The organism is Nitrosospira sp. Nsp2, from assembly GCF_003050965.1.
Lineage (GTDB): Bacteria > Pseudomonadota > Gammaproteobacteria > Burkholderiales > Nitrosomonadaceae > Nitrosospira.
In genome coordinates, this window is the sequence record NZ_QAOU01000001.1 from 519,043 (window position 1) to 634,385 (window position 115,343).

Below are 115,343 nucleotides of genomic sequence, written 5' to 3' on the forward strand. Positions count from 1 at the left end.
TGGTGTTGATATCAAGGTTGTTCGTCGGTTCATCCAGCAGCAGAATCTCGGGATCGGCAAACAACGCTTGTGCCAGCAATATGCGCAGCTTGAAGCCGGGTGCGATTGCGCTCATCAAGCCCTGGTGTTGTGAAAGCGGGATACCCACTCCCAACAGCAGTTCACCTGCGCGCGCCTCGGCGGAGTAACCGTCCAGCTCGGCGAAGTGCGCCTCCAGATCGGCGGCGTGCATGTAGTCGGCTTCGGTGGCATCGGGGTTCGCATAGATCGCGTCCCGCTCCTCTTTCACCCGCCACAACTCGGCGTGCCCCATCATTACGGTGTCGATCACCAAGCAGTGCTCGAAGGCGAACTGATCCTGGCGCAACTTGCCCACACGTTCGCCGGCGTCAACGCTGACATTGCCCGAGGTCGGGTCCAGGTCGCCTCCCAGTATTTTCATGAAGGTCGACTTGCCGCAGCCATTGGCGCCGATCAATCCGTAACGGTTGCTGTCACCGAATTTGACCGAAACATTTTCGAACAGGGGTCGTGCCCCGAATTGCATCGTGACGTTAGCGGTAGTAATCAAAGGTCTGTCCGGAAATGGATAAAACCCTAAATTTTACCCGATTAATGTGTAATACGGAACCATCCGGGCGGTGAATCCATCGCACCGCGGGTACGGTAAAGCGGTATTTCGGTGCGGAAGTTTATCTCCAATCCAAAGGCCGGCCTGCCGGCTTCCCTTCTCGGATTTCTACAGGCGACAGCTCAGTTCCAGTCGAAAATAATCGAGATGTATTGATATGGGTACCACGGGGAGACGTGTCAGAAAGAAGCATGGCATCGTTTCGCGCGTGTTCCGAAATACGCTACACCTCCCGTTCTTTCGGCGTTGGGGCCCGTCAGCCCGACGTTCCCGTACGCCATCCTCCCACCCGTTCTGCCACTGAACCGCGCCTGATCATTCGTGCGATAGGCCGGCATTCATGTATCATTGCGTTTTCGAATTACATCCGTGTTGCATGAAAATCACCTTTCTGGATTTCGAGCAGCCTGTCGCTGAGCTTGAGGCAAAAATCGAGGAATTGCGCTTCGCCCAGGAAGATTCAGCGGTCGATATTTCAGCTGAAATTTCGCGTTTACAGAAGAAAAGCCAGTCACTTACCACCGGCATATACGCCAAGCTCACACCCTGGCAGATCTCGCAGGTTGCGCGACATCCCCAGCGGCCTTACACGCTTGACTACATCCGGCACCTGTTTACCGACTTCGAAGAGCTTCATGGCGATCGGAGTTTTGCCGATGACCATGCCATCGTCGGTGGGTTGGCGCGATTCCTGGGTCAAACGGTAATGGTCATTGGTCACCAGAAAGGCCGGGATACCAAGGAAAAGATCCATCGCAATTTTGGCATGCCCAAACCTGAAGGCTACCGGAAGGCGCTGCGCCTGATGCGCCTGGCTGAGAAGTTCTCCATCCCCTTGTTCACGTTCATCGATACCCCGGGAGCCTACCCGGGCATTGGCGCGGAGGAGCGCGGCCAATCGGAAGCGATCGGCCGGAACCTCTATGTTCTCGCGGAGCTTAAGGTTCCGGTCATTTGCACCATCATCGGAGAAGGCGGGTCTGGCGGAGCATTGGCAATTGCCGTAGGCGATAGGGTGCAGATGCTTCAATACGCCACATACTCCGTTATTTCTCCCGAGGGCTGCGCCTCTATCCTGTGGAAAAGCGCTGACAAGGCGCCCGAAGCTGCCGAAATCATGGGTATCACGGCTCATCGCCTCAAGACCATGGGATTGATCGACAAAATCATCAGCGAGCCCGCCGGCGGGGCCCATCGCGACTACATTGCGACGATGCATGACGTAAAGATGGCGCTCGAGGAATCGCTCAAGCACCTGCAAGGCCATTCCCCGGAGGCGTTGCTGGAGAGACGCTTCACCCGGTTGATGGGATATGGCAAGTTCAAGGAAGTTAAAATCAAATAACATTTCCCGCAAAGCCGAAAACGTGCTGCGTGAACAGGTCCGGCGAGGAAACCGGCTGTTCGTGGGGTTGAGCGGGGGCGTGGATTCGGTCGTGCTGCTGGATCTGCTCGTACCGCTATCTGTTCAACTTCCGTTTGAGCTTTCTGCCATTCACGTCAATCATGGCATCAGCCCGCGTGCCGACGAGTGGAGCCGCTTCTGCCATCATCTGTGCCGTTCGCGCGGCGTCCCGCTCGAAACCGCCAGGCTCAAAATCAACAGGGAACCCGGCGTCAGCCTTGAAGCCGCGGCGCGGGAAGAACGCTATCGCATATTTGCCACACTGAAGGCAGATTATGTGGTCCTGGCTCAGCATCTGGATGACCAGGCTGAAACCCTCATGCTGCAGTTGTTACGCGGCGCGGGCGTGAAAGGGCTGAGCGCCATGCCCGTCGTCAGGGCAACGCGTGTGGCGATGAAGGATCCATGGCAACCGAACAGCGGGAGCGCGTCCCCCGCCCGAACCTCGCCCTACCCGCTGATTTTGCGGCCGCTGCTGGAAGTATCGCGCCGGGAGATCGAGGATTATGCTCAACGACATGCGTTGCAGTGGATAACCGATGAAAGCAACGATGATACGGCTTTTGATCGCAACTTCTTGCGCCACGAATTCTTTCCCATGCTGGAGAAACGTTTCCCTTCCTATCGCAAGGCTTTCCTTCGCGCAAGCGGGCATTTCGCGGAGGCATCCGCCCTACTGGATGAATTGGCCGAGGTCGATAGCAGGGAATGCGCCCGTACGGGAAGCATCGAGATCGAATGTTTGCGCAAGTTGAGTTTTCTTCGCGCCAAGAACCTGCTGCGCTACATGTTTGCCCGCAGGGGCGCGATACTGCCGAGCGCCGCAAAGCTGGAGGATATCCTGCGGCAACTGCTGTTTTCCGGGGCTGATGCGAAACTGCATGTGAGGTTCGGAAATAATGAAATACGCACATTCAGAGGCTTGCTACATATACGCGAAACAAGCGCATTTCCCCCCATCCACTGGTGCATGGGCTGGCACGGAGAGAAACAACTTGTTCTTGCCGAGTTGTGCGGGGCCTTGAAATTCACGGCTGCTGAAGGAGTGGGGATCAGCCTGCGTAAACTTACCGAATATCCCGTGACAGTTCGGTTGCGCAGAGGCGGGGAGGGCTTGCGACCGGATTGCAAACGGCCGCGCCGCAGTCTCAAGAACCTCTTGCAGGAGGCGGCGATGCCGCCATGGGAGCGAAAAACGCTTCCGCTGTTATTCAGCGGGGAACAACTCGCCTGCGTGCCAGGGCTCGGGGTGGATTGCAACTTCCAGGCCGCGCCAGGGGAGCAGGCATTGGTCGTTGCCTGGTGCCCGGGCGTAGCCGTGACCGGACAGTAGCTCCGGCAGACAATTTTCAGTCGCTCAAGCCGAGCATGAGCGACTATCAGATGGTAGTTGTGCCGCAATTACCCGCCAGTTATCCCGCTTGTACGTTATCACGCAGCCGCTGCTTCTTCGCTTCTGCCGTCTACGCGAGCTCGAAAACCAGCACCTCCGCGTTTCGGCCCTGGTCAAGAACCGCGCGCTCTTCGCCTGCGAGCATGGCGCCATCACCAGTCTGCAGAGAGACACCATTCAGCGATACCTCGCCGCGCGCGACCTGCACGTAGACATACCTGTCTGGTGCGTTGGAATGCTCAACCCGTTCGTTGCCATCCAGCAGGCCGGCAAACATTTTCGCATCCGCATGGATTGTCACGGAACCATCAGAGCCGTCTGGTGACGCGATCAGGCGCAGCCTGCCGCGTTTTTCCTCGTCCCTGAAATACTTTTCCTCATAGCTGGGGGTGATGCCTGCCGCATTGGGCAGAAACCATATTTGCAGGAAATGAACTTGCTCGGTTTGTGATGGGTTGAATTCGCTATGCAGTACACCTGTGCCGGCGCTCATCCGCTGCACATTACCTGGACGAATAACGGAACCGTTGCCCATGTTGTCCTTGTGTGCAAGTGCGCCGTCCAGTACATAGCTGACGATTTCCATATCGCGGTGTCCGTGGGTGCCGAAACCGCGGCCCGGTTCCACGGTGTCGTCATTAATGACGCGTAGCGCGCGAAACTGAACATGTTTGGGATCTTGATAATCCGCGAAGGAAAAGCTGTGCCAGGAATTCAGCCAGCCATGGTCGGCATGACCGCGATCCTGCGCGCGTCGTAATTCCAACATATCTATTCTCCTTTAATAGACGGCTATGCAAAGGCGTGGCATATCGGGTGCTTACTCTAGCAGAAGAAAAAAAGCCGCGGAAGATCTGACTGGGGGCGCGAACGGAAGAGCCATCATGGGGCGGTTTCCATTGAGCCATCGGTAAACGCTTTGGGCGCGCCCCCGATAAAATGTGAAACCCTGGGGGCGGCGCTACCAATATGAAAACGGTGAATGATTTCCTGGACGCGCTGGTCTTCGCGCGTGACCCGAGCGTGCTGACGCAAATGGTCGAGCCATGAGTCTTGCTGAAACAGCTCGATATACCGCCCCGGTACGGTGATATCCTCAAACACACCCCAGCTGAATGCACCGTCCCGCCGCCGCATCGTGCCAAGTTGCTGCATCGCATCCAGGAAGGCCTCACGCTGCTCGAGTTCAATCTCGTATTCGATCGTGACCAGGACGGGACCGCGATCCTTATCCAGCTCGCTTGCCGCAGGGGGATGTGGCCAATGGAAAGACGGCGACAGGTCAGGCGTCTCCGGACCACCGAGGCTGAATCCGCGCACGGCCAGCGCTGCAAGCATCGCACCCGCAGCCGACCCCAGCAGCGCGGCGGAGATGCCTGCGTGCGCCGCGACCCAACCCCAAAGCAGGCTGCCGAGCGTAAGCCCGGCGGAAAAGACCATGATGTACAACGACAGGGCACGGCCTCGTACCCATGCCGGCACCGAGACCTGTGCCGCGACTTGCAGCGATGACAGGGCCGTGACCCAAGCTGCGCCGGCAATGATCATCACTCCATACAACACGGCTTCGTTGCGCACCGTTCCCAACGCCACCATGGTCAGCGCGTAGACCACGCTCGCGATAAGCACCAGGCGGTCACGGGAAATGCGGGCCTGTAGCCGCGGTAAAATCATGACTGCGGCTACGGCGCCGATTCCGACGAAGGTCAGGAGAAATCCGTAGGTCGCGGGGCCGCCGGCGAGTTCGTTGCGTGCAATCAGCGGGAGCAATGCCCATGCGGAGATGGTGAAAAGAATAAAAGCGATGGTACGGATCAGCACGGCACGGAACGGCGAAGCGCGGTGCGCGTAGCGCAAACCGGCACGCAGCGCCTGAAAGAAGCGCTCGGGCGGCAGCGATCGCTCCTCCGGCTGCCTTTTCCATGACCAGAGCATCACCATCATGCCGATGAATGAGACTGCGTTAAGGCTATATGCAGCCCATGCGCCAAGCTGCGATAGAAGCAGACCGGCGATGGCCGGGCCGATGGAACGCGAGAGGTTCATCGACAGCGAACCCAGGGCAACAGCTTGCGGCAGCATATTTCTGGGAACGAGTTCCGGCGCCGTGACGCTGAGCGCCGGTTGCGCCATCGACGCGCCAATTCCGAGCGCGAACGTCAGAATCAAGAGGTTCCAGGGATCGAGCTGATCGACCGCGGCCAGGAAAGTCAGCATTGCCGCGCAAACCGCCATCCATAGCTGGGTGGCTATCAAATAACGCCGCCGATCGACAATATCGGTAAGCGCCCCCGCAACCAGCGCGAACAGTACCATCGGCAAGGATGCGGCTGCCTGCACCAGCGATACCATTACCGGCGAATGAGACAGATCGGTCATCACCCAGCCCGATGCCACCCCATTGATCCAGGTGCCAATGTTAGAACCGAGCGCGGCCAGCCAGAATGCCCGAAACACAGGCACGCCCAAAGGGCCCCAGGCGCTGGCGTCCGTGGTAGGCGAGGCGGTATGTTCGTCCGACTTATTCACACCAGTCACTCGTTTTCATCGCCGCAGCGCACCGCTTGCTCCTTGTCTTTGTATCGCAACGTAGTTACATCCCGAGATCAGCCCGCTCCGGGCCAACGCGCAACGTTGGCTCATCTGCGCGCGTCGCTAACGACCGTGATGATCTGCCAACACGGTGGGCTGATACCGGCTACGATTCGCTCATTCTGCAGGGTAACGGATGTGGGCGTACAGACCTTGCGCTGGACCCATCGGGTCTGACTTGTTCCTTCCCCGGTGATGCGCGTTGCCCGATAATTGTCTATAGCATATAGAAATAGAACACGCTTGTTCTCACAGGTTCGTAGTAACTTTCCACAGTAAATACATCGGCGGTCTGTCCGGTTTCAAAACAATCGCGGAGGCTTGATGAAAACTGAAAAGGACAAAATGCTGAGTGGGTACCTCTACAATCCGCACGACCCACAACTATCCGATGAGCGCCGCCATGCCCGGCTTCTTGTTAAAAAACTCAACGATACCCGGGCCGATCAAATTAGCGAGCGTGCGTGCCTCGTTAAAGAACTCATACCCGCTGCAGGAGAGGGTGTCTGGATCGAGCCGCCTTTCTATTGCGACTATGGGAGCAATATTACATTAGGCGACAAGGTCTTCTTCAATTTCAATTGTGTTGTCCTCGATGTCGCTCCCATCCGTATAGGGTCGCGCGTGTTATTCGGGCCGGCTGTCCAGGTCTACGCAGCGATACACCCCTTGCGCGCTGGTGATCGCATGACCGGACTCGAACTCGGAAGGGATATTCAGATAGACGATGACGTATGGATAGGAGGTGCTGCCATCATATGCCCCGGTGTCCGGATCGGTGCAAGGTCTGTGGTAGGAGCGGGCAGTGTGGTGACAAAAGATATACCGGAAGGGGTATTTGCCGCTGGCAACCCATGCCGCATTTTGCGGGAAATCGAAGGATGACCAGGAAACGGTCAAGACCACCACGGGCCGATCGTAATGTGTTTCTTTCCTGTTGCGCACGAGAAGGCGAACCGTGTTAACGGTTAAGAGTTAGCGGGTGAGGGGAGGGGCGAGCGCGGTATTCCGAACAGGGTACAATAGTCCTTTCGCACCAGTTCGTGCTTATCCGCGTGTTGGCGTCTGTCTCCGGCGCTAGCTCCTAAGCGGGCAACCGACTCTCCAGACAATGGCTAAAAGCAAATCCACGTACACCTGTATCGAATGCGGCGGTCAGACTCTCAAATGGCAGGGTCAGTGCCCGCATTGTCAGGCATGGAACACGCTGGTTGAGGCAGTTGCCGAGAGAGTTGCCCCGCGCTTCGCGCCGGTGTCGGAAACTGGGCAGGTACAGAACTTGAGCGAGGTAGATGCGGGAGAAGAGGCGCGTTATTCCACAAGCATAGCCGAGTTTGATCGCGTGCTGGGAGGCGGCCTGGTCGAGGGTGGGGTGGTATTGCTGGGAGGAGACCCCGGAATTGGCAAATCCACGCTGTTGCTGCAAGCGCTATGTCATATGTCCCATATGTCTCCCGCACGAGAGGCGTTGTATGTCAGCGGCGAAGAATCGGCTCGCCAAGTGGCGCTACGGGCAAGGCGCATGGCGCTGGATGCGGAAGCGATACACCTGTTGGCGGAGATCCGGTTGGAGCGTATTCAGGCAGTGCTGACCGAACGCAGACCCGGCATCGCGGTGATTGATTCGATACAGACGATTTATTCCGATGCGTTGCAATCCGCGCCCGGTTCCGTTGCTCAGGTCCGGGAATGTGCCGCCCAGTTGACGAGGCTGGCCAAGGCCAGCGGCACGTGCATGATTCTGGTTGGCCACGTCACCAAGGAAGGGTCACTGGCCGGCCCCCGGGTTCTCGAGCACATGGTGGACACCGTGCTATATTTCGAAGGGGACACCCACTCCAGTTTCCGCATGATTCGGGCTTTCAAGAACCGGTTTGGCGCGGTGAACGAGTTGGGCGTATTCGCCATGACGGACAAGGGCTTGCGTGAAGTCAGCAATCCTTCGGCTCTATTCCTTTCTCACCACGGCGGACAAGTCGCCGGTTCCTGTGTGATGGTAACCCAGGAAGGTACGCGTCCCCTGCTGGTGGAGATTCAGGCGCTGGTGGATGAGGCCCATGCGCCCAATCCAAGACGGCTGAGCGTTGGGCTGGAACAGAACCGTCTGGCAATGTTGCTGGCTGTGCTGCACCGCCACGCGGGCATTGCCTGCTTTGATCAGGATGTCTTCGTCAATGCGGTAGGAGGCGTAAAAATTACCGAGCCAGGGGTCGATCTAGCGGTATTGCTTGCGATTGTTTCGTCGCTTAAGAACAAGCCCTTGCCGGAGAAAACGGTGGTGTTTGGGGAAGTCGGCCTGGCGGGGGAAGTACGCCCGGTGCAGCGCGGCCAGGAACGACTGAAGGAAGCGGCTAAACTCGGGTTCGTGCGTGCGATCGTACCTAAAGCCAACCTATCTAAACACGCCATCCCAGGTATCGAGATTATTGCAGTGGAACGGGTGGAGGAAGCCGTGGCAAAAATGCGCTGAGGCGATACGATGGCGATGGCAATGAGAGGAGGGCGCTTTATCTTTATTGGTGAAGAAAATATGAGTCGCCGTATGCGCTCCGGGCTGTGGCTGCTGGGAGCACTTTCAATAGCAATGCTTCTTATCGCCGGACTTGCTCCTCCAGTTCACCAGCCGGCGGAATATCACCAGTTCGCCGATCAGCGGGAGTTTTTCGGCATTCCGAATTTCTTCAATGTGACCTCCAACGTTGGGTTTCTGCTGGTGGGGGTGGGGGGTATGCTTTTTGTAACGCGTTCAGGCAATGCCCGTGCAAATACAGTTTTTGTCGAGCCACGTGAGCGCTGGCCATACCTCGTGCTCCTTGCGAGCGTGGCGCTGACCGGGATAGGTTCCGCCTATTATCATTTGGCGCCGGACAATGACCGGCTGATGTGGGACCGCCTGCCCATGGCGGTTGCGATTATGGCGCTGGTAGCCGCAACCCTGGCCGAGCGCGTGAGCGTCCGGGCGGGATTGCAGTTGCTGCCTCTGCTGGTCGTTCTCGGTGCGGGAAGCGTGCTGCACTGGCACTGGAGCGAAAAGCAGGGTGCAGGGAATCTGAACTTTTACATCGTGGTGCAATTCTACTCGATTCTGGTGATTGTTCTTCTGGCAAAGTTTTTTCCGTCCCGGTATACCCGTGGAGAAGATATATATGCGGTAGTAGCGTGGTATGCGCTCGCGAAAGCAGGCGAAATTGCGGATCAGAAAATTTATGACCTGGGTAATCTCGTAAGCGGACATACGGTAAAGCATCTGGTCGCGGCTGCCGCGGCATACTGGATATTGCGCATGCTGCGACGACGAACGCCGCAGCGGGAACAGGGAGCCGGGCAGCGTTTTGGATCGGTTACAGTAAGTTAAAACGGAGAGGATGAAGTGCACCTAATAGAAGCATACGAAGTCATGGGCGGCGAAACCGCAGTGCGGCGTCTGGTGGATCGCTTTTACGATCTGATGGACGAGGACCCGGACTATTACGGCATACGCAAGCTTCACCCGCAGGATCTGGCCAGTTCCCGGCAGAAGCTATTCATGTTCCTATGCGGTTTCATGGGCGGACCATCCCTGTACACGGAGAAATTTGGCGAGCCGCGCATGCGCACGCGCCACCTGCCGTTTACCATTGGTATTTCCGAGCGCGACCAGTGGCTGTCGTGCATGAGCCGTGCCATGGAAGATGTCGGATTGGAACAGGAGGTATGCAAGAGCCTGGGAAAGGCGTTTTACCAGACCGCGGATTTCATGCGCAATCAGCCGGAATAGAAGATAACTGTACCGCTGTACACGGCGCCATATCCATATGCGGGATTGTTATTGATGAAGATTTTTCCCGCTGCCGGCAGGGGGCCTGTTCAGGCAAAAAAATGGTCCGGGACTTAGTCCCGGACCATCAGGATATTATAACGCTTACTTGGGCCTGGAATAAGGGCTTGGCACGCCGCTGTTTCTGAAGGTATTGGCGGTGGTGCTGCTACGCGTCTTATCCCGGTTATCGCTTAAGGAACGGCCACGGCCATTCTCCCAGCTTCCGCTGCCGGCTGCAGGTCGTCCGCTATCGTTTGACCAGGTACGGTTGCGTTTATGGGCAACACTGGGCGCGCCTCGCGACGCGCTGGCGGCGCCGGTGCCGGCACCAGCACCAGCACCGGGACGAGGCTTGAATCTCGGCTCCAGTCCTGGTACGACATGCGAATCGATCCGCTGCCCGGTAAAGCGTTCTATTTTTTTCAGACTGATGCCATCCTTCACCGAAGCGAACGATACCGCGATTCCAGAAGCGCCGGCCCGGCCGGTCCTTCCTATGCGGTGAACATAGTCTTCAGCAAACTTCGGCAAGTCGAAATTAATGACGTGAGTAATGCCGGCCACGTCAATTCCCCGCGCGGCCACGTCGGTTGCCACCAGCACTCTCAGCCCGCCGTGGCGCAGCTTTGTCAGCGTACGAGTGCGGTCGCGCTGATTCATATCCCCGTGCAGCGCGGCGGCTTCATGGCCTTGGGCAGAGAGATTGTCAGCCAGCGTGTCGGCGTCGCGTTTGGTGGCCGTAAAAACGATGGCCTGTTTCATGGTTATATCGCGCAGGAGGTGATCCAGCAGCCGGTTTTTGTGAGACATGTCGTCCACGTAATGCAGTCGCTGCTCGATGTTATCAAGCTTTGCCTGTTGCGTTGCCACCTGGATGCGCTGGGGCGCTTTGAGGAGCCGCGCGGCCACCTTGTCGATCGCGCCGTCAAGCGTCGCCGAGAACAGCAGGGTCTGCCGGCTTGCGGGCGTGGCCGAGGCGATGGTTTCCACGTCATCAATGAAGCCCATATCGAGCATGCGATCCGCTTCGTCCAGCACCAGCATTTCGAGGCGCGAAAACTGGATGCGTCCGCGCTGGATATGATCGATCAAACGGCCAGGCGTCGCGACGAGGATATCGACCGGCTGCGAAAGCAATTTATTCTGCAGCGGATAAGGCATGCCGCCGAGTATGCTTATGACTTTGACACGGGGCAGGTGCTTGCCGTACTTTGCCGCCGCTTCCGACACCTGAAGCGCAAGTTCCCGCGTAGGGGTGAGTACCAATACCCGGGGGCCTCGACCGGGTATCCTGGATGGCTCTGCGAGACGGTGCAGCGCCGGGAGCATGAAGGCGGCTGTCTTGCCCGTGCCGGTCTGGGCCGAGGCCATCACGTCTTGACCAGCGAGAAGCGCCGGGATAGCCTGTTCCTGAATGGGTGTGGGGGTCGTATAGCCCGCGTCGTTAATCGCTTTAAGGATGAGTGGATGCAGATTGAGATTTTCGAAAGACACTTTTTTTTCCTATAAATGGAATGCATGATGCATCGTATTTTTCCGGATTCCAGTGCTGCATTGCTGCATCAGGCTTTGACGCCGCAATGTAAATGACCATGGGCCGCTTCTTTTGAGCGCCGGATTGCTAACCGCGTATTGGTCGCCCGTGTGTGCTGGACTTGGGATTATTGATGCGCTAACGCGCGCGAGCAGGACGTTACTGCCGTAGAACTGATGGGCATGGCACCGCTGGCGCACAACAAGGAGTTTTCCAGGCGCCCCGATTAAGGGATGCTATTCGAGAAAACCCTAAACATCGCCGCTAAGCGTGCCGCACAATTTCCTGGGAACTGGAAAATCGAAGAGAGATCGGAAACGGTCAGGAACGATGAACCGAAGAAAAGAGAAGAGATGCACGTTGATACGTTCGTTCCCTTTCCATCGCTTCGCGTAGTATACGTGAAACCCGGGATAAATTATAGTTATTTAAAAAGCTTCTCAATAAGTCCTCTCGCCCGTGATAATGGGCTTCCCGGGATGGGATGCGCGAAAGGCGGTGACGCGAATGGCCGAGCAATGATCGATGCCGACCCGGGAGCACGACAAAGCAGACTGTCCACAGCCACATCTCTTCGGGTTGCGACAAATCATGCCCCATCGGCTTTGCGCGTTGAACGCGTTTGCGCCGCCGACCAAGAGTTGAAGCCACGTCCTGCGCTGGCGTTGTGCTCACTCCGAATTTGCCGGGAACGCGCTCCACGCAGGACTTGTTAAGAGGTTCATCAAGCTGAAGCGCTTGACGGTTGCCCGCTCAGGCCGCGAGGGCTTCGCCCCGCCGGATTTCCCTTTTCAGGGCTTCTATCTGGGGGGGGTTAAGCGTTTCGCTCTTGAGCAGTTCTTCCGCCGTGCGGTCCAGCAAGCTTCGGTTCGTCTTCAGGATCGCGATGGCGCGCTCCAATGCACGTTCAACCATTGTACGTACCGTGTTATCTATGGCTTTCGCCGTTTCTTCACTGTATTCGCGGCTCTGTGGCAGGGGAAAATCCGGTTGCAGGTAGGCTGAGCGCTCCCGGTCATAGGCCACGTTCCCCAGGGCGCTGCTCATGCCATAGCGCAGCACCATGGCTCGAGCAAGGTCGGTAGCACGCACCAGATCGTTCGTCGCGCCGGTGGATATCTCGTTAAACACCACCTGCTCGGCCGCGCGTCCTCCCATCAGCACAGCCATTTTATTATCGAGTTCCGTTTTTTTCATCAGGAACCGGTCCTCCGTCGGTCGCTGGATGGTATAGCCGAGCGCGCCGACTCCGCGAGGAATGATCGAGATCTTATGAACCTCGTCAGTTCCTGGCAGGGCAAGCGCGACCATGGCGTGCCCTAATTCGTGAAAAGCGACCACGCGCCGCTCGACCGGGTTGAGCAGGCGGTTGCGTTTCTCAAGTCCGGCCACCACGCGCTCGATGGCGTTGTTGAAGTCATTCATCGTCACTGCCGAGCCGTTTCGCCGGGTGGCGAGCAGCGCCGCTTCGTTGACCAGATTTGCAAGATCCGCTCCCGTGAAGCCAGGCGTTAGAGCGGCGATCTGTTCCGGCTTTACATCGGGATCAAGTTTTACCTTCGTTAAATGCACTGCCAGAATCTGCTCGCGGCCCAGCTTGTCCGGCCGATCCACCAGGACCTGGCGATCGAACCGGCCGGCGCGAAGCAGCGCCGGATCGAGGATTTCGGGACGGTTCGTCGCCCCCAGCAGCACCACTCCGCTTTTCGGATCAAAACCGTCGAGTTCAGCCAAGAGCTGATTCAGCGTTTGCTCCTTCTCGTCGTGCCCGCCTAACCCGTAGGCGCCCCGGGCTCTCCCCAGCGAATCCAGCTCATCAATGAAAATGATTGCTGGCGCGATTTGACGAGCCTGCTCGAACAGGTCGCGCACGCGCGCGGCACCAACCCCGACGAACATCTCGACGAATTCCGAGCCGGAAATCGAGAAGAACGGCACACCCGCTTCACCGGCGACGGCGCGGGCCAGCAGCGTTTTGCCCGAGCCCGGCGGTCCAACCAGCAGGATACCCTTGGGCGCGCGCCCGCCGAGGCGGCTATACCCTTGCGTATCCTTCAAAAAATTGACGATTTCCTTGAGTTCATCCTTTGCCTCGTCGACACCGGCCACGTCGTCGAAGGTAACTTTCGTCTCTTTCTCCACGAATACCTTTGCGCGGCTCTTGCCGATCGCCATCAGCCCCCCGCTGATCCCGCCAGGGTTCATGCGACGGATAAGAAACAGCCAGATTCCTATAAACACCGCCATAGGCACGATCCAGGACAACAGGTCGCGCAGCCAGGTACTTTGAACGACGCCAGTGTAGATTACGTTGTGCTTGTCCAGTTGATCGGCCAGATCGGATTCAACGCGCGTCGTAACGAACTCCTTCAGCCCATTGGCGCCCTTCTCCTTCAGCGTGCCGTAGATGCGATCCTGGGTTATGGCGATCTCCGCGATCTTGCCCTGATCCAGTAATTCGTGAAAGCGGCTGTAAGGAATGGGTTCGACCTTGGTATATTGAGAATACAGGTCTTGTATCAGCAAAATGCCGAATATCGCGATAATGATGTACCAGAAATTGATTTGCGCTTTCTTGTCCATTTATCCTTCCTCAATGTCCAATTGCTCGCTCTAGACAATTTCGTCCAGTTCCAGCATAGCAGATGGGGGGCTCAGCCGCCGAATACAACCATGCCGGGGTGGGCTAGGGCGATTAAAAGCTGGTAAAAGTCGAGAAGCTCGACTAAAACTCGAAGTGAGTTCTACTTTGAGAAGGGTTTCGACTCCCTGAGTCGAGTTGACAAACATTTGATGTCCTCGTCGGACATGTCCTTCAGGTGACGTGATGGGACCCTCCAAAATCGGCCACGGTTACTGCTCATGCAAGAAATACCGTATTTGATGGCTTGTGAACATTGCGATGCGATTCACAGCCGGCCAGCGTTGGAGCCAGGCGAGATCGCGCATTGCAGTCGGTGCGGCGGCGAGCTGGAACGGGACATGCGGGCCCATCGAAGGCGCATTCTGCCGCTGACTATTGCAACTCTGATCATGTACATTGTCGCAAACGGGTTTCCGATTATGGAGATCGAACTTCATGGTCGTTCCAATCAAATGACGCTCATCGGCTCGGTGTTGTCCATGAATGCTGCAGGGATGCCCCTGATAGCATTTCTGGTGTTCGCAACGACCATTGCGTTCCCCCTCGTTAAACTCTTTACTCTGTTCTATCTGCTTGTATGCATAAACCGGCTGGTAAATCCACTAGGGTTCAATTTATTGGTGCGAATGATTCAATTGTTGCGGCCCTGGATAATGGTGGAGATTCTCCTGCTCGGCGCGATCGTTTCATTCGTCAAAATGACGAGCATGGCAACGGTCGTGCCGGGAATCTCGCTGTGGGCATTGGGCGGGCTCGCGTTGCTTCTCGCATCAGTGCTCTCATTCGATCCGCAATGTATGTGGCACATGTCCCTGCTCAACAATGATGACGATAAAGCGATGCCGGCAAACAGAACCGGAACCGGTGGATCAATCGAAAAAGCCGTAAAGGACAAAGCATCGTGAAAACGGCGGCCAGCCTGAACATGGTTGCCTGTGCTCATTGCGCGAAGCTCTGGAAAGCCGTTGAAGCGGGCGAACGTTGCGAGTGTTGCGGAGCAAAGCTGCATATGAGGAAACCTAACAGCTTGCGTCGAACCTGGGCCTTCGTGATTGCGGCCTGCATACTGTATCTGCCCGCAAACATGCTTCCTGTAATGATTACCTCATCCTTTCCGGGTGAGCAGCAGCACGACACTATCATGAGCGGTATTATCTATTTCTGGGTTTCAGGCTCATGGGCGGTGGCAGCTGTCATTTTTATCGCCAGCTTTGTGGTGCCGCTGTTCAAGCTGGCGGTCATGATATTGCTTTTGATAACGGTGCAACGGCGTATTCGCTGGCAACTTCTGCAGCGGGCAAAGCTTTATCGCGTGGTCGAAGTAATCGGTCGATGGTCAATGCTGGACGTTTTCGTCGTGTCCCTGGTGACCGGCCTCGTACAGATCCCCGGCTTTGTCGAGGTTCACCCCGGTCCCGGAATCGCGGCATTCGCGGCAGTGGTGATACTAACCATGCTTGCTTCAATGAGCTTTGATCCTCGTTTACTGTGGGATGCCGCCGAACAAGATTCCGGGGCACCGGCGTGAACGGGAACAGGCCCAATGAGGCAGGGAACACAGGGGATACGGGGGAAACCACCCACTTGGACGAACCAATACCCGTACCTCAAAAGGTGCGCCAAAAAGATTGGGTTCCTTCATTAATCTGGTTCATTCCCATACTTGCCGCCATTATTGGGATTTCGCTTGCGGTTAATACCATAATCCAGCGCGGCCCGGAGATTACGATAATGTTTAGTTCCGGAGAGGGGTTGGAAGCGGGCAAGACCAAGGTTAAGTATAAAGAAGTTGAAATTGGCCTCGTGCAATCCGTCACCCTTAGTGAGGACCGCTCTTATGTTCTGGTGCGGGTGCAGTTAAAAAAAGAAGCCAAGAGCTTTACCGCAGCCGATAGCCGATTCTGGGTTGTTCGCCCCCGGGTGGCGCTATCGGGGGTATCGGAACTGAGCACCCTGCTATTCGGACCGTATATAGGCGCCGAGGCGGGTGTTGCAAGTGAAAAAAAAGCTACGTTTGCGGGACTGGAGTCGCCGCCGGTCGTTACGCGCGACGCCTCCGGCAAACAATATGTCTTGCATACCGCCGATATCGGCTCACTGGATATCGGCGCGCCCGTTTATTACCGCCGCATAAAGGTGGGACAGGTCATTGCGTATCATCTCGATGACGATGGCAAAGGCATTACCGTACGTATATTCGTTAATACCCCTTATGACAGGCTTGTCGGTGTCAATACGCGCTTCTGGCACGCCAGCGGCATTGAAATGCAACTAAGTCCCGCTGGTTTCTCGCTTCAAACCCAATCGCTCGCTTCCATTGTGCTCGGGGGTCTCTCGTTCCAGGCGCCAGACGGAGGCTCTGGTCCTAAAGCCGCGGAAAATACTGCGTTCACCTTGGCGGCAAACCACGCTGAAGCGTTGACAGAAAAAGATGGAGAGCCCAGGATGGTATTGCTCAATTTCAAGCAATCGGTGCGCGGGTTGACGCCTGGCGCGGAGATAAGCTTTCGCGGCGTCGTCCTCGGGAAGGTCAAATCGGTTGGAATCGAATATGACAGCAGCCAAAAAGAATTCGTCATGCCGGTGCTGGGAGAAGTCTATCCTGCACGTCTAAGCGGAACGGTCGCTGTTGATGAGGGAAAGCAGCCAGCCCATACGCCGCAGCAACGTCTGCAATCGATGTTGGACCGTGGTCTGGTCGCGCAACTACGAACGGCTAATCTTCTGACCGGCCACGCGTTTATTGCCCTGGATTTTTTTCCTAAAGGGTTTCCATCGAAGGTTGCAAAAAAAGCAGGGCCGCCCGGTGCGGATGTGAGCGCTCCCGGTACACTTATCGAGTTGCCGACCATCCCTGGTGGTTCCGATGAAATTCAGGCGCAGATTGCGGAAATAACGCGCAAGGTCAGTAAAGTCCCGTTCGATCAAATAGGGGACGACTTGCAGCAATCTTTACGTGCGTTCAAGCAAACGCTGGACAGGGCGGGACAACTGACGGCACAGTTGAATAACGATGTTGCACCAGAAATTGCCGGCGCGATGAAGGACGTGCGTAAATCGCTGGGTGCGGTGGAACGGACCCTGGCGGAAGATGCCCCGTTGCAGCAGGATTTGCGCGAGACTTTACAGGAACTGGCGCGTGCCGCTGCTTCGTTGAGAGTTCTGACAGACTATCTGGAGCGTCATCCGGAAGCGATAATCCGGGGTAAGCGGGAGGACAAGCCTTGAAATTCTCGCCCGGTTCAATCTCAATCTGTTTACTGGCTGCGTTGGCCCTGGCCGCCGGTTGTGCCTCGGTAGGGGAAAAAACGAGATTTTATACGTTATCGGTGCCATCTGATATACGGGAGAAGGACCCATATCCAGGATATTCGGCTACGCCGATTTTTATTGAGGTAATGCCGGTCAGCATACCGGAGCGGCTTGCCCGTCCGCAGCTTGTCGTCAGTATCAAGGGTCAGGAAGGTGAACTCCTGGTTCTTGAACAGGCCCGGTGGTCTTCCCCTTTTAATCACGAACTGCGGGATGCTCTTGCCGCGGCCATCGCGGGAAAAATTGGCGCGATAAAAGTGATCCGGGGTGGCCGGCTACCCGGTCAACCGGTCTATCGTATTGCGGTTGAACTTAGCCAATTCAATGCAACGATCGGCGGCAGGGTTAACGCGAGGTTTGACTGGACAATCACGAGTTCGACTCAGGGACGTAGCGCGGCCTGTTATTCGGCGATATCGGAGGCAGCGGGCCGCGATGTCGAAAGCCTGGTCAAAGGTATTCAAGATGTGGTTGCCACTGCCGCGGGAAGAATAGCGGAGAATCTCGGGGAGCTGAATGGCGGTGGAGCGGCAACCTGCGGCCCACAAAAAATAATGGATGATAATGCCGGAGGCTAACGGCAAAGCGAAATCAGGTATCCAGCCGCCTTTTTAATACTGTTCCGACTTATCCGATTGGCGGCCCCGATATCTTCCGCCGGAATACTCGCGGACAGCGATTTGCACTGTACCGCTTGGCGTGGCCCTCATGCTGACGATCCAGCGTTGGCGCAGGAACACGGGTTTCTGCTGTTCTCTTCGGTTGCAGCGACAGGTGCGGCTAGGTATTATCAACAGTTCCAGCAGCTGTGCCACTTCTACTCGAGCACAACACCCATCTTTGCAAGCCCTGGTTTGCCGTACCGCTGAATCGGCAATTTAGCAACTCGACGACCATGCGGCGAGGGGGACTCGAAATGATTGCGGTCGGAAATGCCCTTAAATCCTGCTATCAGGGTCTTCCGCCGCGTGGTCTCATTGAGCCATGTTTATCACCCCCTACTTTCCCCGTTTTCGCTCAGCGCCCATCTCGATACCGGTACTCATGCCGGTATTGCTTTGTCTGACGCTAGCGCTAACGATCGGGACGGCTGAGGCGCAACTGTTCTGGAAAAAGAAACCCGCTCCCTCCATCACTATAAACGCGCCTGAACCGGTCAAAAGTTTGCTGCAGACGCACTTCCAGGCTCCGGCTGCGCCACTTACGGATGAATTCGCGCGTGCCGCTTTCGAGCGGCGGGCTCATCGCGAGATCAGGGAGCTTCTCGCGACCGAAGGCTATTTCAACCCGACGATAGCGGTTCTTCCGGCTCCGCCTGACAAGCCGCCAGTACTTGAGGTCATTCCGGGCCCTCAAACCCTGGTTGCCGTAATCAGTATCGAAGTCAAGGGTGACCTGGCAATCAAAGAACCGGGGCGGCTTGCGCGGATTGAGAAACTGCGCGCTGCCTGGCCGTTGCGAACCGGCCAGCCGTTTCGGTCGCTTATGTGGGACGAAGCCAAAGCGCTACTGTTATCCAGCGTGACAAGCGAAGAATATCCCGCGGCGCAGATTGAGGAAAGCAGGGCGGAAGTCGATGCCGCCTCGTCCCAGGCTCGTCTATGGGTCACGGTGAATTCAGGACCGGCGGTTCGCTATGGACCGCTGATCATAAAAGGACTTAGCCGTTATGATGAATCGTTAATAAGAGGCTTGGCGCCGTTTAAAACAGGCGATCCTTATAAGCGGGATGAGTTGCTCGCCTTTCAGACGAAGCTGCAGAATATGCCCCAATTCAGTTCGGCCGTCGTCCATATCGATACGGACCCGGTCGTGCACCAGGCAGCGCCGGTGGAAGTCGTTTTATCGGAGGCGCAAACGCAGCGCGTTTCCATTGGCGCCGGCTACAGCTCGAATACCGGCGCACGCGGCGAGATCAATTACACCAACAACAACCTTCTGGATGACGCTGTGCGCTTCAACAGCGTCTTGCGCCTGGAGCAGAAGCGCCAGACGCTGGCAGCCACCCTCGACAGTGTGCCCAACCAGGCGGGCCGCTGGTTTTCGTTGGGGGGGACCGCAGAGAGAACATCGATCCAGAACCTTGACACGATCCGGGAAAAAGTAGGCATGGGCCGTAATCAGCTATCCGGCAATACCGAAACGCGGCTTGCAATAAACTGGCAACGGGAAGACCGCGACCCCAAAGGGGGGGTGCACTCGGTCAATCAAACATTGGCGCTGGATGGGCTGTTGCGCTACCGTTCCGTGGATAATCCCCTCTTTCCGCGCGATGGCAGCGTGACCGAATTGCGGGTGGCGGGCGGCAGCAAACAGGTCCTCTCCGATCAGGACTTTGTGCGTACTTACGCGCGGCATCAGTTCTGGTATCCGGTTGGGGACCGGCATGTCCTGTTCCTGCGGGGAGAGCTCGGCTATACGTTCGCTCCGTCGCGCTTCGGCATACCGCAGGAATACCTGTTCCGGGCTGGCGGCATCCAGTCGGTCAGAGGCTATCCCTTCCAGAGCCTGGGTGTGCAGGAGGGCAGTGCCGTGGTCGGGGGACGCGTCCTTGCCACCGCAACCATCGAATACAACCACTGGGTTACCCAGAACTGGGGTGCTGCCATATTTACCGATATCGGGGATGCCGCCGATACCTGGCATCGGCTGGATCCTGTTGTCGGCTATGGCGGCGGAATTCGCTGGCGCAGCCCGGTAGGCCCGCTCGCGCTGGATCTCGCCCGAGGTCATCGCGACGGCAAACTGCGGATGCACTTTTCCATTGCCGTGGCGTTCTAACCGGCCTGACTGATGAGGCGGATATGGAACCTTCAATAACGGAAAACCGGTCCCCTAAGTCTGTCATGCAGCGATGGCGGCGAGCTGCGCTGCTGGTTTTGATCCTTGTTGCGATGGTTGCGGGCTTCGGTGTCTGGCTGACGGCAAGCACATCCGGTCTGCGATGGGCCGGGTCGACGGTGTCCCATCTTAGCAACGGCCAGGTATCCATTGAGGGACTGGATGGCACCCTCATGCGATCGGTCACCGCGCGTACCGTGCGCCTGGGCTCGGACGACCTGCTTGTCGTCGCCCAGAACGTAATATTGAATTGGCAGCCGAGTTCCCTGAAGTCGGGGCTGCTGGAGATTACATCCCTGGCGATGGAAGACCTCGAGATCATCTCTCCGCCTTCTTCGGAGCCTCGGTCTCTTCCCCAAACCCTTGAGTTGCCTGTTGGCGTCAGGTTACACAAGCTCGGTATCGGCGCCTTGCGCGTATTGCCCGCGGAAGGCGGGAAGCCGGATTTTGCCGCAACTCAACTCGCCGCCAGCTTCTTTAGCGACGGCAGCCATCATCGGGTGCCCGAACTGCGCGTCCGGCTGGATTTTGGTGCCTTGGCCGCCTCGGGCGAGATCGCGGGGACCGAACCCTTCAGCTTGAGCGCTCGCATGGAGCTGGAGGGTTTGGCTTTACCGGGTGCGACGCAAGCGCAACAAAGCCGTATCTCCGCCATTGTCCGCGGCAGCCTTGGACAGCTGGACGTAAAGGCAGACGGAGAAGGTGGCGGGCTGATGGGTGAAGCCCAGGCGCAGCTGCGGCCGTACGACCCGCTCAAGATTGCACGTCTACGCATGGCGGTGAATGGCCTTGATCCTCATGCTTTCTCGCCGGCGGCACCGGAAGCCAGGCTCGACCTGGAAGCCGATCTGCGAGAAAACACTGCCGGTGAGCTTGAAGGACGCCTCAGCGGTAAGAACCGCGGTGCGAGGCCACTTGATCAGGGTGGCCTGCCGCTACTCGAAATGGATGCGGATGCTCTGATTTCCGCAGAGTTGTTGCAGCTTGACGGCCTGCTGCTGGCACTACCGAACGGGGGGAAGATCACAGGCAATGTATCCTGGCGGCACAAGCGGGGCTCTGCTTCCGGGCATCTGCGGGTGATTAGCCTGGATCCAGCGCGACTTGATACCCGTCTGCGTACCGGGCGTATTGACGGGACAATGAAGCTGAGCGGCGATGCAAAAAGGCAAGAGGGTATTCTGACGCTCACGGACAAAAACCTGAAACTCGATGTGACTCTCGCGAAGGACGCGGAAACGCTCAGCCTGGAAAAGCTGCATCTCAGGCATGGCCGGGCGGCGGCCCTGACAGGCAGCGGGAAGCTCGGCTTGGACGTGCCCCGTTCTTTCAATTTCGAAGGCAGCCTTCAACACTTCGATGTTTCCGCCTTCTTGCAGGTCCCCCGGACAAGTCTCAACGCAACGTTGAAGGTTGCCGGCGAGCTCGAGTCTCCTTCCGCAGCGGGACCGGCAGCTAAGGTTGACTTCAGGATGGGGAATAGCCAGATAGCGGAACACGCGGTCACGGGCGATGGCCGCATCGAATTTTCTGGCCGCGACCTGGCGACGGCGCGGGGCTCCGGAGAAGTCGAGTTGCGGTTGGGTCTGAACCAGTTGGTGGCGCGTGGCGGGATCGGCCATAAGGGCGACCAGCTACTACTGAGCCTTGTCGCCCCCAAGCTTGCGCAAATCGGGTTGGGGCTGCGCGGGTCTCTCGATGCCGAGGTGGTAATGCAAACCGGGGTTACCGATTTCGGGCGACCCGGTCAGAAATTGCCCGATATACGCTTCAGCGCCGAAGGGAAAAGCCTGTCCTTTCGCGGAGATCACAAGCTCGCCGCCTTCTCCGCAAATGGGTCGCTGCGGGGTGAGGAGATCGCCTTGACAGCGTCACTCAAGGATTATGGGACCGCTCAAAAGACTGTTTTGCAAACTCTTGAGCTGGAGATGAGGGGGCTCAGCCGGGAGCACGAGCTGGTATCTACAGCCCGGCTGGGCGAAAACCAGAACCTGGACCTGAAAATCAGCGGAGGACTGCATGAATCGCTGCAGAAACTGCAGGGGTGGCGGGATGCCCGGTGGACAGGCAAGCTGGCCGAGCTGTCGGGCAACGGTCAATTCACGTTCCGGATGAAAGATAGCGCTCCTCTGGAAGTGGCCGCCAATCAGCTTTCGCTGGGCACAGCAAGCATTGCCATCGCGGGCGGTAATATAAACATCAACCACATTGTATGGACGCCGCAGACTTGGAACAGCAAGGGCGATTTTAGTCGCATCGGATTGCGTCCGCGGATCAGCCAAATGGAAGGCGGAGGCGGAGGTGAGGCGGAAGCGGCCGGGGAACGTGAGCAGATGCTTCGGCTGGGGGGCGAATGGGATATTGCCTCCTCCGCTGCGCAACTGAGCGGCGCGGTACGCGTGGCGCGCGAAAGTGGCGATTGGGTATTGCCGGGAGAACCTCCATTTTCTCTTGGACTGCAAACGCTTGAGATGTCCGCGCGTGCCGGTGATGGGAAAGTGGCGGGCGAATTGAAAGCGCAGGGAAAGCGTCTGGGCCTGGTGAGTGCAAGCGTTGCGGTTCCGATAACGCGATCGGATGATAGCGCCCTCAAGTGGACAGTAGCGCCTGAAGCGCCGCTCAGCGGCAGCATATCGGTCAACATGGAGGATATCTCCTGGGCAGGGGCAGCATTCGGAAACGACAATAACCTCAGGACCGGCGGCCAACTGGCATTGCAGTCCGATGTGGTGGGCACGCTGAACCGGCCGCGCCTTCAAGGCCGCATACGCGGCGACAATCTGGCGGTGGCTCTGTTGGACCAGGGCGTATGGCTCGAGCATGGAACGCTGGCGGCGCATTTCGACCAGGAATCAGTGCATATGGACGCCCTGCACTTCAGCGCTCCGCATCAGCCCATGCCCAAGGACTCCTTGCTCAAAAATTTGAAGCTGGAAAAAGGTCCCGGCACCTTGCGCGCAGCCGGTGACATCGACCTGACGGGCCAGCGCGGTAATCTGGAAATCACCGCCAGCCTGTTGCCGCTGGCGCAGCGTCCCGATCGCTGGATTATTGCTTCCGGGAACGGTCGCGCAACGCTGGAAAACAACATGCTCACCTTACGGGGCGCGCTCGCTGCCGACGCCGGTCTTCTCGCCCAGCCTACTGCTGGACGCCCGCATTTGCCGGATGATGTCGTCGTTATCGGGAAGGATACGAATGGGGGGGCGCAACCCGATCGTAAGGGGCTGCGGATCGATGTGGAGGCCCGTCTCGATCTTGGTGAGCGCTTCTATATACGCGCTTCTGGTCTTCAGGGGCGGCTGGACGGGGAGTTGCAGCTGCGGGGAGAGCCGGGGCGACCCCTGCGCGCCACGGGAACCATAGCCGCGCGCGATACAAAGTTTGAGGCCTACGGTCAAAATCTCGTGGTCGAGCGCGGGATCGTAAATTTCCAGGGTCCAATCGACGATCCCGCGTTGAACGTGCTTGCCCTGCGCAAGGGACTGCCGGTGGAAGCGGGCGTGGAGGTTACCGGCACCGTGCGTCTACCTAAAGTACGACTCGTTTCGACGCCTAACGTGCCTGATATGGAAAAGCTGTCCTGGATCGCGCTGGGCCGCGCCCCCGGAGGAAAGACGGATGCGTCGCTGTTGCTCGCGGCCGCGAGCTCCATCATGGGGGGGCAGGCCGGGGGTGTGATGGAGAAAATCAGCCGGACAATCGGGGTGGATGAGCTCTCCATCCGCCAGTCAGGAATCGACCCGCTAATGGGGCAGGTTGGCGTGATAGGCAAGCGCCTGTCGGACCGGGCCTATATCACCTATGAGCAGGGATTGATGGCGGTGGCAGGGGTGACGAAACTGACGTATAACCTGACGCCCAAGATCACTGTAGTAACGCGAGCCGGCCTCGACAACGCAATAGACCTACTCTACACGCTGCGTTTCGATTGAAGGCAGCATTGCTTTGGTTGCGGGAAATACAATCGGGAGGCACATCCAATTCCCCTGTTAAGGAGGCGCCGGATCGATAGCGATTGCGTATTCCCTAAAGAGACGCCTGTTTCTCAGTTACCCCTGCCGATAAGCTCTATTGGTCCGGTTATCGAACTCTTAGGTAACGTATTCTTCTTGTTACTCCCCTTCGGTTACTTTTTAGTGAGGCGATTTACGGTGACGAAACTGAACCTGAACCTATAACCTGACCACAAGATCACGTGGCAACGAGAGCGCCCTCAACAACGCAATAGATGTGCTATATATGCTGCGTTTAGATTGACCTGGAGCGCGGGTCGAGCCGCGGCATCCCGTCTCGCCACATCCGCACACGCCAATGAGCCCGAGGGTGCGTGGCATTAAGCCATAAGCCAGAGGTTCAGGGTTGCGGCCCTGCGTTGATGACATAAAGCTGGCCGCCCTGGACGAGTTCACCGGGAATGCCGTAGTGTGCCTGCGCGTTGGCGAGGAAGTAACGCCGTCCGTCGTTCCGCCCCAGGATGGAGGTAATCTCGATAATGCCGGAGCTTTCCTCATCGTGGTTGAATGGCGCTGCCGGCGCAAGAAACCGCGCCCGGTCCGATTCAAGAATTTGTTTCCATGAGTTCGAGGCGGGATCGAACATCCAGGTCTTGGAGATATAGGCGCTGTCGCCCGGATCTTCCTGGATGTACACTTTGCCGTCTTCCCCGACAGTCATGTTGTCAAACTTCCGGGCACCCTTGCCGTCAGTTCCGATCAGCGTGTCGCTGTCCTTCACCATGGTAATCGACCCGCTGCCGTAATCGACCTCACCCCTTGCCTCATCGAACACCAACTTATACAGGTGGGACGTTTGCATCCCGACAGAGCCGGGACCATCGGGATCGGCCCCGGTTGTAACAAAGTAGAAGGTTTTTGCATCCACCCAGGCGCCATCCTCAGGGCGCGCAAACTCGGTAATGCCTGCGGCCCGGCTGTTCGCCTGTTGCGTTGCGCCATCGACGGCGGTATCCACCGCAACGGTGGAGAACGTGCCATTGATCTGCCCGGATTCCAAGTTGCCGGTAATTGCCGGATTTGGTGCAACCTTGACCCCCGCGAGGGTGCCGTTAGTCAGGCCGGCTTTGTCGATTTCAAGACCACTATCAGTCTTCGCGCCTCGATAAATGTAGACCTGACCCGGCGTGGAGTCGTCGGTGCCGATCACAATGGTGTCGTCACCGGAGTAGGGATTGGCAACGCTGTTTTCCCATGAGAATTTGCCCAGCTTAGGCAGTTCATACGCCTTGCCCTTGTTTGTTCCCGACACAATGAACGCATAAGCGCGCCCGTCGCTGCCGGCTTCCTCACCGGTCATGAAGAGGCGCGTTGTGGTGCCTTTGCCGCTTGCCTTATCATAAAAGGCAGAGGTGGCGGGCAGATCGGCAGAGCAAAGACGGTTAAAGCTGTTGACTGCCCCGGTTGCGGCCTCATAGCGATTGGCGGAACGGTTCCACAGGTAGTGGGTCGTGGCTAGATCAGCCCCCCTGATCACCTTGAAATCAGCCTTGTTGATCACCCACTCGGACACAAAGGCGCCGGTGGCTCCATGGGCGCGCGCAATACCGGCGCCTGGAGCGAGTTCATGGTTCATCAACACGGTGAAGGTGCCGTTGCCGTTGTCGTAAGCACCCAGGCCATCCGGGAAGCCGACCATCCTGTAGCCATTGGCGGCGGCGTCGCCTACAGAAATGATAGAAGTCACATGCCAGCCCGCTGCAGTGGGGGTGACATAAGGCGTCTGCGAACTTCCTGGGCCTTGGGTGCCCGCCGCGAATCCGGCACTGATCGTCAAAGTGGTGGCAATCGCGAGCGCAATGCGTTGCATGCCTGCCATCGTGTTGGCTCCCTAAGATGGATAGTTCGAATTACTTATTGAACAATGTTTCCGAACCCCCCGGTGAATAGAGGCGAGGGGCGAGCCCTGCTACCCGAAGGGCGAAGCTCATTTTAGAGATTCAATGTTTCAGAATTAAGTTGCGCCACCCCGGCATTGGATCCAACCAAGCAGCCTCTGGGTCCAAAGTGCTCGCCAACCTGTTCCAGGCGCGTGCGCAGCCCCCGAAACTCTTCCTCGTGCAGGAAACCTCGGAGACGTCCGAGGTGGAGATGGAGAGGCGATTGACATCCATTAAAACCGCACTATTCCTGCTGACTTCATCACTGGTTCTGCCCATGATCTATTATTTGATAGGGTAATTCATTAAAACTTGCCGGGGCTGCCCGAGCGGCGGTCGCTGAATATGGACTTAAGCGGGGGAGGGTATGAGCCAAGCAGAGGGTCACTATTATGTACCGCCGCCGTCGACCTGGCCTATCACGGGGTCTATGGCGCTGTTATTCATGGGGTTCGGCGCGGCATTTTCGGTCAACAAGATGTCGTTGGGCTATGGCCTGCTGGCAATTGGTTTTGCCATACTCTTCTATATGATATACGGCTGGTTCGCGACGGTCGCGCGGGAAAGCGAAGGGGGGGCGTATAACAAGCTGGTGGACAAGTCGTTCCGCTGGGGGATGACATGGTTCATCTTCTCCGAGGTGATGTTCTTTGCCGCCTTCTTCGGCGCCTTGTTTTATCTGCGCGTCTACTCGATTCCGGATCTGGCGGGCCTGAACGGCAGAATGCTTTGGCCGGACTTCAGGGCGGACTGGCCTACCTCGGGGCCCGGGATCAGCGAGAAGTTCATGCCCATGGGCCCATGGGGACTTCCGGCAATCAACACCGTGATACTGCTGACATCGGGCATCACGGTCACCTGGGCGCATTGGGCACTGAAGCTGGACAAACGCGGACAGCTCAAGCTGGGACTGTTCCTAACCTTCGCACTGGGGTTTCTGTTCGTTGGGCTGCAGGCATATGAATATGGTCATGCCTATTCGGATCTCAATCTCAAGCTGACCACTGGGGTCTATGGGGCAACGTTTTTCATGCTGACCGGCTTCCACGGCTTCCACGTCACGTTGGGCTCCATCATGCTGCTGGTCATCTGGTTCCGGGTGCTGGCGGGGCACTTCACGCCCGTGCACCATTTTGGCTTCGAGGGTGTCGCCTGGTATTGGCACTTTGTTGATGTGGTCTGGCTGGGCCTGTTTATTTTTGTTTACTGGCTCATCTAACTATTCTGGTCATTTTCGATGATGCCTGGATGATCTTGTCCTGCACGACACAATAAGCGAGACAGGTTATCGATATCGCCACGCAACCGAAAGGAGTGGTGGTGCTGAATCGGTTACGGTTGGCACCATCGGCCATTGACATCTCAAGGGCACACTATTACCGGGAAGGACGCTTCTCAACCCACTTTTTTGAAGGCGACCAGCCCTCAGAAAGCCTTGTGATGGCCAGCGGCAAAATATCCCAGGCTCCGGTGGTGGGGGAAGCGCCGGCGTAGAACTGGCCTTCTAGCGATTGCCCAGAGGCCCAGAGCGCGACATAAGCACATGACGAGCACCAGCAGGCTTTGTGGCTCAACGATAAACAAAGCGCAGAGCTCTGGTGCTGAGAATCTCCCCCAATAAAGAAAGCGTCACCCCTTGGCCAGCAGTGGCGGGGCAATGCGTCAGGCAGCGTGTGAAATAACTGCTACGCTGATATTGACCTGCTGAAAAACAGATAAAAGTTCTGCGTATAGCGGCTTGATGTAGCCGCGATCCCCATGCATTGACCCATCTTCATAACTTTGACGTACAAAACGGGGAGTTTACTCTGACTCGAATGCTCACCACCGCTAGCTTGACAATGCTCGGCTTGGTGATAGCGGTCGCCGGCTGCTGGGGCGTTCTCGCCCTTGCTTTTTCGGGCCCACAGAGTGAAACGGTGCGTAGCAGCCTGGCGGTATTATTTGGGGTCGTATCACTTATGGCAATAATTGGACTTGGCTTTCCCCACGTGCGGTGGGGCGCCCTTGCCGCTTACTTCGCGCTGTTTGCGCTGCTGATGGTTTGGTGGCGGGGCATCGAGCCGTCCAACGAGCGCGACTGGCAGCCCGATGTGGCAGTACTGCCTTATGCGGAGATTGAAGGCGACATTGTCACCGTGCACAACATCCGCAATTTCGATTATCGCAGCGAGACGGACTACACTCCCGCCTACTATGACAAGCGCTTCTACCTGCGGAAGCTGGAGGGCGTCGATCTGGTGGCTGTCTACTGGATGGGACCGGCCATCGCACACATCTTCGCCAGTTTCGCCTTCGCCGGAGGGGACCACCTGGCGGTTTCCATCGAGACGCGCAAGGAGAAGGGAGAGAGCTATTCCACCCTCAAGGGCTTCTTCCGGCAGTATGAACTCTACTATGTGGTCGCCGACGAACGCGATGTCATCCGCCTGCGGACCAACTATCGCAACGACCCACCTGAAGACGTTTACGTATACCGGGTGCAGGGCCCACTTGTAAACGTGCGGCGGGTCTTTCTGGAGTACATGAGTAAAATTAATAAACTACGGGACCATCCTGAATTCTATAACACCCTTACGACGAATTGTACAACTGGTATCTGGATGCACACGCTCGTCAATCCCGAGCATCTCCCATTCAGCTGGAAGATTTTGGCAAGTGGCTATGTTCCAGAATACACGTATGAAGCAGGGCGACTTGACACAAGTTTGCCATTCTCCGAGCTTCGGCGACGCGCCCACATAAATGCGCGGGCACACACCGCCGACGGTGCAGCCGATTTTTCGCGCCTCATCCGCGAGATACCAGAGATAGCGGCAACGGACCCGCCTCAAGCCGCGCCGTGAAGAGAAGAGGTTCGCGGGTGTCGCCCTTCCTGGTCATTGGGTGCGCGCAAAGTTCAACGAGTCTCATTTCAGCAACTTTCAACTAGGCTGCTATGCTTAGATTGTTGGTCGATTCGATAGCTGAGGAAGGCGCCTGCTCTTCTGGTCACACCCTTAAGTAAAATGAAACGTTCGGCATAAAGCTCAACCTGTTACCCGTTACCTTTTGATGGAGGCAAAAATGATAAGAAATTATTCGTGGGACATGCTGCGGGCTATTCTTCTGATCCTGGCTGCGACGTTGGCCCTGCCGGCGTTTAGCGCTGAGGACACCCAGGCAGGTGCCAGTGATATGGAAATATTGCGCGACAAGGTGCGCGCGGACAAGAAGTTTATTGTTGCGGAGAATATGGACCTGAGCGAGGAGGAGGCAAAGGGTTTCTGGCCGGTATACGAGGCCTATCAGGCGGATCTGCACAAGCTCAACGAGCGCATGGCCAAGGTAATCAATGAATACGCCCTGGCCTACAACAAGGGTGCGCTAATGGACAAAACGGCACGCAAACTTATTGATGAAGCAATCGAGATCGATGTGGACGAAGCCAAGTTGAAGAAGTCTTATGTGCCCAAGCTCAGCAAGGTTCTCCCTGGAGTAAAGGTGGCACGTTACCTTCAGATCGAGAACAAGCTTCGCGCCATCGTACGCTACGAACTCGCTTCTGCAATTCCGTTGGTGTATTGAGCCAGATAAGCCGCTGTGCTATCTCAAGGTGGATAACGGAATCTTATAAATAGACGAGGAGGGCAAGAAAATGATTTTGAAATCGATAATATCAGTGGCGGTGCTGGCCGCGCTCGCCAGCGCTCCGGCGGTTGCGCAGCAGGTTATTGTTCCCGCGAAGGGTCAGTCGGCGGAGCAGCAGCAGAAGGATGAGGCCGAGTGTTTCGCATCGGCCAAGAAGCAGACGGGCTATGATCCGGCGCAAGGAACCCAGTACGCGGCGCCGCCACCACCGCAACATGAAGGCGAGCGGGTAAGAGGTGCGGCACGCGGCGCAGCAGGCGGAGCGGCGATTGGCGCCATTGCTGGTGACGCCGGCAAGGGCGCTGCCATTGGCGCGGTGGCGGGAACCATGGGCGGCGGCGCAAGGCAACGCCGTAAACAGGACAATTATGAACAGGCTGCGGGACAACAGCAGCAGGCCGCGGCACAGCAGCAACAGCAATTCCAGCGTGCATACGGAGCGTGCTTTGAAGCCAAGGGCTACACGGTGAGGTAAATATAACTAACCGTGGCGTTGCCGGGTTGAGGGACTGATCGTAACCACTTATCGCAACCATACGGCAACGCCGCGGAGAGTGAGCCAGAAAAAAGATCACGTCAGTAATCCACTATGCAGGATTACTACGTTGAACACAACAACAACCGGAACAATAAACATGCTGACCCTTGCTTATTATTTCCCCAGGAAAATTATCTGGTTGAGCTCTCTCATGACTGTCATTGCATTGTCCGGTTGCGTTAGCATGAGTAAGGGCGTGACGCTGGCACTCCTGGAAAAATCCGAACAGCCGGATACCCGGAAATGTGAAGCGTGGGGCAAACCTTTTGAAGGTATTGAACCAAGACTGGCTAAAGAAAAGGGGAAAACAAAAATTCTGATGGTGCATGGCGTAGCCGATCATATCCCGGGGTATACGACTCAATTTCAGGGAAAACTGGCCAAGGAGTTGGGCCTCAACGCCCGTTCGGCCAAGTCAAAAAATATCGAGCTGGAAAGCATTTTATTTCCGGGCAGGGGACTCGGCAATTTGCGCGTGTCGCGCCTGGTAAATGCGGAAAATGGCAAAGAAGTTCTATTTTATGAGCTGACCTGGTCTGAAATTACCCGGGGAGATAAAGAGCTTCTTGCTTACGATACTTCGGGAGAATTCGATTATCGAAGGGCCGCGTTAAACAGCATCGCGAAGAAATTCAGCAATGACGCTATTGCCGATCCGCTTATTTATAGCGGAAACAAAAGAGAACCTATACAGGCGGCATTTTCGCAATCATTCTGCTGGATGCTGAAAGACGAGTGGAGCGATCTTCCTGAAAGGGGCAGGCAGTCTTGTTCCAGCTTGAGCGATGCTACTCTCGACCGTATGATCCAGGACGATTATATTTTTGTTTCGCATAGCCTGGGTAGTCGCATCACTATTGATGGTCTGCAACGTATAGCGGGAATACTGCCACGCCGGGAAGAACTTTTGCGGGAGAAGCAGGGAGACGCGAAAATGAGCATCCCCCAAAAAGTGGTTGAGGCACTACGGCTCAAACACATACCTATTTACATGCTCTCCAATCAACTCCCGTTGCTGCAACTAGGGAGAGAATTACCCGAAGTAACGGGACAGTATGCGGATTATTGTAGACCTGAAGGCCGTTATTACGACCAGCGCACGGTCAGCGAAACGTCGATAGTCGCCTTCAGTGATCCCAATGACCTGTTAAGTTATGGGATACCTCCCGGGTATCAGGAAAAATATATCGACTCCAGGTTATGTGCGGATATCACCAACATCAGTATCAATGTGTCTCCAGTTATCCAGGTCTTCGGTATGAGCGGTGTCCGTCCGGGTCCCGCGCATATGGGTTACGACCAGGATGACCGCGTGATTGCGCTAATTGCTAACGGGATTGGCATGGCCAATGCATCACCGCTTGTCAAGGAAAGGTGTGAATACACACCTACGATTGAGTAAATTCGCCATGCCGGGGGCGGACGTGAATGAGCACTTTGCGTTAACCCAGAGGCGGCCGTGGGTGATAGAGGGCATGGCCGTTTCCATTGTGATGCAGATCAGGTTATAGAGGAAACCGCTGCAAGTCATGAAACCGATGTACATCCGTCCTTAGCGGCTAGGTAGCTGAATCGAAACAAACAGGCGTTTAGCGGAGTGGGCGACAATAACAATAGAGAACCAATTATGAACAAGCGGACTTATCTTGCCCGGAACAGCTATCCAACACGCGCCAAATCTCCCTGGTTCTTTCTTGTATTGCTGCTGTTGTCATCCGCTACGACGTTTGCGGCCCCCGTGCCCACTGTCGAGGACATCATTGCCTCGCTGGGGCTCAAGCAGGATCAGGTGGCCAACCTCGAGCGGGGCGAAATTGTCGCACTGGAAATCAGTGAAGCAACTGAAAAAGAACTGGCGATGGGTCTGGGCATTTACCTGCCATCGCCACCGGCGAAACTCGTGGCTTACTTCAAGAGCGGTGCACTGGCGTCGATCGACCCGAATACCATAGCGCAGGGCGATGTGCAGCCAAAATCAGACGCAGATGCCTTCAAAAAGTTTGATTTTAAATTCAAGCAGAGCGATGAGGCCAAAAGTTTACTGAATGCCGCGTCGAGCGACCGGTTTAATTTATCCACTGATGAAATCCAGAGCTTTGCACCCCTTAAAAAAAATCTGGCCGCTGCTGATAACACCGCTTTGATTGCGGGCGTTACGCAACATTATCGGGAGATTTTGTTGCAGCGCTGGCAAAGTTACCGCAAAGGCGGCTTGTCAGGAATTGCACCTTACGCACGACGTGGCCAAGAGGCTAGTCCCGCGAAGGAATTGCGTACTGCAACCGTTAGCAGCAAGTTATTGGCACGCTATTATCCCGATCTGTATCAGGCCTGGCTGAATTATCCCGCTACATTGCCGGCTGGCGCGGAGGAGCAATTTTATTGGCTCAACCGGAAAGTGGAAGACCGGCCCACTGCTATTCTTGGTCATCGCGTCCTGCAAACCTCCGATGCGGGGTCGTTGATACTCGCAAGACAATTCTTTGTCGGGCACTCCTACAACTCCAGCCAGTTGATAGTCGGCTGCCTGCCGTACCGTAATGGCTCCGTAGTATTTTATGCGCATCGAACTTCCACTGATCAGGTCGCCGGAATGGGCAGCAGCTTAAAGCACAGCATCGGGCGCGAGCAGATGAAGGACCAGATGGTCAAGAACCTGGAGCGGCTCCGCTCCGCGAGTCGATCCTTCTAAGCCGGATCATTATGACAAGACCGAAATCACGCGAAGGTAATTGCTAGCCGGCGCCGACAGTTTGGGCGTGAGAAATGCGCGGTGGGTCGGGCGATGAGCCCTTGGGGAGAAAGCCGATATCGAGCAGTGTCCATCTTACAGTTAATTGAAAGATAAGCGCTGGCCAATTATTACAAGATTCAAAAAAACACATCACGCGCTCACCCCACTCGCAGCCATCGGGTCAGGACATGATACCTCCACGGTGGAAGATCCACGTACAATCCCTGAGCGCACATTTCATCCCCGCTCCGTTCATACTCTTTTTCGGTAAAGAGGTCGGTCATCTGCCATCGCCTGCCTTTGAGTTCATCCCATGGCGGCAGTACCAGCCCTTGCGCACTCGAGGCCGAGAAATTCACGATGATCAGGTGATGCTCCTCATCGCTGCGCCAGCACCACGCAACGAGATTCTGGTAACTTGCATTATCCGGCCAACCGGTTCGATCACAGTGCTGCCAGTGACCCTTCCGCAGTTGGTCCGAAGACGCGGCTCTTAGAAGCATGCAGTAGAAAGCCCGGAGCTCAGGGTCTTCAGGTTCAGCAGGGCGGCGACCGAGGAAGACGGGAAGTCTGACCTTTCTTCCCTCCAACTGCCCTTCGTGAAAGAGTTTTGCTCCCGGGATCGTCGCAGTGATTACGGCAGCGGCGCGCTCCTTTTCGAGAGAAAAGACCGACCGGGCGCGAGGCTCATCATGATTTTCGATAAAGCGGACCAGTTTTCCCTGGTAGTCAAGGTCAGCGCAAAGATGGAGCCGCACGCGCTCCGCGGTGTCGTGTTCCAGACGGTCGTAGAGGCGCTTGTCGTAACAGTAATCGAACCCCTGATGCTGAAGTTCCCACTCGAGGTCCCAATAAGCCTCTGCCATGAAAAGGAAGTCCGGATGCGCTTTCTTTAGGGTGGTAATGACTTCAACCCAATACTCTGTTGCGGGCCGTGGACCCGCGCGGTTGCCCCAGGTGCGTTCGAAGATAGCGTCGATGACAAGCATCGCCATGTCGCAGCGCACACCATCGCACTGGTCGGCGATGTCCGCAAGGGTCTCGCGCACCGCCTGCCGGAGTCCCGGCTGAAAGGCGTTCAGTTGCAGCACGTCCGGCCAAGCCGGAAAGTAGGGGTCCCGGCCACGTGCAAACACATTTCCTGCCGTCTCAACAAATGATGCCGGATCGTTCCTGGCATCATCGGTGTTCCCTTGAACGAAGTATTCAGGATGATTGTTAACCCATGGATGATCCGGCGCCATGTGGTTCGGGACGAAATCGAGGATAAGCTTAAGCCCCCGCCTGGCCAGTTCTGTTCGGGCAACCGCGAGGCCTGAGGGACCTCCGAGGTGTTCGTCAATCACGTATTGACGAACACAATAGGGAGATCCGACGTTATCCTCCGAGCAATAATCGGGAAGAGCCTGCCGGAAATCTTCAATAAGACCCTTGTTCTGGTTCGCGATGGCGATACCTTCGGGACTTCGTTCCCAGACACCCAACAACCAGATGGCGTCTACCTTCAAATCTGCGATGGAATCCCACTCCTCGGCGGGAACTGTCGCCAACGTCACATGCGTTTTGCATGTCTGAGACAGTTCCTGAAGCCAAACCCAGGTATTTATTTCATAGACTACGGGATATTTTGACCACGGTTTCATTTATGCGCTTCCTCACGCTGGGCCGAGTGGACCTGCCCCTGCCGTTCGCTCAGGGTAAGGACTCCACACTTTCCCCGAGGTATCCCCCCGTGCGCCGGCAACGCAACTTTTCTCGGCATTCTTTTGCGTGTCCGTCATCTTTTAAGACTTCTTACGGCCATAAGGTGACGGAACTCAGGGCTGCCACGCCGCTCCGTCAGCTACCCAGGCGTTCTTACTGGTGCATTGCCATTGCACATACATTAATAGGATTTCTTTACTCATGCGGAATCCTATGTTCGCGGAGCGCTCCGGGCTACACCCATTGACGTGTCTCGGCGCGTCGGGTGAACCAGTGGGCTGCCAGCAATGACGCGATCGTTTGCATGGGAATTCCGATAGCGACCATAATGATCGCGCGCTGATCAACATCCGGAATGGCAAACAGCGGTACGAGCGCTGCCCCGAGATTGCGCGTGGATATTCCAAGAGTCAGGACGCTCTTTTGAGCCTGGGGCAGGCCGAAGCTGAGTGCATATGTCGCCGTGGTCGCCACCAGGAAAAACAGAATCTGTGTCCCGAACGCATAACTTCCCGCGGCGTTGATGAAATCCTTGCCGAAAATAGCCGCGCACAACACAAGCATGACAATTATGTCGATACCCGTCGTTTTCTTGACGATTGGCTGGAGTCTGGCGGCCACGTTCGCTGAGATGCGCTGTATCGCCAATCCGATCGCCAAGGGCACGATCAAGAACAACAATAACGGCCTGGCGATGGTCCAGGCATCGGCCGTCAACCCCTCGATCATCACGGGCACCGCAAGGGGCATGTAAACGACTGTGACCAATGAGGCCAGCAGCATGAAGGCCGCCGCGTAAGCCATGTCGCCGTGTGCCTTGTCCACCATCATCGGCAGAAACGGAGCGCACGGTGTCATCCCCAGCAAGATCATACCCGTGGCATACGACTGGTGCAGCGGAATGACCTTCGTCAGCAGGTACGCCAGGGCCGGGCATAGGACAAAACCGCACAGCACGCTCAGTACCACGAAGCGCACGTTTCGCAGCGCCCCAAGGGCGTCCTGGAGATTAAGCCTGAGACCCATGTCCAGGAGGCTGCCCACCATGAAGATCACGATCGAGAGTTTTAACAGGATTGGAAGTATTTCAACCAAGAGTCCCATCCGCGCTGAGGTTCGTACAGGCTGCGTTCGGTAACTGCAGCGACACACCTTCGATCATTAGTCTGGATAGATGCGAGTGATTTTCGAACCCTGCAGCCCTGCGCCTGCCATCAATCCCTTCTGACCGAAAATAAATGCATAGACATCGTCTTTGGCCGTTGTCGTAGTCATCGCCCTGGCGGTTCCCTCATCCACGACAACGACACTCGGGCCGGCCCCAATTTCCCAGCCCCCGCTCTGGTCCAGATAGCGCAATGCCTCATCACTCATAAAAAACAACGCGTAGCTGAACGATTGCACCCCAGCTTGAAAACCATACGACCCGCCAAGCGTGTTGTAGTAGGCGACCGTTTTACCTTTTTTACGCAGCGCTCCGCTGCCATATTGCGCGCCGCCCATAAACCCCGCTTTAATGACAGACGGGAACACCAGTATGCCCTTTGCACGCTGCGCCAGCTCTCGTGCCGCAGGAGTGCTTGCGTAAAGTTTTTTCAGCGCTGCGTCGACATCCCTATCGATCTCCGCCGCAGAACTCCCTGCAGATTGCCCCCCCTTAGAAGTGGTTGACTGCCCTCCCGTAGATTGACAACCGATGAGAGTAAGCAGGCCTACCAACATGACATTCCAAACATTTTTGTTAAACATGGTTTGTACCCTCCCTTGGTTTGTACCCCCTTGTTTTTACCCTGGTGCCATTAAAAAAATGGCGCCAACCGGCTCTACTGAAACACACGGATATTCAATAATTAAGCATAGGACAAGCATGGAAGTCTGCCGATAAACATTACTGATTTTTTTAGCGTTAAATGGCTATCACTCCCTAGCAATGGCCATGAATGGGCAGAGCGTTCGTGGCCATTTTTTATGGCGCTATTGTTTGCGATACAGGGCGTTTGCCGCTACCGCGTCCACCGCCGCGAGATATAAGTACCTCGATGGTCTAACATAAGATCAGGTGAGAACCGCTGCCGCGGCCAACCATCCCGCCGTTCCAGAAGCGGACAAAGCAAACGATCACGAGCAGGGGAGGGCTGGAGTCTTGCAGCCAATCTTTCCAGGCATTCTCTAGACGGGGGTAGCGTCATGACAAGTCCAACACTAACCCGAAGGCAATTGCTAATAGCCGGCTGCAGCTTAGGGCTGGGAAAAGCCTTGCGTGTCACGGCCGAAGAGCCCCTATCCAAAACAGCCGATACCGAGCCTTATCCATCTGGCGCCGGCGAGGCGCTCGCCCGATTGAAGAAGGGGAACCAGCGTTTCAGGGATGGTGTGTCGCGCCATACACACGAGACGGCTTCCTGGCGCAGATTGTTAGTCGAAACCCAAAAACCTTTCGCTACCGTTCTAGGTTGTAGCGATTCGCGCGTACCGCCTGAACTGATCTTCGATGCAGGATTTGGCGATCTCTTCACGATCCGGGTGGCCGGTAACATCATCGCGGAAGACGTAATCGGTACTCTGCAATACGGCGTAGCTCACCTGCATACGCCGTTAGTGGTCGTACTGGGTCATGAAGGTTGCGGAGCGGTCGGCGCCACCCTGGATGAGATGCTCAACAAGACAAAGGAACTGGAACATATTGAGTCGCTGATCCAGTTGATCAAACCCGGCCTGCGAGAACTCGACCTGAATTTGGATCGGGCCGCGCTGTTGAGAGCAGCCGTGGAGGCGAACGTACGCTGGTCCATGCGGCAACTTTCCACCAGCCCGGAAGGTGCGCGGGCGCTCCGCGAAAAACGTGTGGGCCTGGTAGGCGGCGTATATGACCTCGCGACGGGGCGAGTTCGCTTCCTTGATTAAGCTGGTTGCGGGGGTCCTGCCGGTGGACACCCGAACGCGGCTGTCGCGCGGGTTACTCCTCAGATTTCATTTGTGAAGCTCCCAGGTGGCCAGTCAGAATCGGATATAAACGCGCAGGCCGCCCATGATCACGGTGTTCACATTGTTCAGGTTGCCACTTGAACCGAGTGTCTTCTTCAGGCCGGGTTCAATAATCTGGAGATCGGGGGTGAGGTTCAGCCACGGCGTGATTGAGGCGTTATAGTAAATTTCGATCGCGTCCTCATGCTCAAGACCAAGGGGGAGCCTGGCGCGAAGGAGGGGAGCAAAGTTATCGCTGAACTGTGTGCGTGCCCAGCCAAGTCCGAGCGTGTCGCGCGGGCGTCCCGGAACCACTCCATTGCCCACGATGCCCATGTTGTAGCTATATTGAATCGGGTTTGCACGCCCGTCGGTGGTGCCGAAGTTGAAAAACACCCCGATCCCGCGTTTAGGATCACCAGCAGGTTGCCAGAGGTACTGATCGAAGCCGTAAGCTATCGCCCAAGTGCTGTCCTCGCGGTTGGCAGGTTGCACGGGCACGAGCAGTTCCGGGGCATACCGCTCGATGATCCCCTGGAGAAGTGGCCCGGGTGCTGCGAGCCGGGGATATCGCTCGGTCAGGAGCCCGCGCCCGACATTGGAGGGATCCTGAATGAGTGAGAGGCGGCTTTTGTCGCTCCACATGCCTGTCACGCTCTGATTGCCCACGAGCCCGAACGGTTTAATGGTCACTTTTCCGGCGGCGAGAACGGTTGTACCGTTCTCGAAAGCCTTGCCCACGTCGTTGTTCGTTGCCGTGCCATTCGCGTCCACCGCCATCGCCATCAAAGTGATATTCTGTGTTGGGAGCAAGATGGTGCCCCCGCCGAACGCCGAAATCGGAGTCAGGGCAAAAGCCATGGGGAGGTTGATCCCCGTGTTTAGAAACTGGGTGCGGTAGTCGCCGGCAAACGTGCCGGTGATGAGATCGAGTATGTTGATTTTTCCTGCGACCAGGCCGACCTTTGGACTGAGAAACTGCGTGAATGTCGCGTTCATCAGACCGCTGGCGGGTTGGTTCAACCCGGGAAACAGCCAAGCCTCGTTTGGCGGCACGATAGCCCCTGTGTTTCCAAGCACGCTATGCCCGAAGGTGCTCATGCCTTGGAACTTGAAGAAGCCACCTGGCCAGAGCCCGAGCTTGTCCGTATCGACGTTGAGCGTGTAAATGGCTGTGCCCCAGATCCCGGCATCCGTGCCTTTTCCGCCGCTCATGATCCCCTGCGGAGTCAAAAGCAAGTCCGTGTCGAGCACCACGCCCTTTTTACCCAACTCGTCCCGCAGCCCGTTCCAGTTACCGGTGAGTCGGGATCGGGATCTGATGTCCCCCCCCAAAGGGGGAACATCGACCGCTTGCGCACTGGATGGACCTGGGTCGATCAGCAAGGTCGAGCCCAGCAAGACTATTGAAGCGTACGGGGCCCGTCTGATCCAGGTGCCTTTCAGTCGCCGAGTTCTGTGTGTAGAGACGTCCCGTCTGCCCGGCTGCAAGATTAAGCAACCCTGACTTGTGCTTGAAACATTTGTTCACCGCTCGTGGGGTACTCCTGTGCGCCTTTCAGCGCCGCCTTTGGCAAGGCGCTACTGTCAGATTAAATTGAAACTGCTACAGCTAATACTTGATATCACGACCTTCCTTGCGGGCATCCTGCTTGGTGTCCCGCTTGTCCTGCCGACATTCCGCCCGAGTCTTTTCCTCTCCCGCACGACATTCGGCTTTGGTCTCTCTTGCCCCCTGACGGGCGTCCTGCTTTATGTCTCGCGCTTCGCGACGTTGCTCGCCCTGTTCTGTCGCGTAGCTCGTCAAAGGTGCTATGAACAATGCCGTCGCTATGGCCAAGTGAGATACGACAACTTGAAAACCAGCTTTCCTAGTCATGTTCTTGCTCCTTATATATAAGATCTGCTTGATCTTTACTGATCTGTCTGGCGTAGTGAATAGCAAAATAAAGACCCCTTTTCACTAATATTAAACATAGGTGAAGTAGAACGGATAGTCAAAGCGTAAGCTCCCCCGTTTGAGAGATAAGCAGAAAATAGAACTTTTCGGCAGGATTTTGCTCGAGATTAAATCGAACAGGAGGTCAGGATGACCATCCCAGATACGAAATCGACCAACATGCTTGCGCAAGACCGGACGGACCTCGCAGTAAGCCGCACCATGATGGCGGCGGACCGTTCATTGATGGCGTGGATCCGGACAGCGCTCTCCATGATCAGTTTTGGCTTCACCATTTACAAAATTCTTCAAGGGTTCCAGGAGAGCGGGTTAAAGCTGCCCGCCGAACAGACACCACGGAATATCGGTCTGTTTCTGATCGGACTCGGCACCGCTTCAATGGTAATGGGTACGATTGCGTATTGGCAGACGTTCAAGGAACTCCGTCTGCTTCAGCATTTCCCGCTGTGGCGCCCGTCGTTTGTCGTCGCTCTGATCATGTCCGGTTTGGGTGTGTTTTTGTTCGTGGGTATTGTCGTCAAGGTGCTCTGAACATGAGCCCGAAATCCGGTATTCATGGAAACGGGTGCAGCGGCGGTGTGGCTTGCCTTCGCATTCCTCGCTGGCACTTATACAACTTCCCTGCACCCCGCCGATCCCTTGCCGAATCCGTGTCCGAGCCTCTGCGGTATGAAGTCATGCCGTCTACTCTATTGCATTAACCGGCATTCTGGCGTTTACGGGCGCGTGCCGTTGGCCCTGCCGCATCACGCGCTGACCCTTCGAATGGCTTTCCTCTCGGGGCAAATCATCATGAACAGCGCCGTAATGGATCGGCGTCAGAAAAAGATGGGCGGATTCTTTCATTCATGACCCGTGGGATCATCTATGCTTTGATTGTGTTGCCGTCGTGTTAACAAAGCAACAGGGCAACGGGGAAGGGTTTGGAGGGTTACTAATCAGGAAGCAAACCGTGCAATAGGCTTCTTTGGCTTAAAAGGGATTTTTACCCTTGGAACCATGATATGGACGACATCTGGATGCGCGTTGTGGAGAACATAGGCGATCGGACGAGCGGGCCGATGAAACTGAGATTTATTCTGGAACCGGTAATGGCTTCGATCTTCGCGATCACCTCGGGCTTGAATGATGCCAAGGCGGGCAAGCCGCCCTATTTCTGGTCCCTCATTGCCGATCCCACGCAGCGGGCGGATATGGTCCGCGATGGATGGAAGAGCGTCGGCAAGGTTTTTGTAATAGCGCTGGTTCTCGATGTCGTGTACCAGATAATGGTGTTGCGTTTCGTATATCCGGGGGAGGCGATCATTGTCGCGTTCGGTCTCGCAATCGTGCCATACCTGATCCTGCGCGGACTGGTCAATCGTCTTAGCTCCAAGAAATGATCGGGCCCGCATATCATCCGTGTCGCGGTTCATCCCCTTTCTACTGGAAACCAGATAGACAGTGGATAGAACCCTTGCGTCACACCAATAACATGCCGGCGAGACTCCCGATTGCAGGCGGGCTTCTGCACCACGCGGGGGAGGCCTATCTCCAAAGCGGCGCCCGACTGTTTTTCACCAAGGATAATTCGAATGCAAACTCCCCTGCCTGACTTTCATCTGCTGGCGAAACCGGCGGGTGCAGCCTGCAACCTGGGCTGCCAGTACTGCTTTTTCCTGTCCAAGGAAAACCTTTATCCCCGCGAAAGTCCGCTCATGGACGAGGCGTTGCTGGACACCTACATCCGGCAACTGATGGAATCGTCGCCCGGTCCGCAGGTCGATATCGCCTGGCAAGGCGGCGAGCCGATGTTGCGGGGGCTGGACTTCTACCGACGCTCCGTGCAGCTCGCCAACCAGTACCGAAAGCCGAATCAGCGCATTCTCCACACCATGCAAACGAATGGGACGCTGGTGGATGACGAATGGGCGGTCTTCTTTAAGGAAAACAATTACCTGGTTGGGATCAGCGTAGACGGGCCTCGCGCGCTGCACGATGCATACCGGGTCAACAAGCAAAACGAAGGCAGCTTTGACGACGTAATACGTGGCTGGAACTGCCTGCGCAAGCATGACGTCGATGTCAACATCCTTTGCACCATTCATGCCGCAAATGCAGACCATCCCCTGGAGGTATACCGCTTTTTTCGTGACGAGTTGCAGGCACAGTACATCCAGTTCATTCCTATTGTCGAGCGTGCCACACCGGAAACAATCGCCCTCGCCAACCAGGGCTGGGGTGGCCAAAAAGGTACGGACCGGCCACTGTATAAACAGGAGGGCAATCTGGTGACTGAACGCACGGTGAAGGCCGGGCAGTTCGGACAATTCTTGATCAGCATATTCGATGAGTGGGTGCAGCGCGACGTCGGCAAAGTGTATGTCACGACCTTCGACGTCGCTCTCGGCAGCTGGCTTGGACAGCACAATGCCTGCATTGTTGCCCCAACCTGTGGCAGCGCCCTGGTGCTGGAGCACAACGGCGATGTGTACTCCTGTGACCATTATGTCGAGCCCGATCACAAGCTAGGTAATATCAGGGAAACCCCGCTCAAGACGCTCGTATCATCCGAAAAGCAACGCCGCTTCGGCCAGAGCAAATACGACACACTGCCCAAGTATTGCAAGGAGTGCCCGGTCCTGTTCGCCTGTTATGGCGAATGCCCGCGCAATCGTTTCATCAAGACTCCCGACGGGGAAGATGGTTTGAACTATCTTTGCGCCGGCTACAAGGCGTTCTTCATCCACATCGACAAGCCGATGAAGGCCATGGCCAGCCTGGTGCGGCAGGGCAGATACGCCGATGAGATCATGCAAATGCCGCGCGGCACCTGAGATCGCCTGAGGCGGCGGCCGGCCGCGGCTGTAATTGTAGTAATCGGGACGAATGAAGAATGGTGGCCAAGACTGTGTATACAGCGGTGGCGCTGGTAATTTTTCGGTAGCGATTTAGAAACCTGCTAGTCTGAAGTATGGCCTGACGTCCCTCATTCTCTTTCCCGTGGTTCGTCCAGCCATTCTCTTTCGCTAACGGAGCTGGTGCGTACGGTTCGACGCCTGAGCGGACTGGCATAACAAGTTACAAAAAAAATCAGGGAGGCAGGAACATGGCACTCAACGAATACACACCCGGAACCGCTTTTCCCGGCACCCTCGGCCGAACGTTCGATGTCTCCAGCCCGGCCTGGCCCCGACCGCTGCGCGCCAAGGAAGGCGCACCCAACGTTTTGTTCATCGTGCAGGACGACACCGGCTTCGCCCAGATGGGCTGTTATGGCAGTCCCATCGAGACGCCGAACATCGACGCGCTGGCGAAAGGGGGCCTGCTCTTCAACAATATGCACACCACGGCGCTGTGTTCGCCCACCCGCTCTTGCATCCTGACGGGACGCAACCATCACTCCAACGCCATGTCCTGCATCACCGAGGGATCCACCGGCTATCCGAGCGGAAACGGCAACATCCCGTTCGAGAACGGGTTCCTCTCGGAGATGCTGCTCCAGCACGGCTACAATACCTATGCGATTGGGAAATGGCACCTGACGCCCGCAGATCAGATATCGGCGGCAGGCCCGTACGATCGCTGGCCACTGGGACGGGGCTTCGAGCGTTATTATGGTTTTCTCGGCGGGGATACGCATCAGTACTACCCCGAGCTGATATACGACAACCACAGCGTTGAGGCGGAGAAAACGCCGGAGGAAGGTTACCACCTGACAGAGGATCTGGTCGACAAGGCCATCAGCTTCATTGCCGACTCCAAGCAGGTTGCACCGAACAAGCCCTTCTTCCTCCACTTTGCCCCCGGCGCGATGCATGCACCGCATCACGTGCCGAAGGAGTGGGCCGACAAATACAAGGGCAAATTCGACGACGGCTGGGACGCGTATCGCGAAAAGACGTTTGCGCGGCAGAAGGAACTGGGCATCATTCCGCAGGACGCACAGCTCTCGCGCCACGATCCGGACGTGCCGGACTGGGGCACACTGTCGCCAGAAGAGAAGCGGCTTTATGCCCGGATGATGGAGGTTTTCGCCGGGTTCCTGACCCACACCGACTACCATTACGGCCGCCTGTTCGATTTCCTGAAGACGATCGGCGAATGGGAAAATACGATCATCATGTTCATCTCGGACAACGGCGCCAGCGCGGAAGGCGGACCGTCCGGATCGGTCAATGAGATCAAGTTCTTCAATAACGTGCAAGATTCGCTGAAAGAGAATTTGGAGAAGATCGACGAGCTGGGCGGGCCGTCGACCTTCAATCACTATCCGTGGGGCTGGACCTTCGCGGGGAATACCCCGTTCCGGCGCTGGAAGCGCGAGACTTACCGCGGTGGCATCAGCGATCCGTTCATCGTGCACTGGCCGAAGGGAATCAAGGCGAAGGGGGAGGTGCGTACGCAGTTTGCCCACGCCATTGATATGGTTCCCACCGTGCTCGAGATGCTCGGTATCGACGCCCCCGCCTCCATCGCGGGGGTGACCCAGTCCCCGATCCACGGCCACAGCTTCGCGCACGTGCTGGACAACGCCGACGCTCCCACCCGGCACCTCACCCAATACTTCGAGATGATGGGGCACCGGTCGATCTACCACGAAGGCTGGCGTGCAGTATGCCCATGGCCGGGGACGTCATTCAAGGAGTCGGGCGCCTTCTTCGGCGCGCCGATCGACAAGGATAAGCTGACCGAACTGGATGCCAAGGGCTGGGAGCTGTATCACATCACGGAAGATGTTGCGGAAAATCACGACCTGGCAGCTGAGAACCGGGCGAAACTCATCGAGCTGATCGCCATGTGGTATGTCGAGGCTGGCAAGTACAATGTCCTGCCGATAGACAGCCGCGGCACGTTGCGCTTTGCTGACGAGCGTCCCCAGATTGCGGTCGGGCGGACCAGCTATACCTACTATCCGGGCACACAAGCGATTCCAGCGAACGCAGGCCCCAATGTGGTGAACCGACCCCACAGTATCACGGCCGATGTCGAGATTCCCAAGGGTGGCGCGGAAGGGGCGCTGCTCTCAGCCGGCGATGTCCAGGCCGGATATGCCTTCTATGTGCAGGGCGGCAAGCTCCATTACGTCTACAACTATGTCGGCAACCAGTTCTTTCACGCTGAATCAAACGTCCCGGTTCCAGAGGGACGCCACGAGCTGCGCTTCGAGTTCGAGGTGACCGGCGCTCCGGACATCAAGCACGGCAAGGGTGTGCCGGGAAGCGGGCAGCTCTACATCGATGGCGAGATGGTCGGGCAAGTCGACATTCCTGTGACGATGCCAATCATGCTCGGTATCGGCGGTGGCATTGTATGCGGTGCCGACACTGGCTCTCCGGTTTGGGACAAGTACGAGCCGCCGTTCAAGTTCACCGGCACGCTTTATAGCGCGACTGTGGACGTGAGCGGAGAGCTGATCAAGGACGATGAACAGGCCTTGAAAATCATTATGGCGCGGCAGTAAGCACATTGGATCGCCAAACCAGGTCGGGCTGCCGATCCTCTGCAATCGCCCGACAAAAGGAACGAAACAAGGAGGATTTACGACCCCAATTGCATGGCTTACAAGTGCTGAGGGGCGTGTCTGTTTCTCCATCCGCTTGTCCTGACGGAGAAGCGGACCTTCCATTTTACCGGCGCGATCAAACGGGTCATTGTCGACGGGAGCGGCGGGCACGTCGAGGATTACCAAGCCCGGATGCACATCGCCCTCGCCAAACAGTGAGATTGTGTCGATGGACTTGTCTCTTGCACAAATCCTCGGGTTGGTGCTGAAAGCATGCATCCTCACGACCATATTCGCGTTGGCCTCAAGGCAGCCTGGGCGGACGTCGCCTACTTGTTGCGCCGGCCGGGGCTGCTCTCGCGTTCGCTGCTCGCTATGTATGTGCTGACGCCGCTGGCCGCCATGCTGCTTGTGCTCGTTTTCCCGGCGCCTCGGGTGGTGGGAAGTGCGGTATTGCTGATGGCTATCTCGGCCGGCGCTCCCCTGCTGCCGAAGACGTTGTTCAAGCTCGGCGCAAACCCGTCTTATGTCTATAGTCTGTCGGTCATTGCGGCGTTGCTCGCAATCGTCACCGTACCGGTTTCGCTCACCATCCTCAGCGCCATCTTCCACAGATCCGCCAGCATCGCGGCAAGTGAGGTAGCCTACACGATCTCGACGGCATTTCTCGTGCCCCTGCTCGCCGGCATGGTGGCGCGCCACCTGTCGCCGACGCTGGCCGAGCGCATCAGCGACCCGATTATCAACACGGGAAACATCATTCTGTTAGGTCTGGTTGTGCTCATTGTGGCGACCAATCTCTCCGCTATTCTTGCAGTGGGCCCCTCGGCGTTCGCGATCATTGTGATGATGACATTTGCCGCATTGGGGATCGGCCATGCCCTGGGCGGACCAGATCCGAACGACCGTACCGCGCTGGCCATCGCTTGTGCGAGTCGCTTTCCCGCGCTCGTGTTGCTTATAGCCTCGCTGAACTCTCCCGGCATCAAGCCGCTGCCGGTCGTCGCAGCCTACTTGTTATTTTCCAACTTGGCGGCTATCCCTTATATGCGCTGGCGCGCGTCCCTACGTAAAAGCATAGGCGGCGGCGCGATCAAATACTGATGCAGCGCAACAGTGAGGATAGTGCCCTGCCAGTTATCATTCCTATGCCGTTGGGGATCCTCGACAGCAGCAGGACGTGAACTATACCTGCGTCTTGTTATGATCTACACTTGGATTGTGGGACGACGAAGATAATTTCTTCCGTAGATTTAGTGGGGATGAATATGAGCAATGCCTTGATCATGCGAACGGCTTATGTTTGGGTAACACCAGCGTTCGTGTCAGGTGCGCCTGTCGATCACACCTGGGTGACCACTTACGATAATCAAGTTACACCGTTGCCCGATGTCGAGTCCGTCGACGCGCTCGGGGAGCGTTACTGGTTTTGTTGGGGCAGCTTCCACGCCGATGGAAATCCGGCCACCCCTCTGCGCTCAGGCACGGTGAACGTTCCATTCGCTGAGTGCCTGGTACGGCCCAACGCCGATTCACGAGTAGATAGCTCCGCACGGGGAACAATATTTACATACGGTGCTGACGGTGTTTGTCATCAACTTGCCAATCAGGTACTTTGGGCATCAAAAGACAGGACGGGTGTTCCGTTGACAACAGCTGGCTCAAATGGGTACAAGGCAAGTGTATTCTTTTACCGGATGTACGGTCGGGAGAAAGAAGCCTGGAACGACAAGAAAACGAGTTGTACTGCAAACCCTGTCCGCGGTGGGAGCGGGGGAGGGGGAGGTGGAGGTCGCGATGAAATGACAAACAATGGTGACGACGATTTCGATAGAGATGCCCGGCGGATTCTTCCACCGACCCGTTTTGCGGAACTGAAAGCGCTACGAGAACGGTTTGGTGCAGAATTGCAGCTTGAGGCGGAAGCGAAAATCAACCTGACGCCCGGCGAGCAGGCTGCAGCCGAGATAAACGTAGCAATTAATATCTATTTGCACGAGGTCGCGAAATTGCTGAGCAGAAGTGAGTTCGAGTCATTGTTTGGCTTTCCGCCGGAGCAACCTATTGAATTGGTAGACCGGAAGATGGTTCGTGCTGATAAGGAGGTGGACCGTTAATGGGGGGCGCGTCTCGTTCAGTATCTGATCACCCTTGATCTACCGACCTCGCAGATCATCCCGATAGGCCCATGCTTCAGATCGGTGCGTCACTTCGTTGTGTCCCGATGTATGAATGCCGCGGCTTTTCCTTGCTGGAGCGCGCTTTGAGCATCGAGAAATCCAAAGAGCTGGATTATTTTTGCTACGCCACCGGTCCAACCCGTCTGGTGGCTTGCACCGAGGCCGGCGCCGTTGTCGCCATGAAAATACTCGTAGAACAGGATGTGGTCGCGCCAGTTCGGGTCGTTCTGAAACTTCTCTGTTCCTCCATACACCGGGCGGCTGCCCTGTTCATTGCGCAGAAAGATGCCGGTCAACCGGTCCCCGATCTCCTTGCTAACCTCGAAGAGGTTCATCATGTTGCCTGAACCGGTGGGGCATTCAATCTTGAAGTTGTCACCGTAGTACAGATAAAACTGCAGCAGCGCCCGGATGATGAGGGCATTCACGGGCATCCAGATCGGCCCCCTCCAGTTCGAGTTGCCGCCGAACATGCCCGTGTTCGACTCGGCAGGCAGATAGTCCACGCGGTACTCCTGGCCGCCCACCTCCAAAACGTATGGGTTTTGCGCATGAAATTTGGAGACCGAGCGAATGCCGTAGGGGCTCAGGAACTCGTTCTCATCAAGCATTCTCGACAGAATGCGGCGAAGCCGCTCCGGATTGACGAGGGCCATGATCCCCCGGTCGGCCACGCCAAGATGACCCGTGCCGGTGGGATGGATGGACTCGAGGAGTTCCGGCATCTGGCGCAAGCGTTCCGTAAACAAGGCCATTGTCTGCGGCGTGCGCTCGCGCTGCCACGTTTCGATCACGGTGGTGGCGCAAAGAGGCAGAAGCCCCACCAGCGAGCGCACCTTGAGCCGGGTGGCGCTGCCATCGGGAAGCCGCAGCAGGTCGTAGTAGAAGCCGTCTTCCTCATCCCACATGCCGTCCGCTCCAGGCTGGTTCATGGCCGCGGCGATATACAGGAAATGCTCCACGAACTTGAAGGCCATGTCCTCGTAGGTCTGATCGTAGGAAGTCAGCTCAAGGGCGAGTTCCAGCATGTTCTGCGTGAAGAGGGCCATCCACGCCGTCCCGTCCGCCTGCTCGAGGTAGCCTCCGGTGGGAAGCGGTGCGCTGCGGTCGAAGACGCCGATGTTATCGAGGCCGAGGAAGCCGCCCTCAAAGACGTTCTTGCCAAAGCGGTCCTTGCGATTCACCCACCAGGTGAAATTCAGCAGGAGCTTGGTGAATGCAGACTTGAGGAAATCGACGTCAGTTTCGCCGCGCAGGGCCTGCTCGGTACGGTACAGGAACAGGGTCGCCCAGGCGTGGACGGGCGGATTCACATCGCTGAAGTTCCACTCATAGGCGGGGAGCTGGCCGCTGGGGTGGAGGTAGTGGCCGCGAAGCATCAATTCCATCTGCTGTTTTGCGAAGTCGGGGTCCACAATCGAGATCGGCAATGTGTGGAAGGCGAGATCCCAGGCCGCGTACCATGGGTACTCCCACTTGTCGGGCATGGAGATAATGTCCTCATTGACCATGTGAAACCACTGCCGATTTCGGAAATCACGGCTGCCTCGATGAAGGGGGTGAGCGTGGTGCTCTTCCAGCCACTGATTCGCATCCAGGTAGTAGTACTGCTTTGACCAGAGCATGCCGGCGATCGCTTGGCGCATCACGTTGGCGGCATCAGGAGAAACTGACCGCGGCGTCACCGAGCGGTAAAACTCATCCGCATCCCGCCGTCGCGCAGTGAGGGTCTCCTCAAAATCTTTCCCGAAGAGGGATGCGCCGATGGCGTTTGCGTCCTGCGCGGCATTGGTCTCGCTGGCCTTGGTGGTGGTTAGACGCAGCCGCACTATCGCTGACTGTCCAGGACTTACCTTAAGCTCGTAGTGTGCCGCGACCTTGGTTCCATTCTTGTCGGGGTTCACCGCGGCCTGGCGGCCATTCACTATGTAGTCGTTGATTCCGTCCTTCACAAAGGGAGTCTGGTTGGGCGTTCCGAAGACGCGCTCATAATTCGTTTCGTTCTCGACAAAGAGCAGTTGTACATCGCCTTCGCAGTAGAGGTGGTATGAACCCAGAGTCTCATGCGCAGCTTCGACCGCGGTGATACCCTCAGAAAGGGCGTTCTGCTTTATATCCGGTCTTTTGGATGGCCTGGCAATCCACTTCGCCCAGTCGTTTCGGAACCATAGGGTCGGCAAAATATGCAACTCGGCCGCATCCGGGCCCCTGTTTATGGCGGTGATCTGAACCAGAATATCTTCCGGGCCGCCCTTGGCGTATTCCACAAAGACGTCGAAATAACGGTCATCGTTGAACACGCCCGTATCAATAAGTTCGTACTCCATTTCATCACGGGTGCACTGCCGGTTTGTCGACAGCAGGTCATTGTAAGGATAGGCTGCCTGCGGATACTTATACAGGTACTTCATGTAAGAATGGGTCGGCGTGCTGTCGAGATAAAAATAGTATTCCTTCACGTCCTCGCCATGGTTGCCTTCGCTGTTCGTGAGCCCAAAAAGGCGTTCCTTCAGAATGGAATCCTTGCCGTTCCACAGTGCGAGCGCAAGGCAGAGGTGCTGCTTGTCATCGGAAATGCCCGCTAACCCGTCCTCCCCCCAGCGGTATGCTCTGGAGCGCGCCTGATCGTGGGAGAAGTAATTCCACGCATCCCCGTTTTCGCTGAAGTCCTCGCGGACCGTACCCCACTGCCGTTCACTTAGATAGGGCCCCCACTTCTTCCACGGAACGTTCTCCGTGCGCGCAGCCTCAAGCCGCTTCGCTTCTTCATTCGTGGCCATGAACGCCTCTTTTATCCAGTTCTGTTCTGCCGGCAATGCCGGACCTGTTTATCTCCAGGAGCGATAGAAGGGATGAATGTTCGTCCCAAAACACACATTATTAGTTTCTATTGTAGATGCAGATTCAAGCTGTCGCCATAAGCTCAGTCAACCATGTTCGTACATGAGTGTGGAATTTGGACTTGGGTGGATAAAAGGCGCTGCCCATGTAATCATTTCCACAAAGCGCGGAGGCCCGGGCAATAGGTCTTCGGGTCATTTGGCGATACCAGAAAGGCATCGACAGGCACTGCATAGTGATGGGGCAAAACTTCTTGAGAGTCAGCTTATGGACGAAAAATCAAGTAAAGACGAACAGCGTTTCTGACCATTGGACGCCGAGGGAAAAATCCGCCGTCAATTCCAATTTCCCCGAAGTCACGCTCATCGCTAGAAACTCCGGAACATGTAACGGACGCCACCATTGATATTCCACGCGTAAGCACCGGGAAGGTCCTGTCCCCAGACGCCAACCCCGGGACGCACGAACACTCCGAATCTTCCCACTACATTCCGTCCGAGTTCAAGTTCAAGGACCATACTGCTCTTGGCGCTCCGCTCCCAATCGACCCTCCAGTTTGCATGCGCGATGCTCCACCAGTGCTGGCCCCAAAACGTATTGAGCTGCATTGCTGCCGTCGAAACGTTAACAGAGCTTCGGGCAGGTTCGCCCCCGACAGAGACCTGTTGAGTGAATAACCCCACCAGGAAAGAGTCCCATTTGGGGAGAAACCGGGCTGTGGCGATGGTCGGGCCGACGGTATATTTGCCGAGGCTTAACCCGGGCTCGGTCGCGGTGGGGAAAGTGGATGTCACGCCGACCAGTACAGCATATTCAGGCGTGTTGTAGGCGCGCCACGCGGCCGTGACGGCGAGGTCGCTGAACCCTTGGACGCTGGAGGTGCCGGCACGGTTCGGATCGCTCCAGGCAAAGACCGGCGCATCTACGCGGAGCAGGTAGTTCCCCCTGAAGGGCAGATCGACACGGGCTATGTTATTGACGCCTCGCGCTCCGTGGGAGAGGCCCAGGTATTCGGAAGACAGCTGTATTCGGCCCACGATTGCAGTAGGATCGGTCCCATACTTTGCGGCCAGTTGTCTGAGACGCTCCGCCTCTTCCCGCTGCTCCGGCGTCATCTCCTGGGGCCCCAGCCTGCGCAGGACGCGCGGCGCCCCGGGCACGGCATCGGGTTCTTTTGCAGGATCTTCGATGCCATTCTGCGGCGCAAGGGGCACCCCGCTACTTCTCGGTATCTGTGGTGATGGTTCCTGCCCCAGCGCTGCGGAGGGGGTCGCCGCATACAGTGATACCACCCCTAAAACCCAGGCGCAGGTGCTGGTGATGCCATATCGCGATCTCCTCACGCAGTTCCCCTCGAATGTAGTGCTCTCTGTACCTCTGCCTGCCAGGAAGGGCTCGTTGATTTCCACAGGATTTCCCCGGTTCGTGAGGAAAATCGTAACGATTTTAGTTTAGCGTGCTCATCGCCTCACCGCTGGAAAATGCGCCAACGAAAAAACATGATACTACGCGGTAGGGGAGCGGGAATGCCGTGCCACGGACGATTGGTATCGGGCGACAGTTTGGCTTGCCGATGGTTAACGAGGATGGATGACGTCGCCGAGATTGGCGAGCCAACTGGCGGCATGGAGCAACCGGGCCCTATCCCATCTACAATAGGAGTACGACCTGCCAATCCCGCGCCATATCCAAACCGGATGGGGGCGAGTTGCCCCCCTGTCAACAGAGGGAACATCCGCCGGCCATCCTGGATACGGCTCCGGAAGGTATGTATGTCCGGTGTCGGTGTAAGGTTGAGAAGATATCCAACGCGCGCGCATCCAACTAAATTTCACCTAACTTAATTCCAAAAGGGACTTGATGAGGGCAACCGTCAAAAAAAGACCTCCAAAATCCGAGACTGAAGTCAGTCAAGCAGAGCCTGCCCCGGTTTTTCACTCCTGGGAAGAACGTATTGCGGCAGGCAAGGCGTTGCGCGAAAATCTGCCGCGATCGAGTCACGCCAAGTGGAACCCACCGGCGAAGCGCCTCGATCCGATCGATATCCTGGAAGAATCCAATCGGGATCGACTGCCTGAACTGGTGCCAATACGCTACGGCCGCATGCTTGCCAGCCCCTTCACTTTCCTGCGCGGTTCCGCGGCGCTCATGGCCTACGATCTTGCCAGTACCCCAAGCACGGGCATTCGGGTACAAGCCTGCGGGGACTGCCATTTGCTGAATTTCGGTTTGTTCGCTACACCGGAGCGCAACCTGGTCTTCGATATCAACGATTTCGATGAAACCCTTCCCGCCCCCTGGGAATGGGACGTCAAGCGGCTGGCCGTCAGTTTTGCGGTCGCCGGACGGGATAACCGGTTGTCGGATGCAGAAAACCGCAAAGTCGTGCTGGAATGCGCGCGAGCCTACCGGGAACGCCTGCACGAGTATTCGCGGATGAGTCCGCTGGAAGTCTGGTATGCGCGCCTGGATGCGGAAACCCTTATTGCAATGGCGCCGGATGAACAGGCGAAAAAGACGCGCCAACGATACGCGGAAAAAGCCCGCGAACGTATCGTCGAAAACCTCTTTCCCAAGATCGCAAGCAGGGCGGGCGGGCGCCATCAACTGGTCGATCAACCCCCGCTCCTTTTTCACGTGGCCGAACCAGACTTCGAGGAGCGGGTGCGCGAGGGCCTGGCTGCCTACCGGGAGTCGCTTTCCGACGAGCGCCGCGTGTTGCTGGATCGCTATCGCCTGGAAGACTTTGCACTTAAGGTGGTAGGCATTGGCAGCGTCGGAACGCGCTGCTTCATCGGGCTGTTTTTCGACGAAGAAAACCATCCCCTGATGCTTCAATTCAAGGAAGCCTGCCGCTCGGTCCTCGAACCGTATGCCGGGAAGAGCCGCCATGACAATCAAGGCCAGCGCGTCGTCATGGGACAACGCCTGATGCAGTCGTCCAGCGACATTTTTTTGGGCTGGACGCGAGGACGGCAGGGCTACCATTATTTTGTACGGCAATTACGGGACATGAAGATGTCGGTCCCCGTCGAGGGAGCATCAGCTGTGCAATTCAAGCGCTACGCCGGGCTCTGCGGATGGACTCTGGCACGCGCCCATGCCAAGTCCGGGGATGCTGCGACCATCAGCGGTTACCTGGGCAAAGGCGATACGTTCGACCAGGCGCTGGGAGATTTTTCCATGGATTATGCGGATCAGACCGAAAAGGATCATGCGGCCCTGGTGAAAGCGATGCGCTCGGGACGAGTGCAAGCTATCGTTGAAGAATAGCCGTCGGGTTTGCTGGGACGTGGAATGGAAAGCGTAAGATGACAGTTAAACTTGATCTGAGTCTTTTGCAGCGGGCATATTCTCTTGTTAGCTTCAAAATGGACGCCGCAACCCTTGCTGACCGCCATATGCAGCACGAAAGTCCGTTCTATCCGGCTTTTTTTAACTGATACATGTCGCTTTGTGGCGATAAAGCGGGTACTAGCCACCAGCCAGCCACGAGCCCTCGACACATCTCATCCGGTGTGCAGGTGAAGCAGAGGCATTTAGTTGACCCGCTGCTATACTGAATTTTAATGGATGCCTGATCGACTACAGGTAAATAAAGCTCAACCTGTTACCCGTTACTTTTGATGGAGGCAAAAATGATAAGAAATTATTCGTGGGACATGCTGCGGACTATTCTTCTGATCCTGGCTGCGACATTGGCCCTGCCGGCGGTTGGCGCTGAGGACACACAGGCAGGTGCCAGTGATATGGAAATATTGCGCGACAAGGTGCGCGCGGACAAGAAGTTTATTGTTGCGGAGAATATGGACCTGAGCGAGGAGGAGGCAAAGGGTTTCTGGCCGGTATACGAGGCCTATCAGGCGGATCTGCACAAGCTCAACGAGCGCATGGCCAAGGTAATCAACGAATACGCCCTGGCCTACAACAAGGGTGCGCTAATGGACAAGACGGCACGCAAACTTATTGATGAAGCGATTGATATCGATGTGGATGAAGCCAAGTTGAAGAAGTCTTACGTGCCCAAGCTCAGCAAGGTTCTTTCTGGGGTAAAGGTGGCACGTTACCTTCAGATCGAGAACAAGCTTCGCGCCATCGTACGCTATGAACTCGCTTCTGCAATTCCGTTGGTGTATTGAGCCAGGAAGCCGCCGGGCTATCTCAAGGTGGACGGAATTTTTTAAATAGACGAGGAGGGCAGGAAAATGATCTTGAAATCGATAATGTCAGTCGCGGTGCTGGCCGCGCTCGCCAGCGCTCCGGCAATTGCGCAGCAGGTTATCTACCCGAAAAAAGGGCAGTCGGCAGCGCAACAGCAGAAGGATGAAAAGGAGTGCTACGCATGGGCCAAGAAGCAGACGGGCTATGATCCGGCGCAAGGAACCCAGTACGCGGCGCCGCCACCACCGCAACATGAAGGCGAGCGGGTAAAAGGCGCCGCCCGCGGCGCAGCTGGCGGAGCGATAATTGGTGCCATTGCTGGTGGCGCCGGCGCGGGCGCTGCGATTGGCGCCGTGGCGGGGACCATGGCGGGTGGGGCAAGGCAACGGCGTAAACAGGACAATTATGAGCAGGCCACCAGCCAACAGCAGCACGCTGCAGACCAACAGAAACAGCAATATCAGCGCGCCTATGGCGCGTGCTTTGAAGGCAAGGGTTACACAGTGAAGTAAAGACAATCAACCATGGCGTTGCCGGGTTGAGGGACCTATCGCAACCATATGGCAACGTCGGGCAGAGTGAGCCGGGTCATCTGGTCTGCCTCGCGACACGGCCCAGGCGGGCATCCAGCATGCAAAGCCCATGAGCCAAAGGGTGTCCCATAGGCCGAATTGCACGCGCAGATCTTCCAGATAGACGATCTGAACATTTTCTAGATTGGCCAGGTCAGGCTTTAACTTTGCTGCCTCAACGAACTCGCGCGATATGAGGATGGTTTGCACCCCCGGCGGTGAGGCATGCATTCTGCATTCCAGCGCTACCTGCCGTGTAGTTAAGCATGGCAGGTGTGTGCGCCCCATGGCACTCATGCCAAAAATCAGGCAGATGGTTTCAGTGACGTTGGGCATCAGCAAACCCACGTTTTCTCCTGGGGAACTGATCTTTCTGGCTAACTGCCCCAAGACCAAGCAACTGGTAGCTGACCGCCTCTTCTTGTTTCTCCTCGTCTTGATCGCTCAGCACACATGGCCGCTCCCCGAGTTCGACTAACCGGCGTACGAGCCGTTGAGTCAACGGCCGTGTCGCGGGCGAGCTATGGAAGATGGCCATGATCGATGGTTGGGGCTTCGATTTCTCCTCAATAAAATTACGGAGTCGCCGCCGAGCGTCGGGTCGTAAACTGTACTGGGCAGAACTGGCCGCACGGGCATCCTTCGCATGGGTTACGCATCACTCACCCATGCGAAGGATGCCCCCGGTGTCCCTCTGACATTAGATCGACAACTGCAGGCTGATCAAAGCATCGACTTAGCCTGGTCGAGTATCTTTTCGCATGCCTTTTTCACTGCCTTACCCTTCAGCCCAGCCATGCTCAGATCCACACTCTGGCCGCTGCTGCCGGTCACAATACCTCGAGCGCCACTGATGTAGTCGGGGTTGCTTTCGGCGGGTTGATCTCCAGCACCGGTCGTCTTTTCCATAAGCTGATCCTTGACTGAAGAAGCGCTACCGCCGCTCAGGTAATTGTTCTTCACGCAGTAGTCGATTATCCCTGCGGCATTACCTGTGCTTCCCGATGTGATGGAGGACAACGATCCCAACGACGAGGCCGCGCCGCCGAGTCCACTTCCGCGGGTGATATCTTTCAACTGGTCCAAGCCTTGGGCGGCAATGGAACCTGAAAGGATCGCAACTGCAATACCGATGCTCGTTAACAGTGGGCGTCTGAAAATATTCATTAGCTTTCCTCCGGATCGTTGACCGAATTTCCATTTTTATAACAGAGCCTCCGGCTTCATGATTGAAGCCCTCGATTACGCAACTGCGGCCTCCCTCATCTCATCGTTTCGATGTATCTGTCATGGGCGGGCGGGCCTAAACGACGGGATATTGTTTTTGTATTCCGCGGTTCCTTCCAGTCCCCACGTTGCGATTCCCGTATCTACCGGGTGAAGAGGCGGCGTAATCGTCGCGGTTGACCGGAATGCACGCCACCTTGGTCCAAGCACTTTATCAATCACCCTAACCGTTTTATAGACCAAGTCTGGTGTTACTGCCTGGACTCAAAACCGGGCGCGCGCCTCGATCACGAAATGCACTAGCCGACATCCGATAAGCGTTTCGGGGGGAAACACCAAAAGCAGATTCCCTGCGTTATCTGGCTCTCTATGCCGAAGTCATTCCTGGTAAGGTCGCCACCGGATATAACACCGCCATCGCGGCCTCGGCCAGGAAGTTTCGGGAAGTATCGTTTTCGACGCGTTCATTCTTTCTGGTGACTATGCTGAGTCACTTCCCAGAATACGGGATACCTTCGGGTTACGTTTAATTCGGCGCAACCCAGGACGCCGGTGTTTTTTCAGTAATGATTTGAAAAACTGCTATTTTTAGATCATGGGCTCGACGTTCATTATTTTTTTTACGCTGCCCAGGGCAGATAAGTTACAGCGGTCCGGGCAGGACAAATTTTGTCAATGGCCTTTGGGTGGAGCGACCGCCATGCAGCATCACGGTAATGGCGGATAAACAAGGGCCGTGTAAGGTTGAGCAGTCTATCAAGTTATATCCCAGTTCAGCGCTGGTCTGATAACTAACAGACTAAAAGGAGGTATTTATGGCAACGTCACGACCAAATATCCTGGTCCTCTTCGGCGATGACATCGGATGGTGGAACATAAGCTACAACAACCGTGGCCAGATGGGTTATCGGACCCCCAACATCGACCGCGTGGCCAGCGAAGGCGTCGGATTCACTGATTATTATGCGCAACAGAGCTGCACCGCAGGGCGCGCGGCTTTCATTACGGGACAGAATCCGGTTCGTACCGGCCTGACCAAGGTCGGCGTTCCGGGCGCAAACGTTGGATTGCAAAAGGAAGATCCCACCATTGCCGATCTGCTCAAGCCCCTGGGATACGCAACAGGCCAGTTCGGTAAGAATCACCTCGGGGACAAGGACGAGTTCCTCCCGACCGTGCACGGCTTTGACGAGTTCTTTGGCAATCTCTACCACCTGAACGCGGAAGAAGAGCCGGAACTTCCGGACTACCCCCGGGACCCGGAGTTCAGGAAGCGTTATGGTCCCCGAGGCGTGCTGCACTCCCAGGCGGACGGCAAGGGCGGACAGAAGATTGAGGACACGGGTCCCCTGACCAAGAAGCGGATGGAAACCATCGACGAAGAGGTAACGGACGTCGCTCTCAGCTATATTGACAAATGCCACAAGGCGAGCAAGCCTTTCTTCGTCTGGTGGAATGCCTCGGCCATGCACTTTCGCACCCATGTAGCCGACAAGCACAAGGGAAAGAGTGGGCAAGGCGATTATAACGACCGGATGGTTGCCCACGACGAGGATGTGGGCCGGATGCTTTCCAAGCTGGACGAATTGGGCATCGCCGATAACACTATCGTCATATACGCGACGGATAACGGGCCACACTACAACAGCTGGCCCGACGCCGGGATCACGCCGTTTCGATCCGAGAAGAACACCAACTGGGAAGGGGGGTGGCGGGTGCCCGCATTCGTGCGGTGGCTTGGCAAGATCAAGGCGGGCACAATGCTCAACGATATCGTCACTCACCAGGACTGGTTGCCCACGCTCCTCGCCGCCGCGGGGGACGCGGACATCAAACAGAAGCTCCTTAATGGCCATACGGCTGGCAGCAGGACCTTCAAGGTTCACATCGATGGCTACAACATGCTGCCCTACCTTACCGGCGACACGAAGGAAAGCCCGAGGAATTTCTTCTTCTACGTCAGCGATGATGGCGACATTCTTGCGATTCGCATGGGTGACTATAAAGTTGTACTGATGGAGCAACGAGCGACGCGAATGATGTGCTGGCTTGAGCCGTTCGTGAAGCTGCGGGGACCCAAGATTTTCCATCTGCGCCGAGATCCTTTCGAGCGGGCCGACGATAACTCGAATACCTACTGGGACTGGGTCCTGGACCACGCCTTCATCATTTACGAGATGCAGGGATTGGTGGCGCAGCAGATCGAGAACTTCGTGAAGTACCCGCCGCGCCAGAAGCCGGCGGCGTTCAATCTCGACGAGGTGATGAGAACATTGCAGGACGCAATCGGCGGCGCTAAACATTGACGAGTTGCTTGTATCTCAAGCGATCCAGCTGGGGCTGGCGGTCGCGCCGGACGCTGCTGTATTGCGTAGGGCAGGAGCAAGTTAGTCGCGAGGAGTTTCGGGAACGTATGCTCTTCGACGCTGTGGTGGAACGACCAATCGTGGTTGATGGAAGCGGTGTGCTTGGAAACAGTGTGCTGTAACCCGTGATGGAACGCAGTCATTCGTGATCTCCTGGCTAAGGTTGTTACAAAACTCGGCGGCGATTTTGAGCCGGGGGTGAATGTTTTTGTATTGCTGCCGGCAATATCGTAACGGCGAAGTGGTTAGCGGGCGTAGGAGGATTGAATAAATATGGTTTGGGTGATTTTCGTCGCAACGATTATCGTGGTGGTGCTCGCTATCGAGGCTGGATTCAGGCTCGGGCGTCGGGTGCGACAGAGGTCGGAGGACGAGAAGGAAGCAGCGGTATCCGCGATCGCTGGCGCCATCCTGGCCTTGGCGGGGTTCATGCTGGCGTTCACCTTCGGGATTTCGTCGGATCGGCTGAACGATCGCAAAACGCTGGTGCGGGATGAGGCCAATGCAATTGGCACCGCCTGGCTGCGGGCGGATTTCCTGCCGGAGCCGGATCGGGCGGAGGCGAAAGGGCTTTTACGGAAATATGTCGCCGATCGCCTGGACGCAGCTCAGGCGCATGACCTCAATCAGGTGCAAAAAGGTGTTGGCGAGTCCAGCCGAATCCAGCATCAACTATGGGACACGGCGGTCAAGAACGCGCGCAAGGATATGAACTCGGACGTTGCCGCGCTTTATATTGAATCGCTGAACGAGCTGATCAATATTCATACTTTGCGTGTAGCTGTAGCACTGCATGCGCAGATTCCCGGCATTATCTGGCTGGTTCTCTACGCCCTGGTCATTCTCGGCATGATGGCCACTGGATATCAGACCGCCATCACGGGCTCGGCCAGGAGGTCGCGCGCAGTGTCGCTTCTGGCGCTCTCATTCTCTCTGGTGATTGCGCTGATCGCCGTGCTTGACCGCCCGGAAAGCGACTTTATCAGGGTTCCACAGAAGCCGTTGACCGACCTCCAGGCATCAATGGCTGCGGGAGGGGAGGCTCCTCTAGATGCCGGTCAGGGGCGCTGATCAATGATTTTGGGAATATTGTCGGCGAGGGGCTGCACCCGTAACCGGCATTGTCTGGCTGATTCTCTACTCATCGTCATTCGGGGCATGATTGCAGTCGGACACCGGATCGCGATCTGCACGGATCCTGGCTCTCTCGTTCCCGCTGGTGATCACGCTGATCGCCGCGCTTGATCGCCCACGAAGCGACTTTCTCATGGTTCTACAGCGGCCGTTGACCGGCCTCAAGGCGTCAATAGCTGCGAACTTGGAAGACGCGTTCAGAGATTCAGCACAGGTCCTGACAAACCGGTCGGAATAATTGAAGCATCAGGCTCGAATGACAGCGGAATGCACAGGCGCCCGAAGTTCGGTATTTGGATGGGGCACCGTAAGCAGGCACCGATGTGATGCTGGTCACGATATGTATCTTAATTGACACAAATGAGCACGCCTCTATAGCAATTTTAAAAACGATGCCAAATCAGGTTAAGATACGTGAGTCTTTATCCGATACTTTTCGGTGTCGGACCGGGATAAAGGTTTTGACACACCTTTCCGCTGTTCATTTTAAACCATAAAGGAAAAAACATGCGCAAGCTACTCATGATTATGGCCATACCGCTGCTGTTCGCCGGCACGGCATTCGGGGCTGTCAATATCAATACCGCTACACAGGAAGAGCTTCAGACGGTGAGCGGTATTACGGCGGCCAAAGCGAAGGCAATTATCGACTACCGTTCAAAAGCAGGCAAGTTCAAGACGACCGAAGACCTGGCGAAGGTGGATGGCGTAAATGAACAGCACCTCGACATGAAGCAGCTCTACAGGGAAGTTACGGTTACCGGGCCCACGGTATTGAAAACGAAAGAAAAATCAGCAGCGAAGTAACACCAGCCCGCCACATTTTGAAACGTCCATGGAGACAGGTGCTTCGACACCGAATGCAAGCCTGATATGAACTAAATCACATCAGCGCACGTCAAACCATGCAAAACCCCCGGCTAGTCCGGGGGTTTTGGTTTATTGCTTGTTGAAACACTCCTGACCGGGACTCCATAAACCCTATCAGGTGTGGGCGTACTTCTTCACAACTGGTATAATGCCGCCCTTTTGTCGCTCCGGCGAAGGAATCCTTTATGTCCCGTCCTATACGCAATATCGCCATCATCGCTCATGTCGATCACGGCAAGACGACTCTGGTGGATAAACTGCTTCATCAGGCAGGCTCTTTCGCTGCGCACCAGCACATTGCGGATCGGGTGATGGATTCCAGTGACATTGAGCGCGAGCGCGGCATTACCATACTTGCAAAGAACTGCGCGGTCGATTATGAAGGGGTCCATATCAATATTGTGGATACGCCGGGGCATGCCGATTTTGGCGGCGAAGTCGAACGCGTCCTGTCAATGGTTGACGGTGTGCTGCTACTAGTGGATGCGGTCGAGGGCCCCATGCCGCAGACCCGTTTTGTCACTAAAAAAGCGCTGGCGCTGGGTCTGCTTCCCATTGTCGTGGTCAACAAAATAGACCGCCCCGGCGCACGTCCGGACTGGGTCGTGAATCATACATTCGATTTGTTCGATAAGCTGGGCGCCAACGAAGACCAGATGGACTTTCCCGTAGTGTACGCCTCCGCGCTCAACGGCTACGCCACCACGGACCTGAAACAGCCCGGTACCGATATGCGCCCCCTGTTTGACGTCATCCTCAAGCATGTGAGCGCACCCACGGGCAACGCCGACGAACCGTTGCAGCTTCAGATCAGCGCCCTGGATTATTCCAGCTTTGTCGGGCGCATCGGTATAGGCCGCATCAGTCGCGGCCGGCTCAGGCCTGCTCAGGACGTGATGGTCATGGCTGGCGCAGCTACGCCGAAGAAGGCCAAGGTAAACCAGGTGCTGGGTTTTCGCGGGATTGAGCGTGTGCAGCTGGACGAGGCGCAGGCGGGAGACATCGTTTTGATCAATGGGATTGAAGAGCTCTGTATCGGCGCAACCCTTGCCGATATCAATCAGCCCGAAGCGTTGCCGATGCCCGCTGTGGATGAACCCACGCTGACGATGAATTTTCAGGTAAATACGTCGCCTTTTGCGGGTAAGGAAGGCAAGTTTGTTACGAGCCGCCAATTGCGCGAGCGGCTCGAAAAAGAGCTTCTCACCAATGTTGCGATGAAGCTGGAAGAAACGGGCGACACCGACTCCTTTCTGGTTTCCGGCCGGGGCGAACTGCATCTCACCATTTTGCTGGAAAGCATGCGTCGCGAAGGCTATGAGCTTGCTGTGTCCCGTCCGCATGTGGTGCTGCGGGAGATTGACGGGGTTAAATGCGAACCCTTCGAAATGCTTACCGTGGATGTGGAAGAAGCGCATCAAGGCGCAGTAATGGAAGCGCTGGGGGCGCGCCGCGGCGATTTGCAGGATATGGTCTCGGACGAACGCGGCCGCGTGCGGCTGGATTACCGTATTCCCGCGCGGGGACTGATCGGATTCCAGTCTGACTTCATGACCATGACCCGTGGTACCGGCCTCATGAGTCACGTATTCGACGAATATGCCCCGCTACGGCCGGAAATTGCCGCCCGCCGCAATGGCGTGCTCATCTCCGCAGAGCAGGGGGAAGCGGTCGCCTACGCGCTTTGGAAATTACAGGAGCGTGGGCGCATGTTCGTCAGTCCGGGCGACCGCTTGTACGAGGGAATGGTAATTGGCATTCACAGCCGTGACAACGATCTGGTCGTCAACCCGATAAAAGGAAAACAATTGACGAACGTACGTGCGTCCGGAACTGACGAAGCAGTGACCCTGACGCCGCCAATTCAGCTCACTCTGGAATCCGCGATCGAATTCATTGCTGACGATGAGCTGGTGGAGATTACCCCGAAAACTATCCGCATCCGCAAGCGTTTCCTGCAGGAACATGAACGCAAGAAAGCTTCACGCGCAGCGGCGTAGTCCCAACGAAGGGTAGGGGTGGCCTGGTTCGTCATGGGCTACCTCCATTCATCCGCGCGGGTTGCTGGCTGGGCCTGTTTTCGGTCCGCCCATCGGTCCGGGCAATTGAGCGCAACCCGTACCTGCCGTGAACGAAAAAATCCTCTGGTATGTCGCTGATCCCATGTGCTCATGGTGCTGGGGATTCGCACCTGTAATCGAGCAAGTCCGGAATACGTATGGCCATCGCCTGAAAGTGGAGTTATTACTGGGAGGGTTGCGGCCGGGGACCAGCCACCCGCTACCGTCCCCCCAGCGGCAGGAGATCCTCGGTCATTGGCAGGCTGTGCATCGGGTAACGGGACAGCCCTTCCAATTTGCGGGCGCGATGCCGGAGGGATTCATTTACGACACCGAGCCTGCTTGTCGAGCAGTAGTTGTCGTTTCGATGCTCAACCCAGAAGCGATCTTCACTTTTTTTCGTGCAGTGCAATCCGCTTTCTATGTCGAACAGAGAAACGTAACCGATGCCCTGGTCCTGGCCGAACTCGCCGGGGACGTGGGGCTGGAGACACAGCAGTTTCTGCAGGCGTTTGAATCCGACGCAGCCCGGGACATGACGCAAGGTCATTTTCACAGGGCGAGTCAGCTGGGTGTGCGCGGCTTCCCAACCCTGATAGGGCAGAAGGCGGCCTTATATTTGCTAATTTCCGGCGGCTACTGCCCGCTCGAAGAATTAAATCCCAAAATCATCCAGTGGCTGGATACATAGCTTGTAAGCCTGCGATCAGGAAAACTGCTGGCAAAATTGAACCACCGATCAAAAAACTACGGTGAAACCTCGCTGATCTTCGGTTGGTGGTCGGGGCTTCTGGGTGACCTTGGACAGCGGCTACAGGCCGGTTCCAGTTGAAAACCCGAGGCGTTCCAGCAACGCGCGGAAGGTATCGCTGGCGATGATGAAGGCGATCAGATAGGAGGTTAAGCTTAGAAGGATAATGGTACCGACAGACCGCCATGGGCTCAAGGTGGAATAACGCCTCCACGTAGAGAGGAAATCTGCATCCTGGGGTGCTTCCCGGCTCCCGTACAAGTTCAATTCCGCGAGGATATTTTGCCGGGCCCGGCGTAGTGCATCCCGGACGCCCGTTCGATAAGCGGCGTCGATCAATTCAATCCGTTTAGCTTGGGTATCGAAGGAGGCTTCGGGTTTTGATGCGTTCCTGGCTGCTTCCTGGTAAAAATTCTGAAAGCGATCGACGTAACGACTGTCAGCCAGCATGGAATCAACCAGGATTTGAATGTCCGCTATCAGCTCCTTGCTGGGCCTGGGATGCGGGGCCGCGGGTTCCGGTTTCAGCACTCTGCCTATTTCCTGAATAAACTCGCGTTCTTTTCGGGTAATAAGCCTGAGCCAGATTGCCTCCACCGCTTGAGGGGAAGGCAGGCGGGATTTCTGGTCGTGGCCGGCGTCTTCATAGAGCTTTTCCAGCTCTATGTTCGCAGCGCTTTCGCAATCAGCATCAATTGTCTCCAGCCCGGTTCTGAGAGTATCACTCATTATGATTGCGGAAGCAGTCCCTCTTGGTTGAGATCATGAAATCCATTTCGTGGACCGCTGTACAAGCGCGGGAAGTTAAGTGGCGCCCCCCACCCCAGCCTGCGATGCGATGCGCGAGTAATCAAACTGCGGGCCATCCCACCCGCCGCGGGCGGGTGTACGATCAACCTTAACGCTTGCCCTTAGCACTCACCCGTGCCCTCGCTTGTATTCTCACGCACACCGCGTCAGCAGCGGCCTTTTTACCAATTACCAAGTGTAACGTAATTTAAAAGCCTCGTGCGTTGAGTACCTTCCCCTGGCGGCGATTGCGCTGTAAGCGACGGGGCGCATCAGCCGCCGCCTGACGTTCAGCTGTCGACCATTTATTGGAACATTCTCGCGATTCAACCTGCCGCGGTGTCAGATCGGTATCGCGGCAAAGGCGTCCAGATCCTCTACGGCAGCGGCTACGCGGCGAATGAGCTCGTGGTTGCTCTCGGGCTCGATCATTCCCCCCACCGCTAGCGAGACAATCATGGCCTCGAAGGGATAGGCCAGGTGCGCGCGATATCGCTGCCACAGACTGCCGGGATCAATCCCTGTAATTCCATGTTGTGCGAGCACTTGCGCATAGGTTGTCAGAAAACGGGCTTCGTGCGCCCGCCGCACCTCGGGTTTGAGTGCCGTAGCAAGAAAATAGGAAATATCCGCGACTCCCTCGCCGAAGCGCACCAGTTGCCAGTCGAGGAGGCCGGGTTGGGACTGGCGCCAAAATATATTTCCCGGATGACAATCATGATGCACAAGCGTTTGCGGGCCATCTGAAAGAAAACGCATTGCCTGGCGGCGATGCCGGGCATAACGCACGGCCCATCCTCTAACCGCTGCGGGCACAAGCTTTCCGGCGCGCTTCAGGCCGCGCTGCATCAGAGGCACAGCCAGAGCTGTGCCCAGGTGATCCTCCAGCCGACGTACCGGGCCGGCAAGCCATCGATAGGTATGTGCGAGCGCCACCTTGTTCCAAAAGAAAGCATGAAAACGGGCAAGTTGCTCAATGACGAGTGTGGCTTGCGCCGGGGTCAGGGCGTCGCCTGGTCGGCCCGCCGTAGCCCCGGCTTCAGTCACATCGCCGAGAACCAGTGTTGCGCCTCTCCCAGGCTTGCTCTGGGCCGCGAGAAATCCCGGGACGGCCAGCGGAACGGCATGCGCCGCTTCTTTGTAGAAACGTACCTCCGTATGCAGCAGTCCCGGCAAAGCCGTGATGAGCCGCGCGCGCCAGTCGAGCGATGGCAACTTCACAAACCATCGCCGGGGCAGCGCTGCGGGACCATCATGTTCTATTGCAAGGCGTACTCGGGTGGTCGTGCCGATATCAACAGAGACGGTAGTGACATCCGATACGATTACGTCGGGGTAACCATGTTTAACCACTCGTTGAGCCCAGTCTATGGTTAAATCGCTGGGGCGCCGTGCAAGGATTTTCTGCTTCATTTGTTTTTATTATGGCCGGCTCGTTGTTGAATCCGCGGACGATCCCTCGTATCGCTACCGTTCTGCGTGCTCCACAATTAATATTGTCTCGGATGGCCTGATCCCTCAAAACCTCCATAAAAAAGGGAGCCGAGGCTCCCTTTTTTATAAATGAGTTTCGAAAGATTATTTAGTATCCGTCGATAACTTCCAATCGGGGTTATAGTGGGTTTTCTTATCCCAATTTTTCCAGATAAAGTCAGGCTCAATAATGGGTTTGGTGGGGATCACAAATGTCACCAGATCGACAACGCCGGTCAACGTGCGCCCGACTCCGTGTAAAATACCGGTAAAGAACCCGACGGGGACTCCATAAGCTGGGCCCTTCTCGTTGGTTTCTATGATGATGTTCTTCGGGATTTCCCCAATTCCCGTTACGGTGTTTGCAATACCATGAGCCAGCTTATCACCTACGCCTTCCACGTAATCGTGGGCCATAGCAGCTTGTGGCGAAAAGAAAAAAAGCGCAGATAGTATCAGTAGTGATTTAAACGTGTTTTTCATCGATACCTCCCTATTAATTGATAAATTAAAGCCGATCTAATACTAGCACACCGTTGAGGATATGGGTACGGCATTTAAAAAATTGAAGCGCTCAGCAATAAAACGTCGTCCAGGAGCCGATTTCGGCGTGGTGACGGCTTTAGTCACGTGCGCTGGTGCATTCCAGCCATACTCCTCTTGAATAATTATGCTACGCTTCGGCATGCTTGTCACAGCTGCGCTTATTGCAACCAGGAAATGACTGGACACCTCGCAAGAAAATAACAACCCACGTGAGTTCTTTAAGCCAATTTCCAGCTGGCGCGGGGTTCCTGTCGCCATGTTCTCTATCAGGGTCACCGGCAGGTTACGCGTCCAGTACAGCGAACCGGAATGCCATACGGTTTTCCGTCGCAGCTGCGCCGCTCAACGGTGGTGCCGAGATCGCTCCGCTCATGAGTCATTTATCTTCGGCTGACATCCCGTCGGAAAGCTTTGAGATGATCTTTGTGATCGACCGTTCAGGCGGGGAAGCGGTGGGGCGGGTTCGCGCCAGGGAAAAACGCGCGCATGTGCGCCTGGTGAAATGCGGGGAAAAGCCCGATCACGCGCATCCTGTTCTGGCAATTTCGCATCAATGGCTCTTCCGCAACGCCCGATGAATCGCGCGGGAGATACCGTTATAGCCAGTGCCGGCAGCCGCCGCTTCGCAGTGGTCGCGTTGTTGGGTGCGGTAGTTGACGTGTTGCTGTTTCTTTTGCTCACCAGTCTGGGGGCAGGGCTGGCGTTGGCTCATATCCTGAGCTTTCTCCCGGCAGCCGCGATCAATTACTCTCTACTCCCGAAATGGTCGCAGCAGGGCGCCCGCGTTCGCTGGTCGCAATTCGGGCGCTTCACGCTGACCAGCATGCTTGCCTTATCGATGCGCGGCGGCGTATTGGCATTATTTGTCTATGTCTGGCAAACGCCCGCATTTATAGCCATTGTTCCGGCCGTCGCCGTGACTGCTGTCATCCTTTATTTTGGCTCCAACTTCTACGTACTCTCCGCGGGTTCGGGTTCCACTTCGGTCGAGTCACGCTGGCGCGTCGCCTCTTTCGGGATTGTCGCGTTTGCGGTGTTATTACGACTGATCTATATGGGCGTGGCGCAACTGATTCCCGACGAGGCATACTATTGGAACTATGCGCAGCACATGGACCTGAGCTTTTTCGATCACCCGCCGATGGTTGCGTGGCTGATCTGGCTGGGGACTTCCATATTCGGCGATAATGAGTTTGGCGTTCGAATCGGCGCCTTCGTATGTGGACTGGTCGCGATGGCGTACCTGTATGCGCTGGCAAGTAACCTGTACGATAAGTCGACAGGCATTCGAGCCGTTCTGCTGCTCGCTGTGCTGCCGCTGGGTTTTGTAACGGCGGCGCTCATGACACCAGATCCACCTCTGGTCGCTGCCTGGGCCGCCACACTGTATTACATGGAACGAGCGTTGCTGGCTGATAGACGTTCGGCCTGGCTGGGCATGGGGATCGCGTTCGGTCTCGGAATTCTCTCTAAATACACCCTGGGTCTCCTCGGGCTCGCGGCGCTTGTATTCGTCATTCTCGACCCCGGTTCACGCCGCTGGTTCCGCCGCCCTCATCCTTATCTGGCCGCATCCCTCGCATTGCTGCTGTTTTCGCCCGTGATTATATGGAATGTGGAAAATGGCTGGGCATCGATCCTGTTCCAGTCGCAGCGGGCAACGGGAATAGGCAACCAATTTTCATTGCATTGGTTGTTCATTCATATGTTACTGGTGCTGACGCCGGTCGCTTTTGTCGCTGCCTGCCTTGCCTTATTGGGACGAGACCATTCCCAAAGCCCGGGTATGCGGCGGCGGCGCCTGTTCATGAGGGTGTTCGCGCTAGTGCCGCTCGCAACTTTTTTTTCGCTCAGCTTGTTCGGGGCGCCCAAATTTCACTGGACGGCGCCCGTATGGCTTGCGGTCTTACCCGCGATGGCGTGGATGATTGGGCAGCCTGGCAATTGGCGGGGTATCGGCCGCTGGGTGTTAGCAGCCTGGAAACCGACCATTGCGGTTTGCCTGCTTTTCTATGCGGTTGCGTTGCATTATGTTGCCCTCGGGGTCCCAGGGGTTCCCTATATGGGCTTCACGGAACACTACTTCTGGCGTGAAGCAACCCCTGAGGTCGAGAAGCTGGCGGAAGAGATTCAGCGTCAGACCGGTCAAAAACCCGTCGTGGTGGGCATGAGTAAGTGGTCTGTTTCCGCTGCGTTGTCCTTTTACGGCCAAAAGTCAAACCCAATGGAGATACGTGCGCGCAATATGTTTCATCAAAGCGCCGCGATGTACGATTTCTGGTACCCATCCGAACCGGCAACAACCCGGCCTATCCTTCTGGTAGGCATGAAACCCCACCAGCTCGAGCATGATGTGCACGGTGTGGACAACATCACACCGTCGCTGGTCCGACCCGGCCCAACACAGGAGCTGGTCATTTACAAGGACGATAGGCCACTGCGACGCATCTACTATCGCGTGGCGTACGGCTACAATCCTGTTTGAATATAGGGTTTGCCGCTGGGCGATATTCGGATTTCAGCGACAAAAAAGGAAAGGGGCCGTTTTGTGGAACACAATCTTGCCACGGCCCCCTATGATCCTTATCGAAATCGTTTATGGCCCAGCTTAGGCACGATGCCGGACGCTTCCTTAACGTGCTACATTCCTGTCTTATTCAGCCGACGTGACATTGATCTTCTTGGGCTGAACCGCTTCCCGTTTGGGAATGACAATTTCAAGCACTCCATTATTTGATTTCGCTGATATCGCATCAGGATTCGCGGTATCGGGCAAGCTGAAGCGACGGTAAAACGAGCCATAGGTCCGCTCGACCCGCTTATAGCCTTCCCTTTCGGTTTTGGCTTCAGTTTTCTTTTCCCCCTTGATCGTCAAAACCCCGTCTTCCATGCTGATGTCGATTTCTTCAGGTTTTACGCCGGGAAGATCGGCCTGTATTAGGAATTTATCGGGATCTTCCTTGATATCGACAGCAGGCGCCCACTCCGCGGTAGCCGTCGATCCGTCGCCATTGGAGCCTTCGCGGGCGCGGTCCAGTTCTTTATGCAATTGATGCAATAAGCTCCAGGGTTCATAACGTGTAATAGGCACATTCCCTCCTGTGTCGGTGGTTGAAATAATTAAATTGCATTCATTCCTCAATATAGAGGCATTTGAATTTTTTTCAACCAAACCTCGGCAACGGGAATACAAATGTTCAGGCCGAGGCATCCGAGGCAGAGACGGTGACGCCATTCCCGGGGTCCGGCAGGGGGAAGTGGCTGATCTGGCAACCGGCAGGTATTATTCGAAGCAACGTCCGAGTCTCACGCGCTCGGCGGAGCACTTGTGCACAGGTTTCCTTTTAGTTCCCTAAGGGCAACTCCCCGCTGCTCATTCCAATACCCGCGATATCTCGTACTGCTTTAACAAATTTGCTGTTTTCGTGCAGCTCGACGATGGACTCAGGGTGGGGGTGCCCATGCATGCGGGCCAGGCGAACGAGGCTGATGGCAGGGATATCCCAGCGTAACTCCGCGAGCAAGGTAGCGGCAGCTTCCGGATTGTTGCATATCAGCACCATGTCACAACCTGCCTGCAGTGCGCTTTCGGCGCGTTGCAAGACATTTCCCGCAATTGCTGCGCCTTCCATGTTCAGGTCATCGCTGAAAATACATCCTTCAAACCCCAGCTCGTCGCGAAGTATTTTTTTTAACCAAACCCCGGAAAATCCGGCCGGGCGAATATCCACTTCCGGGTAAATCACATGCGCGGGCATAATGCCGATCAGCCCGAGCTCGATCATTTTGCGGAATGGAACCATGTCGTTCATTTCAATATCGGTGTAAGCGCGTCGATCAACCGGCAGTTCAAAATGGGAATCAGCCTGGATGCAGCCGTGCCCTGGAAAATGTTTTCCCACTGCGTTCATGCCGCCCGACTTCAGCCCTGACATCAGGCTATGCGCGAGCTCGGCTATCACTTCGGGTTGGCGATGAATGGCACGATCACCGATGACGCAACTCGTGCCGTAGTCCATATCCAGAACCGGGGTGAAGCTGAAATCCACACCCGCCGCGCGCAATTCGGCCGCCAGCACGTAACCTGTCTGGCGCGCGAGGTGGCGCGCCTGCCCCGGATGTTCATCCCAGATTCTTCCCAGTTCCCGCATTGGAGGCAGTCGGGTGAAGTCGGTACGGAAACGCTGTACTCTGCCGCCTTCATGATCGACGGCAATAAGCAGCGGTGGCGTCCGAAGCGAGTGAATCTCGGCAGTCAGTTGCGTAAGCTGCGCGAGAGACGAGTAATTGCGGGTGAACAGGATCACGCCGCCAACCGCAGGGTGCAGAAGTTTTCTCTTATCGGCGGCAGTGAGTTTCGTGCCTTCGAGATCGAGCATGATGGGACCGAGCGTCATGATGTTATTTTTCTAATATGACAAATGCACAGGCAAGGTTCAACTCGTCGCTGATTGAGAGATGATGACTGGTGATGCCCGCATTCCTGACCAGTGAGTTCAATTCCGGGTGGAAGGTGAAATAAGGTTTCCCCAGAGGATCGTGGCTGATCTGGATTTTATTCAAGCTCACGGGATAGCGCATACCGGTCCCGATGGCCTTGGAGAGGGCTTCCTTGGCGGCAAATCGCTTGGCGAGAAACATGGCTGGCTGGCCGCTCTTCAAATATTCGGGCCATTCCTCGTCGGAGAGCAGACGTTTGGCGAAGCGCTCCCCGTACTTCTCCAGCAGCCTTGCGATGCGCGATGGTTCGACCAGGTCCGTTCCGATTCCATAAATCATTTGCAGGCTTCCACCATCAGGTTTTTCATTTCCCGTACAGCCTGTTGGAACCCCACGAACAAAGCATGCGCTACAATGGCATGGCCGATATTGAGCTCGGATATGCCGGGGATGCCTGCAATGGCCTGGACATTCTGGTAATGCAGCCCATGCCCGGCATGGACCGCCAACCCCCGGGCAAGACCCTCGCGGACGGCGGCCCGGACGCGCGTCAGCTCATTTTGTTGCTCGTCCGCAGTTGGCGCATCGGCGTAATGGCCTGTGTGTATTTCGATAGCTGGAGCGCCCGCATGCGCCGCCGCCTCGATCTGTGCCGGATCGGCATCGATAAACAGCGATACGCGAATCCCGGCGGCTGCCAGCTTCCGGCACGCCCGCTGCACGGAGTCGAAGTAGCGCAGCACGTCGAGTCCGCCCTCCGTCGTCAGTTCTTCGCGCCGTTCCGGCACCAGGCAAACGTCCTGGGGTTTGATACGCAGGGCGAAGTCCGTCATCTCATCGGTTACCGCGCTTTCAAGATTCATGCGGGTTTTTATCAAACCCCGCAGGGTCTCAACGTCGCTGTCCTGTATGTGGCGGCGGTCTTCGCGCAAGTGCAGCGTAATGGCATCCGCGCCGGCTGATTCGGCGACCAGTGCCGCTTCTACCGGGTCCGGGTAACGTGTAAGCCGAGCTTGTCGCAGCGTCGCGACGTGATCAATATTGACACCAAGTCTTATCATGTTTCATTAGTAACTGTAGTTGCGGCACCTGCCGGAATAGTCTGTGGCGGGCATTTGCGGATGATAACGTATGTCGCGACTCGGCGCTTGCCCTCCGCAGGTGCGGGGGGTTCCATCCAATGTATTCAAGTGGGTCCGCGTTACAAATCGACAGGCGCGCCGACCTGCGATGACGGTCAAGGAAGCATCGGCATTGCGTTTTGAACGGGTTAAACCTGGGGGCGGTCGGTCACTCCGCGCCACGGTATCCGCACTATGGCGAGCCCGACCCGCAAAAACTGACTATACTAGTACAGTTTTGTGTTCGACGATAAGGCCGACCTGCAGGTATCCACATTTCCCGTAGCCAAGATTTCCGCGTGGAGGGTTCCTACCTCGCGCAATTTGCGCAATTCGCGTGTGCAGGGGGGGGCGTATCATGTTGCTACAAGCTGGAGTCGTATGAATGCATGCAGGAAGAAGGCAAGCCGGACAAGCGGACCCGCGCGTCTTCTTCACCACTGAACGTACCCTTCCGGCATCGGTACGCACCGGGCGTACAATAATCGCCTTGGGTTGTATCATGGCCAGATTTGGTCTGTTTCTGAACCTCACGGCAGCGGCCCCTGACGCTCATGAGGCTGCTCCGCCCCATTGTGCTTCCAGCGCGCTTGGCGCCATATTTTTGTCTTCGCCGGTTCTGTGGTCGTCCTGGGGGGCTTTTTATAATCATCTGCTTTATGTACGCGCTCGTCCACCAGGGGCTATTTCCCGATTGGCCATTCCATGGCTGCCGCATTGCTTTCTTTAACGGTTGCCATGGTGGGGATTCTGCTGGGGGCATACCTGATATTCACACAAGTATTATCTATACTTGCGATAGGTGGCAAGCCGTTACGATGCCGGTCGGAGTCGCTTGAGCAAATGCCCCACTGCCACATCATGATGGGCCACTGTCGCATGGGAAAGTGCAATAGACTCGCAATCCGGGGCATGAAGACCTAGGCATAATGCGCAATTTCATGTGAGTTGAATAGATAATCATTTAGACGGGGAAGAACCAATGATATCGCCCATAAAACGAATCGTCGTCGGTACCGATATGTCCGCCATGGCGGCTCGCGCCGAAGCGCGCGCCGCCATGCTTGCGCATGAGCTGGGTTGCGAATCGCTGGACCTGCTGCATGTCATCGATAGACTGGCGCTTGAATCGCTGCGTCACCTGGCCGAGCCTCTCGTGGATACCGAGCAGCACTTGATGGATTCCTCTCGCCGCCAGCTGGCCGAGGTTGAACGCAGGCTGTCCGATAGCTACGGGATCAGGGTAATGACGATGACCTTGAATGTGGGGCGCGCGCATAACGAAATCGCTCACTACGCCAGGTTGCTAAAAGCTGGGCTGGTGGTGCTCGGTGCTCACGGTGGCGGGTTGGTGCGCGAACTTTTTGTGGGTTCGACCGTCGACAAGGTGTTGCGCACGTTGCCTTGCCCGTTACTAATCGTCCGGCACGAGCCTCAGGCGCCTTATCAACGGATACTAATTGCGGTGGATTTTTCGGAGTTGTCGCGGCGAGCGTTGGAGATGGCAAGGAATATTGCGCCGCACGCAAGCGCCACCGTCCTGCACGCGTTTGAGGTTCCGCTGGTAACCAGATTACAACTCGATCCCGAAAAGATACAGGCTTATCGCGCTGAGTTGAGTGCCCGCAAAAGCGATGAGATGCTGGAACTTGTCTCCAGTTCGAGTAACGACGGCGTTGCGTGGAATCACGTGGTGGAGCCGGGGGCTCCAGCCGATGTTATCCTGAAAAAAGCGCAAGCGCTGGAAGCTGATCTGATCATTATTGGCAAGCACGGCGAGGCCGGATGGGAAGATATGCTGCCTGGCGGTGTCACAAAGCAGGTCATCCAGTATGCGCCTTGCGACGTACTCGTGGTAGAACCGGTTGAGCCCGCGGGCGCTTCGCAATAGCAATAGGAGGTCAAAGATGGAAATGGGGGTAATCGTTTTGCGTGACCCCGGACGCTGTCACCGTTGAAAGCCATTCAAAACTGATGAAAATCCCAAAGAGAATCGAGCCGCTGGTCCAGGATGGTCTTGTGGATGAGGTCATCCGCCAGTTGATGAGCGGCAAGGAGGCCACCGTCTACGTTGTGCGCTGCGGGGAAGAGATTCGCTGTGCGAAAGTGTACAAGGAGGCGAATAAGCGCGGTTTCCGCCAAAGCGTGGATTACACCGAAGGCCGCAAAGTAAAAAACAGCCGACGCGCGCGAGCCATGGAGAAAGGAAGCCGCTATGGTCGCGAAGCGCAGGAAGAGGCCTGGCAAAATGCCGAAGTGGATGCCTTGTACCGGCTCGCCTCAGCCGGAGTGCGGGTGCCCCAGCCGTATAACTTTCATGCAGGGGTGCTGCTGATGGAACTGGTGGTTGACAGCGAGGGCAACGCGGCGCCCCGTCTCAATGATCTGGTGCTTACGGCAGAGCTGTCTCGCGAATACCATGACATTTTGATCAGGCAGGTTGTGCGTATGCTCTGCGCCGGAATTGTCCACGGCGATCTTTCCCGGTATAACGTTCTGGTCGACGTGGCAGGGCCCGTGATTATCGACCTTCCCCAGGCAGTTGACGCAGCCGCTAATAACCAGGCCCGTCAAATGCTGCTGCGGGATGTCGAAAACCTGGCTACCTATTTCGGCCAATTTGCGCCTGAGTTGCGGTCCACCAACTACGGCATGGAGATCTGGTCACTCTACCAGAGCAGTAAGCTGCATCCGGAGACGGCTTTAACTGGATACTTCGAGCGCACCGAGAACCCTGTCGACATGAAAAGCGTCATGCGTGAAATTAACGACACGCTCAAGGAAGAAGAAGCGCGGCAACTTTATCGTACGTCGCGTTAGCTGCCAAACTCCACCCTGCCCGACCTGCGCACACCCCCGCTAGCAGTCGAATAGAAAACCATCTATCAGGCTTTCCGCCCCGCTTGTAAGGGAGCACTTACTTGATGCGCGGCAACGCCGGCCCAGCAGTGTCCCGCGAGCTCTGGCAGAAGCGTTTTCAACGCATATGTCTGCCTACAGGGCGCTAGCTCATTATCGCGCCGTACCCGTCGGTCGTGGATTGCCGTGTGTCCGGAACCCTGAAATTCTCACCCTATTTATACCTGTAAGAACTTACAGCTATTCAGAAATCACCCACCGTTATCTAATGGGGTACGAGGAAAAATGATGAATCGGGCGGCCGCGCACAAGCGGAGCCTCCTGAATGAACTGCCGCCCCGTGGCCGTCGTGTATCTGCCGACCTTCACGGTAGTTCAGTTGTATACCGTATCAAAACTACCGGTTTTGGACTGATGCACCACGCCAGCAGCAGACAAGAACCGGGCAAACACCAAGCCGAACCGGATCACTCATTTCCTGTCGGAAAAATAAGAAAAAGCGCCGCTTGCCTTGAAAATTAGCTGCTGCGCGGAAGGAGAGCCATGACAATCCGGAAATTGAGTTTTATCTTTTACTTTGTAACAGGCGTGCTGATCTCGCTGCTTACGATCTTTATCGTACTCCGCGTCCTTGAGATTCGGAACCTGGATGATGCGCTGAATATTCGTTACGCTTCTTTTCTTGCTGCAGGTGAGTTGCGCCAGTCCTCCGATGATTTGACGCGCATGGCGCGCACCTATGTGGCGACCGGCGATCCGAAGTTCGAGCAGTTCTACTGGGACGTCCTGGCAATCCGCAACGGCCAGAAGCCGCGTCCACTGCGCTACGAGCGCGGTTACTGGGATCTGGTTCTGGGGGATCGGGACTTTGAATCCCAGCCAAGCGAAGGCCTGCCGCTAAGAGCGCAGTTGGAACAGTTCGGATTTACCGCGGCGGAGCTTACAAAATTTGACGAGGCCGAAACCAAATCAAACCAGTTGGTGGAGCTGGAGCGCAAGGCGTTCAATGCGATGAAAGGGTTGACGGAGAGTCCTGCCGATTCCGGTTACATCCAGGCCGAGGCCGACCCTGATTTGGCGCGCCGCCTCTTGCACGACGAGCGCTACCACATTGCTAAGGCCGGCATCCTGCGCTCGGTAAACGAATTCTACGAGTTGATGGACCGGCGCTTGCTGGAGGCAGTAGTCGTTGCCGAGCGCCGGGCGGGCCTCTATATTTCAGGCGTTTTCATCACGCTCATTTGCCTCATTGTCTGGTTGGGGCTTTCTTACCGGATCGTGCGCCGAAAGGTGGAGAATCTGGTGCAGCTTGAAGAAGAAACCCGGCATATCGGGGAGGCGGACTACGACTCGGCGTTGGAGATTGACTCAAATGATGAGATAGGACATCTGTCCCACGCCTTTATTGCGGCCCAAACTGAGCGGGACCGCTATTTTAACCAGTCGCTCAACTTTCTGGGTATTTCCGACTTCGAGGGTCGCTTCAAGCGACTAAACCCCGCCTGTGCCAGGGTTTCCGGCTATTCGCTGGAGGAACTGCTATCCAAGCCATTCATGGATTTCATTTTTCCCAGTTCACGCCCGATGTTCTCGGCAGCGATGGACAGTGTAATCACGGGCACACCCGTTTCGTTCGAATGCCAAATGTGCTGCAAGGATGGTTCTTCCCGCTGGGTGTTGTGGAATATGGCCGCTACCCGAGACGTGCGCGAATTGTACTTTTCAGGCCAGGACATTACGGCGAGAAAGAACATCGAGACCGAGCTGCTAAACGCCCGCCAAGCAGCTGAGGCGGCCAACCGGGCGAAAAGCGAATTTCTGGCAAACATGAGTCACGAGATCCGCACTCCCATGAACGGGGTGCTTGGCACGGTTGGCCTGCTCTTGAATACGCCATTAACCGCGGCACAGCGCGAGTTGGCCAGCCTGGCGCGAGCAAGCGGCGAGACTTTGCTCACCATTATCAATGACATTCTGGATTTCTCCAAAATCGAGGCAGGCAAGCTCACCATTTCACCCATCCATTTTGACTTGCTTCAGACTGTTGAAGAAGTGGGGAGCATGATCGCCATGCAGCCGACCAGAAAAAAAGACGTCAACGTTATCGTGCGCTACCCGCCGGATGTCCCGCGATACGTATTCGGAGACAAAGGACGCATCCGCCAGATACTGACGAACCTGACCAATAATGCCATCAAGTTCACGGAAAAGGGGCACGTGCTCATCGATGTCGAGACCGACGAATTAAGCGACGACGAGGTCTCGCTTCGTATTAGCGTCGAAGATAGCGGACTGGGAATCGCTGCTGGCAAACTGGAGACCCTTTTCGACAAATTTACACAGGCGGATTCTTCCACCACGCGCCGTTACGGCGGTACCGGCCTCGGTCTGGCTATCAGCAAGCAACTGGTAAAATTGATGGGTGGCACCATTGCCGCGAAGAGCCGCGTCGGCATTGGATCCACGTTCTGGTTTACCCTGCGCCTGCCGTTACAGAAGGAGCCACCGGTCCCCGCTGCCCCGCGCGTCGACCTGGCACGTGTTCGCGTGCTGATCGTGGATGATAACTCGGCCAACCGCCTCGTATTGCAAGAGCAGCTTCGCGGCTGGAAAATGCGCATCGGCAGCTGCGCAACAGCCGGGGAAGCGCTCAGGGCGTTGCGCGACGCTTCCGCTGCGGACAACCCGTACCAGATTGCCATCCTCGATTTCCAGATGCCGGAGATGGATGGAGAAATGTTGGGCCGGGCCATTAAAGCGGACCCGCGTCTGCGCGACATCCAGTTGGTGATGCTCAGTTCGCTGGGACAGGAAGGGGACGTCAGGGAGCGGCTCAAGAAAATCGGCTTTGCGGCTTATCTGGTCAAACCCGCGCGCCAATCCGAGTTAATGTCGACCCTCGTGGATATTTGGGATGCGCACTGTCGCAAGCAGCCGTTGGATCTGATCAGTGACGCGTCATCTTTGGCTGCCGTTCCCGAGGTCCTGACGGCCCATAGTCCGGATTATTCGTTTGCCGGCGCCCGTGTGCTGCTTGCGGAGGACAACGCCGTAAACCAGATCGTATGTGCGACGATGCTGCGGAATCTGGGCTGTGAGGTGGATGTTGCTGCCAATGGCCGGGAAGCAACGGATCTGGTGAGGCGCTTCCGCTACGATGTTGTCTTCATGGATTGCGAAATGCCCCAGATGGACGGTTATGAGGCCACTGCCGCGATCCGCCGGCAGCCCGACGGCAAGCATATTCCCATTATAGCCGTTACTGCGCAGGTGATGCAGGGCGATCAGGAACGCTGCCTGAACGCCGGCATGGACGATTACATCAGCAAGCCGGTCAAACAGGAGGACTTCGCCACTGCATTATATCGTTGGGTGTCAGATAAAACCGCGGAACGGAAGAATGATACACAACACCGACCAGAAGTGCATGGAAGCGCAGTCAGCCCTGATGCCACGGAAACTGCCTCATCCTCTGGTGACCCGGCTTCATCGGGCATTTCCGCCGCCCTCGATCCCGGAACAATCGCCCGCTTGCGCGCGCTGGCGGAAGCATCCGAACCCTCTCTGATGGATCAGATATTTACGGCGTTTGTGATCGATAGCGTCGAACGTATTCGCGCTTTGCGGAAGGCGTCAGGCGAGCGCGATTCCGAGTTGATGCGCAAGGCCGCGCACGCGCTCAGAGGCGCGAGCGCGAACGTGGGAGCATTGCACATGGCCGCTATCACCCAACAGCTGGAGTGCTCCGGAGATGACGCAGACATGAGTTGGACCGCAGCACTGATCGACCAACTTGAAGGCGAATTTGAAAGGGTACTAGGCGGAATTGCCGAGCTTAAAATTCACCCGGGTGGTTCACCCCCCGGGAAAACCCCACCATAAAGATACCCTATTATGAAGATTCTTATTGCGGAAGACGATACGACCTCGCGGCTTTTATTCAGCGCCACGCTGAAGAGTTTAGGACATCACGTAACGGCGGTTGAGGATGGCCACGAGGCTTGGGAAGCGTGGCGGCAGGACGATTATCCTCTACTCATCTCTGACTGGATGATGCCCAACGTGGACGGTCTGGAGCTGTGCAGAATGGTCCGGGCGGAGCCCAGCCTGCAGTATACTTATGTCATACTCCTCACAGCGATGGACAGCAAGGGCAGTTACCTTGAGGGCATGGATGCGGGCGCCGATGATTTCATTACCAAGCCCTTTGACGAAGAGCTCCTGGCGGCCCGCCTCCGGGTAGCGGAACGAATACTCGGGCTGCATAAAAAGCTGCATATCGAAGCCACGCATGACCGTTTGACCGGGGTATGGAACCGGGCGGCAATCGTAGACTATCTGCAGCGGGCGCTGCAACGCGCGGCACGGCAAAATTCCTGCATCGGCGTGATAGTGGGTGACCTCGATCACTTCAAGAGCATTAACGATACGCTCGGGCATGCTGCCGGCGACAAGGTATTGCAGGAGGCGGCACGGCGCATGGAGCTTGCACTGCGACCCGATGACCGTATCGGACGCTATGGCGGCGAGGAATTCCTCATTGCGGTATCCGGCTGTGACTGGAGCCAGACCTTGATGCTGGCCGAAAGAATCCGCCGTACCATCGGCACGGCGCCCGTTATGAGCGAAACTGGAGAAATTCCAATCACGGTGAGCTTGGGCGTGGCGATGAGCGGCGGCGCGGGTGGAGACGCCGGACGTCTCATTGCTGCTGCTGACGAGGCGCTTTATCGGGCAAAAAAAGCGGGTCGTAACCGGGTCGAATATGCCGGCAGGACGTCATGACAACCACTATCCCCTCCAACGGGTAATCGCCTCGCAAGCGGTTGGCCGGCTGTAATTTGCATCAGCCTATCGTGCCTTGGCACGCCTTATAATTGATGTAGCTCCTTCAGCAACTGCCGCGTGTACAGCGGTTGATCCCCGAGATAATAATTGAGGATGTAGCGCATCAGGGTCTTGCTTTGCTGCCGGGTCAGGGCGTCGGAGTAATCGCCTCGCTCCATATCCAGAAGCGTTTTTCCGAGGATCGCGAGACCGTGCGCAGGGTTTCCGTCATGCAGCGGTCCGCGCTCGATTTCATAAGAGTATTCCCGGTTCGGCTCGATGGGTTTGCCGGATGCAACATCGTGATTAAGCGTCAACGCATACCCCAGTTCCTGCAACATGCGTTGTTCGAAGCCGCGCAATATGGGAATATAATCACCAAGGGTACTCAGCTCAGCCAGCGCCTTCTGGTAATACTCGAACAGATGCTCGTGAGGATCATTGCGATGCAACAACCGCACCAGCAGTTCATTGAGGTAAAATCCGCAAATCAGCCCCGTACCGTGCAACGGCCGCTGGCCCCCCTGCCATTCGGCTTTATACAAGGTTCTCAGTTCCGACTTTCCCCCCCAGCTGAGCAGCAATGGCTGGAATGCACGCAGCACACCCCGAAGCGCGGATTTGGGACGCTTGGCACCTTTCGCCACCAGCGGTACCCGCCCGAAATTCCGCGTGAAAGTTTCGACGAGGAGACTGGTCTCCAGGTAGGGATAGGTGTGCAACACAAATGCAGGCTGGTCGTTTTGGCGCAGCTTATCAACGCTCACGCGCTATTCGTCCGTGACAACTTTTACTCATATCCGAGACTTCTGAGCGTTCGGGCGTCGTCAGCCCAGCCGCTTTTTACCTTTACCCAGACCTGGAGATACACTTTGCCGCCGAAGCTTTCCTCCATATCCTTACGCGCCGCGGTGGCGATCAGTTTGAGTTTTTCTCCACCCTTGCCAATAACGATCGCTTTTTGATTCGGCTTGTCCACGAGGATCGATAAGTGAATTTGGCGCAGTCCGCCTTCCATTTGGAATCGGTCAACGACAACGCTGGTGGAGTAGGGGATTTCGTCGCCCAACAGACGAAACAGTTTTTCGCGGACCAGTTCCGCGGCCATGAAACGTTCGTCCCGGTCGGTGACGTCATTTTCGGCGAAAAAGGGCGGATTCAGGGGAAGACGGGACCGGATCGTGCTGATCAGCTCCGGAAGTTGTGTTCCCTGTTCCGCGCACACCGGAACCATCTCCGCGAAGGGGAACGCCTTTGCCATTTTGTCCAGAAAGGGCAGCAGCTGGGATTTATCGGTGACGCGATCAATCTTGTTGATGGCGAGAATCACGGGCCGATTTGCTGGCAGAAGCTTTATTACCAGCTTGTCGCGGTTATCGAAATGCATCGCCTCAATTACAAACACCACCACGTCGACATCGCGGATACTTTGGGTAACCACGCGATTCATCGCGCTGTTCAGGCGATTCGTGTGTTGTGACTGGAAGCCGGGTGTATCGACGAAAATGAGTTGGGACTCCGCATCCGTCAGAATGCCGGTGATGCGATGGCGAGTGGTTTGCGGCTTCTTGGATGTAATACTGATTTTCTGCCCGACCATCCGGTTGAGCAGGGTCGATTTGCCGACATTGGGCTGCCCGACAATGGCAACGTAGCCGCAGCGGTAATCGGAATGACGAGTATGATCCAGAGGGTCGTCCGTCATCGCAGCCGGTCATCCATGAAAGCCCCCAACATTATCCCGATGTAAACGGAAGAGGTGCGGCCGTTATTTTCGGGGCGCCTTTTGGTCATGCCGATTTGGCCAGCACTACGCTCCGCGGAGGACTTGTTCAAGGGTTTTTTAATCATCCTGTGGATAAAACTGTTCATAGGCCTGTTTCGCGGCTTCCTGCTCCGCGCGCCGGCGGGAGGCGCCTTCACCCACCGTGCGCATGCTCGGCTTCGCAATGATGCATTCCACTGTGAAACGCTGCTGGTGAGCCTCGCCCGAGGTGGCTATAACCGAATATTGGGGCAGCGCCAGCCTGCGGCTCTGGAGATATTCCTGTAAAAGGGTTTTAGGATCTTTTCCCAACGTGCGCTCGTCCAGGTTTTGCAGCAAGGGGGTAAAGAGGGCCACGACCACTTTCTCGGCTGCTGCAAAACCGCTGTCGAGATAGATGGCGCCAAGCACCGCCTCCAATGCGTCGGCGAGCGTCGAAGGCCGCCGGTCACCGCCGGTTTTAAGTTCCCCTTCGCCAAATCTGATCAGCTTTCCGAGTTCAAGCATGTGCGCGACGTTGGCGAGCGCCTGCTGATTAACCAGATTGGCGCGAACCCGCGAGAGATTGCCTTCTGTAAGATGGGGAAAATGGCGGAATATCAAGCCCGCGACCGCGCAGTTGAGCACGCTGTCGCCGAGGAACTCCAGCCGCTCGTTGTGAGGAAGACTGTGGCTGCGGTGAGTCAATGCCTGGCGCAGCAACCCGGGATCATCGAATGTGTACCCGATTCTCCGGCAAAACTCCTCATGGTTCATATCCTTAAGTTTACCTGCAATTCACCTCTGAACCTATTCTCACCACATCCGGGCTTATTCCGGTTTTTCGCCCCTGGCGGGCGACCATGCACGGCGCAGTCGGGCGAGAGACCTATGCTGCCGCTGCATCGAGCGAATTAAGGCTTGCCCTCGCTATTTAATGGACAATCCGATGCGTTTGAGATCGTTGAAATTCCACCAGATCATGAAGGCCTTGCCCACAATGTTGCGTTCGGGAACGAATCCCCAGTAGCGGCTGTCGCTGCTGCTGTCGCGGTTGTCGCCCATGGTGAAGTAGTTCCCCTCCGGCACTTTGCAGGTGAATCCGCGGTCATCGTAGCTGCAATTCTGGTGGTGCGGAAATGGATGAACCCCCGCGAGCTGGATATCGGGAGCATCCGGGTTAATAAGGGTGTCGTACTTATGCCCATCAAGCGTTTCCCTGAAGCGGCGGTTGTAGACGTAATTAAGGCCGGATTCCACGTAAGTATATTCGCCTTGAGGTTCCATCGGCACCGGAACATTATTGATGGTCAACCGCTTGTCGCGGTAGGTAACGGTATCGCCGGGCACGCCGATAATACGTTTGATATAGTCCATGGACGGATTCACCGGGTACCGGAACACCATCACTTCCCCTCGTTTCGGCTCGTTGATATCCAGGACCTTGACATTCGCCACCGGCAGCCGGATGCCATAAGTGTATTTGTTCACGAGGATGAAATCCCCGACCAGTAACGTGGGTATCATGGATCCCGAGGGGATCTTGAAAGGCTCCACCAGGAAGGAGCGTAGACAGAAGACGACGAGGATGACGGGGAAAAAGCTTTTCGGATACTCCACCCACCATGGTCCCTGAGCTTCCGGCGCACGACGACGACTCAGCACGTAGCGGTCCAGCAACGCGATGCCGCCGGTTATCACCAGCAGTATCAGCATGATGAGCGGGAAGTTCATCGCCATTCCTTATTTTTCGAGTAGAAAGCCGTCCAGCATTAAACAAAACCCAGTCCGGGGCATTACAAGGGTGTGCAGCGGGCTGATGGCTATTTGTCGCCAACCTGCAAAATTGCAAGAAAAGCTTCCTGCGGGATCTCGACGTTACCAACCTGTTTCATTCGCTTTTTTCCCGCCTTTTGTTTTTCCAGAAGCTTCCGCTTGCGACTAATGTCGCCGCCGTAGCATTTGGCGAGCACGTTCTTGCGTAAGGCTTTGATACTTTCCCTGGCAATGATATGGGAGCCGATGGCAGCTTGCACGGCGATGTCGAACATCTGCCGGGGGATCAATTCGCGCATTTTCTGCGCAAGTTCCCGCCCGCGGTATTGGCTGTTGCTCCGATGCACGATCAGCGAGAGCGCATCCACTTTCTCGCTGTTAATGAGGATGTCCAGCTTGACCAGATCAGAAGCGCGAAATTCCTTGAACTCGTAATCAAGCGAGGCATATCCGCGGCTGGTGGACTTCAACCGGTCGAAGAAGTCCATTACAACTTCGTTAAGCGGGAGTTCATAAGTGAGCATTACCTGCCGGCCCATGTATTGCATGTTTTTCTGCGCACCGCGCTTGTTGATGCAGAGCGTGATAACCGATCCCAAATATTCCTGGGGTACCAGGATAGTGGCGGTAATGATCGGTTCGCGGATTTCCGCTATTTTAGAGAGGTCGGGTAATTTGGAGGGATTTTCGATTTCCATCATGGAGCCGTCGCGCAACACGATCTGATACACCACGGTTGGCGCGGTGGTGATGAGATCCATGTCGTATTCCCGCTCCAGTCGCTCCTGAACAATATCGAGATGGAGTAGCCCGAGGAAGCCGCAGCGGAAACCGAAGCCCAGGGCTTGCGACGTTTCCGGTTCATACTGTAACGATGAATCGTTGAGTTTCAGTTTCTCAAGCGCATCCCGCAGGGCATCATATTGATTGGATTCCACAGGGTAGAGGCCGGCGAATACCTGCGGTTTTATCTCCTTGAAGCCGAGCAGTGGTGCGGCGGCAGGACGGTCAGCCAGCGTTACGGTATCGCCAACCTTGGCGGTTTTCAGTTCCTTGATGCCCGAAATGATGAAACCGACCTCGCCGGCGCCGAGGGAGTCACGGGTTTTCGATTTGGGCGTGAACACGCCGATCTGCTCGCACAGGTGAACGGCCTTGCTGGCCATGAGCATGATCCTGTCTTTTGGTTTGAGCACGCCATCCAGCACCCGTACCAGCATCACCACGCCTACATAATTATCGAACCATGAATCGATAATCAAGGCTTTCAGCGGGGCGGCAGGATCTCCCCTGGGGGGAGGGATACGTGCGATTACCGCTTCCACGATGTCCTGCACACCCTCGCCGGTCTTCGCGCTGGCGCGGAGGGCATCCTGTGCGTCTATGCCGATTATGTCTTCGATTTCCTTGATCACGCGATCAGGTTCGGCTGCTGGCAAATCGATCTTGTTCAATACCGGCACCACCTCGACACCCTGTTCGATGGCGGTGTAGCAATTGGCGACCGTCTGGGCCTCTACGCCCTGCGATGCATCGACCACCAGCAGAGCGCCTTCGCATGCCGCCAGCGAGCGTGATACTTCGTATGAGAAATCGACGTGGCCGGGAGTGTCGATCAGGTTCAGCAAGTACTGGTTGCCGTCGCGCGACTTGTACTCCAGCGCAGCCGTCTGGGCCTTGATGGTAATGCCACGCTCCCGCTCCAAGTCCATGGAATCCAGCACCTGCTCCTCCATTTCCCGATCCGACAGGCCGCCGCACAAATGAATGATGCGGTCCGCCAGGGTGGATTTGCCATGATCAATGTGGGCAATGATGGAGAAATTTCGAATATGGTGCATCGGGGACTGGAGAATGATCGAGGAAGGCTATGGGGGCTGACTGGGAACAATTAAAAAGGGCACGTGCCGTGCCCTCTTGAATCTCTGGGGCGCAGTCCCGCAGGACCCCGCACAGATTCGGCAACCTTCTTTATTCGAGAAGTGCGCATTCTAGCGAATTTTGGCTAAATAAGCATCTAGCGCATTCCGATCGAGATGATAGTGACAAATCTCCTCCCCGCCCTTCGCCACCAGCACTGGAACTCGTTCGCCATAACGCAGCCGAAGATCGTCGTCGCTGTCCACGTCCGTCACATCGAGGCGAAACGGGAGCCGCGCCTGCAATTGCCGCAGCGCGGCAATCATGTTCTCGCAAAGATGGCAGTGTTCCCGGGCATAAACCATCAATTCGATGGGGCTGTCGCCGGGAACAGGGCCTGGAGCGGGATTTGTTACCGGCTTACTTGTTGTCACCGTTTACTTTCATGGTAATGAAGGTGGTGGTATCGCCGCGCCGTACCAGGAGCGCGATGTTTCGTCCTTTCGGAGCCTTGTTAAGCAATTGGTTAAATTCCTCGACAGTTTTTACATCCTGGTTGTTGATGCTGAGAATCACGTCGCCTGGGCGGACGCCGGCGCGGGCGGCAATGCCCGGCCCCATATCCTCTACCAGCAGGCCGTTGTCCACCTCCAGCTGTTTCTTCTGTTCCGAAGTGAGTTCGCTCAGGCTCAACCCGATTCGGTTGGTATCCGGGGCTTTCCCGCGCTTGCCGCCGCGCCCGGCGGCTTTCTCATCAGGCGGAAGCTCGTCCACCGTGACCGCGATGTCTTTGGTGGCGCCGTTTCGCCATACCTGTACCTGGACCTTCGACCCCGGCTTTGTTGCGCCTACGATACGGGGCAAATCACCTGAGCTGGTTACCGTTTTACCGTCAAATTTCAGAATGACGTCTCGCGGCTCAATCCCTGCTTTCTCTGCGGGACCGCCTTTCTGCACAGACGCGACCAGTGCTCCGCTTGCCTTGGGTAAGCCAAAGGATTCCGCCAGTTCCTTGGTTACTTCCTGAATCAGGACCCCAATTCTGCCGCGGCTTACTTTGCCGCTCGCGATCAACTGGTTGGAAATTTCGGTGGCGACGTCGATGGGTATGGCGAATGACAAGCCCATGAATCCACCGGTGCGACTATAAATCTGCGAATTGATGCCGACTACTTCCCCCTTCATATTGAATAAAGGACCGCCCGAATTGCCGGGATTGATGGCCACATCGGTCTGGATGAAGGGCACGAAGTTTTCCTGCGCCAGAGAGCGACCTTTGGCGCTGACAATACCCGCTGTAACGCTGTTCTCGAACCCAAAGGGCGCGCCGATAGCCACGACCCACTCGCCAACCTTGAGCTTTTCGGGATCGCCTTGGGTGACCTTGGGCAGACCCGTGGCATCAATCTTCAGGAGCGCGATATCCGTTCTCCGGTCGGCTCCGATCAGTTTGGCGCGGAATTCGCGCTTGTCCGTCAGTTTCACATTTATTTCGTCGGCCGTATCCACCAGATGGGTATTGGTCAGAATATAACCGTCCGAACTGATAATGAAGCCCGAACCCAGCGATTTCGACTCGAAATCTTTGGGCATTCCATGGGGAGGAGCGTAGCGTCGGAAGAACTCGAAGAAGGGATCATCCTCCGGAATATTCGGCATCCCGGGGAAAGTCCGGGTGCCCATGCTGGGAGCCTGGACCGTGCTGATATTCACCACGGCGGAGCCCTCCCTTTCAACCAGATCGGTAAAATTGGGCAGATCTCCGGGTTGCGCCGAAACGGCAGTAGATAAACCGAACAACGCCACAAGAAAAAATTTGAGTATCATTCTCTACCTTTCATGGGAAATAAAACTGCAAGCCGGGTATTAGGGACTAGAAAAATGTCTATCCCCGCTCACTCCGCGCTTTATAGCGCAACTATAGTCTATATGCAGGGTGTATTGCACTGTTCAAGGGTGATACTGATCTGAAACGGGGCCGACTAATCCTCGCATGGAACTGAAGTGCCGAGGGTTGTAATGCTCGAGGGTCGAAATATCCAGCGGTTCGTGCACGGGGGCGGGGAAGGTGGCTCAGGCAAGGGGTTTATGCCAATGGGCTTCGCAGGACTCGTCAATCGGTTTTGTGGGTGGCCACAGAGTTTCCAATCTGCATGACTGTAGCCGGGGGCACCTCGCCTACCGTAGTGATGACGTTGTCTGCCATGGTGCGGGTATAGATATTGATCGCTCCGCGGCTGTGGTAAAGCCCCTCGGCCGGCGGCGTGAATTGCTTCGAAACAGGCTCGATGAATACCGACACGGCGGCAAGGCCATCCGAAAGCGCAATATGCGCTACAGGCCTCGATTTTTCAGAAAGATTGCGCTTCATTTCAATGATCTTTTTGAACCCCGGGGGCGGATCCTTGACTTGCCAGCCGAGTTGTCCGCTTTTGATCGTCGACGATACCAGGTTGGTGTTGTGCCATCCGGCAGCCTTTCCCGCATATCTGGATTTCAACAATTCCTTGTCTATCTTGCCGCCGATTTTCAGGTCCGTGAACACGAACTGTTCCACTACCCGGTCCTTGTCCATCACCGCGGCTTTCAGCAGCAAACCGGTTTCGGTATCCACCCACAGCTTTTGCCCATAGCGCTTGTCGTCCCTGGGTTCCAGCTCGATGACCTGGCAGAGGTAGTCGCTGACGCGTTCCACTCCGCCCATTTTCACAATGTAGTTGTCATCGAGGTTGCTCAACGGCTGGGGAAGCAGTGCCGGAAAAACCTTTCGCAGCCAGCGCTTTTCGGTGACAACGGTCTTGGTGTCCGGCAAATAGCATCTCATCTCGTCATTGTTGCGGACAATCTCACGTGGCGAGCCGTCGAGAACCTCGCTTCTTTCCTGCTCCCCTTCCTCGTTTACCAGATGGACGATCCGAGAGGTTTCAATCTCGCTGCCGGACGAATAGACAAAAGTGCCGACGTAGTTATGCTGGCGAGGCGCTGCAGCGACTTTTTGCAGCCAGCCTAATGCTTCTTGGGATGAACTGGACGGGTTTTGAGCGAATAAAGGCTGACCGCTGGTGCTTAGCAGCAACAGGGCAGCCAGTGCAACTCGTGTCATCTGCCGAAATGTTCGCGCGACTGGGCTACCGTACGCGTATAAGGCGCTGCGCCATGCATTGCGGTACTAGGCGAAAACTCTCTGTGCGCCAGGAGGTAATCATTCATTTGAACTGGAGCGGATGCGGTAACCGGAGTTGCCGCAGCTGGTATGACAGGTATCGCGTTGACGGGAGTGGGCCGGGCGTCAGCAAGATTTTGCTGCAATGGATTGGGTGCTTGCGTCGTTTGCAAACTCATCCAGCCCGCGGCAAAAACCGCGGCTATCGAGGCAGCGGCCGCATAAGCGACAGGCTTGCGCTTTGCCTTCGGACGAAGCACCGTCACGTTCGGCGTCGCAGGGATCAGGGGTTCCGCAGCCAATCTTGCGCTCACACGCCGCGAAACGTCAGTTTGTCTTGCCTCGGAATGCTCCAGAACATCACTGATCAGATGATACACCGCCCACTGGTCCCGGAGACCGTCTGTAGCCTCGAATTCCCGGATTACGCTTGCCGCGTCTTCCTCACTTAGCTCACCATCCATTAACGCCGATATTTTTTCCTGCATGCTACCACCTCTTGTCTTTGCCGGTCCCCAGCAAGGGCCGTAGTTTTTCCGCTATCGCTTCCCGAGCGCGAAATATGCGCGACCGGACCGTACCAATGGGGCAATTCATGATTTCCGCAATTTCCTCGTAACTCAGTCCTTCTATTTCTCTTAGCGTAATTGCCGTCCGCAACTCTTCAGGCAATTCTTCCAGCGTCTGGTTCACTGTTTGAGCGATCTGCTTGCTTGTCAGTTCACTCTCCGGCGTGTTCATTTCTCGCAACTGGCTCGCTTCCTCAAATCCCTCGGCATCTTCGTTATCGAATCCAGCCGTGGTAGTTGGCGCGCGCCGGCCCTGAGCCACAAGAAAATTCTTCGCCGTATTAATGCCAATCCTGTACAACCAGGTATAAAAGGCGCTGTCTCCACGGAATGACGGCAGAGCCCGGTACGCCTTGATAAAAGCCTCCTGGGTAACGTCTTCGACTTCCGTTGAATCCCGGATAAATTGCGAAAGCAATCGTGCAAGCTTGCGCTGGTATTTGACCACCAAAAGATCGAACGCCTGTTTATCGCCATGCTGCGCGCGCTCCACCAGTTGTTGATCAATTTCCCGGTCACCCATGCCGCCTAATCCCTGAATTGATGATTCTTAACTTGCAATTGCTGCAATATCATGCAGCTCAGCCAAGTATACCCGTTCAAGGGTCCATCGGGGAATGACGCGCTCCAGGCTTAATATCCGTGATCTGTGTACAGAGACAATGCATAGTATAAATTAGTTCAGTTGAAAACGTGGTTATTCCACGGATAGAGCAGTCGCATCTTTTTAACGTTTTGCAAGTGAACTCAAGGCCTCTCGCGACCCGGCGAAATTATAAAATCGGCGCGGGCGAACACGGCCCCCGCAGGTCGTCCAGCCCCCTATCGCCGTGCACGGAAAGCTTCAGCAATTACAGCTGATCCGTGTGGCCAGTCATGGCGCCGCTGGGAGTATTGAAGAAGGCTTCCTGTACTGATTTTGTGAACGGGAAAAATCGTCCCGATCGGCTTTCTCCGCGGCTTATAGGGATCAGCTAGTTGCATCGCCCCCCATGTTGCGGCAGCTCTCGGCGCAGTCACGGCATGCACTCGCGCATTCTTCCATGTCCCCGATCTTCTCGCAGCTTTCCGCGCAGGCATCGCATATTTCGGTACAAACTCGGCAAATCTGCTCGCTGAACCTGGAACCGCTCAACATGAAATTTGATGCGGTCTGGCATATTTCAGCGCAGCTCATCATCAGACGTAAATGCTCGGGCTCGACGTGCTCGCCTCCCGATTCGAGGCAATAAGTCATCGCCGTCTGTAAACAGATCTGGTGACAGCTATTACAAACGTCAATGCATGAGTCAATGTTCTGGCTGGTATTCATAGAAAGTGCCATGACAGCTCCTTGGGGGCAGTTAAATGGATTCCGCTGAGTTAGGAGGTTTCCGCAGCCTCCAGGCAGACTTCGGGCCAGACTTGGGTCTTTTGGCCGGGTGAATACATGGCGGTGACGCAATAATGTGCGCGCATGACTGGGTGCATTCTGTTCGCTACCCGACGGAACCGCGACGTAATCCGCAAACCTTTATCCTCACTGGGTGCCGGCAGGGCGTGTGCATCAGCTTTCTCGCTGCGGCAGGCGTCTCTCATCTGCGAACTGCGATCCCCGTCTAGGGGGAAACTTATCGGCGGAGATCCCATCGCCTTATATAAATAAAGGGCAGCGCGAGGTCTGGTATCATTCCGCTCCTGAAACAAAACAATAACCTCAAGTGCCACGACTTCATTTCGATACTCTGATTATCGGCAGCGGTCTCGCCGGTCTTACCCTCGCCCTCAATCTGGCATCCGGCAGGAAGGTTGGGCTGATCACAAAAAAAGCCTTGCTCGATGGAGCCAGCGGTTGGGCGCAGGGGGGCATTGCCGCAACGCTGTCGCAAGAAGATTCACCCGAATCTCACATCAGGGATACGCTTGTGGCAGGGGCTGGCCTGTGTAACGAAGCAGTTACCCGCTACGTGGTCGAAAACGGTCCGCAGGCCATCCAGTGGCTGATCAGCCAGGGAGTGCCATTTACCCGCGATCATGACAATGGGACCGGATATCATTTGACACAGGAGGGTGGCCACAGCGTGCGGCGTGTCATTCATGCGGCGGACGCGACCGGGCAGGCGGTTCAGCTCACCCTGATCGACCAGGCCCGCAACCATCCCAATATCACCGTACTTGAGCATCATGTCGCGATCGATCTCATTACCAGCGCGAAGTTGAGCCATCTGCCGGCGGCCGGCGATGGAAAGAGCAACCGCTGCTATGGTGCCTATGTGCTGAACAGCGCAACTGGCCAGGTGCAAACCATCGGGGCGGGGAGTACCGTGCTGGCGACCGGCGGGGCGGGTAAGGTGTATCTCTACACCACCAATCCGGATACGGCCACCGGCGACGGCATTGCGATGGGTTGGCGTGCGGGTTGTCGGATTGCGAACATGGAATTCATCCAGTTCCATCCCACCTGCCTTTACCATCCGCATGCCAAATCGTTTCTAATCAGCGAGGCAGTGCGCGGGGAAGGGGGTCTGCTGAAGCTCCCTGATGGGTCGCGTTTCATGCCCTGGCACGACGCCCGCGCGGAGCTTGCGCCGCGCGATATCGTCGCCCGCGCAATCGACTTCGAGATGAAGAAGCGTGGGCTCGATTGCGTTTATCTGGATATCTCGCACAAACCCGAGGATTTCCTGAAGGAACACTTCCCCAACATTTATAAGCGCTGCCTGGAATTCGGCATCGATATTACCAGGCAGCCCATTCCCGTCGTGCCCGCGGCCCACTACACCTGTGGTGGCATCGTGACAGACCTTAACGGCAAGACCGACCTGGACAATTTATTTGCCGTCGGCGAGACCGCCCATACGGGTCTGCATGGCGCCAATCGGCTGGCAAGCAACTCATTGCTGGAATGCCTGGTATTCGGGCAGGCCGCCGCGAAGGATATTACCGGGGAGGCGCCCGAGCCTGCCGTGGACCTGCCCGACTGGGACGAGAGCCGCGTCACCAACGCCGATGAAGAAGTCGTCATCTCGCATAACTGGGATGAACTGCGGCGCTTCATGTGGAGCTATGTGGGGATCGTCCGGACCACGAAGCGACTGGAGCGCGCGCGGCGCCGCATCGAGTTGCTGCGGGAGGAAATCAACGAGTATTACGCTACCTTCCATGTGACCAGCGACCTGCTGGAATTGCGGAATCTCGTCGATACCGCCGACCTGATCGTGCTAAGTGCCATGCTGCGCCATGAAAGCCGTGGCCTGCACTACAGCCGGGATTATCCGGAGTTGTTGCCGCAGGCAAGGGATACGATATTAAAAAAATCAACAATCAACAATCAACAATCAACAATTAACAATTCACAATTAACCATCAAACCATGAACCTTGAGTTCCCATCGAAATCTGCGCCCCGCGTGTCAATTAAAGAAATAGTTTTTAGCGATGGTACAGTCGTAGACGCGTCGGAAAATGACATTTTTGTAATTGTTGGTCCAAACAACGCGGGAAAAAGCGGTGCGCTTCGCGCTGTTAGGGAAAAGCTCGAAAATCCAATACACACAAGTCAGATCATAAGACAAATTACTGTTAATCGAACTGGTAGTTCTTCGGAATTTTTGGATTGGATTAAAAATTGGGCTCTGGTGCTAAACCATTTTGGTCCCGAGAACCCGATCTTCCAAGCCCTAGGGCACGGAATGGCTAAACGTGATATTGAAAGCGTGTGGCCAAACGCAAATAATTCTCTCGGCGGTATTTCCCGCTGGTTTTGCCATCTTTTAACCACAGAGGAAAGGCTACAGATTTGTAACCCACCCACTAATATCTCGCTGCTTCATGATAACCCCGTTCATCCGATTCACTTTCTTCAGCGCAATGATGAACTAGAGCTAATTCTTAGCGCAAGATTTCGGAAAGCCTTTGGGGTCGATTTGATAGTGCATCGAAATGCTGGTGGCATGGTGCCATTGTATGTTGGCGCAAGACCGGTTCCAGCAGAAAACGAAGACAGAGTCAGTATTGGCTATATAGCAAAGTTGGAGCAACTTCCAACTTTGCATACTCAAGGTGATGGGATGCGAAGCTTTGCCGGTGTTCTTTTGGCTACATCGATTGGCAGAGAGACAATAGTTTTAATCGATGAACCGGAAGCGTTTTTGCATCCGCCTCAAGCCCGTTTGCTGGGAACAACTATGGTCCAAGACCGGTTGGAAGGCCGGCAGCTTTTTATCGCCACGCACAGCTCTGATGTTGTGCGCGGAATTCTCGATACAGGGAGTAAAAATGTTCGAGTGATTCGTATCAAACGTCACGGGAATACCAATTCAGTCCGGCTTCTAGATAACGATAGAATCAAGGAACTGTGGGGGGACCCGCTTCTTCGTCATTCGAACATTCTAGACGGGTTATTTCACGAAGCTGTCGTTGTATGCGAAGGTGACGCAGATTGCCGCTTCTATTCGGCCATAATGGATTCTATAATTATCGCTAATAACGCCGAGCGGCGCCAAGATATCGTGTTCACCCACTGCGGGGGAAAAGCCCGCCTGCCAGTTGTCATTCATGCACTTCGAGAAGTTGATGTTCCTGTTTGTGCCATAGCGGATTTTGACATTCTTGCAGACGAGAGCACCCTATCTCGTGTTGTTACTGCCCTTGGCATGAATTGGGACGCTCTTCGGGCGGACTGGGAGACCGTAAAGTTTGGAATAGATAGTAAAAAGCCTGAGCTCAAGAGCGACGAGATAAAGGCTGAGATAATCAAAATTTTGGATGGAATCAAGGGAAACCAGTTTTCTACAAAAGCAAAAAACGATATCCAAGCGATATTAAGACGATCATCGCCTTGGGCACAGGCGAAAAGTGTGGGCGAGGCATTCATACCGGCTGGAGACGCATCAAAGGCAGCGAAAAGGCTGCTCGCAGAACTTCGAAAAGGAGGTCTTCATATAGTTGAAGTGGGCGAGCTAGAAGGTTTTGTCAAAACGGAAGCGGGGCATGGACCTAAATGGGTAAATGCTGTCCTTGCCAGGACGCTTGACACAGACCCTGAACTAGAGGCTGCTCGTAAATTCGTACAGAGATTGATCAAAGCTGATTCAGATTAAAGCTTATTCCAAGAATGGTACCCTACGGAAGAAAAAGGTTTGTTGACGTTTTTCTCCATCTTTATTCCGTTTTCATCTGCCGGATGAAGAAGGGACACGACAGTTATTTTATTTCGCACACCTCTGCGGTGTCGATCGTAAATTCGCACGGTTCCGGTTTTTCCATCCAAGGGTGGCGATCCATCGGGCCGGAGCATCCTGCATCCTCCAGCAAGGCGCGGGTACCTGGTGCATCGCATACCAGCACAACGGAATGGCGCGCCTGCCGCAGCACCCGGACCGTGTAGTCATTGAAATTATCCAGCAGTGCCGGATCATGCCGCGTGGCGAGCGTCAGCAGTTCTCGGTCGTTAAGTTCCGGCGGCGGATTCTTGTAGCGGACCGTCGATTCCACCGCAGCAGATAGTTTCGTCAGCGCGGAAGCCTTGATGTACATTTCCTCCCTGTCGGGGCGCTGCGGAACCGGCGCGCAACCCGCCGCCAAGGCAAGCACGAGCGCTACCGTGACAGTAACCTTAACAGGTGTCCGGATCATCGTGGTCACCCCTGTCCTTTCTCCTGCCAGTAGACATAACGCCCGGTCTGGTCGCGCCCGGTATCGAGATTCCAGTTAACCGCCGCAGTCTGGTAGGTATTGCTGTTGTTGAAGATTGCATCGGCAATGTGTGCCCAGGCATTCAGCACGTTTTCCATCGCCCGGTCGAATATCTGGTCATAATGCATCGCGCCGAGCGGGGTTTCCAGCGCCTCCAGATACTGCGGGTCGAGATCGATGATGGCCGGATAGGTCAAGCCGATGTTGGCCGCGACATGGCGGGCAAAGGGGGGCAGCGCGTTACCTTCCTCGGCCTTATCGACGATGAACTTGAAGGAACCGTGCCAGTCGTTGATGACCGGAGGATGGGTTTGACAGGCGGCGGGGTAGCAGGTCTCAAGCATGCGCTGCCAGGTGCTGGCAACAGCCGTGTCGAGTTTTCCGCTGCGAGGGGGCTCGCAGCAGCCCCAGATCCCGGAATCGAGGTGTTCGGCCAGGCCTATTTCACCGATATTCAGCCGCTGGAAGATATAGGCATCCTGGTGCATTTCGCAGGTTCGATGCCTTCCCTTGTTCTTCTGGTATTCACCCACCTTCAGTTCGACCACGGGATGGATGGTTACATCGGTCACGACATGGCTGGTATAGCCCAGCAGCCAGGCAAACGTCTTTTGCTGCGAGGGGCCGTCGAGCTTCCTGATATGGTCAATGCCCGCTTTGACCATATCCCCGGTTTTCTGGTAGTGCATCCGGTCAGCCCACTCACACGCATCGGGATGGGCAATATCCAGATAAGGATAGTCCGGACTGATCGCGCCGAGTTCGCAAAAGCGGAAGTAGTCGAGTACAGGAACAATGGCCTCGGGCTGGAAGCCATGGCTTTCAAGACGGACCGGTTCCCGGATCAGGTTGACCAGGGTGAGGTGTGCATAGGCGCCCGGCATTAATGTTCCGCCGCGATGGATTGATCCGTCATGAGCATGGTCTCCTCCTGGAGAATACGGGCCGCGACATCGCGGCGATATAAAATTGAAGCGGTCATTGTTCGTATTTTCTCCTAATTTGAGAGAGCTGTAACATCCACAGCAGTATTTTATGGCGTGAAAACACCTTCATTCTCATCCATGGGCCGCGACCCCTCCGGTTCAACTGTCCGGCAGCAACCTTAACAATGCCTGCGCAAGTGGCCGGGCATGACCCTATTCAAGTCATGAGGCAATCGATATCCGCGTGATTCGCGTAGGGTCTTGCCATAAGGTCGCGGATACGTTACTAAGGCTGGATGTTTAATTATTTCGAAAAAAAGCTGTATCCCTATCCCGATATCGTGGACCGGGTTCCGCCGAAGGGATTCCTGGCTTTTGTATGGGAAGCCACCAGCGGGGTCCGGCGCTATCTGGTCGGGATGACCTTGCTTACGGCCGCGATAGGCGCATTTGAGGCGTTGTTGTTCGCCATTCTGGGAAAAGTGGTGGATTGGCTGAGCCGCATACCCCCCGCCCTGTTGTGGGAGCAGGAGCGAACGACGTTGCTTCTGTTCGCCGGATTATTGGCTGCCAGCCCCATATTGGTGGGATTGCAAAACCTGTTCAAGCACCAGGTGCTGGGCGGCAACTTTCCGATGCGGTTGCGTTGGAACTTCCACCGCCTGATGCTTAACCAGAGCATGAATTTTTACCAGGACGAATTTGCCGGCCGCGTGGCGGCCAAGGTGATGCAAACTGCGCTGGCGCTGCGGGATGTCTGCTTCATTCTCGGCGATATCCTGGTCTATGTGACGATTTACTTTTTCACCCTCGTTGTGGTGGTAGGTAATTTCAGCGGCTGGCTGTCCCTGCCTTTTATCGGCTGGTTCATTCTCTATGCGGGCGCATTGCGGTTTTTCGTACCACGGCTGAGCCGGGTTTCTCAATCCCAGGCCGACGCGCGCGCGCTCATGACGGGGCGCATCAGCGATGCGTACACAAATATCGCTACCGTAAAGCTCTTTTCGCACACAGGCAGGGAAGCGGGTTACGCGAGATCGGCCATGCAGGATTTTCTAAAGACGGTATACAAGCAGATGCGATTGGTGACCACCTTTGAAATCGTCAATCAGATCATGGGGGCGCTTCTGATCATCAGCGCGACCGCGGTCGCATTGCTGTTGTGGGCCGATAACGCGATAGGCGTGGGTGCGGTGGCGGCGGCTTGCGCGATGGCGCTGCGGCTCAACGGCATGTCGCACTGGGTAATGTGGGAAATGGCGACGTTATTTGAACAGGTCGGCACCGTGCAGGATGGGATCGAAACATTATCCCGTCCGCATGTGGTGACGGATTTTCCCGAAGCGAAACCCCTGCGAATCCGCAAGGCCGACATTCGGTTCGAGGATGTTTTGTTCTGTTACGGCGGAACGACGCCTGTCATCGATCATCTTTCGCTCCACGCCAGGCCGGGCGAGAAAATCGGACTCGTTGGTCGTTCGGGCGCGGGTAAATCGACACTCGTCAATCTGTTGCTGAGGTTTTATGACATCGAGCAGGGGCGTATATCGATCGATGATCAGGATATCAAATATGTTACCCAGAATAGCCTGCGCGCCAATATCGGAATGGTCACCCAGGATACTTCGCTCATGCATCGTTCGGTGCGGGAGAATCTCTTATACGGCAAACCGGGTGCGACGGACGCGGATATGATCGCCGCGGCGAAAAGAGCCGAGGCACATGACTTTATCATGAGCCTTACTGATCCCGTGGGACGCGCGGGCTACGATGCGCACGTGGGCGAGCGCGGCGTGAAACTTTCCGGCGGGCAGCGCCAACGGATCGCGATCGCCCGGGTCATGCTCAAGGACGCGCCTATTCTCCTGCTGGACGAAGCCACGAGCGCGTTGGACTCGGAAGTGGAATCGGTCATACAGTCGAGTTTATACCGGTTGATGGAAGGCAAGACCGTCATCGCCATCGCCCACCGCCTGTCGACGATTGCGGCGATGGACCGGCTGATTGTAATGGATAAGGGCCGGATCGTGGAGGAAGGGACCCATCAGGCGCTCATCGAGAGCGGCGGTCTCTATGCCCGCCTGTGGAGCCACCAGAGCGGCGGCTTTCTGGGTGAAGATGTCTAGTAGCGGTGGAGTATGCTTGAACATCGAAAGACTACTCGCTAGTAGTCTTGCTTTTTTATTTCCGGGAGAGTTCGCTCGTCAGGAATTCTGCCAGACGCCGCGCGTGCACCCTCAGTTCAGGAACTGCGATTGCTTCCCACAGGCCGGCCTTCAGCATGGGACCGATATAGAAAAGGTTGTCTGCAGGCGCCCCACCGCGATCGACTACCTGGTACTCATCATTCACTTCGAACCCCAGCCTTGTGGGGTCCTGCTTCAGGTAGCCTTCGTCTCTCAACTGGGCGATCAGCGGTAGCGTTACCTTGCTGATATCGCAGGTTGGGCCGGTGCAGTTCACCAAGCGGCTGACATCGAGCTCCTTGGGTTGGCCGGTGTGCCTCTCCCGTATTCTGATCGATACGTTGCCGCCCTTTACTTCATAGCCCTGGATCTGGCCGGCTACCGCTTCCACTTGCCCCGATTTGAGCATGTTTCTAAGGCGTAAATGCGCGGCCGGTGCGAGCCGATGGCGGTGTATGTCCCAATACGCGACAGCGCGGGAAAGAAATTTCTTCCGTTCTTCCACTGGAAATCGTTGCCATATGAGGGGCGTGTGGGGACGCAACAGGTTGATCGTGTCACGCCAGTCGCCCCCGTTTGCAGCATTTTTCCTGATCTCCAGCCGCAGGGCGTGAAAATAGGCGCGCACGGTTACGGGCAAATTCTCGAGAAACGACGGAAAACCGGCCGCGGCGGGCGGTTTTGGATTGAAACGGTGGGGCTGGGGAAAAAGCCCATGTCTCGAGATCAGGTAGACTTTCCGTGTGCTGCTACTGATGGTGAGGCGGAACAACACGTCGAACGCGGTCAGCCCTGTACCCAGGATCGCGACCGGAGCCTCTCCATTCGTGCGTTCAAGCACAACAGAATCCCACGGATTGCCGATATATACGCCGCTTTCATGGAGTCCGCTAATGGCAGCGGGGGTGGAAGGGGGAAAATGCCCGAGGGCAAGAACAACCTGATGGGACCGGATGCTTCGTCCATTCGCCAGATCGATCTGATAGCTATCATCCTCGGGGCGCTTCCGAATCGAGACGGCCTCGCCGCGCACCTGTTCGAACGGCGTTCCGCCACTTTGTTCTGCCGCCTGTTGCAGGGTGAGCTCCAGATAATCACCATAAAGCCGTCTTGACACAAACGTTGCGGAATTGAATGCAGGATCAATGTTCTGGCAAAACTGCACGAAATGGTTGGGGTCGTCCGGCAGCGCACTCATATTGCCGGCCGGCACATTCAATAAAAAATTATCGTCCCAGGTCCCATAAGCAAGTCCCCGGCCCGGCCGGGTGCTGCGGTCAACAAGAACGATACGTACCGTCGCTCCCGGATTCCGGCGAAGGATATTGACAGCAGTGAGAGCGCCACAGAAACCGGCGCCAATGATCGTAATTATTTTTGTTGGTGAGGAGACGTTATCGCTCATGGGTCGCTGTTTCCCAAAAGTCAGGGCGGCGCGGATCGCCTGAACAGTAATGTTTTGAAAGCAACAACGCGGGAAAAGGCGGATAGTCGGGGCATGCCGGAACGGTACGGGTGATAAACCGGGGTATAAATTTGCGGCATAACTTGTGCCGCTTAATCGGCGAGTTCCACGTCCAACTCCGGCCTGACGCCGGATCGAACCGCCGCCTCGGTCAGCGATGGCAGGCAGAACTCGATGAAGCGGTAAGCATAGCCCCGAAGATAATGGCCGCGCCGGACGGAGATATTGGTTGTATGTTTTTCGAACAAGTGCGAGCTATCGAGCAGATTGAGCCGGGTATCGCGGTCGGGGTTGAAAGCCATTGACGCGACGATGCCAACCCCAAGCCCGAGTTCGACGTAAGTCTTGATCACGTCCGCATCCAGGGCCGACATGGCGATGTCGAGCACCAATCCTGCCTGCGCGAACGTCCGATCGATTCCCGTCCGTCCGGTAAATCCCTCGTGATAGGTGATGATGGGGAACTCGGCAATAGCTTCCAGCGTGAGCGGGCGAACCGATTCAAGTGGATGTCCGTGTGGCACGATGACCGCATGATGCCAGGAGTAGTATGGAAATAAGGCCAGTTCCGCAGCGCTCTCCAGCGCCTCGGTTGCAATACCGATATCCGCCTGCCCATCGAGCAGCATCGACACAATTTCTCCCGGGCTGGATTGATGCAGGACAAGATGTACCTGGGGGAAGGCTTTCTTGAACTGGGTGACGACTGACGGCAGCGCATAGCGGGCCTGCGTATGCGTAGTTGCGATAGTGAGCCTGCCCTGGTCCCGCTTGCTGAACTGTTCGGCCAGTCGTTTGACATTCTTTGCGTCCAGCAAAATGCGTTCGACGATCTTCACCAACTCCTTGCCGGGGTCGGTTAATCCCAGCAGGCGCTTGCCCTTGCGCACGAACAATTCGATCCCCAGTTCATCTTCAAGATCCTTGATGTGCTTGCTTACGCCGGATTGGGAAGTAAACAGGGCATTCGCCGCGTCTGTCAGGTTGTAGTTCTGCCGGACCGTTTCGTGGATGATGCGCAGCTGTTGAAAATTCATATTGTTATTTTGACAAGAATAATATCGATAAAGGATTAAATTCCGGCGCCACCCTCAAATGCTTCGTAACGTGCCTGCGCCTGTGAAATGCTGCTGCCAGGGGGCACACTGCGCGTAAGCCAGATGTTGCCACCGATGGTTGACCCACGTCCAATAGTGATTCGGCCCAGAATGGTGGCGCCCGCGTAAATGACTACATCATCCTCGACTATGGGGTGGCGCAAATTGCCTTTTATCAGCGCCCCATGCTCATCCACTGGAAAGCGTTTGGCCCCGAGTGTTACGGCCTGATATAGACGCACATGCTGGCCAATAATGGCTGTTTCGCCAATGACAACCCCAGTGCCATGATCAATGAAAAAACTCCCCCCAATCTGCGCACCCGGGTGAATCTCGATGCCCGTGATGGAGTGGGCAATCTCCGAAATCATGCGGGCGATGAGAGGAGTGCCAAGGCTATGCAGTTCGTGCCCGAGCCGGTAATGGGCGACGGCGGTAATGCCAGGATAGCAGACGAGCACCTCGTCCATCGTCCGCGCTGCCGGATCTCCCTCATAAGCCGCGCGGATGTCGCTGTCCAGCAAGCCGCGAATGTGCGGCAGGCGTTTGGCGAATGCGTGCACAATATCAGTCGCACGCTCGCGATCGGCATCGCCCAGTGTCTCCAGTTGCGAGGCAAAGTGCAACTCGCGGCTTACCTGTACCAGCAACTCACGCAGCGCCACATCCAGCGTATGGCCGACGTAATAATCAATGCCCGCATCGGTGAGTTCCGGCTGGCCCAAGCGGTTAGGGAACAACGCGGCGCTTAATCCCTCCACAATACCTGCGAGGGCTTTGCGCGACGGAAGCTTGGGCGGGCGGTCGCGGCGTTGCCTGTATTCCAGCGACGCAACCCGTACCGCCCGCAACTCGGCGACAATGTCATCAATACTGCGCTGCATGCCTTTTAACGGAGATCCATCATTTTTCTTTGGAGAAAATGTCTGTGGCGCGAGGGGAGGGACAGGTCATGCGGACGCCCCGTTGTCGCGCTCGGCACCGGAAGTGCCGGACCCCGAATTAGCCTTCTCCGGGATCCGGCGGATTAACGCAGCGGTGGGCCCAGCCTCCCTGTATTTCACCCTTTTTACCTTGCTCTGCGCCCTGTGCCGCGTTAAAAAATATTACGTCCGCCGCGCAGGCGATGCAATGCCGTCACCAGAGCATCGACATCCGCGAACGTGTTGTACATTGCCAATGAAGGACGTACCGTGGTTTCCAGGCCGAAACGGCGCAGGATCGGTTGGGCGCAGTGATGTCCCGCGCGTACCGCGATTCCCGCCTCGTTCAATCCGCTGCCGACCTCTTCGGTGGTGAATCCTTTGAGTGCGAAGGACAGCACGCCTGCCTTGTCCTTAGCCGTGCCAATCAGCCGCAGCCCGGGAACAGTACTGAGGCCGCGTGTCGCGTAAGCCATCAACTCATGCTCGTAGCGGTTGATGTTGTCGATGCCGATGCGTTCCACGTACTCTAGCGCAGCACCAAGTCCCACCGCATCCGCAATATTTCCCGTCCCCGCCTCAAAACGCGCCGGCGCCTCGTGGTATTCCGTCTTCTCAAAGGTGACGTTCTGGATCATGTTGCCGCCTCCCTGCCATGGGGGAGTGGAATTGAGCAGGTCCCTTTTACCGTACAGGGCCCCAATCCCGGTTGGACCGAATACCTTGTGGCCGGAGAAAACAAACCAGTCGCAATCGAGTTGCTGCATGTCTACGCGCATGTGCGAGACGGACTGGGCCCCATCCACCAGCACCCGGGCCCCGACTCGGTGCGCCATCTCGATCATTTCCCGGGCTGGGGTTACGGTGCCGAGTGCGTTCGAAACCTGGGAGAGCGACACGACTTTAGTACGCGAGCCGAGCAGTTTCTGATATTCATCCAGCAATATCTGGCCATCGTCGTCCACTGGCGCCACGCGAAGTTTCGCACCTACCGCGTTGCACAACTGCTGCCAGGGGACGATATTGGCGTGGTGTTCCAGCCAGGTAATGACGATTTCGTCCCCTTCCCTGACGTTTTGCCGGCCCCAGCTGTGAGCAACAAGGTTGATCGCCTCGGTCGTTCCCCTGAGAAAAACGATCTCGTCTGCCGACGGCGCGTTGAGGAAGCGGCGCACGGTTTCCCGCGCGCCCTCATACGCATCGGTGGCCCGCGCAGCGAGTTCATGCGCGGCGCGGTGAATGTTGGAGTTTTCGTGCTGGTAGAAATACGTCAGGCGATCAATGACGGATTGAGGCTTCTGCGTGGTGGCGGCATTGTCCAGCCAGATCAGGGGGCGACCGTTTACCCGTTCAACCAGGATCGGGAAGTCGCGTCGCACGGCATTGGCGTCAAACGGGGGATGCGCTCCTGTAAACCCTGGCATCGCCGATGCCCGGGCGCCACTGCCGAACGGGGTGGCACCGTCGAGAAAATAGAACGACGGCTCATCGGTGCGAGGAATAGGCAGCGCGCCCGTGCCAGCCGAGGTTCCGGAATTGCTGCCAGGAATTTCATAGGATGGAAGAACAGAAGGCACGCCAGGAAACCCTGTAAACGGGCCGGTATCGGCAAAGGGAATATCAGTGCCGAACGCCGGAGGTTCGGGAAGGTTCATTGCCTGTGCGGCTGCGCCAGCATAGGGAATAGCGTAATGAGACCCCCCTGCCTGCGCGGCGAATGGCGCGAAACCAGCAGGGCCTGGCCCGGCCGCGGCGGACGGTGGCACGTCGTATGGTCCCTTTGGGGCGACCGGGGAGGGTGCAGGCGTTCGCGAAAACGGCGTAGCAGAAGCGGAACGGGGCACATGGTACGGGCCCTCGGGAGCGATCGCCGACGCTGCATGCGTTCCCGGCACAGGCGCTGCGGCAGCGGATGGCGGTACGCCGTATGGCCCCTTCGGGGCAACCGGGGAGGGTGCAGGCGCCCGCGAAAACGGCGTGACGGAAGCGGAAGGGGGTATATGGTATGGGCCCTCGGGAGCGATTGCGGACGCTGCATGCGTTCCCGGCACAGGCGCCGCAGCGGCGGAGGGCGGTACGCCGTATGGCCCCTTCGGGGCAACCGGGGAGGGTGCAGGCGTCCGCGAAAACGGCGTAGCGGAAGCGGAAGGGGGTACATAATATGGGCCTGCGGGAGCAACCGGGTGGGCCGCGGTGGCCCTGGGATGAGAGGCAGCCATATCCGAGCCGGGAACCTCGGACAGTATCCCCTCAGGTCGATGATTAACGAAAGACGGCGGAACGTGCGCCGCTGCCGCAGAATGGGGGACGTTGTATGGCGTTTCGAAGGCAGCAGGGGAAGACCAGGGGGCGGCTTCGCTTATGCCGGACGGCGACACGCTGGCATCGCCGGACGGTTTCCCCGTGACGCGCTGTCCGGGAGGCGTGGAGTATCCCGGCGGAGTCGAATAAAATTCGTTGGCAAGGCGGGTAAGCTCCGCGACGTCCGGGAGATTGCCTGGCGCTTCGTTCAATCCGCCTATCCCCAACGGATTACTTGGCGTATTCATGCTTGTAGTCATGATATTTGCCAACCTCGACATTTTCAAGTATGCCAGCGGCATCCTCCGTGAGAACCGCAAGCGAGCAATAGAGTGAAATCAGATACGATGAGATCGCCTTGTGATTGATGCCCATGAAGCGCACCGACAAACCCATGCCCTGTTCTCCCGCCAGTCCCGGCTGATACAACCCGACGACACCCTGACGGCTTTCCCCTACGCGCAGCAGCAGGATGGCGGTCTTGCCGTCGACAACATCAATCTTGTCGGTCGGAATGAGCGGGAAGCCGCGCCAGGTGAGGAACTGAGAGCCGAAAAGCGAAATGGTGGGCGGGGGGACGCCACGGCGCGTGCATTCACGCGCGAACGCCGCAATGGCGGCGGGATGTGCCAGGAAGAACGCTGGCTCTTTCCACACGCGGGCAATCAGTTCATCCATGTCGTCCGGCGTAGGCGCGCCGGTACGGGTTTTGATCTTCATGCCGTTATCTACGTTTCTGAGCAGGCCATACTCCTCGTTATTTAGAAGCTCCCGCTCCTGCCGCTCCTTGACAATTTCGATGGCAAGGCGAACCTGCTCGTGAATCTGGTTGTGCGGGCTGCTGTACAGGTCGGAAACGCGGGTGTGGATGTCCACCACCGTGTTGACCGCGCTCAGGTAGTACTCCCGCCCCCACTCCTCGTAATCCACGAAAGTCGTATTGAACTCGCGTTCTTCCTCTCTCTGTGAACAGTCCACGGTGATCTTGTTGGGGTCTTTTACCTTGTTGACCCGGTAGATACCCGCTTCAACGGGCACCCAGTGCAGCATGTGGGTAAACCAGCGCGGCGTGATGAGCCGTAACTGCGGGACGGTTTTGGTGGCGTTGGCCAGCGTTCGTGCGGCCACGTCCCCCAATGCGGAGTGTCCCTGATGAATGTCTGCCATTTCTTTTTCTCCCTGTCGAGTTAATAGTACTTACGGTTGATGATTAGCACCCACGAGCCAAGGCTCAAAGTCGATGCTGCATTAGTTATAGCAGATTTAGATATAAGCTTATATCAATTTGTTTTGATGAGATGAGTCATTTCAGATAATCATCTGTTAACTAAACAAATGTATTTAGTGATGGCTCGATATGGGGCTCCATTTATGCAGCGGAGGGCCTGCCGGTTTAGGGAAGCCCGAAAATTGGATTCCGAGGCCGGCAAGCGGGTTAGTCCCGTTACAAGCGGTTGGCCCCGGGAGCGCGACCCAAGTAATTATTTAATCATGAGATTCGGTCGCGTTCGCCAATCCTGGAAGAAGAAAAAGCGCTGGCCAATGGCCAGCGCCGCAAGTTACAACAAAGGAGAAAGATGCCACGGGGTCAAAGTTATCAGCGACCCTTTTCTGAGGGAACCAATATCATTTCATTTGCTTATCTTTTTTTTGGATAACAAAGCACAATGCCCGTGGGCAGATATTCTGATTCCACCCTCTTTTTTTGCCCACTGCAGCGTCAGGGTTTATTGAGGGCTGTCTGATAAGCTATGCATATTTCCTTGGTTTGATTCCGGGGAGACGGATGCTAGATTTCCTCCTGATCACCTGCATCGGAGGAAAACAAAATGTCTTTTATTAAATCCCGCATAGTTCTTACGGTCGTTATATCCGTCCTCAGCCTGGGCGCGGCGTATGCAGCGTTGCAAACACTCTCTGACCGTCCCCCCGAGAGCGCTGCATCAGTGTTGTTTACAGAGTTGAATAAGGCATTCGCTACCCACTGGAGAGGCAGAACCGGCGTCGATATCAGCGTCATGCCCGCTCAGAGCAAATCGGGCAAGCCGATCCAAGCGGTGGTTGACGGTCTCGGTGTCGCGACCCTCGCGTTGTATTATGATCTGGAAAAGTTGCGCGAAAAAAACCGGTTTATTGCCCCGGTCTGGAATCCCGTCCCGCCACAACAGGCTCCCGAAGCCGCACTGCCAGCTTCGCCATATACATCGACCGTTGTATTTCTGGTGCGCAGGGGAAATCCAAAGGAGGTTCTTGACTGGGATGATCTTCTGAGGCCTGGCCTGGGCGTGGTAACGCCCCATCCACGTCTCTCGGAAAGCGGCCGATGGAATTACCTTGCGGCGTGGGGATACGCCGTGAAACGATCCGGCAGCAACCGGACAGTTGCGCTTGAGTTTGTCACGAAACTGTTTAACAACGTCAAGTCATTGGCAACCGCTGACTTTATCGAGCGTGATATTGGCGATGTACTGTTAGTCTGGGAAAGTGAAGCTCACGGGGTTGTCCGCGAATTCGGCAAGGGAGCGGCAGACAGGTTCGAAATCGTTACCCCCACAGTTTCCATCGTCGCCGAGCCGGCAGTCAGCGTGGTGGACGCGGTCGCTGATATGAATGGCGATCGCGACGTGGCTATCGCCTATATCGAGTATCTGTACACGACCCAGGCCCAGGACATCGTCGGCAGGAATTATTATCGCCCGAGAGACTTATGGGTGCGGATGAGGTACGCCCATCAGTTTCCAGCGCTGGAGTTGTTTACGGTCGATGAAATTGTTGGCGGATGGAAGCAGGCTGAAAAAATTCATTTTGCTCAGGATGGGATTGTCGCGCAAATTCTAGAGAACCGAGTGGTGGTTGGGCCCAGGAACGAGAGGGGCGCGGCGCTCTTGGACAGGCGTGGAAAGTGAAAGAAAGCCCCGAGGCGGTTTAAACGGAAGTATTCATGTTGCTGCGGGGTGAGCCCGCGGTCTAAGCGTTCTTGTATTCTCTTCATGCTTATTTCCGCATTGTGGGGAAATCGCGCCAGGAACCGGAATCGGCGTCCAACGCGTGAAAATAAAAAACCCGCTGAGAGCGGGTCATTTGGTGCTTCGTACCGCTGATCCGGATTTATGTAATCCGATCGCTGCGTATCTTCCTGCCTCTACGCTTTCGCGGGGCTGCATAACCGGATAACGCCACAGCGATAAGCAGAAGCGCCCCAAGTTCAACAACCACTGTCGCTTCATGGACAGAATGCGCAGGAGTTTCCACCAACCTTTCCAGACTTTCCGCCTGTTCACTGGCTTCCCATGTCAGTACTTCGGCAGCAGAGCCGGTGGGACTGGTAAGCATGGGGTTTTCGTAGAAGGCTTTTTCGCTTTCCAGTATCAGCCCCGTGGCTAACCCAATTACAGCAATGATAATCATCGTGGTTCGCATGTACTGCTCCTTTTAAAAGATGATCACTTTCGCTCAGCCGCAGCAAGGGCTAAAAAACAAAAACCCGATAGCAGGGTGAGTGCTATCGGGCTGAGGTACTACTAACTATGGAGGGAAGTAGTTGCCACAAGCTGAATTTTACAGGTTTGATCCATGTTTTCTATTGGACCAAGGTACAACTCTCCAAGAGCCGGAGCAAAAGCTCCACCCGGTCTTGTGCCGACGGGGCATTTTACGAAACCACTAGTTGTCGAATACATCATAACCATGTCCGCGAAAGGGGTTGGCGCCATTAGGACTACTCATCCATTCGGAAGTTCACAACTATGGAAGAAACGACTGAAGAGAAGGGGTGGAAGCTGAGGATGATGCGAAGGGATGGGGGGGCCGCGGTCAATTCTGTTCTTTCCACTTCCACCGCAACAGTACCCTCAACTGCCTGAAATCCTCAGCAGCGATCGAGTCAGGCAGAATGACAACGCTGCGCGCATGAAGTTTGTGCCACCATCCGATCTTATTCAGGGGTTTCAGTTCGAGCACAGTCAGATAAGGCGCGACGAAGCTGCTGCCGAGCAGCGCGCATGCAATACGTTCGCCGCGCCGTGTTTCCAGGATGCAGGTCATGTCATCCGCAAGCGCCAGACTTGTTATCGATCCGGGGGAGTTTCGCAACGCGTAATTTCTCAAATAGATAACCAGACTGATGGCCAGCGCGGCCGTTGCGGCCAGCTTGGCGGCGACGGGCAACATGAGCGGCCACAGGAGAGAAATCGCCGCCACGTGCGCCAGGCCCAGCATTAAAGCAAGACGAAGAGATGATCCAAGACGAAGGACGAGGAGAGGAGGTAAAGAATCCATTATGGCTCCATTATCTCATTCCTGGCAATTTACGGTTTATACAATGGGATGTTGTCTTTATAATTAGCTTGTTCCCAACCAGATTACAGCCTGACACGTTCCGCATGAATCCCGACTGGCAAGCCTACCTGCAGAGTCAGCACGCGCTGATCGAGAATGGTCGAGTAGCTCATTTCAGCGATGCCGCGGCGGAGCTTTCCACCACCCAATCCGCTACGGTCGTGACTGATCTTTCGCACTTCGACTTGATTCAATTTGCGGGAGAGGACGCGCAATCCTTTTTGCAAGGCCAATTGACCTGCGACGTCAGTAAAGTGGGTTCTCCCGCAGCGGCCGTGGCAACATACGGGGGCTATTGCAACCCCAAAGGCAGGATGCTGGCGAGTTTTCTGCTGTGGCGGGATAATAGCGGCGGCTACCTCATGCAATTGCCGTCGGCATTGCGTGCCGGGATTCAGAAACGGCTGGCGATGTACGTGCTGCGCGCCAAAGTCACATTGGCGGCGGACCCCGGCGATTCGTTGGTGCGCATTGGAGTCGCCGGTAGCCACGCAGGGGCGCTCGTCCAGAGCATTCTAGGCGAAATTTCCCCCCTTCCCCTCGGCGTGAGCCAGGGCGAAAGAGGCAGTGTGATCAGCCTTTCAGAGGAACGTTTCGAGCTTATCATTGCCCATGAACATACGGCCGCGGTCTGGCAAGGCTTGAGGAAGGGGGCGAGGCCGGTAGGCGCGGCATGCTGGGACTGGCTCGATATCAAGGCTGGCATTCCCGTGATTCTGCCGGAGACGCAGGAGCAATTCGTGCCGCAGATGGTGAATCTGGACGTCATAGGGGGAGTGAGTTTCGAGAAAGGGTGTTACCCAGGCCAGGAAATCGTCGCCCGAACCCAGTACCTGGGTAAAATCAAGCGCCGTATGTATCTTGCCGGCATCAAGGTCCAGCCGGGCAGAGCAGCGATGCCGATTAGGGCTGGTGACGAATTGTTCAGCGCCGACATGGGGGATCAGTCCAGCGGCACGGTGGTCAACGCAGCTCCTTCCCCCGGCGGGGGATACGATGTGTTGGCGGTGATACAGATAAGCAGCGCCGAGGCCAGCCAGATTCACTGGACATCGCCGGATGGTCCCGCGCTTGAGATCATGCCTCTGCCTTACGCGGTAGACCCATGATGAAATCATGGTATTCTTGATCGCAGGCAGGTAATTCCAGTTATATCCGGCCGAGCTTCATTTTGAGCCTGGGATTTTGCAAAGGCGCCTCTGCGCTGGCGACGTGCGCCGCGGCCGGACGTACCGTTCAGAACCTGCAAGGGTGTTTCATAAGCGTTGCTTATGAGCCGAACCGCTAAGCGTTTATTAACGCTCAACCAGCATATGGCTGGCAGCGTGTCTAGCAGCGGGAAAGATGAGAAGATAGCTGTAGTATCTTCTATCCCTGTCCAATGTACAGCAATAATATACCGGTATTTAACAGCGAAATGTTTTCTTTCCGTTTCCGCGTGGGTTGGCTGTTGCTGCCATTCCTGTTTATGACGTCCGCCGTGCTTGCCGCCGAAACCGGTGGGCTGGAACAGCGCGATATCGTCTTTTATTATGGCAGTCGACCGCCGGTCGAGGATTTGCGCCATTTCGATCAGATCGTCATTCAACCCAGCCAAATCCTGCCACATGAGAAAACCGCATTGTTGAATCTGGATGCGCTCGTGTTCGCTTACGTTTCATTCGGCGAGGTGGCGCGCAATAGCGAGGATATGCCGCGCATCAAGACGAAATGGTCGATCGGCATAAACCCGGCGTGGAACAGTCTGGTGATGGATATGACCGACCCCGCCTGGCACGATTATCTGCTGGAACAGCATTTCGGCCGGCTGTGGCAGGACGGCTATCGCGCCTTTTTTCTCGATACCGTGGACAGCTACCTGATCGTAACGAGCGAAGGAAAGATCCGGGAGGAACAGGAGACAGGCCTGGTGGCGCTGCTCGCCGAGGTAAAGCGGCGCTTTCCTGGTTGCAAGCTTATTCTCAATCGAGGGTTCGAAGTATTGGACCGCGCCAGCCAGTATGCTGACGGGATGGTTGCCGAATCGCTCTTTCACGGCTTCGATCCGGTTACAGGCAAGCATGCACCGACCAAGGAGGAAAACAGGGCGTGGCTCCTTAACCAGTTGAACCGCGCCCAAAATGAATTCAAGGTACCCGTTACCGTGCTTGATTATGTCGAGCCGGGCAATTGGGCGGAGGCGGAAAAAACCGCGCAGCAGATCGTCAAGCTTGGATTCATGCCCTGGGTCGCGAATGGAGATTTGACCTGGCTGGGGCAGGGCCGCTTGCGCCTGGCCTCGCGCAAGCTGCTTGCGATTATAAACGGTACGCCCGCCCAGCAAATGGACCAGGAACTGTTCAGGCACGCGGCGATGCCTTTGGAATATCTCGGGCTGGCGCTCGATTACTGGTATATCGACCAGCTCCCCCTGCCCATTGAGCCGCTCGTGGGACGTTATGCCGGAATCATCGCATGGCTGAATGGGGAGGCCCTGGATTCCAACGGACGCTATGAAAGTGTGTGCGCGCGTTTGAAGCCCGAAGTCGACGCGGGCTTGCCGGTGGTATTCGTGGGTCACCTGCCGTCTGGCGTGGCCTGCCGGGACCTGATCGATTATCAGGGCGACCTGCAACCGGCGACAGACTCGCTTGAACTCGGCGCGGTCAGCGATCGTCTCGGCCGGCCTGATAATGCGCCGGTTGTGGGTAGCGGCACGCCCGACGTTCGCGCGCGCGATAGGAACGACGCCTGGCTGACCTTGAGCGATGGCGAGAAATCCTTTCATCCGATTGCGGTAAGCGCATGGGGAGGCTATGCGCTGCATCCACATATCATCAGCGAGAGCGCATCCGGCCGACGTGACTGGTTGCTGGACCCGTTTTCCTTTTTTCAGGCAGCCCTGCGCCTGCCGGTGCAACCGGTGTTCGATATGACCACGGAAAACGGACGCCGTCTGGGTCTTATCGAAGTCAGGGGCGATCGCCTGTTCGTCAAAGATGAACAAGGCGTGGAGGCGATTGACCGGCTTCGGGCATGGATAGAAAAAAATGGCGCGCCGGTCACGCTGGGTGTTATCGAAGCGGAAGTCAACGACGAACAGCATCGCGAAAAACTGCGCCAGTTCGCGGCGATGCCGCAGGTACGATTGGCGAGTCACACCTACAGCCATCCGTTTTATTGGGGCGTGTTCGAGGGCAAGAAGGATGCCGACCAGCAGCCTTATCGGTACAGCGTATTCATGCAGGATTATGCGGCGGATATAACACGCGAAACCGGCGGGACCGTCACGTTTCTGCAATCGATTGCGCCTCAGTCGCCCACGCTGCTGATCTGGTCCGGCGATGGCAAACCCGGCCCCGCGACGCTTGCGGCGGCACAAAAGGCTGGTTTGGCTCACTACGGCGGCGGCGGATTGCGCTGGCAGAGTGGCCCTTTATCGTTGGCGGATCTTTCTCCGGCGGTACGTCCCACGGAATGGGGTCCCCAGGTGTTGACGCCCCTGACCGGAGAGCCGCTTTTCGCCCAGCTATGGTACGGTGAAGCGTTGAATTTCGGCAAAGTCAGCGACTGGAACCACCAGCTCGATCTTGGGCGGCGACTGCGGGTGTCGTCCATATCGATCCATGCCGATGCATTTCTGCACGCGCGCGGAGCGGAACTGCTGGATCAGTTGGTTGAGCAGCAGCGGGAGGAAAATTTGCTTGGGGTTTGGGTCCACGAATATGCTCAGCGTGTGCGTGCGTTTCAAACGGCGAGCATCGCGCGCGACCTCGACGGGAATTGGCTGCTTTTTGGTGATGCCCTCAGAACGGTGCGTTTGCCCGTCTCCGAAACACCGCCAGAAATTTCCGGCGACGTCATCGGCTATTCTGATCTGCACGCGAGCCGCTATATTTTTCTGGCCCGGAACCATGCCATCCTTAAAACCGCCGGGGTCAAATCCGGCAATGGAGAGCGGGATGGCAAAGCCTCGGCGTTACGTTTGTCAGGGGCAAGCGCCCCATTGAAATCCTGGCATCTCAATTTGGACGGTTCAGCCACGCTATTGTTTGAGCCGCGAGGCCCCTTAACGCTTGAAGTGCCCGTATCGTGCGTGCTCAGCATGGATGGGCAGGCGCTAACTCCAAAATCGCAGGGGTCGAATGCGGTTTACGTCATGCCGGAAGACGGCGCATCGGGGGAATTCCGGCTTGAATGCTGAGATACGGCGGGAATCACTACTCAATGCGCCCGCCCTGATGTTCATGAGCGCGGTGGTTCTGGTCGCGTTCTGGGTATTATTTCCCCGCCAGCCGGCCTTCAGAGATCCGGCCAACCTGTCCGCAAAAGACGCTTTGTCGGTGGCCTATCTTCGGGTGCTGGTCCAGTCCGACCCGCATAACGTGCCGCTGCGCCTGTCGTTTGTTCAGCTATTGACCGAAGCGGGCATGACTGATGAAGCCGTTTCAGCTATCGGGCCGCTGCAGCGTGCTTCGGAATCGGCCCTGGCCTACGAAATCCAGTTGGCCGAGCTAAAGCTGTCGCTGCAGCGGCTTTACCAGCATCCCGGCGGAGACATCGAACAAGCGGTGAGAGCGCGTATCGCCGAGCTCATTCCCTCATTGCTGCGCATGGCGCGCAATGACAAGGAGTTAAATCAGGTCGTGGCGCTGGCGGAGCAGTTTGGTGAGCCTTCGGTACTGGCTGGAACCTTTGAGCAGTTGATCACCCTGCGAGACGAAAGCAGTGAAAAGAAAGCGCGCTGGCTGATCTCCGCCGCCAGTCAACGCATGGCCGCAGCGCAGCCCAGGTTGGCTGCGAGGAATTTGTGCGACGCGTTCTTGCTTGAGCGGTCGCGCGATGCCAAAAGGCAGGTAGCAAAATCGTGTTTGCGCGCCTATCTTCAGGCCGGACTCGATCGGGAAGCGCTCAAAGCCGCGGTACAGGTCCAGCCGGTTGCCGAGGGTGATGCTGAGCTTTTATTGCTGGCCGCGAATATTGCCGAACCGCTCGAGGATCGTGAACATGCCCTCGCCTGGCTGGAGGAATCGAGCAGGCTGTCGCCTGATGATCTGATGCTGGTGGAGCGCATCGTGCGTCTCCAGTTGTCGATGGGGCTGTTGAGCGAAAGCGTTGCCCATGCCGCGCGATTGCGGGCGTCCCTAGTGCCGGGCAGCGATCGTCACCGGTTGATCGCCCGAATATATGACTGGAACGCGCAGCCTGACGAGGCCCTGGCGTCGTGGCTTTCTTTTGTGCGCCAGCGCGCGGATCAAGAGGCGGAAGCGCGCGCCTTTGAGCTTGCCCAGGCCAAGCCCGACCACGCGGCGCTGCTACAGTTGCTTGAGGCAGTCATGATGCGTCGCACGCTGACGGCCGCAGAGGCTGATGCTTATGTCACGGCGGGCCTGAGCATTGGGCAACCCTCCCATGTGGAGGCGCAGTTGCGCCGCCATGCGGAACGATTCAACAACCCTCCCGCAACCGTCAAAGCACTTTCCGATGTGCTGGTTCTTAAAGGCGAGCCGCAGGCCGCGCTGAAGTTGCGGCAGGGGCAGCCCGACGTGGAGAATGGCGAGCAGAGAATGGCGCTGGCGCGATTATTCGAGGAAACCGGGAACGTGCAGAAGAGTTTTGACTTGCTTCTGCGGGACATTGATTCCCCCGATCCATCGTACGCCGAAGAGTATTGGCTCTTGCTGGCAAAAGTTGCCGTGCGGCTCGGGAAGGACGCTTACGCAAGCAAGGCGTACGAAAAGGTTTTAAGCTTCCGCCCCGATGACGTGGAAATACTTGAGCATCTTCAGCGCCTGGCTGCACGTCATCGCGATGATAAAAAAAGTGAACAACTCGCGCGCTACGGGTGGGATCGTTTGAAGCGCGTCGAAGATCTGCAACGGCTCATGCGTTTTTCATGGAAACGGGAGAATTGGCAGGAACTTGATCACTGGCTTGCGCTTGCCGACGAAATGCGGGCCTCTACGCCGGTTGCAATGGCGCAGGCCCCTGACTACTGGTACTTTCGCGCGATGCGAAAGATGGCAAGCGGCGAGGGGGATGCAGCCCGCGAGTCATTGCGGGAGATTTTACGTTTGCGGGGTCCAGACCCCGAAGTAACGGAAGCGATGATCTGGCTGCTGCTGTCCGAAACCCAATTTGACCAAGCCTTGCTTGACGCGGTAGTTCAACCGTATCGGGGGCAACCGGCAAATTCGGCGACGGTAAGTCCGCCGCTGGTGGAAGCACTGGCGGCGGCAGAGCAAACGTTGGGCAGACCTGTTCAGGCGGCGGCCTGGTACCTGCGATCACTCGGAACGAGGCCTGCGGACTTTCTATGGACATTGACGCTAGCCGATAATATGGAATGGGCTGGCTGCTCCGCTCATGCGAACCACACCCGCTATGCGGTATTGCAAATGTTTGCCGCGCGAGATTCCGCGCAAAAGGACGTGAAATATCCCAAACGACTGGCCGAGCATATCGTTGGATTGAGAGAGGCGCGAGCGCGACGCGTAACAGGAGAGGGTGAAAAGGCGCAGCAACAGATGCAGTCTGTGCAAAAACACTGGGGTTTAAGCGGCGATCTCGACAACGCCCGCTATTTTGCCTTGCAGCGCCAGCGTGAGCGTCTGACGTCTCCCGCCTGGGAGCGCTTTGCCGATGCGGTAAAGAATAGCGAAGACGTGTCGACTTCCGCGCAACTGGCGCTGGTTTCCCGTTATCTGCAGGGACAGACGGATAATTCCGCGCCTGCCGAGATGCTGCCGCTCTCAATCGAGGACATCGAGCGGGCAAACCGGTGGCTGGGGGGAAAAGCGCCGGCCAGTCAAAACTCTTTGGATGGCGAACTCGATATCTGCCGTCAGACCTTGGCGAAAATACGTGAATCCCAGAGAAAACCGGTGCCGGAGAAGGAGCCGGCAAAATTATGAAGAAACCATGGCTGGAAGGCATCGAAGTCATTGATGTCAATAAGGCTGTGCCGCCGTGGGGGGGATGGTTTGAAACGTTGCTGCTGACCGCGCTTGTGATGGCCGCGTCGTTTTTTACCCAGCAGCAGGACCCTTTCAGGCTGGAAGGCGGATTTCCCTGGCCAGTGCTCGCGCCCCTGCTGGCGGGGTTACGCTATGGGTTTGTCTATGCTTTTGTGAGCGCGCTGCTGATATTGGCAGCGCTGGGCGTGGCCATCAACCAGCAGTGGCAGGCGGCGCCCGGGTTTCCGCTGGCGTGGGCGATCGGCGTGGTTGTGGTGGGAATGGTGGCGGGGGAGTTCCGCGACATATGGGGCCGGCGTCTGCACCGTCTGGAAGGCGCCTATCAGTACCGCGCCGAACGGCTTGAGGAGTTCACCCGTAGTTATCAGCTACTGCGCTTGTCGCATGATCGCCTGGAGCAGACCGTTGCCAACAGTGGTTTTTCGCTGCGCGAAGGCATCATCCGTTTACAGTCGGGGCTGGAAACAATCGATGGGTTGACTCATGCTTCCTTCACCCGGTTGCTTGAATTCGTGGCGGAATATGCTGCGCTGACGCAGGCTTCCATCGTGGGGCTCAGTGGCGACCGGGTCGATTCCGCCAAGGTACTGGCGGGGGTCGGCGAGCGTTTCGCGATCGACGAAGGCGATCCGGTGGTAGCAGCCGCGCTTGAAAGCGGCGAGTTGGCCACGGTGAATCTGGTGAAAGAGCAGGCCGTGGATCAAAATACGTTGCTGGCTGCAATTCCACTGGCGGACTCGACCGGAGATATCCATGCGATATTGATGGTAAGGTCAATGCCGTTTTTCGCATTTCACGAAGACAATCTGAAGCTTATCGCCGTGCTCGTTGGGCATGGAGTGGATCATCTCCGTTTTGGCGCGGCTACTTCATCTACCGGGCGGTTTATTGCCGCGTTCGAGCGCGTGTGCCAGGACCACGCCCGATTCAAGCTCGACGCGACACTCCTGAAGGTGTCTGCTGCGATAGGGGAGGGCAATAGGGAAAGCGAAACCGGCGAACTGGCGCGCGTTTATGAAAAACTGCGTTCCTCGGTTCGCGGTATCGACCTGATTTGCATCGGGCGGGATGATAAAGGCGAATTT

The 115,343-nt window shown here is 56.4% G+C and carries 92 protein-coding genes (2 of these 92 only partly in view); 49 read left to right on the forward strand and 43 right to left on the reverse strand.

Features of this window, described 5'->3' with window-relative positions:
* A protein-coding gene (locus C8R31_RS02320) for an ABC-F family ATPase (RefSeq protein WP_107692447.1) crosses the window boundary here: on the reverse strand, positions 1-571 show its beginning. 1,097 nt of this gene lie to the left of the window's left edge; the window shows 571 of its 1,668 coding nt (coding positions 1-571); the start codon lies at positions 569-571; its stop codon lies off the left edge, out of view.
* A gap of 436 nt (positions 572-1,007) precedes the next feature.
* Here C8R31_RS02320 and C8R31_RS02325 point away from each other — a divergent pair, with 436 nt between their 5' ends.
* Both C8R31_RS02325 and tilS read left to right on the forward strand, forming a co-directional pair.
* A complete protein-coding gene (locus C8R31_RS02325) occupies positions 1,008-1,976 on the forward strand; it encodes an acetyl-CoA carboxylase carboxyltransferase subunit alpha (protein WP_107692448.1) in 969 nt (322 codons plus the stop codon).
* Positions 1,945-3,369, forward strand: coding sequence for a tRNA lysidine(34) synthetase TilS (tilS, locus tag C8R31_RS02330; protein WP_107692449.1), 1,425 nt, complete (start codon positions 1,945-1,947; stop codon positions 3,367-3,369). Before C8R31_RS02325 ends, tilS begins: the two co-directional genes overlap by 32 nt.
* Before the next feature lie 130 nt (positions 3,370-3,499).
* Here tilS and C8R31_RS02335 read toward each other — a convergent pair whose 3' ends face one another.
* Both C8R31_RS02335 and C8R31_RS02340 read right to left on the reverse strand, forming a co-directional pair.
* Complete coding sequence (locus tag C8R31_RS02335) at positions 3,500-4,198, reverse strand: pirin family protein (protein WP_107692450.1); 699 nt, start codon at positions 4,196-4,198, stop codon at positions 3,500-3,502.
* Between the two features lie 113 nt (positions 4,199-4,311).
* Positions 4,312-5,958, reverse strand: coding sequence for an MFS transporter (locus C8R31_RS02340; RefSeq protein WP_107692799.1), 1,647 nt, complete (start codon positions 5,956-5,958; stop codon positions 4,312-4,314).
* A 387-nt stretch (positions 5,959-6,345) separates the two neighbouring features.
* Here C8R31_RS02340 and C8R31_RS02345 point away from each other — a divergent pair, with 387 nt between their 5' ends.
* The 4 genes from C8R31_RS02345 to C8R31_RS02360 all read left to right on the forward strand — a co-directional run bounded on the left by C8R31_RS02345 (position 6,346) and on the right by C8R31_RS02360 (position 9,778).
* Positions 6,346-6,906, forward strand: coding sequence for a sugar O-acetyltransferase (locus C8R31_RS02345; RefSeq protein WP_107692451.1), 561 nt, complete (start codon positions 6,346-6,348; stop codon positions 6,904-6,906).
* 226 nt (positions 6,907-7,132) lie between these two features.
* Positions 7,133-8,491, forward strand: coding sequence for a DNA repair protein RadA (radA, locus tag C8R31_RS02350; protein WP_107692452.1), 1,359 nt, complete (start codon positions 7,133-7,135; stop codon positions 8,489-8,491).
* Between the two features lie 9 nt (positions 8,492-8,500).
* Positions 8,501-9,376: a ceramidase gene (locus C8R31_RS02355; RefSeq protein ID WP_258192497.1), complete on the forward strand. Its 876-nt coding sequence runs from the start codon at positions 8,501-8,503 to the stop codon at positions 9,374-9,376.
* A gap of 15 nt (positions 9,377-9,391) precedes the next feature.
* On the forward strand, positions 9,392-9,778 hold the full coding sequence (locus C8R31_RS02360; protein WP_258192498.1) for a group II truncated hemoglobin: 387 nt from the start codon (positions 9,392-9,394) through the stop codon (positions 9,776-9,778).
* A 144-nt stretch (positions 9,779-9,922) separates the two neighbouring features.
* On the opposite strand, the gene C8R31_RS02365 is transcribed toward C8R31_RS02360, so the two are convergent.
* Together C8R31_RS02365 and ftsH are read right to left on the reverse strand one after the other, a co-directional pair.
* Positions 9,923-11,314: a DEAD/DEAH box helicase gene (locus C8R31_RS02365; RefSeq protein WP_107692454.1), complete on the reverse strand. Its 1,392-nt coding sequence runs from the start codon at positions 11,312-11,314 to the stop codon at positions 9,923-9,925.
* A 793-nt stretch (positions 11,315-12,107) separates the two neighbouring features.
* The gene (gene ftsH, locus C8R31_RS02370) at positions 12,108-13,937 is read right to left on the reverse strand and encodes an ATP-dependent zinc metalloprotease FtsH (protein ID WP_107692455.1); all 1,830 of its coding nucleotides are present in this window, start codon (positions 13,935-13,937) and stop codon (positions 12,108-12,110) included.
* 279 nt (positions 13,938-14,216) lie between these two features.
* On the opposite strand from ftsH, the gene C8R31_RS02375 reads away from it, so the two are divergent.
* From C8R31_RS02375 to C8R31_RS02400, 6 genes are all read left to right on the forward strand, one after another.
* On the forward strand, positions 14,217-14,903 hold the full coding sequence (locus C8R31_RS02375) for a paraquat-inducible protein A (protein WP_107692456.1): 687 nt from the start codon (positions 14,217-14,219) through the stop codon (positions 14,901-14,903).
* Positions 14,900-15,526: a paraquat-inducible protein A gene (locus C8R31_RS02380; RefSeq protein WP_258192499.1), complete on the forward strand. Its 627-nt coding sequence runs from the start codon at positions 14,900-14,902 to the stop codon at positions 15,524-15,526. Before C8R31_RS02375 ends, C8R31_RS02380 begins: the two co-directional genes overlap by 4 nt.
* A gap of 86 nt (positions 15,527-15,612) precedes the next feature.
* Positions 15,613-17,226, forward strand: a complete 1,614-nt coding sequence (locus tag C8R31_RS02385; RefSeq protein ID WP_258192531.1) for an intermembrane transport protein PqiB — start codon at positions 15,613-15,615, stop codon at positions 17,224-17,226.
* Positions 17,223-17,888: a membrane integrity-associated transporter subunit PqiC gene (locus tag C8R31_RS02390; RefSeq protein ID WP_219907424.1), complete on the forward strand. Its 666-nt coding sequence runs from the start codon at positions 17,223-17,225 to the stop codon at positions 17,886-17,888. The genes C8R31_RS02385 and C8R31_RS02390 overlap by 4 nt, the downstream gene beginning before the upstream one ends.
* A gap of 406 nt (positions 17,889-18,294) precedes the next feature.
* The gene (locus C8R31_RS02395) at positions 18,295-20,091 is read left to right on the forward strand and encodes an autotransporter assembly complex family protein (RefSeq protein ID WP_107692457.1); all 1,797 of its coding nucleotides are present in this window, start codon (positions 18,295-18,297) and stop codon (positions 20,089-20,091) included.
* A gap of 23 nt (positions 20,092-20,114) precedes the next feature.
* Positions 20,115-24,086 (forward strand): translocation/assembly module TamB domain-containing protein, encoded by a 3,972-nt coding sequence (locus C8R31_RS02400; protein WP_107692458.1) that lies wholly within the window; start codon positions 20,115-20,117, stop codon positions 24,084-24,086.
* 421 nt (positions 24,087-24,507) lie between these two features.
* On the opposite strand, the gene C8R31_RS02405 is transcribed toward C8R31_RS02400, so the two are convergent.
* A complete protein-coding gene (locus tag C8R31_RS02405; RefSeq protein ID WP_107692459.1) occupies positions 24,508-25,986 on the reverse strand; it encodes an alkaline phosphatase PhoX in 1,479 nt (492 codons plus the stop codon).
* Between the two features lie 188 nt (positions 25,987-26,174).
* Between C8R31_RS02405 and C8R31_RS15935 the strand changes: the two genes are divergently transcribed.
* The 7 genes from C8R31_RS15935 (at position 26,175) to C8R31_RS02440 (ending at position 32,907) form a co-directional block, all read left to right on the forward strand.
* Positions 26,175-26,348 (forward strand): hypothetical protein, encoded by a 174-nt coding sequence (locus C8R31_RS15935; protein ID WP_181320349.1) that lies wholly within the window; start codon positions 26,175-26,177, stop codon positions 26,346-26,348.
* Between the two features lie 66 nt (positions 26,349-26,414).
* A complete protein-coding gene (locus C8R31_RS02415) occupies positions 26,415-27,266 on the forward strand; it encodes a cytochrome c oxidase subunit 3 (protein WP_107692461.1) in 852 nt (283 codons plus the stop codon).
* A gap of 598 nt (positions 27,267-27,864) precedes the next feature.
* Positions 27,865-28,893, forward strand: coding sequence for a DUF4105 domain-containing protein (locus C8R31_RS02420; RefSeq protein WP_107692462.1), 1,029 nt, complete (start codon positions 27,865-27,867; stop codon positions 28,891-28,893).
* Positions 28,894-29,113: 220 nt separating this feature from the next.
* Positions 29,114-29,614: a hypothetical protein gene (locus C8R31_RS02425; RefSeq protein WP_107692463.1), complete on the forward strand. Its 501-nt coding sequence runs from the start codon at positions 29,114-29,116 to the stop codon at positions 29,612-29,614.
* 70 nt (positions 29,615-29,684) lie between these two features.
* Entirely contained in the window at positions 29,685-30,152 is a 468-nt protein-coding gene (locus tag C8R31_RS02430; RefSeq protein ID WP_107692464.1) for a glycine zipper family protein, read from the forward strand.
* Between the two features lie 130 nt (positions 30,153-30,282).
* Positions 30,283-31,617 carry a hypothetical protein gene (locus tag C8R31_RS02435; protein WP_219907425.1) on the forward strand — a complete coding sequence of 445 codons (1,335 nt, stop codon included), beginning with the start codon at positions 30,283-30,285 and terminating at the stop codon, positions 31,615-31,617.
* 225 nt (positions 31,618-31,842) lie between these two features.
* Entirely contained in the window at positions 31,843-32,907 is a 1,065-nt protein-coding gene (locus tag C8R31_RS02440) for a hypothetical protein (RefSeq protein ID WP_107692465.1), read from the forward strand.
* A 200-nt stretch (positions 32,908-33,107) separates the two neighbouring features.
* On the opposite strand, the gene C8R31_RS02445 is transcribed toward C8R31_RS02440, so the two are convergent.
* The 3 genes from C8R31_RS02445 to C8R31_RS02455 form a co-directional block, all read right to left on the reverse strand.
* On the reverse strand, positions 33,108-34,592 hold the full coding sequence (locus C8R31_RS02445; RefSeq protein WP_107692466.1) for an alpha-amylase family glycosyl hydrolase: 1,485 nt from the start codon (positions 34,590-34,592) through the stop codon (positions 33,108-33,110).
* Positions 34,593-34,887: 295 nt separating this feature from the next.
* Positions 34,888-35,748: a bile acid:sodium symporter family protein gene (locus tag C8R31_RS02450; protein ID WP_181320351.1), complete on the reverse strand. Its 861-nt coding sequence runs from the start codon at positions 35,746-35,748 to the stop codon at positions 34,888-34,890.
* A 66-nt stretch (positions 35,749-35,814) separates the two neighbouring features.
* Positions 35,815-36,402 carry a YSC84-related protein gene (locus tag C8R31_RS02455; RefSeq protein WP_107692468.1) on the reverse strand — a complete coding sequence of 196 codons (588 nt, stop codon included), beginning with the start codon at positions 36,400-36,402 and terminating at the stop codon, positions 35,815-35,817.
* A gap of 438 nt (positions 36,403-36,840) precedes the next feature.
* On the opposite strand from C8R31_RS02455, the gene C8R31_RS02460 reads away from it, so the two are divergent.
* A complete protein-coding gene (locus C8R31_RS02460) occupies positions 36,841-37,557 on the forward strand; it encodes a carbonic anhydrase (RefSeq protein WP_107692469.1) in 717 nt (238 codons plus the stop codon).
* A gap of 93 nt (positions 37,558-37,650) precedes the next feature.
* On the opposite strand, the gene C8R31_RS02465 is transcribed toward C8R31_RS02460, so the two are convergent.
* Together C8R31_RS02465 and C8R31_RS02470 are read right to left on the reverse strand one after the other, a co-directional pair.
* Positions 37,651-39,018, reverse strand: coding sequence for a carbohydrate porin (locus tag C8R31_RS02465; RefSeq protein WP_107692470.1), 1,368 nt, complete (start codon positions 39,016-39,018; stop codon positions 37,651-37,653).
* Positions 39,019-39,229: 211 nt separating this feature from the next.
* Positions 39,230-39,496 (reverse strand): hypothetical protein, encoded by a 267-nt coding sequence (locus tag C8R31_RS02470; RefSeq protein ID WP_107692471.1) that lies wholly within the window; start codon positions 39,494-39,496, stop codon positions 39,230-39,232.
* A 210-nt stretch (positions 39,497-39,706) separates the two neighbouring features.
* Between C8R31_RS02470 and C8R31_RS02475 the strand changes: the two genes are divergently transcribed.
* The gene (locus C8R31_RS02475; RefSeq protein WP_219907426.1) at positions 39,707-40,108 is read left to right on the forward strand and encodes a YidH family protein; all 402 of its coding nucleotides are present in this window, start codon (positions 39,707-39,709) and stop codon (positions 40,106-40,108) included.
* A 153-nt stretch (positions 40,109-40,261) separates the two neighbouring features.
* Here C8R31_RS02475 and C8R31_RS15940 read toward each other — a convergent pair whose 3' ends face one another.
* Positions 40,262-40,423: a hypothetical protein gene (locus tag C8R31_RS15940; protein ID WP_181320353.1), complete on the reverse strand. Its 162-nt coding sequence runs from the start codon at positions 40,421-40,423 to the stop codon at positions 40,262-40,264.
* Positions 40,424-40,581: 158 nt separating this feature from the next.
* On the opposite strand from C8R31_RS15940, the gene C8R31_RS02485 reads away from it, so the two are divergent.
* From C8R31_RS02485 to C8R31_RS02505, 5 genes are all read left to right on the forward strand, one after another.
* Entirely contained in the window at positions 40,582-40,959 is a 378-nt protein-coding gene (locus C8R31_RS02485; protein ID WP_107692473.1) for a hypothetical protein, read from the forward strand.
* 192 nt (positions 40,960-41,151) lie between these two features.
* Entirely contained in the window at positions 41,152-42,393 is a 1,242-nt protein-coding gene (locus C8R31_RS02490) for an anaerobic sulfatase maturase (RefSeq protein ID WP_107692474.1), read from the forward strand.
* 272 nt (positions 42,394-42,665) lie between these two features.
* Entirely contained in the window at positions 42,666-45,020 is a 2,355-nt protein-coding gene (locus C8R31_RS02495; protein WP_107692475.1) for an arylsulfatase, read from the forward strand.
* A 315-nt stretch (positions 45,021-45,335) separates the two neighbouring features.
* Positions 45,336-46,166, forward strand: coding sequence for a bile acid:sodium symporter family protein (locus C8R31_RS02500; protein ID WP_107692476.1), 831 nt, complete (start codon positions 45,336-45,338; stop codon positions 46,164-46,166).
* A gap of 164 nt (positions 46,167-46,330) precedes the next feature.
* The gene (locus C8R31_RS02505; protein WP_146164530.1) at positions 46,331-47,179 is read left to right on the forward strand and encodes a hypothetical protein; all 849 of its coding nucleotides are present in this window, start codon (positions 46,331-46,333) and stop codon (positions 47,177-47,179) included.
* Between the two features lie 89 nt (positions 47,180-47,268).
* Here the strand turns inward: C8R31_RS02505 and C8R31_RS02510 are convergent, their stop codons facing one another.
* Both C8R31_RS02510 and C8R31_RS02515 read right to left on the reverse strand, forming a co-directional pair.
* Positions 47,269-50,022: a glucosidase gene (locus C8R31_RS02510; protein WP_107692806.1), complete on the reverse strand. Its 2,754-nt coding sequence runs from the start codon at positions 50,020-50,022 to the stop codon at positions 47,269-47,271.
* A gap of 429 nt (positions 50,023-50,451) precedes the next feature.
* Positions 50,452-51,426, reverse strand: coding sequence for a hypothetical protein (locus tag C8R31_RS02515; RefSeq protein WP_146164531.1), 975 nt, complete (start codon positions 51,424-51,426; stop codon positions 50,452-50,454).
* Between the two features lie 517 nt (positions 51,427-51,943).
* Between C8R31_RS02515 and C8R31_RS02520 the strand changes: the two genes are divergently transcribed.
* The 3 genes from C8R31_RS02520 (at position 51,944) to C8R31_RS02530 (ending at position 54,756) form a co-directional block, all read left to right on the forward strand.
* Entirely contained in the window at positions 51,944-53,356 is a 1,413-nt protein-coding gene (locus tag C8R31_RS02520) for a DUF2252 domain-containing protein (RefSeq protein ID WP_107692479.1), read from the forward strand.
* A 365-nt stretch (positions 53,357-53,721) separates the two neighbouring features.
* Positions 53,722-54,222 (forward strand): hypothetical protein, encoded by a 501-nt coding sequence (locus C8R31_RS02525; RefSeq protein WP_107692480.1) that lies wholly within the window; start codon positions 53,722-53,724, stop codon positions 54,220-54,222.
* Positions 54,223-54,294: 72 nt separating this feature from the next.
* Positions 54,295-54,756, forward strand: a complete 462-nt coding sequence (locus tag C8R31_RS02530; RefSeq protein WP_219907427.1) for a YMGG-like glycine zipper-containing protein — start codon at positions 54,295-54,297, stop codon at positions 54,754-54,756.
* Between the two features lie 6 nt (positions 54,757-54,762).
* Here the strand turns inward: C8R31_RS02530 and C8R31_RS02535 are convergent, their stop codons facing one another.
* Entirely contained in the window at positions 54,763-55,047 is a 285-nt protein-coding gene (locus tag C8R31_RS02535; RefSeq protein WP_146164532.1) for a hypothetical protein, read from the reverse strand.
* A gap of 55 nt (positions 55,048-55,102) precedes the next feature.
* Here C8R31_RS02535 and C8R31_RS15770 point away from each other — a divergent pair, with 55 nt between their 5' ends.
* Positions 55,103-55,294 carry a hypothetical protein gene (locus C8R31_RS15770; RefSeq protein ID WP_146164533.1) on the forward strand — a complete coding sequence of 64 codons (192 nt, stop codon included), beginning with the start codon at positions 55,103-55,105 and terminating at the stop codon, positions 55,292-55,294.
* A 245-nt stretch (positions 55,295-55,539) separates the two neighbouring features.
* Here C8R31_RS15770 and C8R31_RS02545 read toward each other — a convergent pair whose 3' ends face one another.
* A complete protein-coding gene (locus tag C8R31_RS02545) occupies positions 55,540-55,983 on the reverse strand; it encodes a DUF2501 domain-containing protein (RefSeq protein WP_107692483.1) in 444 nt (147 codons plus the stop codon).
* 875 nt (positions 55,984-56,858) lie between these two features.
* Between C8R31_RS02545 and C8R31_RS02550 the strand changes: the two genes are divergently transcribed.
* From C8R31_RS02550 to C8R31_RS02570, 5 genes are all read left to right on the forward strand, one after another.
* Entirely contained in the window at positions 56,859-58,349 is a 1,491-nt protein-coding gene (locus C8R31_RS02550) for an arylsulfatase (RefSeq protein ID WP_107692484.1), read from the forward strand.
* A gap of 333 nt (positions 58,350-58,682) precedes the next feature.
* Complete coding sequence (locus C8R31_RS02555) at positions 58,683-59,480, forward strand: DUF4239 domain-containing protein (protein WP_107692485.1); 798 nt, start codon at positions 58,683-58,685, stop codon at positions 59,478-59,480.
* 570 nt (positions 59,481-60,050) lie between these two features.
* A complete protein-coding gene (locus tag C8R31_RS02560; protein WP_107692486.1) occupies positions 60,051-60,350 on the forward strand; it encodes a helix-hairpin-helix domain-containing protein in 300 nt (99 codons plus the stop codon).
* 248 nt (positions 60,351-60,598) lie between these two features.
* Complete coding sequence (gene typA / locus C8R31_RS02565) at positions 60,599-62,413, forward strand: translational GTPase TypA (RefSeq protein WP_107692487.1); 1,815 nt, start codon at positions 60,599-60,601, stop codon at positions 62,411-62,413.
* A gap of 127 nt (positions 62,414-62,540) precedes the next feature.
* Entirely contained in the window at positions 62,541-63,164 is a 624-nt protein-coding gene (locus C8R31_RS02570) for a DsbA family protein (protein WP_107692488.1), read from the forward strand.
* 120 nt (positions 63,165-63,284) lie between these two features.
* On the opposite strand, the gene C8R31_RS02575 is transcribed toward C8R31_RS02570, so the two are convergent.
* The 3 genes from C8R31_RS02575 to C8R31_RS02585 all read right to left on the reverse strand — a co-directional run bounded on the left by C8R31_RS02575 (position 63,285) and on the right by C8R31_RS02585 (position 65,969).
* Positions 63,285-63,953 (reverse strand): hypothetical protein, encoded by a 669-nt coding sequence (locus C8R31_RS02575; protein ID WP_107692489.1) that lies wholly within the window; start codon positions 63,951-63,953, stop codon positions 63,285-63,287.
* 402 nt (positions 63,954-64,355) lie between these two features.
* Positions 64,356-65,426, reverse strand: a complete 1,071-nt coding sequence (locus tag C8R31_RS02580) for a phosphotransferase (RefSeq protein ID WP_107692490.1) — start codon at positions 65,424-65,426, stop codon at positions 64,356-64,358.
* Between the two features lie 165 nt (positions 65,427-65,591).
* Positions 65,592-65,969 carry an exosortase system-associated protein, TIGR04073 family gene (locus C8R31_RS02585; protein WP_107692491.1) on the reverse strand — a complete coding sequence of 126 codons (378 nt, stop codon included), beginning with the start codon at positions 65,967-65,969 and terminating at the stop codon, positions 65,592-65,594.
* 434 nt (positions 65,970-66,403) lie between these two features.
* Between C8R31_RS02585 and C8R31_RS16410 the strand changes: the two genes are divergently transcribed.
* Both C8R31_RS16410 and C8R31_RS02590 read left to right on the forward strand, forming a co-directional pair.
* Positions 66,404-66,610, forward strand: coding sequence for a hypothetical protein (locus C8R31_RS16410; protein ID WP_258192500.1), 207 nt, complete (start codon positions 66,404-66,406; stop codon positions 66,608-66,610).
* Entirely contained in the window at positions 66,607-68,517 is a 1,911-nt protein-coding gene (locus tag C8R31_RS02590) for a glycosyltransferase family 39 protein (RefSeq protein WP_258192501.1), read from the forward strand. Before C8R31_RS16410 ends, C8R31_RS02590 begins: the two co-directional genes overlap by 4 nt.
* Before the next feature lie 168 nt (positions 68,518-68,685).
* On the opposite strand, the gene C8R31_RS02595 is transcribed toward C8R31_RS02590, so the two are convergent.
* From C8R31_RS02595 to pdxJ, 4 genes are all read right to left on the reverse strand, one after another.
* Positions 68,686-69,123 (reverse strand): Hsp20/alpha crystallin family protein, encoded by a 438-nt coding sequence (locus C8R31_RS02595; RefSeq protein ID WP_107692492.1) that lies wholly within the window; start codon positions 69,121-69,123, stop codon positions 68,686-68,688.
* A 253-nt stretch (positions 69,124-69,376) separates the two neighbouring features.
* Positions 69,377-70,429 (reverse strand): beta-N-acetylhexosaminidase, encoded by a 1,053-nt coding sequence (gene nagZ / locus C8R31_RS02600; RefSeq protein WP_107692493.1) that lies wholly within the window; start codon positions 70,427-70,429, stop codon positions 69,377-69,379.
* A 4-nt stretch (positions 70,430-70,433) separates the two neighbouring features.
* Positions 70,434-70,811 carry a holo-ACP synthase gene (gene acpS, locus C8R31_RS02605; protein ID WP_107692494.1) on the reverse strand — a complete coding sequence of 126 codons (378 nt, stop codon included), beginning with the start codon at positions 70,809-70,811 and terminating at the stop codon, positions 70,434-70,436.
* The gene (pdxJ, locus tag C8R31_RS02610; protein WP_107692495.1) at positions 70,808-71,533 is read right to left on the reverse strand and encodes a pyridoxine 5'-phosphate synthase; all 726 of its coding nucleotides are present in this window, start codon (positions 71,531-71,533) and stop codon (positions 70,808-70,810) included. The genes acpS and pdxJ overlap by 4 nt, the downstream gene beginning before the upstream one ends.
* A gap of 1,042 nt (positions 71,534-72,575) precedes the next feature.
* Here pdxJ and C8R31_RS02615 point away from each other — a divergent pair.
* From C8R31_RS02615 to C8R31_RS02635, 4 genes are all read left to right on the forward strand, one after another.
* On the forward strand, positions 72,576-73,484 hold the full coding sequence (locus C8R31_RS02615) for a universal stress protein (protein WP_258192502.1): 909 nt from the start codon (positions 72,576-72,578) through the stop codon (positions 73,482-73,484).
* 83 nt (positions 73,485-73,567) lie between these two features.
* Complete coding sequence (locus C8R31_RS02620) at positions 73,568-74,413, forward strand: PA4780 family RIO1-like protein kinase (protein WP_107692809.1); 846 nt, start codon at positions 73,568-73,570, stop codon at positions 74,411-74,413.
* 582 nt (positions 74,414-74,995) lie between these two features.
* Positions 74,996-78,334 (forward strand): response regulator, encoded by a 3,339-nt coding sequence (locus C8R31_RS02630; protein WP_107692497.1) that lies wholly within the window; start codon positions 74,996-74,998, stop codon positions 78,332-78,334.
* A 12-nt stretch (positions 78,335-78,346) separates the two neighbouring features.
* Complete coding sequence (locus C8R31_RS02635; protein ID WP_107692498.1) at positions 78,347-79,237, forward strand: diguanylate cyclase; 891 nt, start codon at positions 78,347-78,349, stop codon at positions 79,235-79,237.
* An 86-nt stretch (positions 79,238-79,323) separates the two neighbouring features.
* Here the strand turns inward: C8R31_RS02635 and recO are convergent, their stop codons facing one another.
* The 11 genes from recO to C8R31_RS02690 form a co-directional block, all read right to left on the reverse strand.
* Positions 79,324-80,046 carry a DNA repair protein RecO gene (recO, locus tag C8R31_RS02640; RefSeq protein ID WP_107692499.1) on the reverse strand — a complete coding sequence of 241 codons (723 nt, stop codon included), beginning with the start codon at positions 80,044-80,046 and terminating at the stop codon, positions 79,324-79,326.
* A gap of 23 nt (positions 80,047-80,069) precedes the next feature.
* Complete coding sequence (era, locus tag C8R31_RS02645; protein WP_107692500.1) at positions 80,070-80,984, reverse strand: GTPase Era; 915 nt, start codon at positions 80,982-80,984, stop codon at positions 80,070-80,072.
* A gap of 138 nt (positions 80,985-81,122) precedes the next feature.
* On the reverse strand, positions 81,123-81,800 hold the full coding sequence (gene rnc / locus C8R31_RS02650) for a ribonuclease III (protein WP_181320357.1): 678 nt from the start codon (positions 81,798-81,800) through the stop codon (positions 81,123-81,125).
* A 153-nt stretch (positions 81,801-81,953) separates the two neighbouring features.
* The gene (lepB, locus tag C8R31_RS02655; RefSeq protein WP_107692810.1) at positions 81,954-82,757 is read right to left on the reverse strand and encodes a signal peptidase I; all 804 of its coding nucleotides are present in this window, start codon (positions 82,755-82,757) and stop codon (positions 81,954-81,956) included.
* Between the two features lie 89 nt (positions 82,758-82,846).
* A complete protein-coding gene (lepA, locus tag C8R31_RS02660; protein WP_107692501.1) occupies positions 82,847-84,640 on the reverse strand; it encodes a translation elongation factor 4 in 1,794 nt (597 codons plus the stop codon).
* 150 nt (positions 84,641-84,790) lie between these two features.
* Complete coding sequence (locus tag C8R31_RS02665) at positions 84,791-85,093, reverse strand: glutaredoxin family protein (protein WP_258192503.1); 303 nt, start codon at positions 85,091-85,093, stop codon at positions 84,791-84,793.
* Entirely contained in the window at positions 85,080-86,486 is a 1,407-nt protein-coding gene (locus C8R31_RS02670; protein WP_107692503.1) for a DegQ family serine endoprotease, read from the reverse strand. Before C8R31_RS02670 ends, C8R31_RS02665 begins: the two co-directional genes overlap by 14 nt.
* Positions 86,487-86,772: 286 nt before the next feature.
* Positions 86,773-87,762: a MucB/RseB C-terminal domain-containing protein gene (locus C8R31_RS02675; RefSeq protein ID WP_107692504.1), complete on the reverse strand. Its 990-nt coding sequence runs from the start codon at positions 87,760-87,762 to the stop codon at positions 86,773-86,775.
* Entirely contained in the window at positions 87,759-88,310 is a 552-nt protein-coding gene (locus C8R31_RS02680; RefSeq protein WP_107692505.1) for a sigma-E factor negative regulatory protein, read from the reverse strand. Before C8R31_RS02680 ends, C8R31_RS02675 begins: the two co-directional genes overlap by 4 nt.
* A gap of 1 nt (position 88,311) precedes the next feature.
* Positions 88,312-88,914, reverse strand: coding sequence for an RNA polymerase sigma factor RpoE (rpoE, locus tag C8R31_RS02685; protein WP_107692506.1), 603 nt, complete (start codon positions 88,912-88,914; stop codon positions 88,312-88,314).
* A 447-nt stretch (positions 88,915-89,361) separates the two neighbouring features.
* Positions 89,362-89,715, reverse strand: coding sequence for a four-helix bundle copper-binding protein (locus tag C8R31_RS02690; protein ID WP_258192504.1), 354 nt, complete (start codon positions 89,713-89,715; stop codon positions 89,362-89,364).
* A gap of 376 nt (positions 89,716-90,091) precedes the next feature.
* On the opposite strand from C8R31_RS02690, the gene nadB reads away from it, so the two are divergent.
* Both nadB and C8R31_RS02705 read left to right on the forward strand, forming a co-directional pair.
* Positions 90,092-91,747 carry an L-aspartate oxidase gene (gene nadB / locus C8R31_RS02700; RefSeq protein ID WP_107692508.1) on the forward strand — a complete coding sequence of 552 codons (1,656 nt, stop codon included), beginning with the start codon at positions 90,092-90,094 and terminating at the stop codon, positions 91,745-91,747.
* Positions 91,744-93,471 carry an AAA family ATPase gene (locus tag C8R31_RS02705; RefSeq protein ID WP_107692509.1) on the forward strand — a complete coding sequence of 576 codons (1,728 nt, stop codon included), beginning with the start codon at positions 91,744-91,746 and terminating at the stop codon, positions 93,469-93,471. Before nadB ends, C8R31_RS02705 begins: the two co-directional genes overlap by 4 nt.
* A 103-nt stretch (positions 93,472-93,574) precedes the next feature.
* Here C8R31_RS02705 and C8R31_RS02710 read toward each other — a convergent pair whose 3' ends face one another.
* Positions 93,575-94,006, reverse strand: coding sequence for a hypothetical protein (locus tag C8R31_RS02710; RefSeq protein ID WP_107692812.1), 432 nt, complete (start codon positions 94,004-94,006; stop codon positions 93,575-93,577).
* A gap of 5 nt (positions 94,007-94,011) precedes the next feature.
* Positions 94,012-94,950 carry a zinc dependent phospholipase C family protein gene (locus C8R31_RS02715; protein WP_107692510.1) on the reverse strand — a complete coding sequence of 313 codons (939 nt, stop codon included), beginning with the start codon at positions 94,948-94,950 and terminating at the stop codon, positions 94,012-94,014.
* A 338-nt stretch (positions 94,951-95,288) separates the two neighbouring features.
* Here C8R31_RS02715 and C8R31_RS02720 point away from each other — a divergent pair, with 338 nt between their 5' ends.
* Positions 95,289-97,118, forward strand: a complete 1,830-nt coding sequence (locus C8R31_RS02720; protein ID WP_107692511.1) for an ABC transporter ATP-binding protein — start codon at positions 95,289-95,291, stop codon at positions 97,116-97,118.
* 55 nt (positions 97,119-97,173) lie between these two features.
* Here C8R31_RS02720 and C8R31_RS02725 read toward each other — a convergent pair whose 3' ends face one another.
* The 5 genes from C8R31_RS02725 to C8R31_RS02745 form a co-directional block, all read right to left on the reverse strand.
* Positions 97,174-98,583, reverse strand: coding sequence for an FAD/NAD(P)-binding protein (locus C8R31_RS02725; RefSeq protein WP_107692512.1), 1,410 nt, complete (start codon positions 98,581-98,583; stop codon positions 97,174-97,176).
* A 152-nt stretch (positions 98,584-98,735) separates the two neighbouring features.
* Positions 98,736-99,680 (reverse strand): CysB family HTH-type transcriptional regulator, encoded by a 945-nt coding sequence (locus tag C8R31_RS02730; protein WP_107692513.1) that lies wholly within the window; start codon positions 99,678-99,680, stop codon positions 98,736-98,738.
* Positions 99,681-99,715: 35 nt separating this feature from the next.
* Complete coding sequence (gene epsC / locus C8R31_RS02735; RefSeq protein ID WP_107692514.1) at positions 99,716-100,624, reverse strand: serine O-acetyltransferase EpsC; 909 nt, start codon at positions 100,622-100,624, stop codon at positions 99,716-99,718.
* A gap of 212 nt (positions 100,625-100,836) precedes the next feature.
* Complete coding sequence (locus C8R31_RS02740; RefSeq protein ID WP_375136112.1) at positions 100,837-102,714, reverse strand: family 2A encapsulin nanocompartment cargo protein cysteine desulfurase; 1,878 nt, start codon at positions 102,712-102,714, stop codon at positions 100,837-100,839.
* Between the two features lie 481 nt (positions 102,715-103,195).
* Positions 103,196-104,131: a family 2A encapsulin nanocompartment shell protein gene (locus C8R31_RS02745; RefSeq protein ID WP_107692515.1), complete on the reverse strand. Its 936-nt coding sequence runs from the start codon at positions 104,129-104,131 to the stop codon at positions 103,196-103,198.
* Between the two features lie 662 nt (positions 104,132-104,793).
* On the opposite strand from C8R31_RS02745, the gene C8R31_RS02755 reads away from it, so the two are divergent.
* On the forward strand, positions 104,794-105,870 hold the full coding sequence (locus C8R31_RS02755; RefSeq protein WP_107692517.1) for a sulfate ABC transporter substrate-binding protein: 1,077 nt from the start codon (positions 104,794-104,796) through the stop codon (positions 105,868-105,870).
* A 202-nt stretch (positions 105,871-106,072) separates the two neighbouring features.
* Here the strand turns inward: C8R31_RS02755 and C8R31_RS02760 are convergent, their stop codons facing one another.
* On the reverse strand, positions 106,073-106,384 hold the full coding sequence (locus C8R31_RS02760; protein ID WP_107692518.1) for a hypothetical protein: 312 nt from the start codon (positions 106,382-106,384) through the stop codon (positions 106,073-106,075).
* A gap of 393 nt (positions 106,385-106,777) precedes the next feature.
* Positions 106,778-107,242: a protein YgfX gene (locus tag C8R31_RS02765; RefSeq protein ID WP_107692519.1), complete on the reverse strand. Its 465-nt coding sequence runs from the start codon at positions 107,240-107,242 to the stop codon at positions 106,778-106,780.
* 104 nt (positions 107,243-107,346) lie between these two features.
* Here C8R31_RS02765 and C8R31_RS02770 point away from each other — a divergent pair, with 104 nt between their 5' ends.
* The 4 genes from C8R31_RS02770 to C8R31_RS02785 all read left to right on the forward strand — a co-directional run.
* Entirely contained in the window at positions 107,347-108,411 is a 1,065-nt protein-coding gene (locus tag C8R31_RS02770) for a folate-binding protein YgfZ (protein WP_107692520.1), read from the forward strand.
* A gap of 308 nt (positions 108,412-108,719) precedes the next feature.
* The gene (locus tag C8R31_RS02775; protein ID WP_107692814.1) at positions 108,720-111,485 is read left to right on the forward strand and encodes an endo alpha-1,4 polygalactosaminidase; all 2,766 of its coding nucleotides are present in this window, start codon (positions 108,720-108,722) and stop codon (positions 111,483-111,485) included.
* On the forward strand, positions 111,475-114,195 hold the full coding sequence (locus tag C8R31_RS02780; protein WP_107692521.1) for a tetratricopeptide repeat protein: 2,721 nt from the start codon (positions 111,475-111,477) through the stop codon (positions 114,193-114,195). The genes C8R31_RS02775 and C8R31_RS02780 overlap by 11 nt, the downstream gene beginning before the upstream one ends.
* Positions 114,192-115,343 carry the 5' portion of a protein PelD gene (locus C8R31_RS02785; protein ID WP_107692522.1) on the forward strand. 150 nt of this gene lie beyond the right edge of the window, so 1,152 of the gene's 1,302 nt are visible here — the first part of the coding sequence; it begins with the start codon at positions 114,192-114,194; its stop codon lies beyond the right edge, outside the window. Before C8R31_RS02780 ends, C8R31_RS02785 begins: the two co-directional genes overlap by 4 nt.

Bases quoted from the DNA above. Each gene is read 5' to 3' on its own strand.
- C8R31_RS02325 (WP_107692448.1), top strand. From the start codon at position 1,008: ATGAAAATCACCTTTCTGGATTTCGAGCAGCCTGTCGCTGAGCTTGAG.
- tilS (WP_107692449.1), top strand. From the start codon at position 1,945: ATGGCAAGTTCAAGGAAGTTAAAATCAAATAACATTTCCCGCAAAGCC.
- C8R31_RS02335 (WP_107692450.1), bottom strand. From the start codon at position 4,198: ATGTTGGAATTACGACGCGCGCAGGATCGCGGTCATGCCGACCATGGC.
- C8R31_RS02345 (WP_107692451.1), top strand. From the start codon at position 6,346: ATGAAAACTGAAAAGGACAAAATGCTGAGTGGGTACCTCTACAATCCG.
- radA (WP_107692452.1), top strand. From the start codon at position 7,133: ATGGCTAAAAGCAAATCCACGTACACCTGTATCGAATGCGGCGGTCAG.
- C8R31_RS02355 (WP_258192497.1), top strand. From the start codon at position 8,501: ATGGCGATGGCAATGAGAGGAGGGCGCTTTATCTTTATTGGTGAAGAA.
- ftsH (WP_107692455.1), bottom strand. From the start codon at position 13,937: ATGGACAAGAAAGCGCAAATCAATTTCTGGTACATCATTATCGCGATA.
- C8R31_RS02375 (WP_107692456.1), top strand. From the start codon at position 14,217: ATGCAAGAAATACCGTATTTGATGGCTTGTGAACATTGCGATGCGATT.
- C8R31_RS02395 (WP_107692457.1), top strand. From the start codon at position 18,295: ATGTTTATCACCCCCTACTTTCCCCGTTTTCGCTCAGCGCCCATCTCG.
- C8R31_RS02400 (WP_107692458.1), top strand. From the start codon at position 20,115: ATGGAACCTTCAATAACGGAAAACCGGTCCCCTAAGTCTGTCATGCAG.
- C8R31_RS02405 (WP_107692459.1), bottom strand. From the start codon at position 25,986: ATGGCAGGCATGCAACGCATTGCGCTCGCGATTGCCACCACTTTGACG.
- C8R31_RS02415 (WP_107692461.1), top strand. From the start codon at position 26,415: ATGAGCCAAGCAGAGGGTCACTATTATGTACCGCCGCCGTCGACCTGG.
- C8R31_RS02420 (WP_107692462.1), top strand. From the start codon at position 27,865: ATGCTCACCACCGCTAGCTTGACAATGCTCGGCTTGGTGATAGCGGTC.
- C8R31_RS02425 (WP_107692463.1), top strand. From the start codon at position 29,114: ATGATAAGAAATTATTCGTGGGACATGCTGCGGGCTATTCTTCTGATC.
- C8R31_RS02430 (WP_107692464.1), top strand. From the start codon at position 29,685: ATGATTTTGAAATCGATAATATCAGTGGCGGTGCTGGCCGCGCTCGCC.
- C8R31_RS02440 (WP_107692465.1), top strand. From the start codon at position 31,843: ATGAACAAGCGGACTTATCTTGCCCGGAACAGCTATCCAACACGCGCC.
- C8R31_RS02445 (WP_107692466.1), bottom strand. From the start codon at position 34,592: ATGAAACCGTGGTCAAAATATCCCGTAGTCTATGAAATAAATACCTGG.
- C8R31_RS02455 (WP_107692468.1), bottom strand. From the start codon at position 36,402: ATGTTTAACAAAAATGTTTGGAATGTCATGTTGGTAGGCCTGCTTACT.
- C8R31_RS02460 (WP_107692469.1), top strand. From the start codon at position 36,841: ATGACAAGTCCAACACTAACCCGAAGGCAATTGCTAATAGCCGGCTGC.
- C8R31_RS02470 (WP_107692471.1), bottom strand. From the start codon at position 39,496: ATGACTAGGAAAGCTGGTTTTCAAGTTGTCGTATCTCACTTGGCCATA.
- C8R31_RS02475 (WP_219907426.1), top strand. From the start codon at position 39,707: ATGACCATCCCAGATACGAAATCGACCAACATGCTTGCGCAAGACCGG.
- C8R31_RS15940 (WP_181320353.1), bottom strand. From the start codon at position 40,423: ATGAAAGAATCCGCCCATCTTTTTCTGACGCCGATCCATTACGGCGCT.
- C8R31_RS02485 (WP_107692473.1), top strand. From the start codon at position 40,582: ATGGACGACATCTGGATGCGCGTTGTGGAGAACATAGGCGATCGGACG.
- C8R31_RS02490 (WP_107692474.1), top strand. From the start codon at position 41,152: ATGCAAACTCCCCTGCCTGACTTTCATCTGCTGGCGAAACCGGCGGGT.
- C8R31_RS02495 (WP_107692475.1), top strand. From the start codon at position 42,666: ATGGCACTCAACGAATACACACCCGGAACCGCTTTTCCCGGCACCCTC.
- C8R31_RS02500 (WP_107692476.1), top strand. From the start codon at position 45,336: ATGCATCCTCACGACCATATTCGCGTTGGCCTCAAGGCAGCCTGGGCG.
- C8R31_RS02505 (WP_146164530.1), top strand. From the start codon at position 46,331: ATGAGCAATGCCTTGATCATGCGAACGGCTTATGTTTGGGTAACACCA.
- C8R31_RS02510 (WP_107692806.1), bottom strand. From the start codon at position 50,022: ATGGCCACGAATGAAGAAGCGAAGCGGCTTGAGGCTGCGCGCACGGAG.
- C8R31_RS02520 (WP_107692479.1), top strand. From the start codon at position 51,944: ATGAGGGCAACCGTCAAAAAAAGACCTCCAAAATCCGAGACTGAAGTC.
- C8R31_RS02525 (WP_107692480.1), top strand. From the start codon at position 53,722: ATGATAAGAAATTATTCGTGGGACATGCTGCGGACTATTCTTCTGATC.
- C8R31_RS02535 (WP_146164532.1), bottom strand. From the start codon at position 55,047: ATGCATGCCTCACCGCCGGGGGTGCAAACCATCCTCATATCGCGCGAG.
- C8R31_RS15770 (WP_146164533.1), top strand. From the start codon at position 55,103: ATGGCACTCATGCCAAAAATCAGGCAGATGGTTTCAGTGACGTTGGGC.
- C8R31_RS02545 (WP_107692483.1), bottom strand. From the start codon at position 55,983: ATGAATATTTTCAGACGCCCACTGTTAACGAGCATCGGTATTGCAGTT.
- C8R31_RS02550 (WP_107692484.1), top strand. From the start codon at position 56,859: ATGGCAACGTCACGACCAAATATCCTGGTCCTCTTCGGCGATGACATC.
- C8R31_RS02555 (WP_107692485.1), top strand. From the start codon at position 58,683: ATGGTTTGGGTGATTTTCGTCGCAACGATTATCGTGGTGGTGCTCGCT.
- C8R31_RS02560 (WP_107692486.1), top strand. From the start codon at position 60,051: ATGCGCAAGCTACTCATGATTATGGCCATACCGCTGCTGTTCGCCGGC.
- typA (WP_107692487.1), top strand. From the start codon at position 60,599: ATGTCCCGTCCTATACGCAATATCGCCATCATCGCTCATGTCGATCAC.
- C8R31_RS02575 (WP_107692489.1), bottom strand. From the start codon at position 63,953: ATGAGTGATACTCTCAGAACCGGGCTGGAGACAATTGATGCTGATTGC.
- C8R31_RS02580 (WP_107692490.1), bottom strand. From the start codon at position 65,426: ATGAAGCAGAAAATCCTTGCACGGCGCCCCAGCGATTTAACCATAGAC.
- C8R31_RS02585 (WP_107692491.1), bottom strand. From the start codon at position 65,969: ATGAAAAACACGTTTAAATCACTACTGATACTATCTGCGCTTTTTTTC.
- C8R31_RS16410 (WP_258192500.1), top strand. From the start codon at position 66,404: ATGAGTCATTTATCTTCGGCTGACATCCCGTCGGAAAGCTTTGAGATG.
- C8R31_RS02590 (WP_258192501.1), top strand. From the start codon at position 66,607: ATGAATCGCGCGGGAGATACCGTTATAGCCAGTGCCGGCAGCCGCCGC.
- nagZ (WP_107692493.1), bottom strand. From the start codon at position 70,429: ATGACGCTCGGTCCCATCATGCTCGATCTCGAAGGCACGAAACTCACT.
- acpS (WP_107692494.1), bottom strand. From the start codon at position 70,811: ATGATTTATGGAATCGGAACGGACCTGGTCGAACCATCGCGCATCGCA.
- pdxJ (WP_107692495.1), bottom strand. From the start codon at position 71,533: ATGATAAGACTTGGTGTCAATATTGATCACGTCGCGACGCTGCGACAA.
- C8R31_RS02615 (WP_258192502.1), top strand. From the start codon at position 72,576: ATGATATCGCCCATAAAACGAATCGTCGTCGGTACCGATATGTCCGCC.
- C8R31_RS02620 (WP_107692809.1), top strand. From the start codon at position 73,568: ATGAAAATCCCAAAGAGAATCGAGCCGCTGGTCCAGGATGGTCTTGTG.
- C8R31_RS02630 (WP_107692497.1), top strand. From the start codon at position 74,996: ATGACAATCCGGAAATTGAGTTTTATCTTTTACTTTGTAACAGGCGTG.
- C8R31_RS02635 (WP_107692498.1), top strand. From the start codon at position 78,347: ATGAAGATTCTTATTGCGGAAGACGATACGACCTCGCGGCTTTTATTC.
- era (WP_107692500.1), bottom strand. From the start codon at position 80,984: ATGACGGACGACCCTCTGGATCATACTCGTCATTCCGATTACCGCTGC.
- rnc (WP_181320357.1), bottom strand. From the start codon at position 81,800: ATGAACCATGAGGAGTTTTGCCGGAGAATCGGGTACACATTCGATGAT.
- lepB (WP_107692810.1), bottom strand. From the start codon at position 82,757: ATGAACTTCCCGCTCATCATGCTGATACTGCTGGTGATAACCGGCGGC.
- lepA (WP_107692501.1), bottom strand. From the start codon at position 84,640: ATGCACCATATTCGAAATTTCTCCATCATTGCCCACATTGATCATGGC.
- C8R31_RS02670 (WP_107692503.1), bottom strand. From the start codon at position 86,486: ATGATACTCAAATTTTTTCTTGTGGCGTTGTTCGGTTTATCTACTGCC.
- C8R31_RS02675 (WP_107692504.1), bottom strand. From the start codon at position 87,762: ATGACACGAGTTGCACTGGCTGCCCTGTTGCTGCTAAGCACCAGCGGT.
- C8R31_RS02680 (WP_107692505.1), bottom strand. From the start codon at position 88,310: ATGCAGGAAAAAATATCGGCGTTAATGGATGGTGAGCTAAGTGAGGAA.
- rpoE (WP_107692506.1), bottom strand. From the start codon at position 88,914: ATGGGTGACCGGGAAATTGATCAACAACTGGTGGAGCGCGCGCAGCAT.
- C8R31_RS02690 (WP_258192504.1), bottom strand. From the start codon at position 89,715: ATGGCACTTTCTATGAATACCAGCCAGAACATTGACTCATGCATTGAC.
- C8R31_RS02705 (WP_107692509.1), top strand. From the start codon at position 91,744: ATGAACCTTGAGTTCCCATCGAAATCTGCGCCCCGCGTGTCAATTAAA.
- C8R31_RS02710 (WP_107692812.1), bottom strand. From the start codon at position 94,006: ATGATCCGGACACCTGTTAAGGTTACTGTCACGGTAGCGCTCGTGCTT.
- C8R31_RS02715 (WP_107692510.1), bottom strand. From the start codon at position 94,950: ATGCCGGGCGCCTATGCACACCTCACCCTGGTCAACCTGATCCGGGAA.
- C8R31_RS02720 (WP_107692511.1), top strand. From the start codon at position 95,289: ATGTTTAATTATTTCGAAAAAAAGCTGTATCCCTATCCCGATATCGTG.
- C8R31_RS02725 (WP_107692512.1), bottom strand. From the start codon at position 98,583: ATGAGCGATAACGTCTCCTCACCAACAAAAATAATTACGATCATTGGC.
- C8R31_RS02730 (WP_107692513.1), bottom strand. From the start codon at position 99,680: ATGAATTTTCAACAGCTGCGCATCATCCACGAAACGGTCCGGCAGAAC.
- epsC (WP_107692514.1), bottom strand. From the start codon at position 100,624: ATGCAGCGCAGTATTGATGACATTGTCGCCGAGTTGCGGGCGGTACGG.
- C8R31_RS02745 (WP_107692515.1), bottom strand. From the start codon at position 104,131: ATGGCAGACATTCATCAGGGACACTCCGCATTGGGGGACGTGGCCGCA.
- C8R31_RS02755 (WP_107692517.1), top strand. From the start codon at position 104,794: ATGTCTTTTATTAAATCCCGCATAGTTCTTACGGTCGTTATATCCGTC.
- C8R31_RS02760 (WP_107692518.1), bottom strand. From the start codon at position 106,384: ATGCGAACCACGATGATTATCATTGCTGTAATTGGGTTAGCCACGGGG.
- C8R31_RS02765 (WP_107692519.1), bottom strand. From the start codon at position 107,242: ATGGATTCTTTACCTCCTCTCCTCGTCCTTCGTCTTGGATCATCTCTT.
- C8R31_RS02770 (WP_107692520.1), top strand. From the start codon at position 107,347: ATGAATCCCGACTGGCAAGCCTACCTGCAGAGTCAGCACGCGCTGATC.
- C8R31_RS02775 (WP_107692814.1), top strand. From the start codon at position 108,720: ATGTTTTCTTTCCGTTTCCGCGTGGGTTGGCTGTTGCTGCCATTCCTG.